The 115,343-nt window shown below is 41.8% G+C and carries 111 protein-coding genes and 1 tRNA gene (2 of these 112 running past the window's edge); 42 read left to right on the top strand and 70 right to left on the bottom strand.

Annotated elements, in window-relative coordinates; genetic code table 11:
- Window positions 1–604, top strand: partial view of a hypothetical protein gene (locus tag AAFF35_RS29905; RefSeq protein WP_342330105.1) — the 3' portion only. It extends 92 nt beyond the left edge of the window; 604 of the gene's 696 nt are visible here — the last part of the coding sequence; the start codon falls outside the window, past its left edge; it ends in the stop codon at window positions 602–604.
- Between the two features lie 104 nt (window positions 605–708).
- Here AAFF35_RS29905 and AAFF35_RS29900 read toward each other — a convergent pair whose 3' ends face one another.
- From AAFF35_RS29900 to AAFF35_RS29885, 4 genes are all read right to left on the bottom strand, one after another.
- Window positions 709–1,407 carry a hypothetical protein gene (locus AAFF35_RS29900; RefSeq protein ID WP_342330104.1) on the bottom strand — a complete coding sequence of 233 codons (699 nt, stop codon included), beginning with the start codon at window positions 1,405–1,407 and terminating at the stop codon, window positions 709–711.
- Between the two features lie 601 nt (window positions 1,408–2,008).
- Window positions 2,009–2,096, bottom strand: a tRNA-Ser gene (locus AAFF35_RS29895).
- A 47-nt stretch (window positions 2,097–2,143) separates the two neighbouring features.
- Window positions 2,144–3,574: a pyruvate kinase gene (pyk, locus tag AAFF35_RS29890; protein WP_074611303.1), complete on the bottom strand. Its 1,431-nt coding sequence runs from the start codon at window positions 3,572–3,574 to the stop codon at window positions 2,144–2,146.
- A gap of 139 nt (window positions 3,575–3,713) precedes the next feature.
- A complete protein-coding gene (locus tag AAFF35_RS29885; protein ID WP_342330103.1) occupies window positions 3,714–4,133 on the bottom strand; it encodes an IPExxxVDY family protein in 420 nt (139 codons plus the stop codon).
- Between the two features lie 158 nt (window positions 4,134–4,291).
- Between AAFF35_RS29885 and AAFF35_RS29880 the strand changes: the two genes are divergently transcribed.
- The 3 genes from AAFF35_RS29880 to rnc are packed head-to-tail and all read left to right on the top strand — an operon-like array spanning window position 4,292 to window position 6,599.
- Window positions 4,292–4,528, top strand: a complete 237-nt coding sequence (locus tag AAFF35_RS29880) for an acyl carrier protein (RefSeq protein ID WP_008241990.1) — start codon at window positions 4,292–4,294, stop codon at window positions 4,526–4,528.
- A 28-nt stretch (window positions 4,529–4,556) separates the two neighbouring features.
- On the top strand, window positions 4,557–5,810 hold the full coding sequence (gene fabF / locus AAFF35_RS29875; protein ID WP_074611305.1) for a beta-ketoacyl-ACP synthase II: 1,254 nt from the start codon (window positions 4,557–4,559) through the stop codon (window positions 5,808–5,810).
- Between the two features lie 60 nt (window positions 5,811–5,870).
- Window positions 5,871–6,599 (top strand): ribonuclease III, encoded by a 729-nt coding sequence (rnc, locus tag AAFF35_RS29870; protein WP_199757128.1) that lies wholly within the window; start codon window positions 5,871–5,873, stop codon window positions 6,597–6,599.
- A 5-nt stretch (window positions 6,600–6,604) separates the two neighbouring features.
- Here the strand turns inward: rnc and AAFF35_RS29865 are convergent, their stop codons facing one another.
- A complete protein-coding gene (locus AAFF35_RS29865; protein ID WP_342330101.1) occupies window positions 6,605–7,318 on the bottom strand; it encodes a hypothetical protein in 714 nt (237 codons plus the stop codon).
- A 243-nt stretch (window positions 7,319–7,561) separates the two neighbouring features.
- Here AAFF35_RS29865 and AAFF35_RS29860 point away from each other — a divergent pair, with 243 nt between their 5' ends.
- The 3 genes from AAFF35_RS29860 to nadD are packed head-to-tail and all read left to right on the top strand — an operon-like array spanning window position 7,562 to window position 9,578.
- Complete coding sequence (locus AAFF35_RS29860; RefSeq protein WP_342333388.1) at window positions 7,562–8,425, top strand: YicC/YloC family endoribonuclease; 864 nt, start codon at window positions 7,562–7,564, stop codon at window positions 8,423–8,425.
- 6 nt (window positions 8,426–8,431) lie between these two features.
- Window positions 8,432–9,004 carry a guanylate kinase gene (gene gmk, locus AAFF35_RS29855; RefSeq protein ID WP_342330100.1) on the top strand — a complete coding sequence of 191 codons (573 nt, stop codon included), beginning with the start codon at window positions 8,432–8,434 and terminating at the stop codon, window positions 9,002–9,004.
- Window position 9,005: 1 nt separating this feature from the next.
- Window positions 9,006–9,578, top strand: a complete 573-nt coding sequence (gene nadD, locus AAFF35_RS29850) for a nicotinate (nicotinamide) nucleotide adenylyltransferase (protein ID WP_342330099.1) — start codon at window positions 9,006–9,008, stop codon at window positions 9,576–9,578.
- Here nadD and AAFF35_RS29845 read toward each other — a convergent pair.
- Window positions 9,575–10,288 (bottom strand): SAM-dependent methyltransferase, encoded by a 714-nt coding sequence (locus AAFF35_RS29845; RefSeq protein ID WP_124585937.1) that lies wholly within the window; start codon window positions 10,286–10,288, stop codon window positions 9,575–9,577. The genes nadD and AAFF35_RS29845 overlap by 4 nt on opposite strands.
- 296 nt (window positions 10,289–10,584) lie before the next feature.
- On the opposite strand from AAFF35_RS29845, the gene AAFF35_RS29840 reads away from it, so the two are divergent.
- Both AAFF35_RS29840 and AAFF35_RS29835 read left to right on the top strand, forming a co-directional pair.
- A complete protein-coding gene (locus tag AAFF35_RS29840) occupies window positions 10,585–11,994 on the top strand; it encodes a DUF6600 domain-containing protein (protein WP_342330098.1) in 1,410 nt (469 codons plus the stop codon).
- 116 nt (window positions 11,995–12,110) lie between these two features.
- Window positions 12,111–13,691: a peptide chain release factor 3 gene (locus AAFF35_RS29835; RefSeq protein ID WP_342330097.1), complete on the top strand. Its 1,581-nt coding sequence runs from the start codon at window positions 12,111–12,113 to the stop codon at window positions 13,689–13,691.
- A gap of 59 nt (window positions 13,692–13,750) precedes the next feature.
- On the opposite strand, the gene AAFF35_RS29830 is transcribed toward AAFF35_RS29835, so the two are convergent.
- Both AAFF35_RS29830 and argH read right to left on the bottom strand, forming a co-directional pair.
- Window positions 13,751–15,004 carry an aminotransferase class I/II-fold pyridoxal phosphate-dependent enzyme gene (locus AAFF35_RS29830; RefSeq protein ID WP_342330096.1) on the bottom strand — a complete coding sequence of 418 codons (1,254 nt, stop codon included), beginning with the start codon at window positions 15,002–15,004 and terminating at the stop codon, window positions 13,751–13,753.
- Window positions 15,005–15,030: 26 nt separating this feature from the next.
- Window positions 15,031–16,362, bottom strand: a complete 1,332-nt coding sequence (gene argH / locus AAFF35_RS29825; RefSeq protein ID WP_342330095.1) for an argininosuccinate lyase — start codon at window positions 16,360–16,362, stop codon at window positions 15,031–15,033.
- Window positions 16,363–16,546: 184 nt separating this feature from the next.
- Here argH and AAFF35_RS29820 point away from each other — a divergent pair, with 184 nt between their 5' ends.
- Complete coding sequence (locus tag AAFF35_RS29820) at window positions 16,547–19,447, top strand: prolyl oligopeptidase family serine peptidase (protein ID WP_342330094.1); 2,901 nt, start codon at window positions 16,547–16,549, stop codon at window positions 19,445–19,447.
- Between the two features lie 54 nt (window positions 19,448–19,501).
- Here the strand turns inward: AAFF35_RS29820 and AAFF35_RS29815 are convergent, their stop codons facing one another.
- The 10 genes from AAFF35_RS29815 to AAFF35_RS29770 all read right to left on the bottom strand — a co-directional run bounded on the left by AAFF35_RS29815 (window position 19,502) and on the right by AAFF35_RS29770 (window position 29,637).
- Window positions 19,502–20,569, bottom strand: a complete 1,068-nt coding sequence (locus AAFF35_RS29815) for a M20 family metallo-hydrolase (RefSeq protein WP_342330093.1) — start codon at window positions 20,567–20,569, stop codon at window positions 19,502–19,504.
- Between the two features lie 6 nt (window positions 20,570–20,575).
- A complete protein-coding gene (proC, locus tag AAFF35_RS29810; RefSeq protein ID WP_342330092.1) occupies window positions 20,576–21,394 on the bottom strand; it encodes a pyrroline-5-carboxylate reductase in 819 nt (272 codons plus the stop codon).
- Between the two features lie 47 nt (window positions 21,395–21,441).
- Window positions 21,442–22,230: an acetylglutamate kinase gene (argB, locus tag AAFF35_RS29805; protein ID WP_342330091.1), complete on the bottom strand. Its 789-nt coding sequence runs from the start codon at window positions 22,228–22,230 to the stop codon at window positions 21,442–21,444.
- A gap of 83 nt (window positions 22,231–22,313) precedes the next feature.
- Entirely contained in the window at window positions 22,314–23,276 is a 963-nt protein-coding gene (locus AAFF35_RS29800; RefSeq protein ID WP_342330090.1) for an acetylornithine carbamoyltransferase, read from the bottom strand.
- Complete coding sequence (locus AAFF35_RS29795; RefSeq protein ID WP_342330089.1) at window positions 23,273–24,409, bottom strand: aminotransferase class III-fold pyridoxal phosphate-dependent enzyme; 1,137 nt, start codon at window positions 24,407–24,409, stop codon at window positions 23,273–23,275. The genes AAFF35_RS29800 and AAFF35_RS29795 overlap by 4 nt, the downstream gene beginning before the upstream one ends.
- A gap of 70 nt (window positions 24,410–24,479) precedes the next feature.
- A complete protein-coding gene (argC, locus tag AAFF35_RS29790; protein ID WP_342330088.1) occupies window positions 24,480–25,451 on the bottom strand; it encodes an N-acetyl-gamma-glutamyl-phosphate reductase in 972 nt (323 codons plus the stop codon).
- Window positions 25,441–26,634: an argininosuccinate synthase gene (argG, locus tag AAFF35_RS29785; RefSeq protein WP_342330087.1), complete on the bottom strand. Its 1,194-nt coding sequence runs from the start codon at window positions 26,632–26,634 to the stop codon at window positions 25,441–25,443. The genes argC and argG overlap by 11 nt, the downstream gene beginning before the upstream one ends.
- Window positions 26,635–26,647: 13 nt before the next feature.
- Complete coding sequence (locus tag AAFF35_RS29780; RefSeq protein ID WP_074611323.1) at window positions 26,648–27,352, bottom strand: N-acetyltransferase; 705 nt, start codon at window positions 27,350–27,352, stop codon at window positions 26,648–26,650.
- A 375-nt stretch (window positions 27,353–27,727) separates the two neighbouring features.
- Window positions 27,728–28,294 (bottom strand): hypothetical protein, encoded by a 567-nt coding sequence (locus AAFF35_RS29775; RefSeq protein WP_342330086.1) that lies wholly within the window; start codon window positions 28,292–28,294, stop codon window positions 27,728–27,730.
- Window positions 28,295–28,434: 140 nt separating this feature from the next.
- The gene (locus tag AAFF35_RS29770) at window positions 28,435–29,637 is read right to left on the bottom strand and encodes an FAD-dependent oxidoreductase (RefSeq protein WP_342330085.1); all 1,203 of its coding nucleotides are present in this window, start codon (window positions 29,635–29,637) and stop codon (window positions 28,435–28,437) included.
- 131 nt (window positions 29,638–29,768) lie between these two features.
- On the opposite strand from AAFF35_RS29770, the gene AAFF35_RS29765 reads away from it, so the two are divergent.
- The 5 genes from AAFF35_RS29765 (at window position 29,769) to AAFF35_RS29745 (ending at window position 34,774) form a co-directional block, all read left to right on the top strand.
- Complete coding sequence (locus AAFF35_RS29765; RefSeq protein ID WP_342330084.1) at window positions 29,769–30,914, top strand: M28 family peptidase; 1,146 nt, start codon at window positions 29,769–29,771, stop codon at window positions 30,912–30,914.
- Between the two features lie 50 nt (window positions 30,915–30,964).
- A complete protein-coding gene (gene namA, locus AAFF35_RS29760; protein ID WP_342330083.1) occupies window positions 30,965–32,044 on the top strand; it encodes an NADPH dehydrogenase NamA in 1,080 nt (359 codons plus the stop codon).
- Window positions 32,045–32,088: 44 nt separating this feature from the next.
- Window positions 32,089–33,627 (top strand): DUF4394 domain-containing protein, encoded by a 1,539-nt coding sequence (locus AAFF35_RS29755; protein WP_342330082.1) that lies wholly within the window; start codon window positions 32,089–32,091, stop codon window positions 33,625–33,627.
- A gap of 139 nt (window positions 33,628–33,766) precedes the next feature.
- Entirely contained in the window at window positions 33,767–34,072 is a 306-nt protein-coding gene (locus AAFF35_RS29750) for a YbaB/EbfC family nucleoid-associated protein (protein ID WP_124585973.1), read from the top strand.
- Window positions 34,073–34,096: 24 nt separating this feature from the next.
- Entirely contained in the window at window positions 34,097–34,774 is a 678-nt protein-coding gene (locus AAFF35_RS29745) for a metal-dependent hydrolase (protein WP_342330081.1), read from the top strand.
- Window positions 34,775–34,997: 223 nt separating this feature from the next.
- Here the strand turns inward: AAFF35_RS29745 and polA are convergent, their stop codons facing one another.
- Complete coding sequence (polA, locus tag AAFF35_RS29740; protein WP_342330080.1) at window positions 34,998–37,814, bottom strand: DNA polymerase I; 2,817 nt, start codon at window positions 37,812–37,814, stop codon at window positions 34,998–35,000.
- Between the two features lie 200 nt (window positions 37,815–38,014).
- Between polA and AAFF35_RS29735 the strand changes: the two genes are divergently transcribed.
- A complete protein-coding gene (locus AAFF35_RS29735; protein ID WP_342330078.1) occupies window positions 38,015–38,707 on the top strand; it encodes a hypothetical protein in 693 nt (230 codons plus the stop codon).
- A 24-nt stretch (window positions 38,708–38,731) separates the two neighbouring features.
- Here the strand turns inward: AAFF35_RS29735 and AAFF35_RS29730 are convergent, their stop codons facing one another.
- Genes AAFF35_RS29730 through trmB form a run of 4 tightly spaced genes read right to left on the bottom strand, consistent with a single transcriptional unit; the run spans window position 38,732 to window position 40,686 of the window.
- On the bottom strand, window positions 38,732–39,292 hold the full coding sequence (locus AAFF35_RS29730) for a DNA-3-methyladenine glycosylase I (RefSeq protein WP_342330077.1): 561 nt from the start codon (window positions 39,290–39,292) through the stop codon (window positions 38,732–38,734).
- A 4-nt stretch (window positions 39,293–39,296) separates the two neighbouring features.
- Window positions 39,297–39,638: a carboxymuconolactone decarboxylase family protein gene (locus AAFF35_RS29725; RefSeq protein ID WP_074611333.1), complete on the bottom strand. Its 342-nt coding sequence runs from the start codon at window positions 39,636–39,638 to the stop codon at window positions 39,297–39,299.
- 46 nt (window positions 39,639–39,684) lie between these two features.
- Window positions 39,685–40,011, bottom strand: a complete 327-nt coding sequence (locus AAFF35_RS29720; protein WP_342330075.1) for an MGMT family protein — start codon at window positions 40,009–40,011, stop codon at window positions 39,685–39,687.
- A gap of 24 nt (window positions 40,012–40,035) precedes the next feature.
- Window positions 40,036–40,686 carry a tRNA (guanosine(46)-N7)-methyltransferase TrmB gene (gene trmB, locus AAFF35_RS29715; RefSeq protein WP_342330074.1) on the bottom strand — a complete coding sequence of 217 codons (651 nt, stop codon included), beginning with the start codon at window positions 40,684–40,686 and terminating at the stop codon, window positions 40,036–40,038.
- A 95-nt stretch (window positions 40,687–40,781) separates the two neighbouring features.
- Between trmB and AAFF35_RS29710 the strand changes: the two genes are divergently transcribed.
- Window positions 40,782–41,726: a GDP-L-fucose synthase gene (locus AAFF35_RS29710; RefSeq protein WP_342330072.1), complete on the top strand. Its 945-nt coding sequence runs from the start codon at window positions 40,782–40,784 to the stop codon at window positions 41,724–41,726.
- A gap of 55 nt (window positions 41,727–41,781) precedes the next feature.
- On the opposite strand, the gene AAFF35_RS29705 is transcribed toward AAFF35_RS29710, so the two are convergent.
- Entirely contained in the window at window positions 41,782–42,009 is a 228-nt protein-coding gene (locus AAFF35_RS29705) for a hypothetical protein (RefSeq protein WP_342330071.1), read from the bottom strand.
- Window positions 42,010–42,180: 171 nt separating this feature from the next.
- On the opposite strand from AAFF35_RS29705, the gene AAFF35_RS29700 reads away from it, so the two are divergent.
- The gene (locus tag AAFF35_RS29700) at window positions 42,181–43,113 is read left to right on the top strand and encodes a hydrogen peroxide-inducible genes activator (RefSeq protein ID WP_342330070.1); all 933 of its coding nucleotides are present in this window, start codon (window positions 42,181–42,183) and stop codon (window positions 43,111–43,113) included.
- 72 nt (window positions 43,114–43,185) lie between these two features.
- Here AAFF35_RS29700 and AAFF35_RS29695 read toward each other — a convergent pair whose 3' ends face one another.
- From AAFF35_RS29695 to AAFF35_RS29685, 3 genes are all read right to left on the bottom strand, one after another.
- Window positions 43,186–43,791 (bottom strand): superoxide dismutase, encoded by a 606-nt coding sequence (locus tag AAFF35_RS29695; RefSeq protein ID WP_069378387.1) that lies wholly within the window; start codon window positions 43,789–43,791, stop codon window positions 43,186–43,188.
- Window positions 43,792–43,874: 83 nt separating this feature from the next.
- Window positions 43,875–44,348, bottom strand: coding sequence for a nucleoside deaminase (locus tag AAFF35_RS29690; protein WP_342330069.1), 474 nt, complete (start codon window positions 44,346–44,348; stop codon window positions 43,875–43,877).
- Complete coding sequence (locus AAFF35_RS29685; RefSeq protein WP_342330068.1) at window positions 44,349–44,684, bottom strand: tRNA-binding protein; 336 nt, start codon at window positions 44,682–44,684, stop codon at window positions 44,349–44,351.
- 129 nt (window positions 44,685–44,813) lie between these two features.
- Between AAFF35_RS29685 and AAFF35_RS29680 the strand changes: the two genes are divergently transcribed.
- Window positions 44,814–44,939 carry a hypothetical protein gene (locus tag AAFF35_RS29680; protein WP_342330067.1) on the top strand — a complete coding sequence of 42 codons (126 nt, stop codon included), beginning with the start codon at window positions 44,814–44,816 and terminating at the stop codon, window positions 44,937–44,939.
- Between the two features lie 125 nt (window positions 44,940–45,064).
- Here the strand turns inward: AAFF35_RS29680 and AAFF35_RS29675 are convergent, their stop codons facing one another.
- Window positions 45,065–45,208, bottom strand: coding sequence for a hypothetical protein (locus tag AAFF35_RS29675; RefSeq protein WP_342330065.1), 144 nt, complete (start codon window positions 45,206–45,208; stop codon window positions 45,065–45,067).
- A 26-nt stretch (window positions 45,209–45,234) separates the two neighbouring features.
- Here AAFF35_RS29675 and AAFF35_RS29670 point away from each other — a divergent pair, with 26 nt between their 5' ends.
- Both AAFF35_RS29670 and AAFF35_RS29665 read left to right on the top strand, forming a co-directional pair.
- The gene (locus tag AAFF35_RS29670; RefSeq protein ID WP_342330063.1) at window positions 45,235–45,870 is read left to right on the top strand and encodes a LysE family translocator; all 636 of its coding nucleotides are present in this window, start codon (window positions 45,235–45,237) and stop codon (window positions 45,868–45,870) included.
- Window positions 45,871–45,900: 30 nt separating this feature from the next.
- Entirely contained in the window at window positions 45,901–47,085 is a 1,185-nt protein-coding gene (locus tag AAFF35_RS29665) for a class I SAM-dependent rRNA methyltransferase (RefSeq protein WP_342330061.1), read from the top strand.
- On the opposite strand, the gene AAFF35_RS29660 is transcribed toward AAFF35_RS29665, so the two are convergent.
- Both AAFF35_RS29660 and AAFF35_RS29655 read right to left on the bottom strand, forming a co-directional pair.
- Entirely contained in the window at window positions 47,082–47,339 is a 258-nt protein-coding gene (locus AAFF35_RS29660) for a DUF6814 family protein (protein WP_342330059.1), read from the bottom strand. The two genes, AAFF35_RS29665 and AAFF35_RS29660, sit on opposite strands and share 4 nt — an antisense overlap.
- Before the next feature lie 14 nt (window positions 47,340–47,353).
- The gene (locus AAFF35_RS29655) at window positions 47,354–48,883 is read right to left on the bottom strand and encodes an MFS transporter (RefSeq protein ID WP_342330058.1); all 1,530 of its coding nucleotides are present in this window, start codon (window positions 48,881–48,883) and stop codon (window positions 47,354–47,356) included.
- Between the two features lie 274 nt (window positions 48,884–49,157).
- Between AAFF35_RS29655 and AAFF35_RS29650 the strand changes: the two genes are divergently transcribed.
- Window positions 49,158–50,057 carry a bestrophin family ion channel gene (locus AAFF35_RS29650; protein ID WP_342330057.1) on the top strand — a complete coding sequence of 300 codons (900 nt, stop codon included), beginning with the start codon at window positions 49,158–49,160 and terminating at the stop codon, window positions 50,055–50,057.
- 4 nt (window positions 50,058–50,061) lie between these two features.
- Here AAFF35_RS29650 and AAFF35_RS29645 read toward each other — a convergent pair whose 3' ends face one another.
- From AAFF35_RS29645 to AAFF35_RS29625, 5 genes are all read right to left on the bottom strand, one after another.
- Window positions 50,062–51,117 (bottom strand): nucleoid-associated protein, encoded by a 1,056-nt coding sequence (locus AAFF35_RS29645; RefSeq protein WP_342330056.1) that lies wholly within the window; start codon window positions 51,115–51,117, stop codon window positions 50,062–50,064.
- 9 nt (window positions 51,118–51,126) lie between these two features.
- Window positions 51,127–51,906: a TerC family protein gene (locus tag AAFF35_RS29640; protein WP_342330055.1), complete on the bottom strand. Its 780-nt coding sequence runs from the start codon at window positions 51,904–51,906 to the stop codon at window positions 51,127–51,129.
- Between the two features lie 100 nt (window positions 51,907–52,006).
- Window positions 52,007–53,326: a hypothetical protein gene (locus AAFF35_RS29635; protein ID WP_342330054.1), complete on the bottom strand. Its 1,320-nt coding sequence runs from the start codon at window positions 53,324–53,326 to the stop codon at window positions 52,007–52,009.
- Window positions 53,323–53,856, bottom strand: coding sequence for a hypothetical protein (locus tag AAFF35_RS29630; protein WP_342330053.1), 534 nt, complete (start codon window positions 53,854–53,856; stop codon window positions 53,323–53,325). Before AAFF35_RS29630 ends, AAFF35_RS29635 begins: the two co-directional genes overlap by 4 nt.
- Window positions 53,857–53,858: 2 nt before the next feature.
- On the bottom strand, window positions 53,859–54,431 hold the full coding sequence (locus AAFF35_RS29625; protein WP_342330051.1) for a sigma-70 family RNA polymerase sigma factor: 573 nt from the start codon (window positions 54,429–54,431) through the stop codon (window positions 53,859–53,861).
- 119 nt (window positions 54,432–54,550) lie between these two features.
- Here AAFF35_RS29625 and aspS point away from each other — a divergent pair, with 119 nt between their 5' ends.
- Window positions 54,551–56,296 carry an aspartate--tRNA ligase gene (gene aspS, locus AAFF35_RS29620; RefSeq protein WP_342330050.1) on the top strand — a complete coding sequence of 582 codons (1,746 nt, stop codon included), beginning with the start codon at window positions 54,551–54,553 and terminating at the stop codon, window positions 56,294–56,296.
- 67 nt (window positions 56,297–56,363) lie between these two features.
- Here the strand turns inward: aspS and AAFF35_RS29615 are convergent, their stop codons facing one another.
- From AAFF35_RS29615 to AAFF35_RS29585, 7 genes are all read right to left on the bottom strand, one after another.
- Window positions 56,364–56,807 (bottom strand): hypothetical protein, encoded by a 444-nt coding sequence (locus tag AAFF35_RS29615; protein WP_074611351.1) that lies wholly within the window; start codon window positions 56,805–56,807, stop codon window positions 56,364–56,366.
- On the bottom strand, window positions 56,791–57,174 hold the full coding sequence (locus AAFF35_RS29610) for a phage holin family protein (RefSeq protein ID WP_342330049.1): 384 nt from the start codon (window positions 57,172–57,174) through the stop codon (window positions 56,791–56,793). Before AAFF35_RS29610 ends, AAFF35_RS29615 begins: the two co-directional genes overlap by 17 nt.
- Before the next feature lie 22 nt (window positions 57,175–57,196).
- Window positions 57,197–57,463, bottom strand: a complete 267-nt coding sequence (locus AAFF35_RS29605; RefSeq protein WP_124586026.1) for a YtxH domain-containing protein — start codon at window positions 57,461–57,463, stop codon at window positions 57,197–57,199.
- 53 nt (window positions 57,464–57,516) lie between these two features.
- Complete coding sequence (locus AAFF35_RS29600) at window positions 57,517–58,569, bottom strand: AI-2E family transporter (RefSeq protein WP_342330048.1); 1,053 nt, start codon at window positions 58,567–58,569, stop codon at window positions 57,517–57,519.
- 5 nt (window positions 58,570–58,574) lie between these two features.
- Window positions 58,575–59,975 carry a sigma-54 dependent transcriptional regulator gene (locus AAFF35_RS29595; protein ID WP_342330047.1) on the bottom strand — a complete coding sequence of 467 codons (1,401 nt, stop codon included), beginning with the start codon at window positions 59,973–59,975 and terminating at the stop codon, window positions 58,575–58,577.
- A gap of 175 nt (window positions 59,976–60,150) precedes the next feature.
- Complete coding sequence (locus AAFF35_RS29590; protein WP_342330045.1) at window positions 60,151–60,933, bottom strand: enoyl-CoA hydratase-related protein; 783 nt, start codon at window positions 60,931–60,933, stop codon at window positions 60,151–60,153.
- A gap of 3 nt (window positions 60,934–60,936) precedes the next feature.
- Complete coding sequence (locus AAFF35_RS29585; RefSeq protein WP_342330044.1) at window positions 60,937–61,356, bottom strand: cobalamin B12-binding domain-containing protein; 420 nt, start codon at window positions 61,354–61,356, stop codon at window positions 60,937–60,939.
- 80 nt (window positions 61,357–61,436) lie between these two features.
- Between AAFF35_RS29585 and AAFF35_RS29580 the strand changes: the two genes are divergently transcribed.
- Window positions 61,437–63,098, top strand: coding sequence for a glutamine--tRNA ligase/YqeY domain fusion protein (locus tag AAFF35_RS29580; protein ID WP_342330043.1), 1,662 nt, complete (start codon window positions 61,437–61,439; stop codon window positions 63,096–63,098).
- A gap of 106 nt (window positions 63,099–63,204) precedes the next feature.
- Here AAFF35_RS29580 and AAFF35_RS29575 read toward each other — a convergent pair whose 3' ends face one another.
- A complete protein-coding gene (locus AAFF35_RS29575; protein WP_342330042.1) occupies window positions 63,205–64,038 on the bottom strand; it encodes an N-acetylmuramoyl-L-alanine amidase in 834 nt (277 codons plus the stop codon).
- 137 nt (window positions 64,039–64,175) lie between these two features.
- On the opposite strand from AAFF35_RS29575, the gene AAFF35_RS29570 reads away from it, so the two are divergent.
- On the top strand, window positions 64,176–65,858 hold the full coding sequence (locus AAFF35_RS29570) for a Zn-dependent hydrolase (RefSeq protein WP_342330040.1): 1,683 nt from the start codon (window positions 64,176–64,178) through the stop codon (window positions 65,856–65,858).
- Window positions 65,859–66,112: 254 nt separating this feature from the next.
- Complete coding sequence (locus AAFF35_RS29565) at window positions 66,113–68,554, top strand: outer membrane beta-barrel protein (protein WP_342330038.1); 2,442 nt, start codon at window positions 66,113–66,115, stop codon at window positions 68,552–68,554.
- Between the two features lie 6 nt (window positions 68,555–68,560).
- Here the strand turns inward: AAFF35_RS29565 and AAFF35_RS29560 are convergent, their stop codons facing one another.
- The 8 genes from AAFF35_RS29560 to gltX all read right to left on the bottom strand — a co-directional run bounded on the left by AAFF35_RS29560 (window position 68,561) and on the right by gltX (window position 78,115).
- The gene (locus tag AAFF35_RS29560; protein ID WP_342330036.1) at window positions 68,561–68,929 is read right to left on the bottom strand and encodes a response regulator; all 369 of its coding nucleotides are present in this window, start codon (window positions 68,927–68,929) and stop codon (window positions 68,561–68,563) included.
- A gap of 14 nt (window positions 68,930–68,943) precedes the next feature.
- A complete protein-coding gene (locus AAFF35_RS29555) occupies window positions 68,944–69,507 on the bottom strand; it encodes a chemotaxis protein CheB (RefSeq protein WP_342330035.1) in 564 nt (187 codons plus the stop codon).
- Window positions 69,507–70,328, bottom strand: a complete 822-nt coding sequence (locus tag AAFF35_RS29550; RefSeq protein ID WP_342330034.1) for a protein-glutamate O-methyltransferase CheR — start codon at window positions 70,326–70,328, stop codon at window positions 69,507–69,509. The genes AAFF35_RS29555 and AAFF35_RS29550 overlap by 1 nt, the downstream gene beginning before the upstream one ends.
- A 6-nt stretch (window positions 70,329–70,334) precedes the next feature.
- On the bottom strand, window positions 70,335–70,703 hold the full coding sequence (locus AAFF35_RS29545; RefSeq protein WP_342330032.1) for a response regulator: 369 nt from the start codon (window positions 70,701–70,703) through the stop codon (window positions 70,335–70,337).
- A gap of 28 nt (window positions 70,704–70,731) precedes the next feature.
- Window positions 70,732–74,328 carry a response regulator gene (locus tag AAFF35_RS29540; RefSeq protein WP_342330031.1) on the bottom strand — a complete coding sequence of 1,199 codons (3,597 nt, stop codon included), beginning with the start codon at window positions 74,326–74,328 and terminating at the stop codon, window positions 70,732–70,734.
- 17 nt (window positions 74,329–74,345) lie between these two features.
- Window positions 74,346–75,470 (bottom strand): hybrid sensor histidine kinase/response regulator, encoded by a 1,125-nt coding sequence (locus AAFF35_RS29535; RefSeq protein ID WP_342330029.1) that lies wholly within the window; start codon window positions 75,468–75,470, stop codon window positions 74,346–74,348.
- A 224-nt stretch (window positions 75,471–75,694) separates the two neighbouring features.
- Window positions 75,695–76,534: a neutral zinc metallopeptidase gene (locus tag AAFF35_RS29530; protein WP_342330028.1), complete on the bottom strand. Its 840-nt coding sequence runs from the start codon at window positions 76,532–76,534 to the stop codon at window positions 75,695–75,697.
- A 72-nt stretch (window positions 76,535–76,606) separates the two neighbouring features.
- On the bottom strand, window positions 76,607–78,115 hold the full coding sequence (gltX, locus tag AAFF35_RS29525; protein WP_342330027.1) for a glutamate--tRNA ligase: 1,509 nt from the start codon (window positions 78,113–78,115) through the stop codon (window positions 76,607–76,609).
- Window positions 78,116–78,205: 90 nt separating this feature from the next.
- Between gltX and AAFF35_RS29520 the strand changes: the two genes are divergently transcribed.
- The 6 genes from AAFF35_RS29520 (at window position 78,206) to AAFF35_RS29495 (ending at window position 82,046) form a co-directional block, all read left to right on the top strand.
- Window positions 78,206–79,423 (top strand): HAMP domain-containing sensor histidine kinase, encoded by a 1,218-nt coding sequence (locus AAFF35_RS29520; RefSeq protein WP_342330026.1) that lies wholly within the window; start codon window positions 78,206–78,208, stop codon window positions 79,421–79,423.
- Window positions 79,401–79,907, top strand: coding sequence for a DinB family protein (locus AAFF35_RS29515; protein ID WP_342330024.1), 507 nt, complete (start codon window positions 79,401–79,403; stop codon window positions 79,905–79,907). The genes AAFF35_RS29520 and AAFF35_RS29515 overlap by 23 nt, the downstream gene beginning before the upstream one ends.
- The gene (locus tag AAFF35_RS29510) at window positions 79,907–80,332 is read left to right on the top strand and encodes a hotdog fold thioesterase (RefSeq protein WP_342330023.1); all 426 of its coding nucleotides are present in this window, start codon (window positions 79,907–79,909) and stop codon (window positions 80,330–80,332) included. Before AAFF35_RS29515 ends, AAFF35_RS29510 begins: the two co-directional genes overlap by 1 nt.
- A gap of 234 nt (window positions 80,333–80,566) precedes the next feature.
- A complete protein-coding gene (locus tag AAFF35_RS29505; protein WP_342330022.1) occupies window positions 80,567–80,923 on the top strand; it encodes a DUF6249 domain-containing protein in 357 nt (118 codons plus the stop codon).
- A 59-nt stretch (window positions 80,924–80,982) separates the two neighbouring features.
- Window positions 80,983–81,564, top strand: a complete 582-nt coding sequence (locus AAFF35_RS29500) for a sigma-70 family RNA polymerase sigma factor (protein ID WP_342330021.1) — start codon at window positions 80,983–80,985, stop codon at window positions 81,562–81,564.
- A 5-nt stretch (window positions 81,565–81,569) separates the two neighbouring features.
- Window positions 81,570–82,046 (top strand): hypothetical protein, encoded by a 477-nt coding sequence (locus AAFF35_RS29495; protein ID WP_342330020.1) that lies wholly within the window; start codon window positions 81,570–81,572, stop codon window positions 82,044–82,046.
- A 64-nt stretch (window positions 82,047–82,110) separates the two neighbouring features.
- Here the strand turns inward: AAFF35_RS29495 and AAFF35_RS29490 are convergent, their stop codons facing one another.
- The 3 genes from AAFF35_RS29490 to AAFF35_RS29480 all read right to left on the bottom strand — a co-directional run bounded on the left by AAFF35_RS29490 (window position 82,111) and on the right by AAFF35_RS29480 (window position 85,606).
- Window positions 82,111–82,665 carry a DUF2911 domain-containing protein gene (locus tag AAFF35_RS29490; RefSeq protein WP_342330019.1) on the bottom strand — a complete coding sequence of 185 codons (555 nt, stop codon included), beginning with the start codon at window positions 82,663–82,665 and terminating at the stop codon, window positions 82,111–82,113.
- A 201-nt stretch (window positions 82,666–82,866) separates the two neighbouring features.
- Window positions 82,867–83,049, bottom strand: a complete 183-nt coding sequence (locus tag AAFF35_RS29485; protein ID WP_074611379.1) for a hypothetical protein — start codon at window positions 83,047–83,049, stop codon at window positions 82,867–82,869.
- 55 nt (window positions 83,050–83,104) lie between these two features.
- Window positions 83,105–85,606 carry a glycoside hydrolase family 9 protein gene (locus AAFF35_RS29480; RefSeq protein WP_342330016.1) on the bottom strand — a complete coding sequence of 834 codons (2,502 nt, stop codon included), beginning with the start codon at window positions 85,604–85,606 and terminating at the stop codon, window positions 83,105–83,107.
- Window positions 85,607–85,738: 132 nt separating this feature from the next.
- Here AAFF35_RS29480 and AAFF35_RS29475 point away from each other — a divergent pair, with 132 nt between their 5' ends.
- The 5 genes from AAFF35_RS29475 to AAFF35_RS29455 all read left to right on the top strand — a co-directional run bounded on the left by AAFF35_RS29475 (window position 85,739) and on the right by AAFF35_RS29455 (window position 93,118).
- Window positions 85,739–86,359: a TetR family transcriptional regulator gene (locus tag AAFF35_RS29475; RefSeq protein ID WP_342330015.1), complete on the top strand. Its 621-nt coding sequence runs from the start codon at window positions 85,739–85,741 to the stop codon at window positions 86,357–86,359.
- The gene (locus tag AAFF35_RS29470; protein WP_342330014.1) at window positions 86,356–87,669 is read left to right on the top strand and encodes a TolC family protein; all 1,314 of its coding nucleotides are present in this window, start codon (window positions 86,356–86,358) and stop codon (window positions 87,667–87,669) included. Before AAFF35_RS29475 ends, AAFF35_RS29470 begins: the two co-directional genes overlap by 4 nt.
- A gap of 21 nt (window positions 87,670–87,690) precedes the next feature.
- Window positions 87,691–88,734 (top strand): HlyD family secretion protein, encoded by a 1,044-nt coding sequence (locus tag AAFF35_RS29465; RefSeq protein WP_342330013.1) that lies wholly within the window; start codon window positions 87,691–87,693, stop codon window positions 88,732–88,734.
- Between the two features lie 5 nt (window positions 88,735–88,739).
- Window positions 88,740–90,287: a DHA2 family efflux MFS transporter permease subunit gene (locus AAFF35_RS29460; RefSeq protein WP_342330012.1), complete on the top strand. Its 1,548-nt coding sequence runs from the start codon at window positions 88,740–88,742 to the stop codon at window positions 90,285–90,287.
- Between the two features lie 242 nt (window positions 90,288–90,529).
- Entirely contained in the window at window positions 90,530–93,118 is a 2,589-nt protein-coding gene (locus tag AAFF35_RS29455) for a phosphoenolpyruvate carboxylase (protein ID WP_342330011.1), read from the top strand.
- A 385-nt stretch (window positions 93,119–93,503) separates the two neighbouring features.
- On the opposite strand, the gene AAFF35_RS29450 is transcribed toward AAFF35_RS29455, so the two are convergent.
- The 6 genes from AAFF35_RS29450 to AAFF35_RS29425 all read right to left on the bottom strand — a co-directional run bounded on the left by AAFF35_RS29450 (window position 93,504) and on the right by AAFF35_RS29425 (window position 101,937).
- Window positions 93,504–94,088, bottom strand: a complete 585-nt coding sequence (locus AAFF35_RS29450) for a carboxymuconolactone decarboxylase family protein (RefSeq protein ID WP_124586083.1) — start codon at window positions 94,086–94,088, stop codon at window positions 93,504–93,506.
- A 78-nt stretch (window positions 94,089–94,166) separates the two neighbouring features.
- Window positions 94,167–94,712 carry a peroxiredoxin gene (locus AAFF35_RS29445; RefSeq protein ID WP_069378343.1) on the bottom strand — a complete coding sequence of 182 codons (546 nt, stop codon included), beginning with the start codon at window positions 94,710–94,712 and terminating at the stop codon, window positions 94,167–94,169.
- Between the two features lie 139 nt (window positions 94,713–94,851).
- Complete coding sequence (locus tag AAFF35_RS29440) at window positions 94,852–97,218, bottom strand: prolyl oligopeptidase family serine peptidase (protein WP_342330010.1); 2,367 nt, start codon at window positions 97,216–97,218, stop codon at window positions 94,852–94,854.
- On the bottom strand, window positions 97,219–98,958 hold the full coding sequence (locus tag AAFF35_RS29435) for a M14 family metallopeptidase (protein WP_342330009.1): 1,740 nt from the start codon (window positions 98,956–98,958) through the stop codon (window positions 97,219–97,221).
- 10 nt (window positions 98,959–98,968) lie between these two features.
- Window positions 98,969–100,612, bottom strand: coding sequence for a M14 family metallopeptidase (locus AAFF35_RS29430; protein ID WP_342330008.1), 1,644 nt, complete (start codon window positions 100,610–100,612; stop codon window positions 98,969–98,971).
- Between the two features lie 110 nt (window positions 100,613–100,722).
- Entirely contained in the window at window positions 100,723–101,937 is a 1,215-nt protein-coding gene (locus AAFF35_RS29425; protein ID WP_342330007.1) for a hypothetical protein, read from the bottom strand.
- Window positions 101,938–102,081: 144 nt separating this feature from the next.
- On the opposite strand from AAFF35_RS29425, the gene AAFF35_RS29420 reads away from it, so the two are divergent.
- On the top strand, window positions 102,082–103,482 hold the full coding sequence (locus tag AAFF35_RS29420) for an aldehyde dehydrogenase family protein (protein ID WP_342330006.1): 1,401 nt from the start codon (window positions 102,082–102,084) through the stop codon (window positions 103,480–103,482).
- A gap of 13 nt (window positions 103,483–103,495) precedes the next feature.
- Here the strand turns inward: AAFF35_RS29420 and ygiD are convergent, their stop codons facing one another.
- From ygiD to AAFF35_RS29395, 5 genes are all read right to left on the bottom strand, one after another.
- The gene (gene ygiD / locus AAFF35_RS29415; RefSeq protein WP_342330005.1) at window positions 103,496–104,323 is read right to left on the bottom strand and encodes a 4,5-DOPA dioxygenase extradiol; all 828 of its coding nucleotides are present in this window, start codon (window positions 104,321–104,323) and stop codon (window positions 103,496–103,498) included.
- A gap of 87 nt (window positions 104,324–104,410) precedes the next feature.
- A complete protein-coding gene (locus AAFF35_RS29410) occupies window positions 104,411–104,983 on the bottom strand; it encodes a YceI family protein (protein ID WP_342330004.1) in 573 nt (190 codons plus the stop codon).
- An 83-nt stretch (window positions 104,984–105,066) separates the two neighbouring features.
- A complete protein-coding gene (locus tag AAFF35_RS29405) occupies window positions 105,067–105,879 on the bottom strand; it encodes a hypothetical protein (RefSeq protein WP_342330003.1) in 813 nt (270 codons plus the stop codon).
- Between the two features lie 6 nt (window positions 105,880–105,885).
- The gene (locus AAFF35_RS29400; RefSeq protein ID WP_342330002.1) at window positions 105,886–106,422 is read right to left on the bottom strand and encodes a heavy-metal-associated domain-containing protein; all 537 of its coding nucleotides are present in this window, start codon (window positions 106,420–106,422) and stop codon (window positions 105,886–105,888) included.
- Window positions 106,423–106,522: 100 nt separating this feature from the next.
- Window positions 106,523–106,921: a hypothetical protein gene (locus AAFF35_RS29395; RefSeq protein WP_342330001.1), complete on the bottom strand. Its 399-nt coding sequence runs from the start codon at window positions 106,919–106,921 to the stop codon at window positions 106,523–106,525.
- Between the two features lie 94 nt (window positions 106,922–107,015).
- Here AAFF35_RS29395 and AAFF35_RS29390 point away from each other — a divergent pair, with 94 nt between their 5' ends.
- Genes AAFF35_RS29390 through AAFF35_RS29375 form a run of 4 tightly spaced genes read left to right on the top strand, consistent with a single transcriptional unit; the run spans window position 107,016 to window position 110,744 of the window.
- Complete coding sequence (locus AAFF35_RS29390; protein WP_342330000.1) at window positions 107,016–107,744, top strand: peptidylprolyl isomerase; 729 nt, start codon at window positions 107,016–107,018, stop codon at window positions 107,742–107,744.
- A gap of 10 nt (window positions 107,745–107,754) precedes the next feature.
- Complete coding sequence (locus AAFF35_RS29385) at window positions 107,755–108,525, top strand: exodeoxyribonuclease III (protein WP_342329999.1); 771 nt, start codon at window positions 107,755–107,757, stop codon at window positions 108,523–108,525.
- 3 nt (window positions 108,526–108,528) lie between these two features.
- Window positions 108,529–109,773: an imidazolonepropionase gene (hutI, locus tag AAFF35_RS29380; protein ID WP_342329998.1), complete on the top strand. Its 1,245-nt coding sequence runs from the start codon at window positions 108,529–108,531 to the stop codon at window positions 109,771–109,773.
- The gene (locus AAFF35_RS29375) at window positions 109,773–110,744 is read left to right on the top strand and encodes a formimidoylglutamase (RefSeq protein WP_342329997.1); all 972 of its coding nucleotides are present in this window, start codon (window positions 109,773–109,775) and stop codon (window positions 110,742–110,744) included. Before hutI ends, AAFF35_RS29375 begins: the two co-directional genes overlap by 1 nt.
- Window positions 110,745–110,790: 46 nt before the next feature.
- Here AAFF35_RS29375 and AAFF35_RS29370 read toward each other — a convergent pair whose 3' ends face one another.
- From AAFF35_RS29370 to lpxA, 5 genes are all read right to left on the bottom strand, one after another.
- On the bottom strand, window positions 110,791–112,575 hold the full coding sequence (locus tag AAFF35_RS29370) for an OmpA family protein (protein ID WP_342329996.1): 1,785 nt from the start codon (window positions 112,573–112,575) through the stop codon (window positions 110,791–110,793).
- A gap of 85 nt (window positions 112,576–112,660) precedes the next feature.
- Window positions 112,661–113,230: a 5-formyltetrahydrofolate cyclo-ligase gene (locus tag AAFF35_RS29365; RefSeq protein WP_342329995.1), complete on the bottom strand. Its 570-nt coding sequence runs from the start codon at window positions 113,228–113,230 to the stop codon at window positions 112,661–112,663.
- A 200-nt stretch (window positions 113,231–113,430) separates the two neighbouring features.
- On the bottom strand, window positions 113,431–113,991 hold the full coding sequence (efp, locus tag AAFF35_RS29360; RefSeq protein ID WP_342329994.1) for an elongation factor P: 561 nt from the start codon (window positions 113,989–113,991) through the stop codon (window positions 113,431–113,433).
- Window positions 113,992–114,148: 157 nt separating this feature from the next.
- Window positions 114,149–114,763: an ATP-binding cassette domain-containing protein gene (locus AAFF35_RS29355; protein ID WP_342329993.1), complete on the bottom strand. Its 615-nt coding sequence runs from the start codon at window positions 114,761–114,763 to the stop codon at window positions 114,149–114,151.
- An 11-nt stretch (window positions 114,764–114,774) separates the two neighbouring features.
- Window positions 114,775–115,343: the 3' portion of an acyl-ACP--UDP-N-acetylglucosamine O-acyltransferase gene (lpxA, locus tag AAFF35_RS29350; RefSeq protein ID WP_074611404.1), read on the bottom strand. It continues 217 nt past the right edge of the window; the window shows 569 of its 786 coding nt (coding positions 218–786); its start codon lies off the right edge, out of view — the gene reads right to left on this strand; its stop codon occupies window positions 114,775–114,777.

Genomic DNA, 115,343 nt, shown 5'->3' with positions numbered 1-115,343 from the left:
TTTTCGAAAAGATAATCTTCAAAAAAACTGGTTGAGCTTAAATGGAGACTGGCAAGTTAAAGATTTTAACATCCAGGGAAATAAAGATGCGAACTGGGCTATCCTACTCTGCAACAAGCCTCTTCCTGAAAATTACATTCTTACTTTCTCTTCATTGGCGGAACCAGAAACCTATTTATTCGAAGTCATGCTCAATCTGAACCACAATAAATTCCTGGGCATTTTATTGAATCAGTTTGAGAATAGAGTAGCCATCGAAGATCGCGGACTGTTTGCCAATGTAGGTATGAGCGGAAGTTTCATCCATAGTGTTGGCCATATTGGCACCATGCCTAAAGTAGAAAGACCAAAAGAACATACCTGGCAGGACTGGAAAATACAAAGAACCGGAAATCAATTCTTTGTATGGATCAATAATGAAGCGATTACTTTCTTTAACGATTCAACGGATTTTGTAAAGACTAAAGGGCAATTTGGTTTTGCAATAAATGGCAAAGCTTCCATTAAAGACATAACATTGATGAAAACAAAAGGAGAAAGTTCACTTCCTCCTAAAGATTTTAAAGGGAAACCAAGGATCAAACCATTTTTTGTTTTTGAATAGCATTAATTTTTATCGGCGTCTTTTTGCCATAAGTAAGACTTCTCCATAGCCATTCTATGGGTCCATAAAGAAACCGGTAACAGGGCTGATTTTGCCATAAAGGCCTAATCCAAAGCTGTAAAAAACAGGACACAAATAACAGATAAAAACATGGCAAAAATCTGAGGCAATATCAAACAATATCCTATTTTAGTAATGATGCCATCGAAAGTATTCTGCAAAAAGATCTCCCCAACCGTACCCTTTTGATAAATAAGCACAACCTGTGCTGTAATTGTTTTTGCCGGGTTCCCTGATATAGGTGCTTCTACAAAAAATGCCGGACCAATCAGGAAACCAGCAAGCACAAATAAAAGGACAGGGACCAATAGTAAAGAAAAAGCCCAGATAAGGACTGTTTTAGGCCTGCTGTTGCGAAAGAAAAGCAAAAAGAAGCCTGCAATACTATAAACACATAAAACGTCGCCATACCAAACGAAATAACTGTGGACAAGACCAATCAGTAACAGCATAAACAAACGCCGGATAAACAATCGGACAGGCCCCTGCTCTTTCTTTTCTGCTCTTGCAATAAAAATCATAAATCCGAGTCCGAACAGAAAGGAAAACATGGAAATAAACTTCCCTTCACCTACAAAATTGATCAGCATGACCACCAGCTGATCGGTCCAGTCCGGCCAGGTAGCCAAGGGATCAGTATACAGGGCAGGAAAGGAAAAAAGTCCCATATTCACAATTAAAATACCGAATAAGGCGATTCCGCGTATAATATCCAGTTCACCGATTCTTTGTGTTATTTGCATGAGCCAAATGTAAAAAGAGAGGGGAATTGGCCAATTGACATTTGTCAAAAAGCAGAATTACCCGCGAATCCGGCTCAAAGTCTCTTTTGTGATACCCAAATAAGAAGCAATATATCCCAATTGACCCCTTTGGATGATATACGGATATTTTTTAATGAGCAGGGCGTAACGCTCTTTTGCATCGTTAAACTACAAGCTATATAACCTTTCTTCAAGCCAGATGACATAGGCTTCTACACTCAGCAACCATATTTTTTCGATCTCCGGAAATTACTGACGAAGCATAAAGAAGTGGTTACGTCTTTTCCATCCTTTAGGTAATATCCCCTCGCTATACCACTGATCATGAAATAACAATATCGGCAAACCGTTCCAGGTTCTCTGAGGTGTTCCTCTTTTTTAAGGGTTTTCTTTCTGGCCAGAGCAGAGTATGCAGTTCTCAGCGCTGAATTTTTTAAGGATTTTATGAGTAGGTTTTTGATTTGGTTTTCCTGATCCAAATTCAAAAATAAGCAGATTGTGTGCTAATTTACAGGTGAAAAACAAAAAGCGCTTTAAACATAATGTTTAAAGCGCTTTCGTCGCATTTTGCTTAAATCTGCGGAGAGAGAGGGATTCGAACCCTCGATACCCTTTTGAGGTATACACACTTTCCAGGCGTGCTCCTTCAACCACTCGGACACCTCTCCTTTTTGCGGATTGCAAAAGTAGAAAAAAAATTGAATGCTACAGCATTTTAATCAATAACTGTAATTTTTAACATATTGGTCTTTCCTTTTCTTTCCATTGGAATGGCCGCCGTGTTGATAATTACATCCCCTTTTTTGATCATTTTATGCTTTTTAAGCAGGTTATTCACATCTTGAATGGTTTCATCAGTACTTTCAAATTTATCGTAATAGAAGCCCTGAACACCCCATAGTAAGCTCACTGTGTTTAACAGCGCAAGGTTACTTGTGAAAATATAAGTTAAAGCTTTAGGCCTGTGGCTAGAGATTTCAAAAGCAGTATATCCACTTAAAGTCATCGATACAATACCCACTGCATTTGTTTGTTTTGACAAGAAGCAGGCAGTATCGCAAATTGCATCACTCAGGAAGCTCTCAGACTTAGGTTTAAGGAACTTTTCCGGGTGAAACGGGTAATTGTTTACCTCAATGTTCTGAATGATTTTCTGCATCGTTTCTATCACAATCAGAGGGAATTCACCTACTGAAGTTTCACCGCTCAGCATCACTGCATCTGCACCGTCAAGCACTGAATTGGCCACATCATTCACCTCAGCACGTGTTGGTCTAGGTGTAGTAATCATACTTTCCAACATTTGAGTTGCAATAATTACCGGCTTAGAAGCTGCTCTACATTTCTGAACGATCATTTTCTGCAACAATGGAACTTCTTCCATCGGCATTTCCACTCCAAGATCACCACGGGCAACCATGATTCCGTCTGAGACTGCGATGATTTCATCAATATTAGCAATTGCCTCAGGTTTTTCGATTTTAGCGATTACACGGGCAGTTTTACCTCTTTGTCTGATGATATCTTTTAGTTCTACAATGTCTTCCGCGTTACGAACAAAAGAAAGTCCGATCCATTCTACATCGTTTTCGAGAACAAACTCTAAATTTTTACGGTCTTCAACAGTAAGTGAAGGGATGGAAACTTTAGTATTTGGCAAATTTACCCCTTTTCTTGAGGTCAGAATTCCACCATGAACAATCTCACAAACCACCTCGTCAACAAGGTTCGTTTCGATCACACGCATCTGCAATTTACCATCATCCAAAAGGATAATTTCACCTGCTTTTACATCCTTAGGAAAGGTATCATAAGTGATGTAAATACGCTCTTCATTACCGATGCATTCTTTGGTTGTGATGACCGTTCTATTTCCGTTAACTAAATGAATACCACCATCTTTAACCATTCCAATCCTAATCTTAGGACCCTGTAAATCTGCAAGGATACCTACGTTATAATTGTGTTTTTTATTTAGACTGCGGATGGTATCCAGGACCTCCTGATGATCTGCCTGAGAACCGTGTGAAAAATTTAATCTGCATACGTCCAATCCGGCGTTAAACATACTAAATAAAACTTCTGGTTTAGCTGAAGCAGGACCGAGCGTCGCTACGATTTTTGTTCTAGAATGAAATGGTTTCATTTTGGTTATTTAAAATTTATATGTACCAACAAAATGAAGGTTTTGATGTCAAAAACCAATGTTGGTCTGGTTATTAATATTTTTTTTCTGATGTTGTAAAATCAAATATAGTGTATTTAATACACCTTCAATATAAAATTTACATTACCAAATTCTCACGGGACCTCAATTTACGTGGATCTATCTGCGCAGCTACCTGAATATCAGCGAGTTTATTTAATCCAGCAAGAATAAAATTAAGGTCTTCTTTGTCAATATACTGATGAATAATCATAAAAAAATCGACCTTATTCATTTCAGGAATTAAAAATCCTTCGGCGTTTCGGTTGTTGATGATGTAATATTCAATTTCACCCTGTTCAACAAAAAAATAATACTTGGAAAAAGCCAAAGGATTCTCATCAATATTGAAGTAAACCTCATGATCGTCAATCTTTTCGAAATCAAAATTCAGACTGGTATTGATCTTATGACAGAGCACATAATCCTTCAAAGAAGCCGTAATAGCGATTAAAACGAAGTCAAGATCTAAGGATAGTTTTAAATAAGTTTTGTTCAAAACACGCTTTTTTAAGGAAATACAAAATTATAAAACTAATTTTACATTGATGTTCAAAATAAAAACATTAAAATTGGAAGAGAAATAAAAACATTTGAAATGTGTAAATATTTATTTTTCTTTGCACTGAATTATTTAACCATTAAATTATAAACATTATGTCTGATATTGCTTCAAGAGTTAAGGCTATTATCGTTGAAAAATTAGGTGTGGATGAAAACGAAGTTACACCAGAGGCTTCTTTCACTAACGACTTGGGTGCGGATTCTTTAGATACAGTAGAACTTATTATGGAGTTCGAAAAAGAATTCAATGTAGCGATTCCTGATGATCAGGCTGAAACTATTGGTACTGTTGGTCAAGCAATTGCTTACTTAGAGAAAAACGTTAAGTAAAAATACGGTCTCCGTATAATCCGTATAAATGGAATTAAAAAGAGTAGTAGTTACAGGGTTGGGTGCGCTCACTCCAATTGGCAATACGATCCCGGAGTTCTGGGATGGTTTGCTGAATGGCGTGAGCGGCGCTGGCCCTATTACAGGTTTTGACACATCAAAGTTCAAGACGAAGTTTGCATGTGAGCTTAAAAACTTCAATCCTGAAGATTTTTTGGACAAAAAAGAAGCCCGCAAGTTAGATCCATTTGTTCAATACGCTTTAGTAGCAACAGATGAAGCTGTAAAGGATGGTAATTTTGATTTTTCTCAACTTGACACCAACCGTATAGGCGTTATCTGGGGTTCTGGTATTGGCGGTTTTAAAACATTTCAGGATGAAATGAAGAACTTCTTTTTAGGCGATGGTACTCCTCGTATAAATCCGTTCTTTATTCCTAAAGTAATCATTGACATCGTCCCTGGCCATATTTCCATAAAATATGGTTTACGTGGGCCCAATTTCGCTACCGTTTCTGCTTGTGCTTCTTCCACCAATGCCATGATTGACGCTTACAACTATATTCGCTTGAATATGTGTGATGTCATTATTAGCGGGGGTTCTGAAGCCATCATCAACGAAGCGGGAATCGGAGGATTTAATGCAATGCATGCCCTTTCGACCAGAAATGATGATCCAAAAACTGCCTCCAGGCCGTTTGACAAAGACAGAGATGGATTTGTTGCCGGTGAAGGTGCAGGAACGATTATCCTGGAAGAACTGGAACATGCAAAAAAACGTGGTGCTAAAATTTATGCCGAGTTAGTAGGCGGCGGAATGAGTGCAGATGCAAACCATATTACCGCGCCCCATCCGCAAGGACTAGGTGCAAAGATGGTGATGACAAATGCCTTGAATGATGCCGGTTTAACGACCGGAGACATTGATTACATCAACGTCCATGGGACTTCTACCCCACTTGGAGACATCTCTGAGAGCAGGGCAATTGTCGATTTGTTCGGCGAAGATGCTTACAAATTAAACATCAGTTCTACAAAATCAATGACAGGCCATTTACTTGGTGCTGCAGGTGCTATTGAAGCGATTGCTGCAATTCTTGCTGTAAAAAACGACATAGTGCCACCAACAATAAATCACTTTACTGATGATCCTGAATTTGATCCTAAATTGAACTTCACGTTCAACAAGGCACAAAAAAGAACCATTCGTGCTGCTCAAAGCAACACTTTTGGTTTCGGCGGTCATAATGCATCTGTGATATTCAAAAAGTACGAAGAATAAGAATTAGTTTCTGTATAAGGAGACTATTTGATTAGTCTCCTATAATTTTTGTAACAATTAATGCCATTATTCGACCTGTATAAGCTTTATTTTTCAACAGATAAGGTCTTTATAAAAAAGCTAAAAAACATTTTAGGCTTTGTTCCTGGAAATACTGTTTTATACAAAATGGCATTCAGGCACAGATCTGTGGCAAAAGTTCTGAAGAACGGAAGCAGAAGTAGCAATGAACGTCTTGAATTTCTTGGGGATGCCATTCTGGGCTCTGTAATTGCCGAATTATTGTTTAAAAGCTATCCCTATAAAGAAGAAGGTTTTCTAACGGAAATGCGTTCTAAAATTGTAAACAGGGCAAATTTAAACCAACTGGCCAGAAAAATGGGCTTCGACCAACTGATGGTCTTTGACCAGAAAGCGGTAAACATCCAAACCAAACATCATTCGATGCTTGGCGATGCTTTTGAAGCATTAATAGGGGCAGTATATCTGGATAAAGGATATAATTTCACCAAAGATTTCCTGCTTAAAAGAATCATTAAGCCATATATCGATATCCACACGCTGGAACTCACTGAAACCAATTTCAAAAGCAAATTGATCGAGTGGTGCCAGCGCCAGGGGAAAGACATTTCTTTTGATATGGTACAAAACAGTGAAGGTGAAAGCGCTAAACTATTTACCATCAGCGCTGTTGTGGAAGGAGAAAGCTATGGCTTAGGCCGCGATTACAATAAAAAGAATGCAGAAAAACTTGCAGCTGAAAAAGCCTGCGAAGCATTATCCATTTAAACTTCTTATTTTTTTCTCAGCGTATCCGTGTATTTCTTATAGGAATCCTTAATGTATTTTATGGCGTCGTATTCCGCCCAGTTTCTGGATTTTTCATAATCAGGTCGGTAATCCAACATAAACTTTTCGAGATCTTTACCTTTCAGGTCTACTGTATTCTGAATCAGATATTCATTAAAAAAGCCATCTACCTGCGATTGCTTGATCTCATTGTCATAGTATCTTCCAAATCTTCTTGCATTTCCAGGAGTACGACCAAACAGCTCATAAAAAGCCGTTAACGGCTGGAAAAAATAAGCAAGTACAGGAGGTTTTCCCTGATAAAAGGAACCACTTCTTTTAAAATCTCTTTTGACATCATTCAACTCCTGCTTCTTGGTTTGCCCTTTAATATTCACCTCTCTCAATGTCGTTCCTCTGGATAAATATACCGATACATCTGCTGTAGTGAAAACACCCACCTCTTCATCGGAAAACTCACTTTTTACCACTAAAAGACTATCCCCTACCACTGCTCGGATCTGAAATAAGCCCAAGTCACTGGTAGACACGGTAAATCCATTTCGCTTATTGGTGACCTGTGCAAACTGTATGCGGTTATTTGTTCCACGTTCTTTTACAACCCCTCTAAGTAAAAACTCCTTTTGGGAGAAAGCAGCGGGCATAAAAGAAAAGAAAAACACACCGAATGCCAATGTGATGAGATGATGAGGCTTCATTATATATAGATTTTTTGTAAACTTAACCAATGTTTCCCAATCAAATAAGTTAAAAAAAGTTAAAACGATAGCGGGAACCCTGTTTTTCATAACAAAGTAGACCTGAAAAAGTTACCTCTTTTTTCTAATTCCCACCTAAATGTGGCATAAAAAAAACAAAGTCGGCCAAGTTCCGTACATCATTAAGCAACATAGGTTTAATCATTTTAACAATAAATTATATCTTTGCACATGATAAAATCAATGACAGGCTTTGGTCTGGCCTCTACTGATCATGAAAACATCAAGTTTGCAGTAGAGATTAAGTCTTTAAACAGCAAGTTTTTAGAGCTAAATCTAAAACTTCCAAGGGCTTTCTCCGAAAAGGAGTTGTTATTACGCAACATATGCAGCAAAGAAATCGAACGCGGAAAAGTCAGCGTCTCTATAAATATTGATCGCGGGGAAGAAAACCTTAAAGGAGCAACCATCAATGCCGCCTTATTGAGTAAGTACTATAAGCAACTTGAAGCGATTAATGTTGATTTGGGTGCCAACTCGACGAATCTTTTACAGGCAGTATTGAGTTTTCCTGAAGTCATCAGCTACCAGGAAGAAGAGGTCAATGAAAATGACTGGGATATTTTATACAGCACTTTCAATAAAGCATTGGAGAACTTCAATCAGTTCAGACACACAGAAGGAAATGTTTTAAAAACAGATCTGGAGCTGAGAATTAAAAACATACTTCAGTTTTTTGCCCAGATAGAAGTCCTGGAGCCTCTGAGAATCCCTCAGATCAGGACAAGACTAAATCAATTTCTGGAAGAAAATGTTGGAAAAATAAATGTAGATCAAAACCGACTGGAACAGGAATTGATCTATTACATTGATAAATTAGACATTACCGAAGAAAAAACACGCCTGAAAAGTCATTGCGATTATTTCACAGAGACTTTAAAGAGCAAAGACGCTAACGGTAAAAAACTCGGTTTCATCTCTCAGGAGATTGGCAGAGAAATCAATACTATGGGTGCTAAAGCAAATGATGCACAAATACAACAATTGGTAGTAGGGATGAAAGAAGAGCTGGAAAAAATTAAGGAACAACTATTAAACGTTTTATAAGTACGCATGACACAAGGTAAACTCATTATATTTTCTGCCCCTTCGGGAGCAGGCAAAACCACCATCGTGAAACATCTGCTTAAGAAATTTCCGACATTAAGTTTCTCTATTTCAGCCACCACCCGTGAATCAAGAGGTGATGAAGAGCATGAGAAAGACTATTATTTTATTTCAAAAGAAGACTTTCTTCACAAAGTAGCCCATCAGGAATTTGTGGAATTTGAAGAAGTATACAATGGCACCTTTTATGGGACCTTAAGATCGGAGATTGAAAGAATCTGGAATACCGGAAAACATGTCATTTTTGATATTGACGTGGAAGGCGGTTTACGTCTGAAACGTAAATATGAAGACGATGCCCTGGCTATATTTGTTCAGCCGCCCTCTTTAGAGGTCCTGAAGGAACGTTTAACCGGAAGGGGGACTGACAGCGACGAAAAACTTCAGGAACGCTTTATAAAGGCGGAAAAAGAGTTGAACTATGCAGAGAAGTTTGATGTGATCCTTAAAAACTTCGAACTGGAAACTGCCTGCAAAGAAGCAGAACAACTGGTTGGAGATTTTATCAACAGCAAGTAAAATGAAAACAGGGTTATTCTTTGGTTCATTCAACCCCATCCATATCGGTCACCTGATTATTGCCAACTATATGGCTGGCTTTACCGGGCTTAAAGAAGTATGGCTGGTGGTTTCACCACATAACCCGCTAAAGAATAAAAACGGACTGACCAATATGTACGACAGGTTGGAAATGGCCAAACTAGCCACAGAAACCTCCGATCATATTAAAGTAAGTGATATTGAATTTGGCCTGTCTCAGCCATCTTATACCATAGATACTTTAGCTTTTCTACAGGAAAAGTACCCTGGAAAGGAATTCGTTCTGATCATGGGTGCTGATAATCTCTCTTCGTTAAAAAAATGGAAGAATTATGAGGTCCTGCTCAAGAACTACCAGATCTATGTTTACCCGAGGCCAGGCATTGACCTGACTGAATGGGAAAATCATCCGGCAATTACGATCACAGAAACACCACAAATGGACATTTCTTCCACCTTTATCCGTAAAGCCTTAAAGGAAGGAAGAAATGTTCAATATTTTGTGCCGGATAAAGTTCTGGCTTTTATGGACAATAAAAATATGTACCGCTAAGAAGGTCTGTAAAGCAAAAATATAGCTGGTTTTTTATGCAGGTCAATCCGCTCTTTTCTCCAAAGTGCCACAGATTGTGTCTTGATGTATTCTTCCTCTGCATTGATGTTACAAGCTACACAAAGCATAGCCTGAGGAGAACAGTTCTTCAATACATCTTCCAGTAAATGATTGTTTCTGAAGGGTGTTTCTATAAATAACTGCGTTTGTTTTTTGGCTAAAGACTGTTGCTCCAATTCTTTGATGCGCTTTCCGCGCTCCACTTTATCAATGGGTAGATAACCATGGAAAGTAAAGCTCTGTCCATTGAATCCTGAAGCCATTAATGCCAGTAAGATCGAACTTGGCCCAACCAGCGGCACGACTTTAATCCCTCTTCTATGTGCTTCAGCAACGACTTCCGCACCAGGATCTGCTACTCCCGGACATCCGGCTTCGCTCATTAATCCAACATCTTTACCCGCATTCAGCTCTTTAAAATAGGGAGCCAATGAAGCGTTCCGCTGGTGTTTCCCGTAATCATGGATCAGCAGCTCGCTCTGCGGCAACTTCAACCCGGCTTCTTTTAAAAACTTTCTGGCTGTTTTTTCATTCTCAACGATATAAGTATCTATTGCATTGATGGTGTCGCCTAAAAAAGGTGTAAAAGATTTCTGGGCAGCATTTTCTGCCAGAGGAACGGGGATAAGGAATAAAGTGCCTTTTTGCATAAATTTTGTTTTGTTTACAAAAGAAGAAAATAATTTCCTGGAAAGAGCAACTCAACACATTTAATATTCCTTCAGAACCAGAATATAACGTCAAAACTAGAAAGTTTTAAAAAAATTTTGCGTAAATTACGTATTCGCCAACAGATTAAATATCGGCATATCCCGCTCTTAAACCAATATAATTATGCAAGATCGCATAATCGTAATGTAATATTCCTAAAGCAGTTTAAACTTTTATCATTCTTTGGAACTCAAATTGTTATATAAAAAGCGTTAGGTAAATTAAACACACACAAATGAAAAATTTAATCAAATTACCGGCAATTGTGCTGGGGCTTATGCTCCTGATGACCGGAACCGCACAGCGCGTTATGGCACAAGACGACGACATTTCGCTCCAATCCTTCTATGATGAGCTTTCCCCCTATGGCACCTGGATTCAGGATCCTCAATACGGATACGTATGGAGACCAGATGTAGAGCAAGACGATTTCAGACCTTATTATAGCAACGGACGATGGGCAATGACAGAATATGGCAATACCTGGGTATCCAATTACGACTGGGGATGGGCCCCTTTCCACTATGGAAGATGGGTATATAACCGCTACAGACAATGGATCTGGATTCCTGATACCGTTTGGGGACCTGCATGGGTAAGCTGGAGAAGTGGCGGTGGCTATTATGGATGGGCTCCAATGGGACCAAGTATCAACATAAATATCAATTTCGGAATTCCGGACAATTGGTGGGTGTTTATTCCTCAACGTAATATCTATTATGATAGTTTCCCAAGGTATTATTCCCGTAGAAACGTGACCATTATTCACAATACAACGATCATCAATAATACCTACGAAAGAAACAGACGTACTTATTATACCGGACCAAGAGTTGACGATGTAAGACGTGCAACCAGAGGTGATGTTCAGATTTATAACGTAAACAGAACCAGCAGATCCGGTAGAACTGAACTCAGAGGTAATGACCTGAATATTTACAACCCAAGAAGCTCCAGAGCAGATCGCGGAAACGTGCAAGGGCCAAGAGATGCGGTTCGTGGAGACGCGAACCTGACCAGACCAAATGGCTCGGTAGCAGCTGACCGTGGCTCAAGATCAGATCGAGGAACCACAGGTATTGATAGAAATACCATCGGAGATCGCAGTGGAAGACCAGACCGTGGCACATTTGAAGGAAGAAATCCAGCGAATAATAACCGTGCGGAAAGAACAAACAACCGCGAAGGGATAGCCAACCCATCAAGGGATAACAATCCGTCAAGAGAGAACAATGCTGGAAACAGAACTGAGGGAAGGGCAACCAGAGAAAACAACCGATTTGGAAACCCGGCTGAGAGGAATACCGAAATAATGCCGGTAAGACCTGACCGAGGCAGCTCCAGAGAGAACCGCCAGGAAAGATCGCAACCAACGCCTCAAACACAACCGGCTCCTCAACCCATGCCGGTGCAACCACAGGCAAGACCTCAACGTGAAGAAAGAAGAGCAGAGCCTCAGGTTAGACAAGAGCGTCCTCAACCTCAGCCACAACCTCAAAGGATGGAAAGACAGGAGCGTTCACAACCTCAGGCCCAGCCACAGAGAATGGAAAGGCAGGAACGACAAAGTGCACCTCCGACCCGCTCTGAAGGCAGGGGCAGTGGATCCGAAAATGGAAGATCTTCAAGATCAGGAAGGGGTTAATTCCCAGCTCAGTTATAAAAAACCGGCCATCAGATGGCCGGTTTTTCTTTTTAGCCCTCTTTTATATATTATAATTATCTTTGCAGCCTCATCAAGCACAACAGGCTTAATTCTTTATGATTCACCCAGAAATAGAAAAACGAAAAACATTCGCTATTATCAGTCACCCCGATGCAGGTAAAACTACGCTTACAGAAAAGTTTTTACTCTTCGGAGGAGCAATAAATACGGCCGGAGCGGTTAAACGTAACAAGGCCAACCAAAGCAATACTTCCGATTTTATGGAAATTGAGAAGCAGCGTGGAATCTCCGTAGCTACTTCTGTAATGGGCTTTGAATACAGCGGCAAACGCATCAACATATTGGATACTCCTGGTCACAAGGATTTTGCTGAAGATACCTACCGTACTTTATCTGCGGTAGACAGCGTAATTCTGGTGGTCGACTGTGTAAAGGGGGTCGAAGAGCAGACCGAAAAATTAATGGCAGTCTGCAGAATGCGAAATACCCCGGTAATTATCTTTATCAATAAGATGGACCGGGAAGGAAAAGACGCTTTTGACCTGCTTGACGAGATCGAAAGCAAACTGAACATCAGCCTTTGCCCGCTTTCCTGGCCAATAGGTCAGGGACATACTTTTAAAGGAGTATACAGCATCTACAACAAGCACCTGAACCTTTTTGAGGCGGATAAAACAAAAATCAGTGCTCCTGTTATTGAGGTTAGCGACCTGAATGACCCGAATCTGACCAATTTTCTGAAACCAAAAGAACTGGATGGACTAAAGTCCGACCTGGAACTGGTAGACGGTGTATATGGTCAGATTGATAAAAGCATGTATACCGAAGGATTACTTGCACCGGTGTTTTTTGGCAGTGCCATCAATAACTTCGGGATTAAAGAACTGCTGGATACTTTCGTTCAAATCGCACCAAGCCCAAAAAGCAGGGAAGCAGAACAACGTGAAGTATTGGTAAATGAGAAAAACTTTACAGGATTTGTATTTAAAATCCATGCCAACTTAGATCCTAAACACCGCGACCGTATCGCCTTTTTGAGGATCTGCTCCGGTAAATTTGAGCGTAATAAATTCTATTTCCATACCCGTCAGAATAAAAAACTTAAATTCTCCAATCCAATGGATTTCATGGCCAACGAGAAAAGTATCGTTGAAGAAGCCTGGCCGGGAGATGTAGTCGGATTATATGATAGTGGAAACTTTAAAATCGGCGATACCCTTACAGAAGGAGAACAGTTGCAATTTAAAGGCATTCCTAGCTTCTCTCCTGAAATATTTAAAGAAGTAGAGAACAGAGATCCACTTCGTACAAAACAGCTGGAAAAAGGCATACAACAGCTCACAGAAGAAGGTGTTGCTCAATTGTTCACCGCCCAGCCGGGTAACCGTAAAATTATTGGTGCGGTGGGTGAACTTCAATTTGAAGTAATTGCATTCCGTCTGGAGCATGAATACGGCGCAAAAGCGCATTTCCGCACGCTAAGCTATGGCAGATCTAACTGGGTAACATCAACAGACAAAAAGAAATTGGAAGAGTTCCTGAAACGGAAACAACAACATATAGGGGAAGATAAGGATGGCAATCCGGTATTCCTTGCCGATAATGATTTCATGATCAATATGACCATGCGTGATTATCCGGACATTCAGTTCCACAAAACTTCAGAGTTTAAATAAAAAAAAAGGCTGCCAGATCTAAGATCTGGCAGCCTTTTTTTTTATTAAGATAAACTTATTTATTTCAACTTGCTCAATGCCTCCTTTATTCTTGGAATCATTTTCTGAATATCGCTCAGAGAACATCCACCAACCGATGCGCGGAACCAGGCAACAGATTCATCCGTACCAAAAGCCGAGAACGGAACCAAAGCCGTCTGTGCTTCCTTGATCAGGTAAAAATTAACATCTGCACTGTTTTTCAACAAGTCTCCCGAAGGAGTAGTCTTACCGATATAATCGATCTTAAGCGTCAGGTAAATTGCGCCCATGGGAACCACTGCATCTACTGCAAAGCCTTCCGCTTTTAATTGCTGAAAACCATTGTACAGCGTATCCAGACTTTCCTGAACCTGACTTTTAAAGGCATTCAAAAACTGATCTACCAGTTCATTATTTTTAAAATATTTTGCGACAGCTACCTGCTCTGCCTTAGGTGCCCAGGCTCCGATATGCCCCAATAAAGATTTCATCTTTCCTATCACCTTTTCAGGTCCGAATGCCCATCCTACACGTACTCCTGTAGCAGATAAACATTTAGAAATTCCATCAATATAGATGACATAATCTTTCAGTTCCGGACGTAAACTGACCGGGTTGATGTGTTCTTTTCCAAAAGTCAGCAAAGAGTAGATCTGATCATACATGATGTATAATGGTTTCTCATCCACTCCCCTGCATTCATTCTCTTCGATCACCAAATCACAGATTTCTTCCAGTTGCTCCTTACTGAACATTGTTCCTGTAGGGTTCAAAGGAGAACACAGGGCCAGCAACGTTGCTCCTTTTAAATAAGGTTTTAGCTGTGCCCCAGTTGGCATAAAATTATTCTCCACTGTCGTTTCTACCGCGATTCCTTTCGCAGAAGAAAGGTGACAGTAATGGTTGTTATTCCATGATGGTGCAGGGTAAATCACCTTATCTCCGGGATCCACCAGCGCCAGATACGTTGCATAGATTAGCGGACGTGAACCGCCGGCTACCAAAATATCCTGTGTGATATAAGAAAGCGCGTATCTGTTTTTCAAAACTTCTACCACCGTCTCACGTAAAGCTAAAATACCATCTGCAGGAGGATAATTGGTATGGTTATGATGATAAGCATCAATAATTTCATCTCTCAATTCTGCCGGAATAGGAAAAATTGAAGGATCAAAATCACCGATGGTCAGATTGGCAATCTCCGCGCCCTTTCGCTTCAGTTCATTTACTTCGTTTCCAATTTTAATGATTTCCGAGCCGATAAGCGTGTTTGCTAATACTGATACATTCATTTTTTTGATTTTTATTTATTAATTGATTAAGCCAGCAATCTTTCAATTGCAGCGGTGGTTTTCTCAAATTTAAACTGCGAAAGAATTTCTTCCATCATCCCTTCAATCTCCGGATTACATAGATTCCCAATACTTCCCTCGTGGGTATGATTCACTTTAGTTGAAGGAGAGAAAGTACCGTTCTCTATCGTTTCACCAACAATTTTATAGGCTTCTCTAAAAGGGATTCCCTTTAAAGCAAGCTCATTCACTACTTCAACGCTAAACAGGTAAGCATATTTTTTATCCGCCAGAATATCGTCCTTAATCCTGATGTGCTGCAACATATAGGCGGTCATTTCCAGGCATTCATTCAACGATGTGATTGCAGGGAAAAGGTTTTCTTTCAACAATTGCAGGTCACGGTGATAACCCGAAGGCAAATTGGTGGTCATCATGGCAATTTCATTCGGTAAAGCCTGAATTTTGTTACACCTGGAACGGATGAGTTCGAAAACATCAGGATTCTTTTTATGCGGCATGATGCTCGATCCGGTTGTCAGTTCGTCCGGAAAGCTGATAAATCCAAAGTTCTGATTGATAAACAGGCAAACATCCATCGCCATTTTGGCTAAGGAAGCAGCAACCGACGACATCGCCTGTCCAAGGATACGTTCTGTTTTCCCCCTGCCCATCTGTGCATAAACCACATTATAATTTAAATTTTCAAAGCCTAGTAACTGGGTGGTCATCGTCCTGTTTAAAGGGAAAGAAGAGCCATAACCCGCAGCAGAACCTAAAGGATTCTTATTGCAAATCTTATAAGCCGCCAGCATCAGTTCCATATCATCCACAAGGCTCTCTGCATAAGCCCCGAACCATAGTCCAAAAGACGAAGGCATGGCAATCTGAAGGTGCGTATATCCCGGAAGCAATTTATCTTTATGGGTATTGCTCAGCTCAATCAGTTGCGTAAAAAGAACCGTTGTATTTCCAACCATTTCTTCGATACAACTTCTGAAGTAAAGTTTCAGATCCACCAAAACCTGGTCATTACGGGAACGTCCGCTATGGATTTTTTTACCTGCATCACCAATGCGCTGTGTCAGCAACCATTCTACCTGTGAGTGTACATCTTCTACCGTATCCTCAATGGTAAATCTTCCTGCTTCAATATCCGCATAAATATTTTTGAGTTCTTTTTGAATCGATACCAGCTCTTCAGCGGTTAACAGTCCAATACTTTCCAGCATTTCTACATGGGCTAAAGAGCCTAAAACATCAAAAGCTGCCATTTGCAAATCCAGCTCCCTGTCTTTGCCTACGGTAAAAGTCTCTATATCTTTATTTACGTCTACGTTTTTTTGCCAAATCTTCATTTATCAATCTATTGTTTAGGCCTTTTGAGGGCTAAAGGTATTTTGCAAAAATACAATAATTACGATAGAATGAAGGATAAACCAGCAAGAGCATCAAATGCAACCACATTGCATAATATTCCTGTTATAATCAAAATATATTCAACTAAATCAATATTTTAGCAAAAAATCCACAAACTTATATATGAACAGCATCAGATATTCGCTCTTGCTCTTGCTTTTACCGCTTGCAGCAAGCGTTCATGCGCAGCAAAAACCAGCATTGAGCTGGAAAGATGTTTCCAAATGGAACTCTATCAGAAGCAACACCTATGCGCTGTCACCCAACGGCCAATGGTTGTCCTGGGCAAAAGGTCCTACCGAAGGTGATCTTCAAACGGTGATCCGTAAGATCTCCGACACCACAAATTTTAGCTATCCTATCGGAGCAAATCCATCTACAGTCGTCTATGCTAAAGATTCCAAATATCTGGCCTTTAAAGTCTCGGCTAAAGAATCAGAAGTAAAAGCGGCAAAAAAAACCATGAAACCGCTTTATGATCAATTGGTTCTGGTGTCTTTACCTGGAAATCAGAAAGTCACTTTTGAAAAAGTAAAAACATTCAGTTTCTCCGGAGAGTCCTCAGAATGGTTGGCCATACAATTTACAGCTCCGGAAACTGCCTCAAAAGATAAAGATGCTGCAAAAGGGACCGATCTTTTGTTATACCAGTTGAGTACTAAAAAAAGCTATAATCTGGGCAATGTAGCGGAGTATGCCTTCAATAAGGCGGGAAACATTCTTGCTTATACCATTGATGCAAACGGACAGAACGGGAACGGCATTTTTATCAGAGACATGAAAACCGGCATCATCACTGCACTGGAAAATGACAAAGCCAATTATAAAAGCATCAACTGGAATGAAAACGGAGATGCTTTTGCCCTGCTCAAATCCAATAAAAACGAGCAGTATAAAGAAGATGTCTTTACCGTAATCGGGATCAATAAGATTGCAGGAGAACAAAGCAATAAAGTTTCTTACGCAGGTATCGGCCTAAAAAACTTCCCAAAAAACATGGGAATCAATGGAAATGGAACTCCTTACTGGTCCGAAGATCAGGGCAGCTTGTTCTTTGGAATCAACATCCAGGAGAAGAAAGCCGACAGCACCTCAAAAGATAAAGCAGCAGAAAAAGGAAAACCTCAGGTAAAAACCGATAGCCTGGCAAAAGGAAAGGCCGAAGGGAAAGCGGATGCTAAAACAGACGCAAAACCCGCAGCTAAAGCCGATATAGAAAAACCAGATATGATCATCTGGAACTGGCAGGACAAACGCCTTCAATCTGCACAACAAACCCAGGAAATGAGAGACAAAAATTACAGTTTCCTAAGTTCCTACCGCATCTCAGATCAAAAGTTCAGTCAACTGGCCGACAGCAGTTTAAAAAACGTCGTTGTTGCCCCACAAAACCTATATGCCATTGGCTACGACAATTCCAGCTATGAATTGGCGGGAAACCTCGACGGACAAAGTTATACGGACATCTACCTCATCAACCTAAAAACGGGAGCCAGGAAACGCATTTTTGAGAAATTTTATACCTCAGGAAGAGGTTCACTCAGTTTTGCTCCAAACGGCAAATGGGCAAGTTTTAACAAAGACGGTGCATTTTACAGCATCAACCTGGAAACCTTACAACAATATAACCTGACCGAAAAAATTAAGGCTTCTTTTGTAGATGAACTGGACGACCATAATACCGTCAAGCCATCCACACCGAATTTTGGCTGGTCATCAGACTCTAAATATGTCCTCATTAAAGACAATTATGACCTTTGGCGCATCAGTGCGGACGGCAAAAATGTAACTGCCCTTTCTGATAACTGGAAAAGCAAGAAACAGGAAGTACAGTCCAAATTCTCCATTTACCCTAAAGACAAGGGAACGGACCTAAGCAAAGACCAATATTTTACCATTTTTAATTCCAGCACTAAAAAAGCAGGAATTGCGGTATTGGAGGCAGGAAAGACCAACATCAGGCCTTTATTTATGGACGACAATGCTTATGGTGCCTTCCAGAAAGCAAGTGAGGGCAATGTGTTCGTTTATGCCAAACAGAACAATGAAAAATCACCAGAGATGTATGCCAGCACTACGGCCAACCTGTCTAACCCTAAGCAAATCACTAAAAACACTCCTGATCAGGAAAAATATGCCTGGTCTACAGGCGTAAAGCTGATCAACTATGTCAGCGCAAACGGAGATTCCTTGCAGGCTGCGCTATACCTTCCTGCAAATTATCAGGAAGGAAAAAGTTATCCTACGATCACCTATATCTATGAACGCCTGACCGATGAGTTGAATTTCTATTCCATGCCTGGATTCCCTGGCGGAGGATTTAACAAGGCGATGTACACCAGTAATGGTTATGCGGTATTGATGCCGGATATCAAATACAAACTGAATGATCCTGGAATGTCTGCTGTAGCCTGCGTTGTTCCTGCAGTAAAAGCAGCCATTGCAACAGGCATTGTAGACGAAAAACGGGTAGCCATTCACGGGCACTCCTGGGGAGGATACCAAACCTCATTCCTGATTACGCAAACCAATATTTTTAAAGCCGCAGCAGCAGGTGCGCCATTGACCAATATGATCAGTATGTACAGCCTGATCTACTGGAACAGCGGAGGCACGAATCAGGCCATCTTCGAATCCAGTCAGGGTAGGTTAACACCAGGTTACTGGGATAACTGGGATGCCTTTGCCCGCAACTCTCCCGTCTACCACATCAAAAAAGTACAGACACCATTGTTGCTGTTACACAATGATAAAGATGGTGCAGTGGATTATACTCAAGGAATTGAATACTACAACGGCCTGAGAAGACTGAATAAACCAGTGGTGATGATCACTTATCGTGGCGAAAACCATGGTATTGCCAAATTACCTAACCGGAAGGACTACGCCGTCCGGATGATGGAATATTTTGATTACATGTTAAAAGATAAGCCCGCACCGGAATGGTGGTCAAAAGGAGTGAACCGTTTAGATATGGAAAAACACCTGGAAGCAAGAGCTTTTGAAAAAGTAGAAGAACAATAAAAAAAGGCGGCTGATCTTAAAGATCAGCCGCCTTTTTAACTTATGGAATTAACCTTACTTCCCGTTAACTACGGGTTTTAACATTTCAATATAGAGCTGAATTCCTTCTTCAATTTCATTTACAAAAACATATTCATCTGCCATATGAGAACGTGCAGAATCTCCAGGACCTACTTTTAACGATGGAATGCTCAATAAAGCCTGGTCTGAAGTCGTAGGAGAACCATAAGTAGTCCTTCCTAAGGCGATGCCTGACTGTACCAGCGCATGTGTTTTATCAATAGAAGAAGGCTTCAAACGGATAGAGCGTGGTGTAACCTCGCAATCTACATTCGTCCGGATAATTTTTAAAACTTCCTCATTCGTATACGCGTCTGTTACCCGGACATCTACCGTGAAATTACAAGTTGCCGGAACGACATTATGCTGAGAACCTGCATTGATAATCGTCACCGACATTTTCAAAGGACCGAACATTTCCGAAACCTTGGAAAAACGATAATTGCGGAACCATTCTATATCTTTCAAAGCCTTATAAATGGCATTGTCTCCTTCTTCGCGTGCCGCATGGCCTGCTTTTCCGGTAGAGACACAATCTAAAACCAACAAACCGCGTTCAGCGATGGCAAGATTCATTAAAGTTGGTTCTCCAACAATCGCAAACTCCAGTTCTCCAAGATCAGGAAGTACACATTCCAATCCGTTATTTCCGGAGATTTCCTCTTCTGCTGTAGTGGCCAGACAAATGTTATAACTTAAACCTTTCTGCTCATAGAAGTAAAGAAAGGTCGCTATAAGCGAAACAAGACATCCTCCTGCATCATTACTCCCCAATCCATACAATTTACCATCCTCAATAGTTGGCGCGTAAGGATCGCGTGTATAGCCTGAATTTGGCTTTACCGTATCGTGATGCGAATTTAAAAGCATGGTTGGCTTTTTGGCGTCAAAATGCAAATTGTAAGCCCAGATGTTGTTAAGCTTACGATGGGTCTTTATATTACGTTGCTGCAAAAACTGTTCAATCACATCAGCGGTTTTGTCTTCTTCTTTACTAAAGGAAGAGATGCTAATCAGTTGTTTCAACAGTTCTAAACTATCTTTTTGCAGTTGTTCTATCATAATTTTTTATTCTTTGGTATATAAAGCACCGGCTTTTGTTGCCGATAGCTTGATGCCTTTGATCAGGGAGGAACTAAATCCATTATGCTCCATCTCATTTAATCCGGCAATGGTACAGCCTTTCGGCGAAGTTACTTTATCTATTTCCTGTTCAGGATGGGATTGCATCTGTAAAAGCAGATCTGCAGCTCCTTTAGCGGTCTGAACCGCCATTTTTAGGGCTTCATCTGCATGAAAACCAATCTCTACCCCACCTTGTGAAGCCGCTCTGATCGCGCGTAAGAAAAAGGCAATTCCGCAGGCACATAAAGCCGTTGCTGAAGTCATCAGGTCTTCGTTGATCTTTACCACTGAGCCTACGGTTTCGAACATTCTCGTCACCTCTTCCATATATTCAGAAGAAGCATTGTCTGTGGCGATACAGGTCATCGACTGGCCAATGGCAATCGCCGTATTGGGCATCGCCCTGATCACCTGTATCTCTTCTCCCAGTTTATTTCTGATGTCTGCACAGCTGACACCGGAAGCAACGGAGATGAAAAGATGTTTGTTGAGGTCTACAACCGGACGAATCTGTTCCAACAGCTGATTCAGCTGTTGCGGCAACACGGCAAGAACAATGACATCTGCAGCGGCAACAACCGCAGCATTATCATTACTCACACCAAAACCTTGTTCAGCAAAGGGGCTTAGATTGGCAATATTTCTTCTGGTTAGACGAATCTGACCGGGCAAAGCATAATCAGCTTTAACTAATCCCTTGGCTAAAGAAATGCCAATATTTCCGCTTCCTAAAATGGCGATGTTGCCTTTAAACTGTTTCATCTTCTATATGGTTTGGTTGTGATTGATCGGGTGGTATTCAAAGGTAATTAAATGATGAGTCTTGTTCCAAAACCCTGCTCATTAATTTGTGGCAGTTCATCTGCTTTACCAATATATACGGCAGAAACGCCGCTCTTTATCGCCTCAAAGGCATTGTGTAATTTAGGGATCATTCCTCCTGAAACTACTCCCTCCTGCTTTAGTCCTTCAAATTCCGTCATCCGGATTTCAGGAACAAGAGAATTGTCATCTTCCACATCCCTCATGACTCCTCTTTTCTCAAAGCAGTAGACCAGTACAGTCTCATATAAGGAAGACATGGCGACTGCCACTGCAGAAGCAATGGTATCTGCATTGGTATTTAAAAGCTGACTATCGCCGTCGTGGGTAATCGCACACAAAACGGGTGTCAATCCCGCAAGGAGCAAACTGTCTAACGTAGTTGAAGAAACCGAGGCCTCATCCAGGTCACCTACAAAACCGTAGTCAATCTCCTTTACGGGGCGTTTAACCGCTTTAATGATGTTCCCGTCGGCACCAGTCAAACCAATCGCATTACAGCCTTTTGCCTGTAACTGAGCGACCATATTTTTGTTGATCAAACCGGCGTAAACCATCGTGACGATTCTCAGGGTTTCAATATCAGTAATCCGGCGTCCATCCACCATTTTAGCTTCAACTCCAAGAGAAACGCCAATTTCTGTCGCAATCTTTCCACCGCCGTGAATTAAAATCTTATCTCCCGGAAGGGCCTTAAAATCCAGCAAAAACTGATGTAGTTTCTCTGAATTGTCAATTACATTACCGCCGATTTTAATTACACTTAATCTCTTCATTTTCTAAATTTCTTCAAAAAGTTCAATCAGGAACTTCAGGTATAACAAAAAAGGATGCTGGTTTTAATCCGGCATCCTGTAATTTATAAATTCTCCAGTACTTCTTTCAGCACTGCCTGCGCAGCCCATAACCGATTTCCCGCTTCCTGTATCACCAGTGAGTTTGGTCCGTCGAGGACTTCTGATGACAACTCCAGGTCGCGCCTAACTGGCAGACAATGCATTACTTTCGCATCATTCGTTGCCTTTAGCCGTTCGTTGGTCAACATCCAACCTTCAGGATAAGTGAGTACTTTTCCATACTCCTTATAGCTGGACCAGTTTTTCACATAGATGTAATCCGCATCTTTCAACGCTTCATCGATATTATGACTGATGTTGGCTCCCGGGGTAAAATCTTCGTTCAGCTCATAGCCCTTAGGTTGTACAATGGTAAAATCAAGTATTCCTTCTGCCTGTGCCCTGCACATCCATTCAGAAAAGGAATTGGGTACTGCTTGTGGTAATGCTTTAATATGCGGTGCCCAGGCCAATACGACCTTAGGTTTTGCAGCCCCTTTCCAGGTTTCTTTTATCGTCACCAAATCCGCCAGACTTTGCAAAGGGTGGCGTGTTGCGCTTTCCAGACTGACCACAGGAACGCCACAATACTGGATGAACTTATTAAAGAAATCTTCGTTATAATCCTCATCCCTGCTGATCAGCTTAGGGAAAGAACGTAAGCCCAATACATCACAATACTGTCCCATCACGGCTGCAGCTTCGCGGATATGCTCTACCGTAGTGCCGTTCATGACCACACCGTCCTGAGTTTCCAGTGCCCAGCCTTCTTTGTCCATGTTCATCACCATCACATTCATTCCCAAATTCAATGCTGCTTTTTGGGTGCTCAGACGGGTGCGTAAACTAGGATTAAGGAAAACCAAACCCAGGGTTTTGTTCTTACCCAGATCTTGATGTGCATAGGGGCTTTCTTTTAAGGCCAATGCGGCGGCTACCAATTGGCTGATGTCTTCAACATCATTTACTGAAGTGAACTGTTTCATCTTTGATTTAGCGCAATTTTAAACTGATTTAAAAATTGATCTGCCTGGTCTTTGCTTAAATTTAAAGCTGGCAAAAGTCTGATTACATTCGGCTTAGCCTCTCCTGTAAAGATATGGTGTTTAAAAAGCAGGTCTTTCTTTACGGTCGACAAGCTTTCAGGAAGTTCAATACCAATCATTAAGCCACGTCCTCTCACTTCTGTTACCCCTTCAATTTTCTTCAGCTCAGTGATCAGGTAAGTACCAATTTCTGCTGCATTTTTCATCAGCTGATCCTGGTCCATAATTTCCAATACTGCCAATGCAGCTGCACAAGCCAGGTGATTTCCACCAAAAGTGGTACCCAACATGCCATGCCATGGTTTAAACTTAGGAGCGATCGAGATTCCTGCTACCGGAAAACCATTTCCCATTCCTTTGGCCATGGTATAAACATCTGCATCAACACCCGCTTCGTCATGAGAATAGAACTTACCTGTTCTTCCATAACCACACTGCACACTGTCGGCAATGTAAAGCGCATTGTACTGATCACAAAGGGAGCGGATTTTCTGAAGGAAAGAAACAGAGGCTTCTTTGATTCCACCCACACCTTGAATTCCTTCAATAATTACTGCCGTCACTTCATTTCCGAAGGAAGCAAAAGCCTGTTCTAACGCAGCTTCGTCATTATGAGGAAGAAAGACAATGTTGTCGGTCTCATTAACCGGAGCAATAATTTTAGGGTTATCTGTGGCAGAAACGGCCAGAGAAGTCCTGCCATGGAAAGCACCTTTGAAAGCGATCACTTTTTTCCTTCCATTATAGAAAGAAGCCAGTTTTAGCGCATTTTCATTGGCCTCAGCGCCTGAATTACACAGGAACAACTGATATTCCGCTTTGCCGGATACTTTACCCAATTTTTCGGCCAGTTCTACCTGCAAAGGAATTTTCACAGAGTTAGAATAAAAGCCCACTTTATTCAATTGATCGGTTACACGTTTCACGTAGTGAGGATGTGTATGACCGATTGAAATCACAGCATGACCACCATACAGGTCCAAATATTCCTGACCTTCAGCATCCCAAACGGTACTGCCGGCAGCTTTAACGATTTCTATATTGTTTAACGGATATACGTCGAATAAGTTCATTTTTTTAGAGATTGAATTGTTGATTAAAAGGTTAAAAACGGTTTCCGAACATTGTCGGGACAGCAGTAGATTAAAATCCTGCTGCTTTAAGCGCCAGACCTTGCCGCTCTTCCAGTCCAAAAATCAGGTTCATGTTTTGTACCGCTTGTCCGCTTGCCCCTTTTAACAAATTATCAATGATGCTCACTACAAAAAGTTTATTGCCATGTTTTTCAACGTGAACCAATCCTTTATTCGTGTTAACCACCTGTTTCAAATCTATATTCTTTTTACTCACATGAGTAAAAGGATGTGCTGCATAATACTCCTCGTATAAGGTCTGTGCCTCTTCAGCAGTCAGATCGCTTTCCACATACATTGCAGCAAGAATCCCTCTGGTAAAATCTCCACGTTGTGGGATAAAATTCAGGACCTCATCAAAGTTCGCATCCAGTTGCAGTAAAGTTTCTCCAATCTCATTCAGGTGCTGATGTTCAAAAGCCTTATATACAGAAAGGTTGTTGTTGCGCCAGCTGAAATGAGAAGTTGCGGCCAGACTCTGACCTGCTCCTGTAGAGCCTGTAGTTGCATTGATGTGCACCTCGTTTTTAAGCAAACCTTTTGCGGCCAGCGGCAATAATCCCAACTGAATGCAGGTTGCAAAACAACCCGGGTTGGCAATAAAATTTGCCGTTTTGATGCGTTCACGGTTCAACTCAGGAAGGCCATATACCCAATCTTCCCCTGCTGCTGCCTTTAGTCTGAAATCCTGACTCAGGTCAATGATTTTTATACCTGCTGCAATTGGATTGGCGGCTAAGAATTTCTTTGCATCGCCATGTCCTACGCATAAGAACAAAACATCAATATCATCAGACAGTTCTCCGGTAAAACGCAGGTCTGTATCTCCCAAAAGGTCCGTATGAACATCAGAGATCAGGTTGCCCGTATTGCTGTTGCTATGTACAAAAGCAATATCTACCGAAGGATGGTTGACCAGCAATCGAAGCATTTCTCCACCGGTATATCCGGCACCGCCAATGATTCCTGCTTTAATCTTCATTGCTGTTCACTTTGTGCCAGATCATTACCTGGTTGCCAAAAATCTTAGAGAAACCTTTCACATCTTCACCACTCCATGCATTGTTCATCTCGCCGTAGCTGCCAAATTTATTGCTCATCAGGTCGTGTGCAGACTCAATACCAATGATTTGGAAACGGTAAGGCAATAGTTCTACAAATACCTTTCCGCTAACAGTTTTCTGAGTATCTGCTAAAAATGATTCAATGTTGCGCATGATCGGATCATGAAACTGACCTTCATGCAGCCAGTTGCCATAGAAAGAAGCCAATTGCTCTTTCCAGGAAAGCTGCCATTTGGTTAAAGTATGTTTTTCTAAAGTATGGTGAGCCTTGATAATCACCATTGGAGCCGCTGCTTCAAAACCTACACGACCTTTAATTCCGATAATGGTATCTCCAACATGGATGTCTCTTCCAATGCCGTAAGGCTGAGCAATCGCTTGTAATTTCTGAATGGCTGCTACCGGAGCTAAAGTCTCTCCGTCGATACCTACCAGTTCGCCTTTTTCAAAAGTCAGTTCAAGTTTGCGTGGCTCAGTTACAGATACCTGTGTTGGCCATGCTTCTTCCGGCAGTGTTTCATTGGAAGTTAAAGTTTCCTTTCCTCCTACTGAAGTGCCCCACAAACCTTTATTGATGGAATATCTTGCTTTTTCAGCGCTATATTCTACACCATGTGCAGCTAAATATTCTATTTCCGCTTCGCGGGATAATTTTAAATCTCTGATTGGTGTGATGATCTCTACATTAGGAATGATGATGTTAAAAATCATATCAAAACGTACCTGGTCGTTTCCGGCACCGGTACTTCCATGTGCCACATAATCCGCACCAATATTCTTCACATAATTGGCAATCGCCGTTGCCTGGCTCACACGTTCTGCACTCACAGAAAGTGGGTAGGTTGCATTTTTTAATACATTACCAAACACCAGATATTTAATACAGCCATCATAATAATTGGCAGTTTCATCCACTACCGCATGAGAAGCTACTCCTAAGGCATAAGCACGTTTCTCGATCTCCTGAAGCTCTTCCTCAGAAAAACCACCGGTATTAACGATCACAGAATGTACTTCCAGTCCACGGTCCTGGGCCAAATAAATACAACAAAACGAAGTATCTAAACCTCCGCTAAAAGCTAAAACAACTTTTTTCTTCATCTTAAAATAACAGCTATTTAAATAAAAATGTAAACAATAATAACAGGGTTTTTAATCCCCCCTTACCCGAAGGCTTAGGCTTTAACACCAATCTTTGCTTGATGCGCATAAAACGCTCATACAACTTTGGCTTCTTCTCCAGTTCTTCTGCAAATTTCTTGGCGACATCATGCTTCTGTGTTGCAGGATCGTACAGCATTGCCGTACACATGCAATTTTTCCGCTCTTTCATCGTCAGGATTTCAAAGTTCACACAACTCTGACAACCTTTCCAAAAATCTTCATCCTGGGTAAGCTCTGAATACGTAACCGGCTCATAGCCAAGATCAGAATTGATCTTCATCACCGCCAGACCTGTAGTCAAACCAAAGATTTTTGCCTTTGGATATTTTTGTCTGGAAAGTTCGAAGATTTTTTCTTTGATGGCATGTGCCAGTCCCGCCTTTCGGAACTTCGGACTAACAATGAGGCCAGAGTTGGCCACAAATTGTCCATGACTCCAGGTTTCAATATAACAGAAACCTGCCCAGGTTCCATCTTTATGGAAAGCTATAACAGACTTTCCATCGGAAATTTTACCTGCAACGTACTCCGGAGAGCGTTTAGCGATACCTGTACCACGTGCTTTCGCCGATTCGGCCATTTCTTCACAGATTTCTTCTGCAAAGACACGATGTTCAGGAAGTGCAACCTGCACTATAAAATCGTTTATATTCATTAATAGGTTAACGAAAAAATAAATGTTCTGATTAATTGTTTTTTAAGAGGCAATCCTCTAAGGAAATGTGCTGAGTTGCTGCTCAGTGTTTACTCAAATCCGTGGCGTGTAATTTTGCCGATTAGTGGTTACAAAAAATACGGGTCGCAAGCGTTCAATAAACAGACTTTCGGAAGCAATATTCTTTGCTTCTAAAATAGAAAGTTTATGTGTGATTTGCTTGATCATTTTCTGTATCTAATAATTCTTTAAAATAGTTGAGCCGCAAAGGTTTAAATAAATATTGAGTTGTGCAATATGTTTTTTATTTTTTTACATTATTTGGTGAAAAATTGTTCAAAAAAAAACCTGCTGTGTAAACAGCAGGTTTTCCGGTTATTTCTTTTCTTCGACCTTGAGGTCGACGGCTACCCTGGTCTGGTCCAGAAAGAGACTCAGTTTCTTCGGTTTAGCATTCGCAGGAACCTTAAAGGTCCACTCCGCTTCAGAGGTTGTTTCCGGTGCAGGATTGGCAGACCCACTTCCATTCGTCGCGGCGACAGCAGTGTTGTTATCCAGCTGTAACCTTGCATCAGAGTAATTAACAGAGAAAAATGTCTCTTTACCTACCGTACTTTTATTCGTTACTGTCAGCTTTATGGTTACTTCCATCCCATCGGCTTTTCCATCGGCATCCTGTAGTGCAACCGCTTTACTCTCAAGAATTTTAACCAGCGCTTCGTTTTTCTTACCCAAAAGTGCAGAATCCGGAAATGCGGTAATGATATAACTTAAAGGCTCATTCCCTACAGGCGCAGGTGTAGTCGTTGCTGCAGGTGCTGTGGTCTGAGTCAGCGCAGTAGTATCTGCAGTTTCTCCTGTTTTTTTGTCTTTGTTCTTGCAGGAGGCAAAACTAAGCATGCCTAACGCTACGATTGATAGTCTTAAAAATTGCTTGTTCATGGTTTGGGTATTTTAATTCAAAAATAGGTTTCACATTAAAAAATAACGGCACAAGATATTAAGTCTTCATTAATTTTTCACCTGAGAAAACACGTAAAAAAAATTAAAACGCAATATCTTAACAGCTAATTTACAACACATTACCTGCCAAACCTGAAATAATGAGACAATAATCCGGGGCGCCCTTTGATCATTTCAGGAATGATGTCCATTCCAATCACAGAAAAGGTGATGCCGTTGCCTCCAAAACCCAATACAAAGTAAGAATTCGGGAACTTTGGATGTGCCCCGATATAGGGCAGCCCATCTTTGGTCTCTCCAAAAGTACCACACCAGCAGAAATCCTCGATAAAGCTGAGCTCCGGCAAAAACTTTTTAACGGTCTTGACCAGCTTATCCTTTTTTCGCCCCAATAACGCATCTCTGCGCAAAGCATTCCTAAAGTTTTCATCTTCTCCCCCTACCAGCAAGCGACCATCAGCAGTCGTTCTCATATAGAGATACGGGGCATCCGTATTCCAGAACAGGGTGCTTGAAATTGATGGAGGTAAAGCGTTATTCTTCTCACTAACCATCGCATAAGTACTCTTCAAGGCTACAATCTTCTCTGGAAGCATCGCCTGCGTCTCATATCCGGTACAATAGACTATTTTTCCGGCAGTGATGACTGCACCTGTGTCCGTCTCCGCCAGGACCTTCTCTTTCTCATGTTTCACTTTTTTCAATTCTGTCTTATCAAAAACACGAAGTCCCTTTTTAGCATTATAATGAAGCAGGTCATGGGCCAGACAAAAAGCATCTACACTGCCCCCATCTGTAGACAAGATCCCTCCCTCCGTCAACAGTCCGTACTTTGCTTTAATTTCTTTTTTTTCCAGCCATTTCACCTCAAATCCAACAAGCTTACGGGCTTCGAACTCCTTTTTAAGCCATTTAACATCTTTTGATTTGCTCGCAAAATAAAGAGAATCCTTCTGCTCAAAGCCACATGGTGAATCAATATCCTTAACCAGTTGCTTTAACTTGTCAATCGAATCCCGACAGGCTTTATAGCTGGCAACAGCGCCCTGCTCCCCGATCATCCCGATCAATTCATATAAGGGCACATCGATCTCATACTGCAACATGGAAGTCGTAGCGGAACTGCTTCCATTCGCGATTTCCCGTTTATCAATCAACACCGTATCGTAACCTTTCTCTATAAATGAATGGGCCATCAAAGCCCCTGTTATTCCACTACCTACAATAAGGATGTCGCAGGTCAGATGGTCTCTAAGAGAAGGATAAGTATGCAACAATCCATTTTTAACCAGCCAAAACGGCTCATTTGAGCGAATATCCATAGAAAGGGTTTAAGTGTACAAGTACCTCCAATAACAAGATTTTTACCCATCTGTTTTAATCATCAACAGATTTCAATTCTATATATTTACGATTTAACGAATCCTCCGATGAGGAAAACACTTCCATTCCTATGAGAAAGTACTTCTTGATCTGTTTTATGGCACTTAGCGCATCCGCTTTATCGCAGGACATCCAAACGGCAAGGGCGTTGCTGGATACGCTAACCTCAAAAACAATGTGGGGCCGGGGATATACCAAAAACGGAATGAGTAAGGCGGCAGATTTTATCAGTGCTTCATTTAAAACTTACGGCTTAAGCCCGATGGATGGAAAAACGTTTAAACAACCTTTCAGCTATCCTGCCAATACCTTTCCCGGCAAGATGTCCCTCAGCCTCAATGGAAAGGCTTTGATTCCCGGAAAAGATTTCATCGTGATGCCAGAGAGCAAGGGTGAGAACGGACAAGGGCAATTATTTCAAAAAGACAGCATCACTTTTATCAATCCGGAAAAACGGATCATCCTCGTTCTGAAAGACAAGCTGACCTGGTCTGTTGCTCCGGAGCAAGCAGATTATACCGGCATAGAGGTTCTCAAAACGGCCATATCAGGCAAACCTGAAACCATCGAACTAAGTATAGAAAATCAATTTAACCCGGAATTTCAGGCAGCCAATATCTGTGGCATCGTAAAAGGAACCTCAAAACCAGATTCTATCCTCCTGCTCAGCGCCCATTACGATCACCTCGGTGGAATGGGCTCGGAGGTATACTTCCCCGGAGCCAACGACAATGCCAGTGGCATCTCCTTTTTAATGACCCTGGCTCAGCATTATGCCCGGCATCCTCAACCTTACAGCATTGCCTTTATTTGCTTTGCCGGAGAGGAGAATGGCCTTGCAGGATCAAAATATTTCACGGAACACCCACTGCTTGATCTCGGAAAAATCAAATTCCTGACCAATGTGGATATGGTAGGTACCGGAGAAACGGGCATAACCGTTGTCAATGCCAGTATTCATCCCAAAGAATTCACGTTGCTCCAACAGCTCAACGACAGCAATAAATACCTTGTTAAAATAAACCCAAGAGGCAAAGCAGCCAACAGCGATCATTATTTTTTCACAGAAAAAGGAGTTCCGGCATTCTTCATTTATACCCAGGGGGGAATCAGTGCCTATCATGATGTTAATGACCTCGCTAAAACCCTGCCCTTCACCGAATATAAAGACCTTTTCAGCTTGTTTCTCGATTTCTATAAGGGCCTCATGAAATAAGGCCGGAGAAACAAATCCACCAAACCGTTGTTTTTCTATAAAAAACAACCATGTCCCTCTTATTCTCCCCAATACAAATCAAAAACGTCCGCTTAAAAAATAGAATTGTGGTCTCCCCGATGTGCCAGTACTCTGCCGAAGAAGGGTTTGCGACCGACTGGCATCTGGTTCACCTGGGAAGCAGGGCCATAGGTGGTGCCGGCCTGGTGATCCAGGAAGCAAGTGCCATATCACCTGAAGGCAGAATTACGACCGAAGATCTCGGGATCTGGACAGACGACCACATTCCTATGCTCCAAAGAATCACCACTTTTATACAGGCAAATGGTGCTGTTGCAGGGATACAGTTGGCACATGCCGGAAGAAAAGCCAGTTTCCTTGCGCCCTGGAAAGGCGGCCGCCAAAATCCAGAAAAAGAAGGCGGCTATAAATCCTTCGCTCCCAGTCCGATCCCCTTTCATGAAGGTGATGAAGCACCTTTTGCCCTGGACGGCTCTGGTATAGAAAAAGTCAAATCAGATTTTAAAGCTGCCGCAAAAAGAGCCTGGAAAGCCGGATATCAGGTGATAGAAATTCATGCGGCCCATGGGTACCTGATCCATCAATTTCTTTCTCCTTTAAGCAATCAAAGAAATGATCTATATGGAGGATCTTTTGAAAACAGGATCCGCCTCCTCCTGGAAGTCATCGAAAATGTTCAGCAAGTATGGCCTGCCGACCAGCCATTATTTGTCCGCATCTCCGCCACCGACTGGGCAGAAGGCGGATGGACACCCATGGATTCCATTCTCCTTTCAAAAATCCTGAAGGAAAAAGGTGTTGACCTGATTGACTGCTCCTCCGGCGGACTGGCTGTTCAGCAGCAAATCCCGGTATCTGCGGGTTACCAGGTTCCTTTTGCGGCATCGATAAAACAGGAGACAGGTGTCCTCACGGGAGCGGTCGGCCTGATTACAGAAGCACAACAGGCGGAAGAAATCCTGCAAAAGCAACAGGCAGACCTCATTTTTCTGGCCAGAGAACTGCTTAGAGACCCTTATTTTCCCTTACACGCTGCACAGGAACTGGAAGAAGACATTCTCTGGCCTGAACAATACGAAAGGGCGAAACCCAGAAAAACCAGACAGTAAAAGATTTCGTAAGTCAAGGTAATTCCTAACTAAAACGCCTACCTATGAAAAACCTTGACTTACGGGGATCCCGCTTGCCGAAACTTCTTTTGGTCCTCCTCCTGCTCAGCACTATCATCAGCTCCTGTAAAAAAGACAGAAATAATAACCCGGACCCGGAAGTTCCTTTATCTGGCCCCGATCTGGAGTTCTATGCTTTATCCAATAATACTCTTTTAAAGTTCAACGCCAAGGATGTCAGTAAATCCATTTCTTCTGTCTCCATCTCCGGATTACCGGGAACTGAAAAAATATTAAGTATTGATTTTCGTCCTGCCACAGGAGAACTATATGGGGTCAGCAATGCCAGCAAACTATATGTTATCCGGTTAAATGGTGCTGCGAGAGCAATTGGAACTGGATTCAGTCCGACACTTGCCGGTACGACAGCGAGCATAGACTTTAACCCAACTGTAGATCGGATCAGGTTAATTACCAATACCGGACAAAATTTAAGAATACATCCGGAAACAGGTGCAGTAGTGGCTACTGATGGAAACATCAATGGAGTAAGCAATGCAGTAGTATCTGGCGCCGCTTATACCAATAGTAAAGCTGGTGCATCATCAACAACCCTCTTCGATATTGACATCAGCACAAAAAAGCTATATAAACAGGATCCTCCAAACGACGGAAAACTAATCGAGATTGGCAGTCTTGGTGTAGAAATCGGCAGCAGCAGCAGCTTCGACATCTCTCCGGACAACACCAAAGCCCTTGCCGCAGGGACAACAAATGGCCTTTCCAACATTTATACCATCAGTCTGGAAACAGGAAAAGCAACCCTGACAGGAAAATTCCCAATATCGACCCCAATTGAAGGAATTGCCATCCCTACAGATCCGGTAGCTTACGCTGTAGACAACGCCAACAACTTTTTAATCTTTAACCCCATGAGCCCAGCCACTGTAGTAACTAAACCAATTACTGGTCTGGCTGCATCAGAAAGTATAGTAGGAATCGACTTCAGACCTGCAAACGGACAAATTTATGCCTTGGGAAGCCTAAGTCGCTTATATACGATCAACGCAGCAACAGGAGCCCTGACATCAGTTGGCGCCGGAACGTTAACCACAGCCCTTCTGGGCAGTAGCTTTGGATTTGATTTCAACCCTACCGTAGACCGCATCCGCATCGTCAGCAATACCGGCCAGAACCTTAGACTGCATCCAGAAACAGGCGCTGTAGTAGCTGTAGATGGAATTCTGAAACCAGGAAGCCCTGCTATAAGTGCCGCAGCCTACACGAATAATTTTAAGGGCGCTACAGAAACGGTCCTATTCGACATCGACCATGCAACAGATAAGCTCTACAAACAAATGCCTCCAAATGACGGCACTTTAGTGGAAGTCGGAAGCCTGGGTGTAAATGCTGAAAGCACAAACGGTTTTGACATTGGAAGCGCTTCAGGAACCGCCTACGCAATCCTTACCGTTGGGGGCCTCCATAAAATATACACCATTAACCTAAATACCGGCGTTGCCACTGCTATTGGAGATTTTTCCAAAACAACTACCGCAATGACTGTCGGCTTAGGACTATAATTCATTTTCACCTGCTTATGAGCAAAGCCATGTCCTTCGGGATATGGCTTTTTAAGTATAAATCTTTTAACAATTTTATTTCTTTAAACCAATTTGCCTTAATTTCGTTTAATCTTATAACAAGTAACAAAGACAAATTATGTTCGATAAATTAATGGCCGCACAACAAAAGGCCGATGAAATAAAAAAGAGATTAGATACAGTATCCGTATTTGCTGAAGTAGAAGGTGGTGCAATCCGCGTTACTGCTACTGCAAACAAAGCCATTACTGCTATTGAGATTGAAGAAGAATTCTACAAACAAGCCGACAAAGAAGAAGTGGAAGAACTCCTGCTTACTGCCATCAACAAGGCCCTTGCTCAGGCAGATATCGTTTCTGCAACAGAAATGCAGGCTGCAACAAAAGACATGCTAGGTGGCCTTGGCGGAATGTTCGGTCAATAGTTTTAAATCTTAATTCTCATCATCATGAAGTATACCTATTATGGACAATCCTGCTTCCTGCTGGAAGCAGATGGCAAAAAGTTTCTTTTCGATCCTTTTATCACTCCAAATACACTTGCCAAACATATCGACATCAGTACCATTGAGGCCGATTATATCCTGGTAAGCCATGGTCATGGTGATCATGTTGCCGATCTGGTAACGATCGCAAAACAAACCAACGCATTGGTAATCGCCATGCCAGAGGTTGTTCATTGGGCAGAAACACAAGGTGTAACCAATGTGCACTCCATGAATTATGGCCCTCAGAAGTTCGACTTCGGGAAACTAAGAATGGTTTGGGCGGCCCATTCCAGCTCTATGCCGGATGGAAGCTATGGAGGAAATCCTGCTGGCTTCGTTCTGGAAACTGCCGGAAAGTCCATTTACTTCGCAGGAGATACCTCATTAACGATCGAAATGAAACTCCTTGCAGAACTTTATAACCTGGATTATGCCATTCTGCCTATCGGCGGAAATTACACGATGGACGTAGACGACGCCCTGATTGCGACTAAATATTTTGACTGTGATAAAGTAATCGGGGTGCATTACAATACCTTCCCGGTCATAGAAATCGACACCAAAGAAGCGATTGCCAAATTCCAAAGAGAAAATAAAATCTTGTTACTCCCTGCAATCGGAGCAACAATCGATCTCTAAAGAATGTAAGGTTCAAATCATAAATAAAGATCCTGCAATAAAACCCCTGCTTTTATGAAATTTCAAAGGAGGAGCAGGATTTAAAAAAAAAAGCATATATGCTAAGAGATTCCCAGGAAATTTTGCCCTTATTCAGGGCGAAAGATTCCAGAATCGAGTAGTATATATGCTTTTTTAAGTAAGAAGTTTAAACGTAATCAGGAAAGAAAAAGATCCTGAAACACTAGTGTGCTTCCAACCAATTTACCCCTTCGCCAATCTCCACTTCGATAGGCACCGTCGTCTTGATCGCTGTTTTCATCCGATGTGAAATGATCTTTTTCATCGCCTCAACCTCTGTCTTTAACACATCGAACACCAACTCATCATGCACCTGCATTGTCATTTTCGATTGCAGTCCCTGATCCTGAATATCCTTATGAATATTAATCATGGCCACCTTAATCATATCCGCTGCTGAACCCTGTATTGGCGCATTAATCGCATTTCGTTCTGCAAAACCACGTACCGTCTGATTCGCAGAATTAATGTCTCTCAAATACCTTCTTCTTCCCAAAATCGTCTCCACAAAGCCATTTTCACGGGCGAAGTTCATCGTATCAGACATATATCGTTTAATCCCCGGATACTGCGTAAAATACTGTTCTATAATCTCCGCAGCTTCTTTTCTTGGGATACCCAGGTTCTGAGAAAGACCAAAAGCAGACTGACCATAAATGATTCCAAAGTTTACCGCTTTTGCGTTTCTTCTTTGGTTAGGCGTTACTTCTTCAATGGTAATTCCATAAACTCTGGCAGCAGTTGCGGTATGAATATCGATCCCTTTACTAAAAGCATCCAGCATATTCTCTTCCTTACTAATGTCCGCAATGATACGAAGCTCTATCTGAGAGTAATCCGCAGAAAGCAACACATGGTTTTCATCTCTTGGAATAAAGGCCTTACGCACTTCTCTACCACGATCACTGCGAATCGGAATGTTTTGCAGGTTCGGATTATTAGAACTCAACCTGCCTGTTGCAGCAACAGCCTGGTTATAGCTGGTATGTACCCTTCCCGTTTTAGGATTCACCAGCAACGGAAGTGCGTCAACATAGGTCGATTTCAGTTTCTGTAACTGGCGGAAATCCAATATATCCTTTACAATATCACTTTTATGTGCCAATGCCAATAATACATCTTCTCCGGTCTGGTATTGTCCGGTCTTGGTTTTCTTTGCTTTAGGGTCCAGTTGAAGTTTATCAAACAGCACTTCTCCCAATTGCTTTGGCGAGGCCAGGTTAAAAGTGACGCCACATTTGTCATAAACGTTCTGTTCAAACTTTCTGATGTCTGTTTCCAGCTCTTTAGAATAGTTGATTAACGTCTCTATATCAATTTTAACACCCTCTTTTTCAATATCTGCCAATACATACACCAATGGATTTTCTACATCCCTGGCCAGCTCTTCGGCATTCAATTCTTTCAGCATTGGCCTGAAAACGTTGGCCAGCTGCAAGGTTACATCTGCATCTTCCGCAGCATAGTCGACGACTTGTTCTACCGGAACATCCCTCATATTTCCCTGGTTCTTTCCTTTTGGTCCGATCAGTTTGGTAATGGACACCGGAGTATAGCCCAAATAGTTTTCAGACAACACATCCATATTGTGTCTGGTATCAGGGTCGATCAGGTAATGGGCAAGCATCGTATCAAATAATTTTCCTTTCACAGAGATGCCATACCATTTCAGGATCAGGATGTCATATTTGATATTCTGACCGATTTTGGCAATATTTTCATTCTCCAACACGGACCTGAACTCCTCCAGGATTGGTTGTACTTCAGCCATATCCGCCGACAAAGGAATATAATATCCTTCTCCCGGTTTTGTACTAAAAGACAATCCCACCAATTCGGCGAGATTCGCATCGGTACCTGTTGTTTCTGTATCTACACAGATACTTTCCTGCTGCTCTAAATGCGCAATAAGCGATTTGCGAAGCTCAGCAGTATCCACCAGGCGATAATCATGTGGAATATTTTCTATCGTCTTAAAAGGTTCAGATTCATCAAACAAGGATGGGGCGGATACAAATGTGGCCGTTTTTACTTTAACAGGCTCTGCCACTGCGTTGCCGAACAGATCGATTTGCTGTGAGCCTGTTCCTTTGGCCTCATTTACATTGAATCCTTCTCCAAAAACACGTTTACCAATCGTTCTGAATTCCAGTTCTGCAAATAGCGGCTCCAATAATTCCCTGCTTGGTTCTTCCAGGATCAGGGTATCCGGATTAAATTCTACCGGAACATCCAAAATGATCGTTGCTAATTTTTTAGAGATCATTCCCTGTTCGGCAAAGTTTTCTACATTCTCTCTTTGTTTCCCTTTCAGCTCATGAGAATTGGCAATGATGTTTTCCATCGAACCATATTGTTTGATCAGTGACTTTGCCGTTTTTTCTCCGATTCCGGGGATTCCAGGGATATTGTCGACCGCATCTCCCCATAGGCCGAGGATATCAATAACCTGGAGTACATTTTCAATTTCCCATTTAGCGAGCACTTCTGCCACGCCCAGGATTTCCATTTCATTGCCCATCCTGGCGGGCTTATAAATAAAGATGTTCTCCGATACCAACTGCGCAAAATCCTTATCAGGAGTCATACAATACACCTGAAAACCTTGTTTTTCGCCCTCTTTGGCCAGTGTTCCAATGATGTCATCGGCTTCGAATCCATCTTTAGTGATGACCGGAATGTTAAAGCCTTCAATCAGCCTGAAGACATATGGTAAGGCTGCGGAAAGGTCTTCCGGCATGGCCTGTCTGTGGGCTTTATAAGCTTCAAAATCAGTATGTCTTTCTGTAGGTGCTTCTGTATCAAAAACCACCGCAATGTGACTTGGTTTTTCTTTTTTAAGCACTTCCATTAAAGTGTTTGCAAAACCCATCACAGCCGATGTATTGATACCTGTGGAGGTAAATCGAGGGTTTTTACTCAATGCAAAATGCGCCCTGTAGATAAGCGCCATGCCGTCAAGAAGAAAAAGTTTTTTCATCAGTATATATTGTTTTTTTGTATTACAATTTAAATTACCCCGGGGCTGTTAACTTACTTTTCATCAGATCCCCGCCGCCAACCGAAGGGGCTTAATGAAGATTTCAGGCCGCAACCCATGGCTTCGGATAAAGGTACTAATACTTAAATAATTGTTTGTCATTATCCATAACAACAGCAAATAATTTCCGTTATTTGAGCATGATGACTGCCCTAAAAACATTTAAGCTAGTCCTGTTGCTGCTGATTGCCGCAATTGGGTTAAAAGCACAGGACATTGTGGTGATTTCGCCGGGGAATTTCCTTAGGGGAACCATACAGGCAACAGATTATGCCACGGTGATCCTCACTAAAGATGATGAATCGGTTGTACAATATAAGGCCACCGACATTCAGGAATTTGTGTGGAATGGGGAGACTTATGTCAGCAAGCCTATCGTGATCAAAAAGAAAATGGAGCACCGTTTCTTTAAAATACTGGAACAGGGTGCCGTTAACCTGTATGCAATTGGAGGAAGTACCGGCGTAGACATTCCCGAACCTAAAAGGCGCCGGATTACGCCCAGTATTGGAATCGGAGCTGGAAGCGGTGGTTTTGGTGGAGTTGGTGTTGGCGGCGGAATCAGCATTGGCGGAGGTCGCAACCGTCAGGAAGCACCGGTTAGACGGGTGATGCCTACTGCATTTTTCTTAGAGAAAATAGGTACCGGCCCCATGTCAGAACTTCCTGTTGAAGGCGGAAACGCTGAAGGAAAGAACCAGCATATTAAAAATATCCTGCTACAAAAACTCAGCAATGATGAGGATCTTGCAGAAAGAATAAAGGCCACAGAAAGCTTTGATGGAAAGCTGATCAGGGCCTTTGTTACTGCTTATAATGCCGTGCATAAATAACCATTAATAATATGGCTCTACCATTTATTTACTGATACAGCCTTCAATATGGTCGTTCACCATACCTGTGGCTTGCATATGTGCATAGCAGATGGTTGTTCCGAAGAACTTAAACCCACGTTTTTTCATGTCTTTACTGATGGCATCTGAAATTTCCGTACGGGCAGGTACTTCTCCAAGGGAAGCCCGGATATTGACAATTGGCTTCCTATCGGGAAGAAAGCCCCAGATATAATCAGAAAAAGTGCCAAACTCCTTTTGTATCGCGATGAAAAGCCGGGCATTATTAATGGCGGCCTTCACTTTCAGGCGATTTCTGATGATGCCTGTATCGTTCATTAAACGTTCTTCGTCGGCCTCCGTAAAGGCAGCTACTTTCTGCACGTCAAAATCAGCAAAAGCAGTTCTATAGCCATCCCTTCTTCTGAGGATGGTAATCCAGCTGAGTCCTGCCTGAGCACCTTCAAGAATTAAAAACTCGAACAAGGTCTTATCATCATAAACTGGCTTTCCCCATTCTTCGTCATGATATTTGATGTACTGCGGATCTGTACCGCACCATCCGCATCTGATTACCTCTTCCATAACCTTAAAGACTAAGTTCGTCCCAATACTCTACAGCTCTTCTGTAATGAGGGATCACTATTGAACCACCTACCAGGTTGGCGATCATAAAAACTTCATTAATTTCGGCATTACTCACTCCTTCATGGAAACATTTTTCCAGGTGATACTTAATGCAATCGTCACAACGCAAAACCATAGAGGCTACCAGTCCGAGCATCTCTTTCGTCTTCACATTCAGGGCACCCTCAGCATAAGTCGTGGTATCCAAAGCGAAGAAGCGCTTGATATTGGTATTCGAGGTTTCCATGATCCTATCGTTCATTTTAGTCCGATAGTCGTTAAATTCTTCTACTAATTTGCCCATATTAAAATTGTAAGTAAGTTCTGTTTATGCAGTTAAGCTGTCCCGCTTATAACTCCAGTAAAGGATTCCAGAGCAGCGCTCTAAAGTTCTGCACTTTATCATTTTTAACCACGATTCCCTCGGCTTCCAGCAATTCCTGCATCAGCTCCGGTGTTTTGAAATGAAATTTACCGGTGAGTAAGCCACTGCTGTTGACCACCCTGTGGGCGGGGATAGGCGGATGTGCTGCTCCGGCATTGCTCATGGCATAGCCCACCATGCGGGCAGAGCCACCGGCACCTAAACTTTTGGCAATGGCACCATAGGAAGAAACTCTTCCCTTAGGAATCAGCCTTACCAATTCAAAAACCTGGTCGTAAAATGATTGCTCCATATCGGGATCCTTTTTATAGGTTAATTATTCAAAAGAGAACTGAATATAGTTGATATTTTTATCGTGTTTAAGGTAAATCCGCTCATAATGTGTTTTGATTTTTAAAACGTCATCATAGAATTCGGAAGTATACAGATGGTCCGTTTTCTTATGGCAGATTAAATTCAGTTCTGCGACTTTCTCAACTGTATAAGCATATAAACCATCATTGTCTGTTTTCAGGTTGATCTTTCCACCCGGCTTTAAAAAGGTTTTGTACATGTCCAGAAAGCGGTCGTACGTCAGCCTTTTCTTTTCTCTGCTATCCTGCGGCTGAGGATCCGGGAAAGTAATCCAGATCTCGTCTACTTCTCCTTTTCCAAAGTATTCTGCAATGTCTTCAATCTGAATTCTTAGAAAGGCCAGGTTGTTTATATTTTCATCTACTCCGGTTCTTGCCCCTCTCCAGATGCGGTTTCCTTTTAGATCAATCCCTATAAAGTTCTTTTCCGGAAAAAACTTAGCCATATTTACGGAATATTCTCCTTTACCACAAGCCAATTCCAATACGATTGGTGCTTCATTTTTAAAATGCTCAGAAGCCCATTTGCCTTGCAGAACCTTTCCTTCTTCCATCTGGTATACATTGGAAAAAGTATCTATCTCTGCAAATTTTCTTAATTTATCTTTACCCACTACTAAAATATTTTTATGCAAAAATACAATTAAATCAGTCTCTTAAAGATGATGCTAACTATTTCGTATTTTTGCAGGTATAATAGAATCTCTAAGTGGAAAAGAACGCAAAAATATATGTAGCCGGTCACCGAGGTATGGTAGGTTCGGCAATTTACAGGAAGCTGGTTAAGGAAGGGTACACCAATCTGCTGACCAGAACATCTTCTGAACTTGATTTACGCAATCAGCAGGCCGTAACGGATTTCTTTGAAGCCGAAAAGCCGGAATACGTGTTTTTAGCCGCAGCAAAAGTGGGAGGCATTGTCGCCAACAACACTTACCGGGCTGATTTTCTGTTTGAGAACCTTTCTATCCAGAATAATGTCATCCACCAGGCTTACAAAACCGGGGTTAAAAAATTAATGTTTTTAGGTTCCAGCTGTATTTATCCTAAACTGGCTCCTCAGCCCTTAAAAGAAGAATACCTCCTTACCGGATTACTGGAAGAGACCAATGAGCCTTATGCCATTGCAAAAATTTCAGGAATTAAAATGTGTGATGCCTACAGGGCACAATACAATTGCAATTTCATTTCAGTGATGCCGACCAATTTATACGGATATAACGACAACTACCACCCGCAAAATTCTCATGTTTTACCCGCACTGATCCGCAGGTTTCATGAAGCCAAAGAAAATGGATTGGCGGAGGTGAGCATCTGGGGTTCCGGATCTCCGTTAAGGGAGTTCCTCTTTGCCGATGACCTTGCAGAAGCCTGTTATTTTCTGATGCAGAACTTTAATGAGGGTGGCTTTCTGAATATCGGAACCGGGCATGACCTTAGCATAAAGGACCTGGCCTTACTTGTTAAAAAAATAGTTGGCTTTGAAGGCGCCCTGACTTTCGATAACAGTAAGCCTGACGGCACACCAAGAAAATTAATGGATGTTTCCAAGCTACACGATCTTGGCTGGAAGCACCGGATAGAACTGGAAGAAGGCATTCAGCTTGCCTATCAGGATTTCCTAAGCAAACAACAGGAAAGTCCCGCGCTGTAGCGCAATGCTCATATAAAATAAAAAATCCCTTCAACATGTTGAGGGGATTTTTATTTTAGGTAGTTGTCCCTGGTTCAGGACCGATAACACCACCGCCGCCTCTACACAATGGGACGTTAATGTGCTGACAGACGCCATCTTCTCCAATAAACCCTCCCGGGCAATAATGTTTATACTGACCTTCAGGACAAACCCTATCTGTTACTCCAGGATCTCCGCCCAACACCTCTTTCATGTCCTTTCGGGACAACAATTGTTTTTCATTAAAGTTTTCTTTTTTCATTATTACAGCCTGGTTAGTTAACAATTAGTTGATTACAACACAATTTAGCTTATTTTTTAAACCAAAAAGATATAAGCTCCAAAATCATCGAATACTATTTTTGTGACACAAACCCTGAAACTATCATAGTTAAAATTGATACATTTGTAGAAGTAAATAAACTTTAACTATATGACTTTAGTTCAACTGGAATACATCGTCGCAGTAGATACCTACAGAAGCTTCGTTGGTGCCGCAGAAAAGTGTTTTGTGACCCAACCCACCTTAAGCATGCAAGTGCAAAAACTGGAAGAAATGCTGAACGTAAAAATCTTTGACCGCAGCAAGCAACCTGTTATTCCTACTGAGATTGGCGCCCAGGTTATTGAACAGGCAAGAATGGTACTCCAGGAAAGTCAAAAGATCAAAGAGATCATCAGCAGTCAACAACAGGATGTAGTAGGGGAATTAAAAGTAGGCATTATCCCTACCGTAGCTCCTTACCTCCTCCCAAAAGTGATCTCCGGAATGATGGAAAAATTTCCTGACCTCAAGTTACTGATCTGGGAATACACCACCGAAGACATTATCCATCACTTGAAAACAGGTGTTTTAGATTGCGGCATATTGGCCACACCCCTTGCCGACAATAACATCGCCGAGCTTCCATTGTATTACGAGAACTTTGTGACCTATATCAGTAAAAACAGTAAGCTTTTTAAAAAGAAAACCATAGATGCCAATGACCTGGAAGATGAAAATATCTGGTTGTTAAATGAAGGACACTGTATGCGCTCGCAGGTATTAAACATCTGCCGTTCCACCAAAGACAACCGCCTTCAGGGCCTGACTTATAACACCGGCAGCGTAGAAACGCTGATCCGGATGGTAGATGTAAATAATGGAGCTACGCTTTTACCAGAACTGGCTTTGGCGGAACTAACCAACAAGCAGCTGAGCAAAGTCCGTTATTTCAGATCTCCTGAACCTGTTCGGGAAATCAGTCTGATTACCCATAAGAACTTCATTAAGAAAAGAATGCTCAATGCATTAAAAGAAGAGATCTTGGCCATTATTCCAAAGACGATGAAGCAGAAGAAGAGAAAAGATGTGGTAGGCCTTTAAATCGCTGAAAAAACCATAAACAAAGAAAGCCTGTGATGAACTCACAGGCTTTCTTTGTTTAAGATTGCTTAGTTATGCTTTTTTGAAGCGTTCAGCAACAGCATCCCAGTTTACTACATTCCAGAAAGCTGAAATATAATCAGGGCGTCTGTTTTGATATTTTAAGTAGTAAGCATGTTCCCATACGTCCATACCCAATACCGGAGTACCTTTTACTTCAGCGATATCCATTAATGGATTGTCTTGGTTTGGCGTAGAAGTAACCGCTAATTTATTATCAGCAGTAACGATTAACCAAGCCCATCCTGAACCGAAACGGGTTGCACCAGCTTCAGCAAATTTAGTTTTGAAGTCTGCAAAAGATCCAAAAGCAGCATTGATTGCTTCTGCCAATTCTCCTTTAGGCTCACCACCTTTGTTTGGAGCAAGAACTTCCCAGAATAAAGAGTGATTATAGTGACCACCACCATTGTTTCTTACCGCTGCAGGAAACTTAGAGATGTTTTTAACAATTTCTTCAATGCTTTGGCTAGCTTCTGCTTTGCCTTCTAAAGCTTTATTTAAGTTGGTAACGTATGCCTGGTGATGTTTACCGTGGTGAATTTCCATGGTAAGTTTATCAATATGCGGTTCTAGTGCATCTGTTGCGTAAGGTAACGCAGGTAATTCAAAAGCCATATTATTTTATTTTAAGGTTAAAACTTATTTCTAACACAAAGATAACATTCAAACGTTAATTTTTGTTCAATACTTTGTCAAGTTTAGCCTCTTTTATTCGCAAAAAAACGCGTCATCAGGGCTCCGCACTCTGTTGCCAGCACCCCTCCGATCAGTTCGGTTTTTGGATGAAGCAGCTGACTGTTCTTTGAGGTAAAACCTCTTTTCGGCTCGGTAGCACCATATACCAACCGACCGATTTGTGTCCAGTAACTGGCTCCTGCGCACATCACACAGGGCTCAATAGTCACGTACAAAGTACATTCTTTTAAGTATTTACCGCCTAATGTTTGAGAAGCTGCCGTAAAGGCCTGCATCTCGGCATGGGCCGTCACATCGTTCAACTGCTCTGTCAGGTTATGTCCACGGCCAACAATCCTTCCTTTACACACCACAATCGCCCCAATCGGAATCTCTTCTGAATCGTAGGCTTTTTGTGCTTCCTGTAAAGCCAGCCGCATGTAATGCTCGTCCTCAGCTACCGGACTATTTTCTTCTGAAAAATTATAATAACTCATTTAACACAATTTACTGCCGTTTGGCACAGTACCATTTAAAGCCGTTAATACAATATCTCCATTTTCATCCGCAAAACCTGTCACCAGGAATTCAGACATGAATTTTCCAATTTGTTTTTTAGGAAAGTTGACCACACCAACGATCTGTTTTCCTACCAGTTCTTCTTTTGAATAGTGTTTTGTGATCTGAGCACTGCTCATTCTTACACCAAGATCGCCGAAATCTACTTTTACTTTATAAGCTGGTTTTCTTGCTTCCGGAAAATCGAAGACCTCCAGGATGGTCCCCGCACGAAGCTCGACCTTCTCAAAATCATTCCAATTAATTTCTTCCATGCGCTAAAAATACAATTTATCGGCAAAATTCCATGTTTTATCCAAGGTCGGTCCTTAAATTAAAATCCAATCATTGGATCGGTAGTTCTTATATTTCCGAAATGATCCGGGCTTTTTTTAAGCGAAGAAATGAGTAGGAAAAACATAGTCTTCAGAAATCCGGCCAGGCCAAATGTATACCTGACCCGGGATCGGAAATGGGATATGGCCAGTACCGGAAAAAAGCAGAAACTGCTTCGGATCAACCCCGGATAGAACAGGGATAGAACACGGATAGAACAGGGACAAATACCGTACTTTATCCGGGTTTGATCCGGGGGCTATTTTGCCTTCATCATTGCTCATTCCAAACCGCTCTCTATTTAGTCCGGTAATCCGTTCTATTCTGAAAACCGAACCTCCCCAAGGGTAAAAATATCTCTGAAAAATTCTGATTTAAGTCCTCCTCGGAAATTGGGAATCTCCTGATTTTCTCTATTTTTGATGATTGCCGCTTTCTCCTGTACAACGTACAGGTTACTCATTCCACAACCATTAAAACAGCGATGAAATGATCCCTCTTAAAGAAATCTCTTACTTTGCCCTGGCGGCGCTGGTGCTGGTGATCAGTCCAGGTCCAAACATGATTTATTTGATCTCCCGTTCCATCACACAAGGCCGGAAATCAGGATTAATCTCTCTGGCAGGGATTATGTGTGGCTTTCTTTTTCACATCATTCTCGTTTCTTTTGGGCTTACTGCTGTTCTTTTCGCTGTTCCTTTTGTCTACTCGACGATTAAAACCCTGGGTGTATTCTACCTATTATATCTCGCTTACCAGGCAATTAAACCCAATGGCAAGGGCCTGTTTGAAACCAGAACAGACCTCAGCAATGATAAACCTGCGAAATTGTTCAAGATTGGCGTACTCACCACTGTACTGAATCCTAAGGTAGCGGTATTCTATTTATCTTTCTTTCCCTATTTTATCAAACCGGAATACGGGTCTATATTTCTTCAAAGCTTGCAATTGGGGATTACACAGGTAAGCATCAGCTTTACGGTCAATTTTCTGATTGTACTGACCGCGGCTCAGGTTTCCTTATTTTTCGCCAAAAATCCGACCTGGGTAAAAATCCAGAAATGGTTTATGGCCAGTGTGCTGCTGATGCTGGCCTTAAAGATGGCAGTCAGCAAGGAAAAGTAAAAAGAACATTGTTTTTTCTAACTTTGCAGCATGATTGATGTAATACTTAAAAAAGGAAAAGAAAAGGCTGCAATGCTACACCATCCCTGGATCTTTTCGGGAGCAATTGATAAAATTAAGGGTAAGCCATTAAATGGTGAAATCGTTAAGGTTTGTTCAGCAAGTGCTGAATTTCTTGCCTACGCGTATTACAACGATCAATCAAGGGTTGCATTGAGGTTAATGGAATGGGAGGAGAGCAAAACTATCGATAAGGAATGGTATCAGGAAAAACTCCGCAATGCCATTGCTTCGAGAAAGCACCTCCTCAATGCCGACACCAATACCTGCCGACTGGTTTTTAGTGAGGCAGATTTTCTTCCCGGTCTGATTGTAGATCAATATGCCGACTTTCTTTCCCTGCAAATATTAAGTGCCGGAATGGAAAATGTAAAAGAAGAAATCATCGCGCTTTTAAAAGAAGAATTAAATCCTAGAGGAATCTTCGATAAAAGTGACGCAGGTGCACGCAAGCATGAGAACCTGGAAGCAACACAAGGCTTACTTTGGGGAGAGACACCTCCGGAATTTATCGAAGTAAGGGAAAATGGAATTGCTTACCACATCAACATCGCTGACGGACAGAAATCCGGGTTTTACTGTGATCAACGGGATAACCGCGAGATTCTTGCCGCTTATTCTAAAGATAAAACCGTACTGGATTGTTTCTGCTACAGTGGCGGATTTACTTTAAATAGCCTGAAACATGGTGCAGCACACGTAACCAGTGTAGACAGCTCTGCGCTTGCCATAGAAACTTTAGCACATAACCTGGAACTGAACGGTTTTGACGCTGCTCAGCAACTCAGCATCCAGTCTGACGTAAACAAACAATTGCGTGTGTTTAAAGAAGAAGGAAAGAAATTTGATATCGTGGTCTTAGACCCCCCTAAATATGCACCATCCCGTTCAGCTTTAGACAGGGCTGCAAGAGCTTATAAAGACCTGAACAGGCTTGGCATGCTTTTACTGGAAAAAGGTGGCATATTGGCTACTTATTCCTGCTCCGGTGCCGTAGATATGGAAACGTTCAAGCAAATTATTGCCTGGGCAGCTTTGGATGCCGGCAAAGAAGTGCAGATCATCAAACAATTCCATCAGCCTGAAGACCATCCGGTAAGGGTTTCTTTCCCTGAGGGAGAATACCTTAAAGGTTTATTGTTAAGAGTCCTTTAGCCCTCAGGTTCTTCAGAACCGGAAGGCAACTGATCATATTCCCCTTTCAGCGCATAATAGCCGAAAATTACCAGGCCTGCGCTGATTGGGATAAAAATAAATAAAATGATCCCCCATTGCAGGGCGGTATTTGTCTTTTGCACCCCTTCGGCAGCCAGACCCACTTTCTCGTAAGCCTGTAAAAACATAAAGATAATCGATGCCGGTCCGAGTATCATCCAAAGTAGTCCTAATCCTTTTTTCAATCCGTTCATAGTTTTTTCTTTATTTAGGCTTCTGTTTCGACTGGTTTTTTATTAGAAAGGTAAATTGCCCCAATGATAAAGCTCAGGCTGGCAATTCCAATAGGATACCATAATCCGGATAAAGGTGTCGATCCGGAATAACTGGCGATCAATGTGGCAATGAAAGGAACGAGCCCTCCAAAAACCCCATTTCCGACATGATAAGGCAAGGACATGGAAGTATAGCGGATTTTTGTAGGGAATAGCTCGACCAAAAATGCAGCGATGGGTCCATAGACCATCGTCACCAATAAAATCTGGAAGAAAACCAGGGCTACAAATTTCCAGAATACCGTCGTGGATAATTGCTTATCTTTAAGTTGATCCGGCTGAACAGCGGCAGGTTTTCCCTTTTCTTTAAATTCAATATGGGATTGGATCTTTTGATAAGAAGCACCCGATAACAGCGTCACCCTCGCACTGGTAGAGATTAAACTATCGGCAGTCCCCTCCAGCAGGGTCCGGGTAACCACAGGGTCAGAAACAGACTGAATATCCTGCTGCGTAACCTTCGTAAAGTCTGTATCGTCAAGAAAGATCTGATAGATCGGCCGGTAGAAAACAATCCCCAGCAACATTCCGGTAAGCATGATCCATTTTCGCCCCACTTTATCGCTCCAGGAACCAAAGACGACAAAAAATGGGGTAGCAAAAGCAATCCCCCAGAGCAGAATGTACCTGGAATCATTAAAATCAACTTTACAGGTGTTTTCTATAAAAGATTGCGCATAAAACTGACCGGTATACCAGATCACCCCCTGTCCCATCGTTGCACCAAAAAGTGCGAGCAACACCATTTTAAAATTCGCTTTGTTGTTGAAGCTTTCCTTTAAAGGATTTTTAGAGACCTTTCCTTCTGTTTTCAATTTGGTAAACATTGGAGACTCGTGCATTTTCAGACGGATATAAATAGAAACACCCACCAGCAAGATGGAAAGCAGGAAAGGGATTCTCCATCCCCAATCTGCGAAGCCAGATGCTCCGATCAGGTTTTTAGTCAATACGATAATCCCTAAAGAGAGAAACAATCCCCCTGTTGCTGTCGTCTGAATCCAACTGGTAAAAAATCCTCTTTTATTTGCAGGTGCATGCTCTGCTACATAAGTTGCCGCTCCGCCATACTCCCCTCCAAGGGCTAATCCCTGCACCAGACGCAAGATCAACACCAGGATGGGCGCTGCATAACCGATACTGGAATAAGAAGGGATGAGGCCAATTAAAAAGGTAGAACCACCCATTAAGACCAACGTCAGTAAGAACGTGTATTTACGCCCTATTAAATCGCCCAGGCGGCCAAAGACCAATGCTCCAAAAGGCCTGACAATAAATCCTGCGGCAAAAATCGCCAGGGTGTTGATGAGTGCAGATGCTCCGGCATCTGCCGGAAAGAGCTGTGCCCCGATAATTGTGGCCAGACTGCCAAAAATATAGAAATCATACCATTCAATCAGTGTCCCCAGAGAAGAGGCACCAATGACTTTGAAAATACTGTTTTTTTGTAGTTCCTGGCTCATACGTTAAGGGAATATTTGGCTTCAGAAATAAATCTACTATTTATTCCCAATTATCCCTCAGGACTTTATCAAAAAAACCAGATTACCTGCAATCTTTCAGAAGAAAACAGGAGATTTAAAAGCATTCTCTATAAAAAGAGGTCTTTCAGCCCTGAAAAATCATGCCCACAAAGAGGAATGAAATCAAAAAAAGAGAAAAAGATATTTTTTAGCGATTCAAACAATTGGTCAGTTTTGTTTGTAAATTGAAATCAAAACATCAACCTCACTACCTATGCTCATTGCACAACACATCAAGCTCAGCAGAATCCTGATCAATACCTGGCAGGTGGATTTAATTATGATCGTTTCCTGCAGCATTACCTATTTTGCCAGAGAATTTTTAATTACCCATAACCTGGACATTCCGGCAATCATTCCAAGTGTTCTGGGCACTGCAATTGCATTTTTTATCGGTTTTAACAACAACCAGGCTTACGACAGGTGGTGGGAAGCACGCAAAATATGGGGAATGCTCGTTAATGATTCGCGTTCCTGGGCCAGAAGTCTGATCAATTATGTAGATGAACACGAAGATTCTAAGCCCATGATCAAAAAAATGATCTGCAGGCATATCGCATTTTTGTATACGCTGAAGGGTTCGCTCCGCAATTACGACGACAACATTTATAGCAAATACCTGACCCCGGAGGAGCTTAAGGAAATTCAGCAACACAGCAATATGCACAATGCGATTCTGAATATCCAATCGCGCGATTTGCAAATGTTATCCAAAAAGGGCTATATCGATGGCTTCCGTTTTATGGAACTGAATGAGTTACTGGTTAATTTTTCCAATCAGATGGGCATGTCAGAACGCATCAAAAACACCATATTCCCAACCACCTACACCTATCTTACCAAGGTCTTTATCTGGTTGTTTGTCGTGTCCATCACACTGGTGATCAGTTCCTACGTAGAATATTGGTCTATTTTTATCGGCTGGTTGCTTGGATTTGTATTTGTCTCGACACAAATTAACGGAATGGGACTGATTAATCCTTTTGAGAACAATTCTGCCTCCATTCCATTAAATCAGATCACCAGAACAATAGAGATCAACTTGTTGGAAATGCTCGGAGAAACCGACATTCCCGAACCTGTAAAACCTATTAATGATGAGTATGTCCTGTAAAGGACTACTCTTCTTCTCTGAAATAGACTTTATAATAATTCATCGACTTATCGTCATCGAATCCTTTTTCGATTAATTCCTTATCGCCATGAATATAGATATGGAAGTTTTTATCGAGTTTTAAAACACTTTTATATACCCTGGCCTGCTTTTTTACCGCAGCGCCGGAAATGTCAAAGGTATCCGCAATCGGGGTGTCAAACTCTTCTTCAAAATTCTTTTTATAGCTTTTGAAAGACTCAATTCCTTCGGCATTGCCGATCACCTCATTTGAAAATTCCTCCAGATCAAAGCTTTCCTTCTCTTTGAAGTACTTCATGGACTTGTTCAACAGGTCAATCTTATCCGCTTTAGAGATGTCAAATTCCTGATCCAGCTTTTCAGTCACAAAGTTCTTATATACGCCAAGCACACTGCTGGTCTGGTTAAAGTTGTCATTTCTGATTTTTAACTTCAAAAATTCATCCTTCCAATATACGGCTTCTGCGCTTCTGTTCGTCTGGTCAATAACCGCTACGCGGAAACCTTCTTCCTTATCCGTATTAAAGATCAAACACCCTTTGTCCAGTTTATTGATGTTGATGGCATCCTCTTCATAACCAAGGCCAAAACCACCCTCTTCAGGATATACCTTCAGGAAGGATTCTTTGGTTTCCGATTTAAAGATCCCAATCGCGTCATGAAGTTCTCCTTCAATCTGCACATTTTCAAAATAAGCAAGATATAATTCTCCGGGTTTGATTTTTGGGTGTCCGGAAACATCATACAGGTATTTGGCCATCTCTATACTGTTTTCATGAAAGGTCATGCCATCCTCAAAAATCCTGGCTGCAAAATGATAAACTTCATTCAGGTTCAGGTCGTTGTTGGGATGAAAAAAGCGGTACACTTCATTCACTTTGGCATAGGGGCCTAAAAAATACTGTTGTAATAAATTACTCAGCATATTGTCTTTTATCGGAATAGATTTTTCAGACAATACATAGAACTCATCCTGAGATTTGTTCCCAATACGGTGTATAGATAGTTCGGCCAAAGAGGCCTCAAAAAAAGAAATCATACGGTATTTTTACTTGTTTTCGTGCGGGGTATTTCTAAGTTCAACATGTTTTTTGCCTTTTTTCATTTTCAGGTTCAGCATTTCTACCAATACTGAGAATGCCATTGCAAAATAGATATAGCCTTTAGGAATGTGCTGATCTAAACCTTCGGCCAACAGGGAAACTCCAATTAATAATAAGAAAGATAAAGCCAACATTTTAACTGTTGGGTGCTTGTTTACGAAATCGCTGATTGCAGATGCCGATACCAGCATAATTCCGACAGCGATCACTACGGCAGCAATCATAATCTCGATATGATCGGCCATTCCGACAGCAGTAATTACAGAGTCGAGAGAGAATACGATATCAAGAATCAGAATCTGGATGATAATTCCGATGAAAGAATGAACTTTCCCTTTTATACCAGCCTCTTCATCGCCTTCCAGTTTCTGATGAATTTCGTGTGTACTTTTATAGATCAGGAATAAACCACCGATGATAAGGATCAGGTCTCTTCCGGAGATCGCCAGTTTGTCCAGCCATTCCGCATTGCTGATCCCGATCCAATCCCCCACATTAAATAAGGGAGCGGTCAGTTTCATCACCCAGGTAAGCGATAACAGCAACAAGACCCTGGTAATCATGGCCAGACCTAACCCTACCTTCCGGGCTTTAGCCTGTTGTTCCAGGGGAAGTTTTCCTGCAAGAATCGATATGAAAACGATGTTATCAATTCCTAAAACGATCTCTAATACGGTTAAGGTAAAGAGTGATATCCAAGCTTCAGGGCTACTTAAAAGTTCCATTTTCTAAAAATAAATCAAGTCGCTAAGATATAAAAAAAGCTTGCTGAATTTATCAACAAGCTTTTTCCTAATGGTATTTTATCAGAATAAAATAGTCTTTTTAGTTAAAGGAGACCGATCCGTAGTCCGCTTTAATCGTAATCTTAGACGCGCCTCCATTTCCAATTTTGCCACTGTATTGTTTGCTGTTGTCCTCATCACTGATGGTTCTGGAAGATGCCGGGCCAGGTCTAAATCCACCGTAATTCGTCTTTACGTCAAAATCTGCATGGTAACCGCTGCCAAAGCCTAAAGAAACCGTAGCATAATCTGCATTAATGTTCAGGTTCTTACATCCCGTCAGCACATTGTCTATAATCAATTTGTTATAGCCCACTTTGAAAGTTCCATCGCCCTTCAGGCTACCTACTTTTACATTGGCATACTCGCCTTTGATATTGAGCTTATTCACTGAAGCGATAGAAATGTTGTTATATTGTTGCTTAACGGTCGCATTTCCATTCACTGTACCAACCGTCACATTGACATATTGTGCATCCAAATCCAGGTTATCAACGGAGCCAACATTTAATCCACGCCCATATTGCTGTTTAATGACCGCATTTCCTTTGATCTTTTTAACATCTACCGCAACGTATTGCGCATTCAGGTCCAGGGTCCCTACTGTACCCAGGTTTAGTCCTGAGCCATATTGTTGCTTAATGGTGGCGACATTGATTTCTTCCACATCCGCTTTACCGTACTGGACAGAAATGTAGTTGTTATTGCTATTCAGGTTTCCGGCAGTAAAGTTCCCGTATTGCACTTTTGCGTATAGTGGTCCTGAGAAATTGCCCATCGTCATGTTTCCATATTGGGTACTCATGGATAAAGCGTTCGATGCGGGCATGTAAACCACATAATTCACCTTCACTTCTCTTTTCCAGACGATTTTTCCATTGCGGACACGGCTGCCATAATTGCCATCACGGTTTCCCATATTGGTTTTAAAGGAAATCAGGTCGCCGGTTTTTCCGGCTTCTATTGTTGTTTCGTCCAATAAACGCTGTGCCTCCCCACTCTGACTGCTATAAGCTTTAATCTCGACATCAACCCGCACTTCCCGCTTATCCCATATTTTGATCAGCACATCTCCATATTTGTTGCTCAGGTTCAGTTTATCGCTGCCATCCATAGCGAAGGATTTAGAGAAAGTCTTTGTCCTTGCGGGATCGTTTTGATCGTCCTGAATGCCTTCCTGAACTTCATCCTCAGGAATTGGAAGGGGTTCAGGCGATACTGGTGCACTTTGTACTTCTCCCCTTAAAGGAGTCAATACTGCAAGTTTAGGCCCCTTGCTTCCTTCCAATACGTTAGATTGTGCCTGAGCGAAATTTGTAGCCAATACCAGGCTCGCCAGCCCCCAAATTAACTTTTTCATATCTGATTTTCCTTATTGATTTGATTCACTTCGTTGATGATAGACAGCTGTTGGTTGATCACCTGCAACTGAAGTTCGAGATTTTTCACCATGGCCTTCACCACCACTTTCTGATTTGGACTGTTTTGCAGCTCTTTTTTCAGCTGCTCATAATCGCTGTCCAGCTTGTTCAGGTCTGCGCTAAAATTAGCATACAAAGCCGGGTTCTTTTTCGCATACGCCTGCAAGCTGTCTTTTTTCTCTTCGATCAGGCTGGCAAATTTTAGCTCTTTCTTTCCGTACACCGGGTTGATGTCTGCAATTTCCAGCTCTTTGTTATTCTGGCTACGATAGGTATAGATAAAAGTAACTCCCATGATCAGGATCAAGGACGCAGCTATACCTAACCACAATGGCATTACCGATTTTTTTTTTATTTTCTCTTTGTCTAATGCGGCATCGATCCTACCCCATAACTGATCTGATGGCGTTTTAAAATCAAACTCCTTCTTGTGTTCTTTAATGTACTCTTCAATACCCTTATTGTTCATCTTTATACTCCTCTCTTTACTAATAAGCTATTTAATTTCATTTTTGCACGCATATACTGGGTGCGGGAAGTACTTTCTGAGATTTTCAAAATATGAGAAATCTCTTCATGATCATAACCCTCAAAAAGATACAGTGTCAATACCACTCTATACCGATCGGGAAGCTGTGTGATGGCTTCTCTGAGCTCTTCCACTCTCCATTGCAGGTCCTCTTCGTCATTTTCTGTTTCCTGCACCACATCGACTTCTTCGATACTTACAAACTCCACTTTTCGTTTGCGGAGGTAATTGATGGATTTATTGATCACGATCTGCTTTAACCAAAGGCCAAAGGTGGTATCTCCTCTAAAGCTTTCTATCCGCGTAAATGCGTCCAGAAATGCTTCCTGTAAAACATCTTCCGCCTCATCGTCAAAGTTGACAATCCTCAGTGCCACGTTATACATAGCCTTAGCATACAATTTGTAAATTTCAAATTGTGCTTTCCGGCTTCCCTGCCGGCACTCGTTTACGAGTGTGATGTGTTTATCGACGTATACAGTTTCCAATGTTTTCCAGTTCGCTATAAATGACAATTGATTTTTTGAAACGTTGCATCAGGAACAAAAATATTTTCAATATACCAAGCTAAATTCATTGTAGGTTGAAATATCCCGTTCAAAATCAATATTTTTGCTACTTAATACTTTTAATAATGTTAAGAACAACTACTTGCGGAGCTCTAACTATTGAGAATTTAGGCGAAAATGTAATCTTGTGCGGCTGGGTACAAAAATCCAGGGATTTAGGAGGAATGACTTTTATTGACATCCGCGACAGATACGGAATCACCCAATTGGTTTTCAATATGGACGACAACCGGGAATTATGCGAGGCAGCACGTAGCCTGGGCAGGGAATTTGTAATTAAAGCCAGCGGACTAGTCGTAGAACGCTCTAACAAAAACCTGAAAATACCTACAGGCGAAGTAGAGATCAAAATCACTGCATTGGAAATACTAAACGCAGCGAAATTACCTCCATTCATGATTGATGATGAAACAGATGGTGGTGATGATTTGCGAATGAAATACCGTTACCTGGATTTACGTAGAAACCCGGTTCGTAACAACATGGTTTTACGTCATAAAATGGCTCAGGCAGTTCGTCGTTATTTAGATAACCTGGACTTTATTGAAGTAGAAACCCCGGTACTGATCAAATCTACACCAGAAGGTGCAAGGGATTTCGTGGTGCCAAGCAGAATGAATGAAGGACAGTTTTATGCCCTTCCTCAATCTCCGCAAACCTTTAAACAATTGTTGATGGTATCTGGCTTTGACCGTTATTTTCAGATTGTAAAATGTTTCAGAGATGAGGATTTACGTGCAGACAGACAACCGGAATTCACGCAGATTGACTGTGAAATGTCTTTCATCGAACAGGAAGATATCTTAAATACATTTGAGGGACTGATCCGTACGTTATTCAAAGACATCAAAGGTTTTGACCTTCCTGAAGTACCAAGAATGCAGTATTCTGATGCCATGCGCCTTTATGGTTCCGATAAACCGGATACCCGTTTTGACATGCGCTTTGTAGAGCTGACCGCATTGGTTAAAGGAAAAGACTTCCCTGTATTTGACAATGCGGAGCTGGTGATCGGGATCAATGCTACAGGCTGTGCCTCTTATACGCGTAAGCAGTTGGACGAACTGACAGACTTTATCAAACGCCCGCAAATCGGCGCAACCGGACTGATCTATATGAGACATAACGAAGATGGCTCATTGAAATCATCTGTAGATAAGTTCTATAATGAAGAAGAATTACAAAAATGGTCTGTAGCGCTGAATACCCAACCGGGAGATTTAGTATTGATCATGGCTGGAGTACAAGATAAAGTACGCAAACAGCTAAGTGAACTGCGCCTGGAAATGGGTACACGCTTAGGTTTACGTGATAAAAATAAATACAGTGCCCTTTGGGTACTTGACTTCCCGCTATTGGAATGGGATGAAGAATCGGAACGTTACCATGCGATGCACCATCCTTTTACCTCTCCAAAACCAGAAGATATCGCCTTATTGGATACCAAACCGGGCGAAGTAAGGGCAAATGCCTATGATATGGTGGTAAACGGTACGGAAATCGGTGGTGGTTCGATCCGGATCCATGACAGGGCTCTACAGGCATTGATGTTTAAACATTTAGGGTTCTCTCCTGAAGAAGCACAAAAACAATTTGGCTTCCTCATGGATGCCTTTGAGTTTGGTGCGCCTCCACATGGTGGAATTGCCTTCGGATTTGACAGGTTATGCTCTATTTTCGCAGGATTAGATAGCATCCGTGATGTAATCGCCTTCCCTAAAAACAATTCAGGAAGAGATGTGATGATTGATAGCCCTTCTACTATTGACGACAAACAGTTAAACGAACTAAAAATAAAATCAACGGTTTAAAATCCCGTTGAAATATGATTAAATGTTCATCCATAAAAAAAGGAAGCTTTAGGGCTTCCTTTTTTTATTAATAGGTCTCGCTATCCGGCGGAATGCCGTAATCCACGTATGCCGGATCTGTTTCTTTATTTTTCTTTGTCTTGCTGAACCAGGATTTTACAGAATTGAATATCGCCGATAAATGCTCTGCATCCAGCGACTTTCCAACCTTACCTGAGGCTAAACCTACCAGCGCCTTAGTTACGAGGCCTGAGCCCTTAAAAAAGGTGCTGTTCATCACCAAAGGAAGAATCAGTGACATGACTTTACTGCTGATGTTAAACTTATCATCTATTTTAAGAAAGGCAGAAGGGGTCGCATATTTTTTAATAAATCCACCTATGGTAAACTGGTGAAGGTATTTTTTAGAATCGCCAACCAACGCGTCTCCTTTAAAGCGATATTCTGCTTTAAGCAAACGCACCTGCTGGTGAAGGTCTTCCAGATTGTTGATGTTATACTTTCTGCTCATCTTCCTCTTCCTTATCTGCTAATTTATTAAAATAGCGTTTGATTGTAAAGTTAATTATGGCTTTTTCAATATATTTTTCTTTCGTAAAATAAACGATCACAGCCAATAGGATATAGATCAATGCGACACAGCCAAAGCCTCTCGTATAGGTACCCAGAACATCTGATAAAAACAGCGCTAAAGTAAAAGTTCCAAACAAGAAGGCCAGTAGAAAACAAATGGCAACGGTAACATTTGTCACCATATCTGCAAACATCTTAGAACCTCGCTCTACCAGGTATAGCCGGGTGTATTCCAGCCGGGTATTGACATAACCTTTTGCGTCCTCTACCAGGTCCTCCAGATCTTTTTCTTTATTTTCCTGCATTATCTTTGGTTTTAGGGGTAATTTATGCGTGCTCTACATCATCAGCAAATTCTTCCTCTGCCTGATGAAGTTTACTTTTTACAGAAGTCACCACTTTATCTTTCAGATTCGCCAGGTTATTGATTTCATCTGCCGCTTTGTCTTTAATTGCGTCACCAAGGTCTTTTAAGGACTGGCTCAACTTATCTCTTGTTTCACTTCCTTTTTCCGGAGCAAACAGTAATCCCAATGCCGCACCTGCAGCTAAACCGGCCAATAGCCCAATTAATACTTTTGAATTATCATTCATGACATTTAAATTTTATGTTTAAAATTTCCTTTATTGACTCTGGAATATACTGATTATAACGATTCCTGCTCAGAAATTGTTTTAATTCTTTCCAATCTTTCGGAGGCCATTGCGCTCGTTTCATATATTTTGATCATCAATATGAAGTACGACAATAGCAGTGGACCGAAGACCAGACCAGATATTCCGAATAAGGGTATACCAATAACTACGCCAATTACCGTAATAATCGGGTGAATATTGCCAACTTTTTTCGCGATCATAAAACGAAGGACATTGTCAATATTGATAATGACCACAAATCCGAAAATCAACATGGCCCATGCGCCAAAGCTATTGCCGTTGGCCATTTGGAGGAGTGCAGCCGGAACAAAGATGACCGGAGGCCCCAATACAGGGACGAAAGAGATAAAGGTGGTCATTACGCCCCAGAACAAAGGGTCGGAGTAGCCAAGTACGTAGAATGACAAACTGACCAATGCGCCTTGCACCAGACAGATCAAGCCCTGTCCGAGCACATTTGCATAGGTCGTATTTCGCATTTCCTCTGCAAAACGGTAAGCATTCTGTTCGCGGAAGGGGGCATATTTTAACAACGAACTTTCGAATTTTTCGTTTTCTATCAACATGAAATACAGCAGGAAATACATGATCAGTAATCCCAGGACGATATTAAATGCACCAGAGATCAAAGAAGGGAAAAGTTCTGTAGCCCAGGTACCGGCTTTCTTCAGGCCATCTTCGATCAGGACCTGGAAATCACCTCCCACCGGAAGCAGGTGTTTCACTTTGAAAATCAGGTTTTTAAAATAGATATGATCGCTCTGCAGTTCGGCAATCTTTTCAATCACCATTGTGCTGACCGCATAAAAAGGAAGAACGATTACCAGCACAGAAATAAATAACAGCAGAAGAGCAGAAAGGCGTTTATTCCATTTTCGCTCTTCTACCAGGTATAGAAATACGGGTCGCAGAATGGTATACAACACCAGGGTTCCGAGGATAGAGCTAAAGATTCCCTGTAAGGAATAAGCAATTAAACACCCCAGAATGATAATGATCAACAGGGTGATGTTATTCCTTTGTTTGTAGTTGAATAATGACATGGACCTTAGGTTTCCAGATTGATTGCCCTCATTTTATTATACAGCGTCTTCCGGTCAATATTCAGGATTTTTGCTGCCTTGGTTTTGTTAAAATTAACTTCTCTCAATACTTTTAAGATGGCTTCATATTCGGCCTCTAAAGCTGCATTTTTCAAGTCTCTTGGCTTCTCTGTCCGCGAAATGGAGCTTTCCATCGCAGAAGCTTTTGCATACGTAGAGATCTCCAAAGGAAGTGCCTTTAATTGAATTTCCTGTGTTTCGGTAAGCAATGTTGCCCTTCTAACTACATTCTTTAATTCCCTGACATTTCCAGGCCAGTTGTAGGTTAAGAAACATTCTTCTACTTCTTCAGAGAAGCCCTGCACATTTCGGTTCAATTCCTGGTTTGCCACTTCTAAAAATGTATTGGCAAAGACCATAATGTCACGTCCACGCTGACTCAATGGCGGAAGGGCGATAGAAAACTCATTGAAACGATGGTATAAATCTTCCCTAAACCTGCCTTTTTGAATGGCATTTGTCAGGTTTTCATTGGTTGCGACGATAATCCTCACATCCAGATCGATCTCTTTTGTACTTCCGATTCTTTTAATTTTACGCTCTTGTACCGTTCTGAGTAGGGCTGCCTGAATTTCATAAGAAAGGTTTCCTACTTCATCCAGAAAGAGGGTACCGCCATTTGCCATTTCGAAATGGCCGATTTTGGTATAAAGTGCTCCTGTAAAAGATCCTTTTTCGTGTCCGAAAAATTCACTTCCTGCCAATTCCTTGGTTAAGGAACCACAGTCCATCGCTACGAAAGGATTGTTTTTTCTTGGACTGTTCAGGTGGATGGCCATGGCAACAGACTCTTTTCCTGTTCCGCTTTCGCCGGTCAGGATCACGCTGTAAGCCGTTGGTGCAACCAGTTGAATCTGTTTTAACAGCTCTTTAGAGGCGGCACTTTGCCCGGCAACGAAATTGTCCGTCTGGTTATAAATCTGCTTGCTCCCTTTTTGTTTTGGTGCTTCAGCAGGGGTTTCCACTCTATTTTCATTTAAGGCGGTTTGTGTATCAATCGCCTTATTGATGGTATTTAATATTTCATCCGGATACAGTGGCTTGGTGATATAGTCGTACGCTCCCAGTTTGATGAGTTCCACAGCCAGCTTAATATCAGAATACCCGGTGATGATAATCACGCCGGTACTAGGGTAACTTTCCTTAATCTTGATCAGCATCTCCTTCCCATCGGTATCTTCCAAACGATAGTCACACAACACAAGGTCGTAACTTTCCTTTGCCAGATATTCCATCGCGGAAACACCGCTTGTAGCTGTTGAGACACTAAATGAATTTCGGGTTAAAAACTTAGATAGTAATAAACCAATGTTTATTTCATCATCAACAATTAATATTTTTCTCATAGGGAAATAAAATAGTTTACTGCATAATAATAGATAAATATAAATACATTTTTTAGTATGGGAAATATTTTCTACACTTTTAAATCTGCTGACCTATAAAAAGGTCAGTTTCCTGAGTATAACAAAAGCCCATCGAAATGTGTTCAATGGGCCTTAAATGCGCTATAAACAAGGTTTATTTACCTAAAAATGTGGGTTTCCTTTTTTCTAAAAAAGCAGTAGTACCTTCTTTGAAATCATTTGTATCAAAACACTTACCAAATTCTTTGATCTCGGTTTCAAAACCATTTTCGTCAAAAAGAAGTGATGAATTTACCGATCGGATTGCACTGGCAACGGCCAGTGGTGCACGCAATTTTATCTTTGCCAGAATTTCTTCCACTTTTGACAAAAGTTCTGCCGCAGGAACCACGTAATTGACCAATCCGATTTTTTCGGCATGTGCTGCAGTGATCATATCCGCAGTGGTGATCATTTCAATGGCTCGTCCTTTTCCAACCAGTTGTGTTAGTCTTTGTGTTCCTCCATAACCAGGAATCAGGCCCAGGGAAACCTCAGGCAATCCTAGTTTTGCATGATCTGAAGCAACGCGGATATGACAGGCCATAGCCAGTTCCAATCCTCCGCCCAAAGCGAAGCCATTGATTGCAGCGATCACCGGTTTCGGGCAATTTTCTATGGCATCAAATACGGTATGCTGTCCATTTCTGGCCAAATTTTCGCCTTCTTCACTGCTATAAGCAGCGAACTCTGAGATATCGGCACCGGCAACAAAGGCCTTCTCTCCTGCTCCGGTCAATAACACCGCACGGACCTCCTCAGTTTGAGCTGCGAAGGCAATTACCTCTGCCAGTTCGGTTAATGTTTCTTTATTTAAAGCATTCAGCTTTTGCTCCCTGTTAATGGTCACATAAAGTACCTGCGCTCTTATTTCTGATAGGATATTCTGATATGCCATAATCTAAAAGTTTCTGTTTTCGACCACCCAGCCCTTAATATAATTTACGATCGTTTCCATGGTGGTCCCCGGCGCAAACAATTCACCTACGCCGATCTCCTTGAGTTTCTTGATGTCGCTTTCCGGGATGATTCCACCACCGGTGAGCAATACATCTTTGACCTCTTTCTGCTTCATGATTTCCACTATTTTAGGGAAGACCGTCATGTGTGCTCCGGAAAGGATCGAGACACCTATGGCATCAACATCTTCCTGTAAGGCTGTGTTTACCACCATCTCCGGGGTCTGACGTAATCCGGTATAGATGACCTCCATCCCGGCGTCTCTCAGAGAGGTTGCAATTACTTTAGCCCCTCTATCGTGCCCATCCAATCCAACTTTAGCCACTAAAACCCTAATGGGCCTGTTTAATGTCTTGCTCATAAAATATACGAATAGTAGGCTGTAAATGTAAGTAAATTAGCGCTTTTATGTTAACTTTGAAGACTAAATTTACAGTTTTTATGAGTGAGGAAAGATCATTGAACTTTATTGAGGAGATCATTGAGAACGATTTAAGCAGCGGAAAATATGAAACGTTAATTACCCGTTTCCCGCCTGAACCCAATGGATATTTGCACATCGGACACGCGAAGGCAATCTGCCTGAACTTTGGTCTGACCAAGAAATATGGTGGCTATACAAACCTGAGGTTTGATGACACCAACCCGATAACGGAAAAAACCGAATATGTAGACAGTCAGCAACAGGACATTAAATGGCTTGGATTTGAATGGAAAAATGAGCTTTATACCTCAGATTACTTTGATACTTTATACGATTTCGCAGTTAAACTGATCGAAAAAGGACTTGCTTATGTAGATGACAGCAGTGCTGAAGAAATTGCCGCATTGAAGGGTACACCAACTGAAGCAGGAAAAGACAGTCCATACCGTTCCCGCAGCATTGCCGAAAACCTGGATCTTTTTGCCCGTATGAAAGCTGGTGAATTTGCAGATGGCGCCCGTATTTTAAGAGCGAAAGCTGATATGTCCAGTCCGAATATGATCATGCGTGATCCGATTATTTATCGCATAAAACATGCAGAACATCACCGTACAGGAAACAAATGGTGTATCTATCCAATGTATGATTTTGCACATGGACAGAGTGATAGTATCGAAACCATTACCCATTCCATCTGTACCCTGGAGTATGTATCTCACCGGGAATTGTACGACTGGTTCATAGAACACCTGAACATCTTCCCTTCCAAACAATACGAATTTGCCCGTTTAAACCTTTCTTATACCGTAATGAGTAAAAGAAAGCTCCTGCAACTGGTAAATGAAGGCGTGGTGAGCGGATGGGATGACCCACGCATGCCTACCATCAGTGGATTGAGAAGAAGAGGATATACTCCCGAAAGTATCCGTGAATTCTGTGAAAGAATCGGGATTGCCAAAAGAGAAAACCTGATTGAGCTGAGCTTACTGGAATTCTGTGTTCGTGAACATCTGAATAAAACAGCCAACAGGGTAATGGCGGTATTAGACCCGATAAAACTGGTAATCACCAATTATCCTGAAGGACAGGAAGAAGTACTTCATGGAGAAAACAACCCGGAAGCAGAAGATAAAGGCGGCATCAGGGAGATTCCTTTCAGCAATGAATTGTGGATTGAACGTGAAGATTTTATGGAAGAGCCTGCAAAAAAATGGTTCAGACTCGCTCCCGGAGCAACCGTAAGATTGAAACATGCTTATATCGTAAAATGTGAAGATTTCCGTAAAGATGCAGAAGGAAATGTAACTGAAGTACATTGTGCGTATATCCCTGAATCTAAAAGTGGCGAAGATACCAGCGGTATTAACGTGAAAGGAACGATACATTGGGTAAGTACGAAACATGCGAAAAGTGCAGAAATCAGAACCTACGATCGTCTGTTTACGGTAGAATCTCCGGATGCTGAAGAAGGAGACTTTAAGGACTACCTGAACCCAAACAGCGTTGACGTCATTAAACAAGCATATATAGAGCCTTACCTTGCAAATGCCGATATCGATTCAAGATATCAGTTTATTAGAAAAGGGTACTATTGTGTGGATAAGGATTCCACTCCTGAACACCTGGTATTTAACCGTACCGTTGGCTTAAAAGATGCCTGGGCAAAAGGAAATAAGTAATTTTATTTTATAAAGCCGGATATAAACGAAAAGCCGGATCAGCGTGAATTTATGCTGATCCGGCTTTTTTATGCTTAGCTTTTCTGTAAAACGTCCAGGCCGGGGGTTATAAATATTTAGTGTACAAGTTATATAAGATCAGCTTATCTGTTGGCGTGAGTACCGGAGTAATATCGGTCTGCACAAAATGGATTTTAAAGGCAACAATTGCAGAAGTAGGGTTGCTTACATCGTAACCAATTACCCTTAATGCCAGTTCCGCATTAAAATCTACAGGCGGCATTTTCAATACCTCGTCATACCATAAACCAAAGCCTTTTTTGGCTAAAACTTTCCAGGGGAAATTTAAGGGATCTACTTTTCGTCTCGGTGCGATATCTGAATGACCAATAAAATTGGCGGTCGGAATGTTGTATCGCTTTTTCAGTGCGCCAAGAAGCTCGACCAAGCTTCTCAGCTGGGCATCAGCGAAAGGTTCTTTACCGTTGTTATCGAGCTCAATCCCAATGGAAGAAGAATTCAAGTCTGCCTCATTGCCCCATTTTCCAACTCCGGCATGGTTTGCCCTCAGGTAATCGTTTACCATCTGAACAATTTTACCATCTCTTCCCACCACATAATGTGCACTCACTCCTGCCTTCTTATTGATAAAAGTTTTTACCGTTTGATTTAACGAATCCTGAGCAGTATGATGAATAATGACAAAATTAGGACGACGGATGCCGAAGTTAACGGAACCGATCCAGGACTGCTGCGTGGCGTCTAATGTCGCTACGGTTTGGTTGGCGGGAGGTGTGGCTTTTACCATCTCTGCAAAGCCATTTGCCTGATCCTTATATATTTTATTCGTTGCGGCGTACTTATTCGAAGAACATGCTGCCAGCAGGAGCATAGAGAAAATATATAAACTGCCCCGTGTAAATTTATGCTGTTGTATCATAATAGAAGTATAGAAGTGGTGAAATTACTATTTTTTACTAATTTAGTTGCCATCTTGTTAGGAGATCAACCAAAGGAGAGCGACGAAAATGCCTGCATTTGATGTAGCTTTGCATCGATAAAAAACAAAAATTCAATATGAAAAACTTAAGCAAGTTAACGCTTATTATTGCCGGATGTGCCCTGGCTACGGGAATTTATTCTTGTAGCAACCCCAATGGAAACACCAATACTACTGTTAAAGATACCAGTTCAGCTGAAGATAGTTTGCAACGTTATGTAAATGACCGGATCGCGATTTATGAGAAGGTTAAACTGAGTACCAACCTAAATGAATTATCTGCCAATGAACGTAAGATTTTACCTTTATTGATCCAGGCTGCCCAGATTATGGATGAGCTTTTCTGGAAACAGGCATATCCACAACGTGACAGCTTATTAAGTACCATAAAGGATGAAAAGACCAAAGCTTTTGTATGGATCAATTATGGGCCATGGGATCGCTTAAACGGAGATAAACCATTTATTTCAGGTATTGGCGCAAAACCGGATGCAGCCAGCTTCTACCCTGCCGGAATGACCAAAGCCGAGTTGGAGAAATCGGATGTGAAAGATAAACTAGGTCAGTATTCCGTGGTAAAAAGAGACAGCACCGGAAAACTGAGCTCCATTCCTTACCATGTTTTGTATGCTTCAGAACTACAGAATGCATCAGCCTTGCTTAAACAAGCGGCATTACTTGCCGAAGATGCCGGGTTAAAAAAATACCTGACCCTACGCGCAGACGCCTTGGTTTCGGATGATTATACGGCCAGTGATTATGCCTGGCTGGATATGAAAACCAATAACCTGGACATCATAATCGGCCCGATTGAGAATTATGAAGACAAACTGTTCAATGCCAGGGCTTCTTATGAGGCTTATGTATTGGTAAAGGACAAAGTATGGAGCAAACGTCTTGCAAAATATGTGAGCATGCTGCCTCAATTACAGGAAGGACTACCGGTGGATGCTAAATACAAAAAAGAAAAGCCGGGAACAGATTCGGAGTTAAACGCTTACGATGTCGTTTATTATGCCGGAGATTGCAATGCAGGATCAAAAACGATCGCTGTAAACCTTCCAAATGATGAGATCATTCAGCAAAAGAAAGGCACCAGACGCTCCCAGTTAAAAAATGCCATGAAGGCAAAATTTGATAAGATCCTTGTTCCAATCGCAAAAGAACTGATCGATAAAGAACAACAACAATACATTAATTTTGATGCTTTCTTCTCTAACGTGATGTTTCATGAAGTTGCACACGGTTTAGGAATTAAAAAAACCATTAGCGGAAAAGGCTTTGTAAAAGAAGCTTTGCAGGAGCAATATTCATGGTTAGAAGAAGGCAAGGCAGATGTTTTGGGTTTATATATGGTTACCGGATTGCTTAAAAAAGGAGAACTGGAAGGCGATATCAAAACCTTTTATACCACTTACATGGCTGGAATTCTTCGTTCTGTAAGGTTTGGTGCAGCGAGTGCACATGGAAAAGCAAATATGCAATGCTTCAACTTCTTTAAGGAGAATGGAGCATTCATCCGTAATGCAAATGGCACTTATAAAGTAGATTTCAACAAATTTGAAACGGCAATGAACAAGTTAAGTAAACTGATCATTACGCTTCAGGGTAACGGAGATAAAGCTGCAGTAGAAAAAACACAAAAAGAGAAAGCAGTGATTGGTGCAGAACTTCAAAAAGATCTGGACCGTCTGACTCAAAAAGGCATTCCTGTGGATGTCATCTTTGAACAGGGAGTAGACGTTCTTGGCGTCAAATAAGCCCATTAAAATTCATAAAAGAGGCCTTCCGTGTTTAAAGTTACGCGGAAGGCCTTTTCTTTCAGGCGCCCTCTTCAATCAATTTATTTGCAATAAAATCAAATAATTGTAACCTTTTGGCTTTGTCTTCGTCTTATCTATAGCAGCAACAGGAAACCCTCTGTTTTCAAACAGCCCTAATTTTTCTTCATTCATATGAAGTGTGATTTTACGCTATGGGGATTTTGTGTGCTTTTTTAAACAGACCAGAACTCATGAAAACACTTTATTTAAATTTATTTTTTCTCTTTATCGGCTCAGGAATAGCTTTAGCTCAGGATAGTGCGGTTCAGGCCACCGTTACGGGTGCCGTTACCGATGAGCAGAAAAAACCATTGGATTACGCAACAGTTGCCTTATTTAACCAGGCGGATTCCTCCCTCGTGAAATCAGCCATTACCGATGTTTCCGGAAAGTTTCAGTTTCTGCAAATCAAACCTGGAAGTTATTATGTAAAGTCCTCAATGATGGGCTATTCCACTTCAAAAAGTGATCTTTTTAAAATAGATGCAAAAAACCTTCATATCACGCTTCAGGACCTCCGTTTAAATTCCGGAAGCAAAGACCTCAGCGAAGTTAAAATTACGTCTACAAAGCCTTTATTTGAGCGAAAAACAGACAAACTGGTCATGAATGTAGAGAACAGCAGCTTAATGACGGGAAGTAACGCATTGGAAGTCCTCCAAAAGGCTCCGGGTGTCACTGTAGATCAGAATGACAACATCTCTATGCAAGGCAAGCAGGGAGTAATGATTCAGATCGATGGAAAGCAAACTTATATGAGCAATGCGGATGTCAGCAACCTGTTGAGAAGCATGCAAAGTTCACAAATAGAAAGCATTGAATTGATTACCAATCCATCTGCAAAATACGAAGCTTCAGGAAATTCGGGCATCATCAATATTAAAACCAGAAAAAGTAAAAATGGCGGAACCAACGGAAGCGTTTCCGGAACCTTAGGCTATGGCAAAAATCTGAATGAAAATGCCAGTTTGAACTTAAACCACCGCTCAGAAAAGGTAAACCTTTTTGGGAACTATAATTTTGGCGGGACAAAAAGGAATCAGGACATGACCATTGACCGTATTTCCGGGCAAGACGGTGCGGCAAAAACCTATTTTGCACAATCATCAACCGATGTGCGGAAGAATAACAGTCATAATTTTAAGGCTGGAATGGATATTTTCCTGAATAAAAACAATACGCTGGGGGTTTTATTCAGTGGTTATGCCAATACCTCGGACGACCTGATGGACAATAATACCTGGATTGGCCGCTCTTTCAGTCAGCCGGATTCTGCGGTACTCGCCAAAAACGTCATTCATAGTAATTATCAGAATTATGCTTATAACCTGAATTATAAATCTGTTCTGGATACATCCGGACAGGAAATTACCGCGGATCTGGACTACTCCCGTTACCACTCCGGCGATGATGCGAATTATGTCAATCGCTTTATATATACCAATGGGGCAGAACTCAAACCAACCAGTTTCCTCAGGAACCAAAGCCCTTCCAGAATTAACATCAAAGCGGTTAAAATAGATTATACCCTTCCTCTCCATAAGACCTTGAAACTGGAAACCGGAATTAAAAGCAGTTCAGTAGAAACGGACAATAATTTTATCGCGGAAGAGCTTAAGGGCAGCGAATGGAAAAACGATCCGCTCCGCAGCAATCAGTTTATCTATGATGAGAACGTGAATGCAGCCTATTTTAACCTGAGCAAACAATTTAAATCCACCAGTGTTCAATTGGGTTTAAGAGCAGAACAGACCAATTCCAAAGGGAATTCCATTACAGAAAACAAGATTACCAAAAGGTCCTATCTGGACTTTTTCCCAAGTGTATTCGTCAATCAAACCCTGACTAAAGACCAGACGATCGGTGTATCGTACAGCAGAAGAATAGATCGTCCGAGTTATGATGCGTTGAACCCCTTTATCTATTACCTTGACCAGTATACTTATAACCAGGGAAACCCCTTTCTTAACCCTCAGTACACCCACAATTTCGAAGCAAATTACACGCTTAAACGTTATTCTCTCAGCCTGAACTATAGTTTAGTGAAAGATGTCATTACGGAAGTTCTCTTGCCTAATGAAGAAAAAAAGGCGCTGTTCCAGACCAATGCCAACCTTGCAAAGAACATCGTTTACGGAGCGAATTTAAATGTGCCCATCAGTATTTTTAAATGGTGGCAAACCAATAACAACCTCAATCTTTTTCATTTGAAATTTAGTACTCCGGATCTCGCGGGGAAACCTTTAAATACTTCCAAAAGCTCTTTTGTTATTAAATCACAACATACTTTTATCATCAATCCGGATCTGAATGCGGAACTGAGTGCGAGGTACGAATCTCCATTGGAATATGGAACCTTATCTATTGGAGAACGTCATGGCATTGACATTGGCATGAGCAAGTCGTTGATGGATAAGAAAATCAATATTAAACTCGCCTTAAGTGATGTTTTTAATACCCAGGTTACGCGCTTAGGCAGCACCTATCCGGGGCTCAGCTACAAGCTGCACCAAAAGAATGAAACCCGCGTAGCCAGGATCACCTTCTCCTATAAATTTGGCAAGAATGAACTTAAACCCGCAAGGAAAAGGGCTACCGGAGTAGAAGAAGAAAAGGGTAGAATGAAAAATTAAAGGTTTCTAGATCCCCAGGTGCTTGTTGATGATGTTCTCGAGCTCCTGGATGTCAAAAGGCTTTGATAAATAGCCATCAGCTCCTGCTTGTTCGGCCAATGACTTTACATCGTTGTTGGCCGTAAAATAAATCACAGGGATGCCTTTTAAGGTCGGGTGTCCTTTCAACTCCCTGGTAGCATCAATTCCTCCGACATCGGGCAACCAATTGTCCATAAAGATGATATCCGGCATATAGGCCATCACCTGATCTACAATCTGATTAGAAGTTGATGATGTTTTAATCTCAAATCCTGCATCTTCCAGAATAATCGTACATAACTCTAATATGTCAGCGTTATCATCAAATACAAAAACCTTTTTTGAGTTCCCCATTTATTTTTTTTAATCTAGTGCAGTAAATTTATAAATTCTGCAACATCTTCTATGCGTAAAATGCGATCTATTTCAACATGTTTCTTTGCCTGTTCAGGCATATAAGCAACTTGTGCAGAATCCGGGTCCTGAATAACCGCCTTTCCAGCCCATGCTTTCACTGTTTTCAACCCTTTTACTCCATCGGCATTTGAACCGGAAAGCAACAGACAGACCAGTTTATTTTTATAGGCTTCCGCAGCAGTTTGAAAGGTAACATCGATTGCCGGCCTGGAATAATTTACCTTTTCAGAGTAATCCAAAGAAAAAGTACGGTCCATCTCAATCAACAAGTGATAGTCTGAAGGCGCAACATATATCGTTCCCGCAACAATTTTTTCCTTCTCATCTGCCTCTTTCACAATGAGTTTTGTTCTGGACGACAGCAGATCAGGCAATAGTGAATCTGCACCATGTTTTCGGTGAATCACAATGATTATGGGAAAAGAAAGATCAGGGCGAATCTCCGGAAGGACTTTTAACAGTACATCCAGGCTTCCCGCAGAACCTCCTATAATAAATGCGTCACATCTATTCATCAGCTAACTTTCCTCCATATTTTATTGGCAGGCAGTCGTTTATACTTTTTATTGATCGGCGAAAAATCTATCGTTTCTTTTGTTCCCAATGCCAGATAGCCCAGATCTTCCAAACTTTCGTCAAATAATTCCAGGACATTGTTCTGAAGGTCCCTGTCAAAATAAATCAGGACATTCCGGCAAAGGATCAGCTGGAATTCATTAAAAGAATGGTCTGAAACCAGGTTGTGTGTAGAGAATATGATTTTGCGCCTCAGCTCCTCATCAAACTTTGCAAGAGAGTAATTCGCACTGTAATATCCGGAGAACTCCATCGTTCCGCCAGCGGCAATATAGTTTTCCGAATATTGTTTCATCTGTCCAAGTGCGAACATTCCCTGAGCAGCCTTTTCCAGGACTGAGGGGTTTAAATCTGTCGCATAGATTAGTGATTTGTGCAACAGGTTCAGTTCCTTTAAAACGATGGAAATGGAATACGCTTCTTCTCCCGTCGAACAGCCCGCAAGCCAGATTCGGATAAAAGGATAAGTTCCAAGCTTCGGAAGAACAGTTTCTCTTAGTGTTTTAAAGAACTGAGGATCGCGGAACATTTCTGTCACATTTACGGTAATCTGCTCTACAAAGCGCTTAAAATAGGTGGAGTCGTTGTTCACCTTATATCGGAATTCGGCAAAACTCAGTGCCTTATCCAGGGAATAAAGCCTGATGATCCTTCTCTTTAATGATGCTCTGGAATATCCGGTAAAGTCGTACCCATATTGTTCCAGAAGATCTGAAAGCAGGATTTCGACTTGTTCGTCATTCACAACGGGTAATTCCAAATCTCTTTAGATATACTGGGTAAGCAACCTGGTTAATTCCTCTACATTTATCGGCTTAGAGACATAGCCAACTGCACCTGCATTGATACAGCGCTCTCTGTCGCCAACCATAGCCTGTGCCGTCACAGCAATCACCGGGATATCTTTCAATTCAGGATGGCCACTCATTTCTGCCATGGCCTGATATCCGTCCATTCCCGGCATCATCATGTCCATCAGAACCACTGCTATTCCTTTCTCTTTTTTCAACAGATCGAGGCCTTCTTCACCTCCGGTTGCAGAGACACACTTGTATCCTTTTGACTTTAATACGGCTGACAGGGCAAAAATATTCCTGTTATCATCGTCAACTATTAATATTTTACTATCGGCCATATATTTCAAAATACGGTGAATATTCTATTTAATTTTTATCGTAAAGCCAAACCCGGAGTAAAGAGATCAGCTGATCGATATCTACGGGTTTAGAGATATAATCGGAAGCGCCTGCAGCAATACATTTCTCGCGGTCTCCCATCATTGCTTTGGCTGTAACAGCTAAAACAGGTAAATGTTTGTAAGCACTGATCTTTCTGATTTCCCTTGTGCTCTCATATCCGTCCATCTCCGGCATCATCATGTCCATAAGCACAATATCTACCAATGGGTTTTCCTTGAGGATCTGGAGGGCCTCTTTTCCATCGGTAGCAGCCAGCACTTTCATTTTATGTTGTTCTAGGGCTTTGGTGAGCGAAAAGATATTCCTGACGTCATCATCGGCAATCAGCACAGTTTTATTGTTCAGCACTTCATACAGGCCCCCAAGTCGGTCAGATGTTGGTTTTTTAGCCTTTCCTTCCGTCTGTTTTTCCTCTACGAGGTGTAGGAAAAGACCCGCTTCATCCAGAATTCTCTGATAAGAATGTGCGGTTTTTACGACAATAGAGTCGGCATATTGCCTGATTCTTATCTCTTCCCCTTTAGAGAGATTTTTACCGGTAAAAATAATGATGGGCAGGTTTTCCAGTCCTTCGCTTTTTTTAATTGTTTCCAAAGTCTCATAAGCGTTCTTATCCGGAATGCCCATGTCAAGAATGACACAGTCTACTTCTTTTTTATGGAGTGCGCCGATACTTTGTCCGACATTGTTGGCCACCTCTGTCTGAATGTTGTAATTGCTTAAAAAGTAACTTAGCGCCTCCGCATGTTGTTTGTTTTCTTCCACAATCAACACTTTTTTCGGGGAACGGCTCAAGGCATCTTCCAGTTTCTGAAAGATGTTCTTCATCTGCTCCAGTGCAACCGGCTTGTTGATAAAATCAACTGCTCCCTTCAGGAGGCTTTCTTTCTTTACTTCCAGTGACGACATGATGTGTACCGGAATAGGTTTCGTTGCCGGATTAGACTTTAATTCCTCCATCACCTGCCAGCCGTCTTTAATGGGCAGCTGGATGTCCAATAATATCGCCAAAGGCTTGTATTGGTTGGCGAGCTCAATGCCGACATCCCCTCTTACGGCTACAATTCCTTTATAATTTCTTTTTCTGGTGAAGCTTAACAACGTCTTGGCAAAATTGGTATCATCTTCAATGATCAAAATCACCTTATCTCCCGCCTGGATGTCATGTCTGTCGTCTTCAATTTCCTGAGGAATCTTATCGACCGTAAACCTTTCTTCCTGCACTTCCACTGCTGTTTCGATGTAAGGTACCGGGCTGATCAGTTCTTCCTCCAGGATATGACTGATGGCATCCACCTGTTTTACAGGTAAAGTAAGGGTAAACTCACTTCCTACATGCTCCTTGCTGCTCAGCTCAATCTCACCTCCCAATAGCTTGGCCAGTTCCCTGCTGATAGATAAGCCAAGGCCTGTACCACCAAAATTGCGACGGGTAGAGCCATCTGCCTGTTGGAAAGCCTCGAAGATTAAACCTTGCTTATCGATAGGAATCCCGATTCCGGTATCGGTGACCTTAAAGAGCATGAACTTATTGGAATCATCCTTTTTAATGGTCAGGCTCACTTTTCCTTTACCGGTGAATTTGATCGCATTGGAAAGCAGATTTTTCAGTACCTGCTCCAAACGCATTTTATCGGTACTGATGTTCGGCAGGTTTTCTTCTATTTCCACAATCAGTTGCAACTTTTTATGCTCTGCCACCTGCGCAAAGAGCGAACGCATATCGGTAGCAACTTCTCTCACACTCACTTCTGCAAACTCGAGTTTCATTTTACCGGCCTCTATCTTGGAAAGGTCAAGTATTTCATCAATCAATGCCAGTAATCCCTGGCCTGAGCTCTGAATTACGTCCGCATATTCTATGTATTCCGGGTCCAGGTCTTTATTATCAGACATCAGCTTGGAAAGCAACAGAATCGAATTTAAAGGCGTTCTCAGTTCATGAGACATATTGGCCAAAAATTCGGATTTATATTTTGTACTCTGCTCCAGCTGTTCTGCTTTATGCTGAATGTCCATATTTCTTTCCTGGATCAGCTGGTTCTTTTCTTCCAGCAAACTGGTCCGTTCCTCCAGCTCCTGGTTGCTTTGCAATAGTTCTTCCTGCTGTACCCTTAATTCTTCTTCAGAAGTCTGAATCTTTTGAGTTTGCGCTTCCAGTTCTGCATTCAGTCCTTCCAGTTCACTATGCTGTGCCTGTAATTCCTCTGCCTGAGCCTGGGTTTCTTCCAGGAATTCCTGTAGTTTTTTTCTGTTTTGCGAAACATGGATGGCAATTCCGATATTGACAGAAATATTGTGCAGAAATTCCAGCTGCAAGGGAGTAAAGGTATTCAAAGACCCCAATTCTATCACGCCAACCACTTGTTCATTACGAAACACGGGGACGGCAACCACATTCTTTGGCCTGGTATTCCCTGCAGCATAACTGATTGTCAGTTCTTCATCCGGAATGTCGTTGATCAGGATTTGTTTTGCCGATTTCCATGCCTGTCCGGCGAGGCCCTCTCCTTCCTTCAGCAGGCTTCTTTTTTCCTGATTTAACAGGGCGTATCCCGCAATCAGCTCCAGCTGGATTTCGTCTTCCAATAGGTAGAAGGCAGCCACATGACTCCGGGTATGTGCAACAATGCTTTCTAAAATATCATTTGCAAGTTCAGGAACACTCTTTTCGCCCACCATCTGGTCATTCAAGCTGGCAATTCCTGATTGCAGCCATTCCTTATCTTCCAGCAAGGCGAAAGAATATTGTAAAGATTCTGCCATTGAGTTCAGCGAAACCGCCACTTTTCCCAGGTCATCTTTCTGGTCCTGATCCAGTCTGACGTGGTAATCGCCTTTTGAAATCTGTGCAGCAAGGTCACGGATCATCTTTACTCTCCGTTCAATTTCCTTATTGACCTCTTTCAGTTCATCTTCCAGTTTTAATCTTTCATTGAAATCGGTAGAAACCCTGCGGTAAAAGAAAATGGTGATCAGGATGGCCAATAGCGCAGCGATGACAATAAGAATCGGAGTATAACCAGCCAGTTTATTTAGATCGGAAGTACGGTCTTCCAGCAAGCGATTTTCTTCCGTTTCCATCCTTTTTATCACTGCACGGGCACTGTCCATATAGGTTTTACCATTGAGCAACTCGGAGACGGTAACGTTTCCTCCCTTCTTTTTGATGTCAATCGTTCTTGCAAGGATGTTCATGCGCTCTTTAATGAGCTCATTTAACCTGATTACATTCTTCTGCTGAACAGGGTTGTCACGGGTCAGGTCAGCCACATTTTCCAACAGAGATACCGAGCGTTCTGTAGCTCCGTTATAAGGATCTAAAAAGGTTTGGTCATCTGTTAAAAGGAATCCGCGTTGCCCTGTTTCTGCATCTTTCAGGGCGGAAATTACCTCTTCTAAACCATTGATGACTTCATTGCTATGCTGCACCATTTCTGAGCTTCTGATCAGATTTCTGATGCTATTATAAGAAGCCAGCGAGCTGATAAACAGCAAGAGCAGCGACAGCCCCAATCCAACACGCAGGTTTCCTTTTAAAGATTTTTGCTTATTTTGCATACTAAGGTTTTGTAGTTCTAATCCGTCTCGGATGTAGACTGTAATGGAATACTAAAATAAAATTCTGATCCTTCACCGGGGATGCTCTGCACGCCTACTTCACCGTTATGTCTTCTGATGATTTCGGCGGAAATGTAAAGTCCGATCCCCAATCCCTGGAAGTGGATGGCTGTTTCTTCTACTCTATAGAATTTTTCAAATACATTCTTTTGCTGGTCGGCACTGATGCCAATTCCAAAATCTTTAACACCAACATAGATGTGCTCTCCGCGTTCTTCCACCTTAATATGGATCTCGCTGGTTCCCGGAGAATATTTAATTGCGTTGGTTAAAAAGTTAATGATCACCTGTTCTATCCGCATCTCATCACCGCAAATCTCCCGCTTGACGGTTCCGGTTTTAATGATCTTAAACTCAGGATTTGACTGGTGAATGATTTCTGTAACGCTATCCAGCAGCGTATCCATTATAAATGGCTGTTTATTGAATTTCAGCTTACCACTTTCGATCTTTGAGATATCGAGCAGATCTGTAATGAGCTCATTGAGCTTTTCCAGTTGTATCTGGGCTTTCAGCAAATGCTTTTTTAAAGTCGGCACATCGCCTTTATCAATGCTTCTTTCGAGCAATTGGACATACCCTTTAACACTGGTTAAGGGGGTTTTCAGTTCATGGCTGGCGATGCTGATAAATTCATCCTTTTTTCGCTCTGCCTGCTTCCGAAACTCAATCTCGTCCAGTAATGCTTTCTGAATTTCAATCAGTTTTCGGCTCTGCTCATAAATGCGGTAAAAGGTTTTCACCTTTAAGAGCAGAATGTCCATATCAACGGGTTTCGTAATGTAATCGAGCCCGCCGGAAGAATATCCCTTGGTAATAAATTTATTCTCGGTACTGGCCGCAGAAAGAAAGATGATGGCGGTTTCCCTGGCTTTGCTGTAGCCGGAGATGGCCTCCGCCACTTCAAATCCGTCCATACCCGGCATCTGTACATCAAGAATGATCAGTACATATTCATTTTTAAGAACTTTTTTTAAGGCCTCTTCTCCTGATGATGCGGTATCTACTTCAAAATTATTTTTCTCCAGAACCTTTTTTAATGAAATCAGGTTCTCGGGAGTATCATCTACAATTAGTATCATTATTAAAAATAAATAAGGCTGCTGAATCTCTCAGCTGCCAATGCATAATTGTGCAATAGTTTAGTGCTAAAGTTATACAAGTTTGAAGAATAAAAGATGTTTAGACTTCTTTTATATCAAAAAATTTGCAAATAGCTTGCTGCTTGTCTTCAAATTAAACGCATGGGGAGGTATTATATGATGAGCGTCCCGTCCTCATGATCGTTTTATTTGAAAACAGGAAATTAAAGCTGGCTTGAATTAAAAGTATCCCCTTGTTTGATGTCTCCGGTCTCAAAGCCTTTCTTAAACCAAAACATTCTTTGAGCCGAAGTTCCATGCGTAAATGCATCAGGAACGACCTCACCCTGGGCCTGTTTTTGCAATTTATCGTCACCGATTGCATTTGCCGCAGTCAGTGCCTCGTCGATATCGCCTTCCTCCAACCTAAAGTCCTTTAAATTCTGCGCATGATTTGCCCAAAGCCCGGCAAAGAAATCTGCCTGCAGCTCCAATTTAACAGATAATCGGTTGTATTCTTTTTCGCTGAGCTGAGCCCTCATGCGCTGCATTTTCTCCGAAATTCCCAACAGGTTCTGGACATGGTGTCCAACCTCATGTGCAATGACATAAGCCTGTGCGAAATCTCCGGCAGCGCCAAAGCGGTTTTGTAAATCCTGATAGAAACTCAGGTCGATATATACTTTATGATCCCCAGGACAGTAAAATGGTCCTACTGCAGCACTTGCATTTCCACAGGCAGAAGATACGCTATTTGTAAAAAGCCTCATGACCGGCTTCTCATAGGTCTTACCCATTTCCGCAAATTGCTGTTCCCAAACCAGATTGGTGGATTCTAACACCCCATTTACGAACTTCCCTTCTTTATCTGTGGGATCGCCCTTTTTTATTTCCGTTTGGCCGACCTCACCTAAAGGCAACTGACTCACCAGACCGGTTAAATCCTGCCCGAAGAAAAGACCAACTATTACAACAAGAATACCGATTCCACCTCCTATTACGCCACCACTGGGCTTCCCTCTCCCATCTTCAATATTTCCACTTCCTTTACCGAACCACTGCATATAAATTTCGTTTAAATTGGTTTACAAAAATCTGGGACAATTGTTATACCAATTTAAACGAAAAATACCGGATTATTCAAAAGCGGTCAAAGCATTCTTTATTCTTTGGATCGTTTCGGTCGCTCCAAGTGCTACGGCAATGTCGAATACACCGGGTCCGAATTTACCTCCAACCAGCATAATTCTAAAAGGAAGCATGAGCTCTCCAGGTTTAAAATTATGCGTTGCAGCCAGTTCCTTGAACTTTTCTTCCAAGGCTGTTGCCGGTAGTTCATCTGAAATCAGGCTGGTATAAGCGTTGAAAAATTCCGCTTTTTCGGCCGTCCATTTTGGTTTTACAGCAGGCAAATCATATTCCTGAGGTGCAATAAAAAAATAGGCACTCTGTGGAATAAAGTCTGTTAACAGGTGACAACGATCTTTAATCAGGTCAATGATTTTCTCCAGATAAGCGTCTTCACTAATCTCCGTTCCCTGTGCAGCAAAAGCATCTTTTACGATTGGCAGCAGGGTTTTGGCATCTGCATTTTTTATCCACTCATGGTTGTACCATTTGGCTTTTTCAAAGTCGAACTTAGCACCCGCTTTACTGATTCGTTCCACAGAGAACTTTTCTATCAGATCCGCCATAGAGAAAATCTCCTGATCCGTTCCGTCATTCCAACCCAGCATGGCCAATAAATTCACGAAAGCTTCCGGCATAAAGCCCAGCTCTTTAAATCCTTTGGTCAGGTCGCCGGTTTTAGGATCAGTCCAGTTTTGTGCGTATACAGGGAAGCCAAGGCGGTCTCCGTCACGTTTACTTAACTTTCCATTTCCATCTGGTTTCAGAATTAAAGGTAAATGTACCCATTGAGGCATGACATCCTCCCAACCCAGATATCTCCAGAGTAAAATATGTATAGGTGCAGATGGCAACCATTCCTCACCCCTGAAGATGTGACTGATTTCCATTGCTTTATCATCGGCAACAACAGCAAGATGATAAGTTGGCATTCCATCTGCTTTTAATAAAACTTTATCGTCGACCAGGTTGGTGTCAAAGCTAACATGTCCTCTGATCAGATCGGTAAAAGAAACCGTTTCGTTTGCAGGCATTTTTATGCGCACTACATGAGGGGTATTTTCTGTTAAAAGCGAAGTCACTTCTGCCTCAGTTAAAGTCAGCGAGTTTCTCATTTCCCCACGCGTAGCCAACCCATAAGTAAAATTAGGAATTTCCTTACGTTTAGCATCCAGTTCTTCCGGGGTATCGAAAGCATAATAAGCATAGCCATCAGCAATCAGCTGGTCTGCATATTGTTTGTAACTGGCCTTACGTTCGCTCTGGCGATATGGTCCAAAGGGTCCACCTGTCTGCGGACTTTCATCCGGCGACATGCCGCACCATTTCAGACAAGAAACGATATATTCTTCTGCTCCTTCTACAAAGCGCGTCTGATCGGTATCTTCTACCCTAAGGATGAAGGTTCCATTGTGTTTCTTAGCAAACAAATAATTAAACAAAGCGGTACGTACACCACCCAAATGCAACCCGCCTGTTGGGCTGGGGGCAAATCTTACTCTTACTTTCTTTTCCATAATTACGATCTGCAAAGATATATTTTTTACCGCGTTACCTTTCTATTCATCAATTTTTGAATGCTATTTTGTAATTTGCCCGGATAACCTATGAATCCATACGAAAAAAAACGCCGCTGGAAATTCTTCTTATTGTTCTTTGCCATCGTGATTGGCACGGCATCTGTTTTATATAGCGATTTTTTCGTAAAAAAGATGGAACGGGAAGAGCGGATGCAATTCCAATTATATGTAAAGGTAACGGAGAAAACGATGGCCATGTACGATGATGAGAATACGACAGATCTCATCGACCTGATCCGAACCAATACTAAACTCCCGATTATCATTGTTGGTGCTGAAGGAAATATTCTTACCTATCAGGGTCTGGATTCTACAAAAACCAATTATGACCTTCAAAAAAAAGATGGGCGAACCTATGATCCCGCTTATTTTGTCAGAGAGCTGAAAATCATGAAGGAGCAACATCCTCCTACCCCAATTATTGGTCTTGATGGCAGCAGGTGGTATATTTATTATAAAGATTCGCCAACTTTAACTCAGCTTCGCTATTTTCCCTATATACAATTAGGCGTGATCGGCTTGTTCTTACTCACTGCTTATGTGGCGTTTAGCTCAGCGAGAAAGGCCGAACAGGACCAGGTATGGGTCGGGATGGCCAAAGAAACTGCGCATCAGCTGGGCACCCCTATTTCTTCCCTTATGGCCTGGGTGGAATTAATGAAATCACGCTTTAATGCGGAAGACGACCCCCTGATCGCCGAAATGGAAAACGATATCAAACGACTGGAGGTTATCACAGACCGTTTTTCTAAAATTGGCTCCAAACCTATGGTAGAAGATCATGTGGTGTATACCGTCATCTATAATTTTGTAGAATACTTCAAACTACGGACTTCAGATAAGATTATTTTTACCATCACCGGAGATGAGCAGGTAAGGGCCTTGCTCAACGTTCCTCTTTTCGACTGGGTGATCGAAAATCTCCTGAAAAATGCAGCAAATGCCATTGAGAATGAAGGATCGATCATCATCAATATCATTGAAAACCTAACCAAAGAGGAGGTCTTTATTGACGTAACAGACACCGGAAGAGGTATTGCCAGATCAAAGTTCGATGCCGTATTCCAGCCTGGATATACCACAAGGAAGCGGGGCTGGGGCTTAGGGCTCTCCCTCACTAAAAGGATTATCGAAAATTACCATAACGGACAGATTTTTGTCAAAGATTCCGAGCTGGAAAAAGGGACAACTTTCCGAATCATCTTAAAAAGCAGCATTACTTATGAACCGACCTCAAACACATGAGTACCCCGCATGGGCGGAAACTTACATTAGTAAAATTTCAGGAGATGACATCCTGGGAATATTGGAAAAACAGGCCACAGAATTTCCTGATTTCCTCAATGACCTGATCGAAAAAGCAGATTACGCTTATGCACCTGGCAAATGGACCGTCAAAGAAATGGCAGGACACATCATTGATACAGAACGGATTCTGGTTTACCGCTTAACTTGTTTTGCGCGGAGTGAACAACATGCTTTACCTGGTTTTGAAGAAGATGATTATGTAGCAAATGCACATTTTTCTGACCGTAGCCTGTTAAGTTTCTCGGAAGAGTTTTCTTTGCTTAGGAAGTCGAACATGTATCTTTTTAAGTCGCTGAATGAACATGAGCTGGACCGCAGCGGAACAGCTTCAGAGCGTCAGATTTCCGTACGGGCTTTATTATTTGTGATTGCAGGTCACCTGATGCACCATACCCTGATTCTTAAAGAAAGGTATCTATAATGTGGTTTTCAGCATTTACCGCGGCACAATTAAACGACCGGCCAAAAAATCATCTTGGCGGTTTACTGGATATTCAATTTACAGAAGTTGGCCATGATTTTCTAACGGGTACTATGCCTGTAGACGAACGGACGCATCAACCGGCGGGAATTCTTCATGGAGGAGCCTCTGTAGTCCTCGCAGAAACACTGGGAAGCATCGCATCTTATATGTGCATCGATCCGGAAAAATACATGGCTGTAGGGCTGGAGATTAACGCCAATCATTTGAGGCCTGTCAAAAGCGGCCTGGTTACCGGAATTTGTAAACCCCTTCATATCGGGGCAAAGACCCATGTTTGGGAAATTAAAATCTATAATGACAAGGGAAAAATGAATTGCATTAGCCGCTTAACGGTTGCAATAATCCCAAAACCTCAGATATAAAGCCGGAAATTCTCCGGCTTTTTCTTTTTTGCAGCTGTTTTTTCTTTCTTCGTCTCTTTTATATTTTGGGCACAATGGCCTTCTAACTGCCTGATTATCCTTATTTTTAATCCCAAATTCATATTCTTTCTATTTTTTTCAGGAAGACTGTAACCTGATTGATTTTCATGTGGTCATAGCTTACAGAACATCAGTTCAAATAAACAGATCATTAACAATTAAATTGAAAATAAAATGGGACCAGAAGTAATCGTACCGGTAACAATGTTTGTATGTACTACTGCATTAGTGTTCGGCCTCAGGTACATGTCCAACAAAGAAAAAATGGCGATGATTGAGCGTGGTTTAGAGCCGAGTGCTGCCAGGATAAGTGCACCAAAACCATTTGTCAGCTTAAAGTTCGGATTGTTACTCGTAGGCCTGGGATTAGGCTTGCTGATTGCACTCTTCACCGTAAGGGCAACAGGCTTAGATGACGAAGAAGGAGTTGCTGTTTATTTCGGATTCCTGAGCATTTGTGGAGGGTTAGGATTGATCCTTTCCTATGTAGTGGAGAAAAACTGGTTGGATAAACAAAAAGACCTCAACTAATTCCATTTCTTCTAAGCTACGAACCTCTCTAAAAAAAGACGCGCGTCTTAAAAAAATATATGCAGCACAAGCAATCGGATATCGATTTAATTACTGAAGTCCTGTCAGGCAATACCTCGGTGTACTCCGAACTGGTAAAACGTCATCAGCGCTTTGTATTTACATTGGCGATGCGTTTCTCCAAGAACAGAGAAGACGCGGAAGAGATTGCGCAGGATTGTTTCATTAAAGCTTATCGCGCTCTTGGAACCTATAAACAAACCGCCAAATTTTCTACCTGGCTGTATACCATTACCTATACCACCTCCATGAGCTTTTTACGTAAAAAAAGGGTGGAAGTTCAATCTATTGATGAGACTGACAGCATCATTCAGCTGGAAAATCACATTTCTGATTTCAATGCAGACGTCGTTGAAAAAAAATCAGGATATGTATATCTAAATCAGGCCATAGCCTTATTGTCTGCCGATGATGCAAGCATCATTACTCTATTTTATCAGGGGGAACAAAGCCTGGAAGAAATCGGTAAGGCCCTGAATATGGAGAGCAATACGGTGAAAGTAAAATTACACCGGGCCAGGATCAGGTTAAAAGAGAAATTACAATATTTGTTAAAAGATGAAGTAAAGGAGTTATTATGATAACGATGGAAGAAGAAATCTGGGATTATATAGACGGAAACAGCAGCCCTGAACAGGCCTTATCCGTACAGGCTAAAATAGCCAATGATCCGGCTTATGGTTCCTTATACGAGGAGCTTCTTGCAATTAACACTCAGATGAATGAATTGGAACTCGAAGCGCCTTCTATGTCTTTCACCAGAAATGTGATGGAACAGGTAAAGCTGGAAATTGCGCCCGTATCGATGAAAACAAAGGTAGATACACGGATCATTTATAGCATTGCTGCATTTTTTATCTGCTTCATACTAGCCATACTTGGCTATATATTGAGCAATAGTACTTTCGATTTTACCGACCTAAAATTCAACATGGGCTTCCAGATGGAGCATATTGACTTCGGAAAATATGTAACCCCTACTTCTATAAAAATATTCCTCTTTGTAGACCTCTTACTGGCATTGGCTTTCATTGACAGCTACCTTAGGCGTAGAAGAGCATAAGCTGAAAAATCTTTAAATGAAAGAGGCCCGGTAAATACCAGGCCTCTTTTATATTTTATTTGTTCTATTTGACAGTTACAGGAAGTTCAACTATCGTTTTATCCCATGCAATCACCAGATTAGCGCCTTCAGATTGAGGGGTAAAAGTCATAGATAATGTTTCTACAGGTTGTGGTAAGGCCTTCACCGGAACCTCGACCCTCACTACGTCTTTTGCTTCATTATAGGTATAAGCACCCCAACGATCGGTTTGTTTATTTACAATGATTACCCATTTGTCTTTTTCCGGAATGGCATATAAGCTGTAAGTTCCTGCCTTAATCTTCTTACCTCCAATCACTACATTTTTGAAGAACTTGATTTCAGTGCATTCATTAGCTCCTAATCGCCAAACCTTTCCATATTGCTCCAGTACGCCAAAAATCTCACGTCCTTTTCTGCTAGGTCTGGAATAAACGACTTTAATCGAAGGACCGGAGTCATCTTTCAATTTAGCCGCATTTAAGGGATAGTAAACGATGTCGGCCGGGCTTGGATCTAATGCAGGAAGTTTCATATCCTGTGCCTGAGCAAAGGCAGAAAACAATGCAAAAGCAGCGATAAGGCTTAATTTTTTCATCGGTATATAATTATTTTTCTCAGTGATGAAGCAACCATAATCCTGATATACATCTCTTTATGGGATTTGTAAGATGATGATGGTTTCATTGGAATTATTTGTTTTCGACGGTAATGAAGCGATCATAAGCAATTCATTGCTCTTTGTGAACAGTATGCCTATGATGGTTTCATTGAAAAAGATTTATACGATAACCGCGAACTAATACTCGCGACCTTTAACGATCGCATTTAAGAAAATAGCACCGAAAATAAATCCGATAATACCTCCTAAAACAGACCATAGAAAGCCACCTGATATTATTGCTGCAGTCAAAATGCCGAAAACCAGGCCTAAAACGTAATAAACCCAATCAAAACTGTTGTTATCTTCTTGTTTAGTCATCTTTTTAATACTTAGGCCTCAAAGATATTGATTTATTTCAAAATAGGAAGCACCTCTACCTTAACAAATCAGGAACAGTGATGAGCTGGTACCCTTTTACCTTTAGATATCGGATCAACTGCTCCAGGCGGAGATAAAACTTATCTTTTCTTTTTACATCTGTTCCTACATGGCTCAGTAAGATAAACCCGTTTAAGGAAGACTTCTGCTCAAAATCAAGGATAGACTGATAAATTTCTTCACTTCCCAAGTAGCGCGCGCCCATTTCCGGCCAGGTATAATCGGCATTACTTCGCGTTCCAGGGGTATAATTGATCAACGTCAGTCCCATTTTCTCTGTCCAATCATTTATGGCCTGGTTATGCCACTCGTATGGTGGTAAAAAGAATTTAGCCTGAGTCTTAGAAATGCCGAATTTATCCATCGCGGCATAATTAGCCTTCAGGTCCTCTTCAAATGTTGCCTGATCGATCAATAAACGGTTTCGATCTTTCCAGTCGCAATACAGTAAATGCCCATTGGAGTGAGGTCCAAGGTAGTGCTGTTGTTGCCGCAAGCTTTTAATTGCTTCACTAAATCTGGGGTTATCATAAAAAGATCCGGTAAAAAAGAAAGATCCTTTTACCTGGGTTCTTTCTAAAACAGCTGTGATTTTTTCCAGGCCATCTGCAAATTCATGCCCTGTAAACACCAGTGCCAATTGTTTTTTTGAGCGATCCCCTCTAATGATGGCACCTTGATCTCTTTCAAAATTCGGATGTGGAGGCAGTGTTCGCTGGTCGTAGGCTGCCAGCAGGTAAACGAGTGAAGCCGTACCGTCCATCGTTGGTTCATTGGTACTATAATCGCCAAAATCATCATGATAAACGACCAGATCTGACTGGAATCCGGCATACTCATCCGGTTGATACAGCTTAATTCCAATCAGGTTTTTATAAATGCTTCCAGATACAGGCCCATCCACCAATCCTCCATCAAGAGGATAGTCCTTCAAATGGCTAAGGGCAGAATGCGGATCCGTCGGAGTATCAGCCCAATTTGGCAGGCCATATACCATGGAGGTACCCCATGGGTTGCAGCCAAATAACCAATCAAAATTTGCCTGGGCAAGTTCCTCATAACTGTCATCTCCGGTCAGGTTAAAATACAAATAACTCTGTATGGCGAAGGCGGTGGTCAGGTTATTTGAGCACCAGATAAAAGGAATCCCTCTATAAAAAGCATTATTTTTAGCTTTATTCCATACTCTTTCCAGTCCTTCCTTATAGTATCCACTCATTACCTCTTTTTGTGCGGGCCTTGCCTTTACTGTTTCGTAGTGTCCAAAATTATGAAATGGATACCATTGGTAATGCCTTGCCGTATCTGCCCCCATCCAGGGACTTACTTTTTCTTTTCCAGAATATTCAATCGCCTGCTTTCCGTATTTTTGTTCTGCCGTCTGCTGATAAAGTGTGGCCGCAGCAAGTTCCATATCATCGGTCCAATTGTCCTCTTCGTAAAAATAGGGCGCTCTATTTGGCGCAGTCTGCTGTACACCTGGCTTTTTCAAACCTAAATGGTAAGCAGACCTGGACTTATCGAGAAGCAGCTTCGCATATTGCTGATCTTTCTGATGAAAGAGCTTACTTCCCAGCGCAAATGCACTGCTGAATTTTCCTGCAACAGAAGCCAATCCGTTCGATCGGTTTTTAAATTTACCCAGTCCCTGGGGCTCCCCTGTTGCAAAATACACGGGTCTTTCACTTCCTCTTCCATAAGAGACCTCATCTTTATTGGGCAAACGAAGTCCCTGATGGTCCCTGTCGTCTGCAATTTGGTGGAACAACCAGTCTTTTTTAGGATGCATTTTAAGTAACCAGTCCAAACCCCATTTTGCTTCATCCAATACATCAGCCTGCCCGTTTTCCCCGTCCAGCCCATTTGCCTGATGCTGATCTTCGAAAACGGCCGGGAAATCCCGATATGCTGCCAGCAGGTGATAGGTTGCGTTCGCGGAAGTGCTGGCATACTGCAAATAATCCGAGGCATCATGCCATCCCCCACTTGCATCTATATGGGTACTGTCGGGCATAGGTCCATACATTGTATAACCATCTGTGGTATGACAGCTGTCTTTCAGGTAAGGGTTAAAACCACTTCTTTGCTGGCGCAGGTATCGTAAAGCAAAATCAGCCGTATGGCGATAAACTTGTTCGTTAATAATCACTTCCGGAGAATAAACGTCGTCTGTGCGAATGAGGTAATGACCAGTCTTTTTAAATTCGCTGAAATCCAGGCGACAGGAATTTTTAAATGGGCCGTACTTTCCAAAGCATTTCAGGTTTTTCGAAGTATAAACGACCTCTTTACTCTTCTTGTCTAGAATTTGAAAACTTTCGGGAACTTTTGCTGTTTTACTAACCCAGACAGCTACCTTTTTCGATTCTTGCTGATACCCAATAAGATTTATTCTGATCCATGTGTCTTTTTCCTGCAACCCCTTGTTTTTATAGGATGAAAGCAGAATAAGTGCAATAATACAGCTAAAACATCCTAATAAAACGTGATTTTTCATGGAAATTGTTTTTCATTTAATGGATTTAAAAATACATAATCTGTCAGCATTTGGTAAATAATTAAAGATTATCTCGGTAAACAAGCACAATTAATCAATCGATTGATTAATTTTGTCGCGTCAAATTAAAGAATGGAAAAAATAGATAAAAAGGCAAACATTCTGGAAGCCGCTGAAAGACTGTTTACGGAATTGGGTTACGAAGGGACTTCTACCCGTCAGATTGCAAAGGAATCGGGGGCAAACATGTCAATGATCAACTATTACTTTGGATCGAAAGAAGGCGTCTTTATGGAAATCATGTCACAAAGAATCATTGATTTCAACAACCAACTCACCAGCATCAGTCAGGATAAGCTCTCCGGAATGGAAAAATTACTGAAAGTGATTGAGGGTTATGCCAAACGTATCTTATGTAACCATGGTCTTCATAAAATGATGCACCGGGAACTCTCCCTCTCTCAGCGTCCTGAGATGTTTTTAAAAGTCAAAAATACGATTGCGACTAACCTTGTGGTTATTGAACAAATCATCAATGACGGCATTGATGATGGCAGTTTCAGACCTGTAGATGTACGAATGTTGATCGCCACCCTGATGGGAACGATCAGCCATGTGGCCATTTCCCCTTCAAAGATCACTTATGGAACCAGCCTGGACATCAACAATCCGGAAGACAGGGATCTCATCACGATCCGTCTGATCGCCCATTTGAAAGACCTTCTCACTATGTATTTAACACCCCAAAAATGATAAGTAGAATTAAATTAAGTGCCATAGCATTGCTCCTGCCGGGGATGTTATACGCTCAAAGCACAAAAAACCTGAGCTTAGCCGAAGCTATACAGCTTGGCGTTGAGAACAGTAAGAACCTGAAGCGTTCACAAAATAAGATCGACGAATCTATTGCCAAGCTCCATATGGCTAAAGACAATGCGCTCCCAACGGCAGAAGCTTCATTTCTTTACAACCATGCTGAAATTCCAACCAACCAGCTAAGTATTGGCGGAGCAAACCCAATACATCTTCCAAACCGTGCAGATGCATTTGTGGGAACTCTGGGCGTTAAAGAATTGATCTATGGTGGCGGAAAATTAAGGTATGCAGAAGAATCTACCCGACTGCTTACTGAAGTTGCGCGCTTAGATGCAGACAAGGACAAAGAAGAGATCAGCTACGCAGTGATCAACACTTATTATTCCCTGTTTAAGGTGCTTCAAAGCAAAAAGGTCGTTGCACAAAACCTGGAGTCTATTGCCAGTCAGCTGAAACAGGCAGAAAGATTTTTCAGCCAGGGTATCGTGACAAAAAACGATGTATTGAGGTTCCAGCTACAGCAGGCTAACGTTTCTTTAACGGAAATGGAGATTGAAAACAACAGAAAGATCCTCAATTATAACCTGGACATTCTCCTGGGGATGAATGAAGATACAGAGGTTGTTCCGGCAGATCCCAGTGACAACCTTAAAACGGTAGGCACACTGACGAGCTACATGGACATTGCCTTCGCTAATCGTCAGGAGATGAAACAGTTTGATATCCGAAATAAAGTGGCGGATGTAAACATCAAATCGGTCAAGGCAAATACGCTGCCTACTGTAGGTGTGGGTGCCGACTTATATTACATTAACCCAAGTGGAAAATTTATTCCACCAAGCAATCAGTTTATTGTTCCTATGACGATTTCGGCTAACGTTTCCTGGAATATCGGAACACTTTGGACCAATAAGCATAAGATTACTGATGCCCGGATTCAACAAAAGGATGTTGAGTTTCAAAAAGATATCTTTTCCGATCAGGTAAAGACAGAGATCAATAGAAATTATCAAAACTATCAGCTGGCCATCAATAAGATTAAGGTACTCGAAACTTCCATTGCACAGGCAACGGAGAACGACAAATTACTGGCTTCCAAATACAAAAATAATGTGGCTTCGGCGATCGACAGAATCGATGCAGAAACCCTGTTATACCAGGCAAAGATCAATCTTGAGCTTGCAAAGGCGGATGCCGGACTTGCCTATTATACCCTATTAAAATCCACAGGAAAAATTTCCCAATAAAAAACCTTAATATAAACTCCAATGACAACTGAAAAGAAAAAAAAGAATATAGTAATCCCCATCATATTAGCGGTATTAATCGTAATCGGGGCGGTATTTGGCATCAAAGAATATATCTATTATAGCAAACACGTTGACACTGATGATGCGCAAATTGATGGAGACATCAGTCCTGTGGTAGCCCGTGTTGGCGGATATGTTAAGGACATCAACTTTGAAGAAAATACACTGGTAAACGCCGGAGATGTGCTGGTTAAGCTGGACGACAGCGATTATAAAGTAAAGCTGGAACAAGCTCAGGCAGGACAATTGGGTGCAAGTGCCGGCGTTGGGGTTTCACAATCACAAATTGCGGCTACTGCAGCAAATACCAGTACTGCGAAAGCCAACATTGAGGCAGCAAGAGTAAAACTGTCCCTGGCACAAAAGGATTATGTACGTTATGCCAATCTGGTAAAAGACGGATCGATTACGCAACAGCAATTCGATCAGGCAAAAGCACAAAAAGAATCTGCTGAGGCGGCTTTCGCAGCAGCAAATGATCAATATACGGCAGCGGTAAAACAAGTTGGAACGACTCAATCTCAATTGGCCGTAAGCCACAATGGGGTTACTCAACGCCAGTCGGATGTAGATTTTGCCAAATTGCAATTGTCTTACACCGATATCAAAGCACCTTCCACAGGAATTGTTTCTAAAAAGAATGTTCAAAAAGGACAGCTTGTTCAGGCGGGTCAATCGTTATTTTCTATTGTCAACGACAATAGCATCTATGTAACCGCCAATTTTAAAGAAACTCAATTAGAAGACATCAATCCGGGCTTAAAGGTTAAAATAGAGATAGATGCCTATCCAAAAGCGGATGTTCAGGGGGAAGTCTACAACTTTGCTCCGATTACAGGCGCAAAAGGATCCCTTCTACCTCCCGATAATGCGACAGGTAACTTCGTAAAAGTAGTTCAGCGTGTTCCTGTAAAAATTAAGATCACCAATGCACCAAAAGATATTCTGGCGAAGTTGCGTCCGGGAATGAGTGTTAAGGTTTCCGTTTCTATAAAAGATTAAAAAAAATGGCCGAGAAAGGTTTAAAAAAATGGGTTATCACGTTTACGGTGATCACAGCCTCGCTATTAGAGCTGATTGATACGACCATTGTAAACGTTGCTATACCCCAGATACAAGGTAACTTAGGCGCAACCCTGGAGGATGTAGCCTGGTTATCTACCGGTTATGCGGTTGCCAACGTTATTGTATTGCCCATGTCGGGCTGGCTGGGTAGTCGCTTCGGACGAAAAAATTATTTCCTTTTTTCCATCATTCTCTTTACCATCGCCTCATTTCTCTGCGGAAATGCGACAAACCTGGAAGAACTGATTGCCTTTAGAATTCTGCAAGGACTTGCCGGAGGTGGATTAATCTCTACTGCACAAGCGATCTTAATCGAAACCTGGCCTCGTGAGGATGTGGGAATTGCCACTGCCTTATTTGGATTAGGTGCCGTTGTTGGTCCTACTGTTGGTCCAACGATTGGGGGCTATCTTCTGGAAATCAGTTCCTGGCCATGGATCTTTTACGTAAATATTCCGATAGGGATTCTCGCAGCCTACTGTACCTACGCCTTTGTCAGGGAAACGCCAAAAGACGGGAAAGGAATGCCGGTAGACTGGTGGGGCATCGTTTTGCTGGCCGTAGCAGTAGGAAGTTTGCAAACGGTACTGGAAAAAGGAGAAAGCGAAGATTGGTTCGCCACACCTTACATCACAGCCCTTGCCGTAACTTCGGTGCTTGGGGTATTGCTTTTCATCTGGAGGGAACTGAGTACAGACCATCCTATTGTGAACTTTAAGATCATGCGCCACCGGAGCTTTTCTGTGGGGATGTTCACTTCCTTCATCTTAGGCTTCGGTTTATATGGATCGGTGTTCGTATTCCCGATTTTTTGTCAGAATTTACTGGGCTTTTCTGCCCTTCAAACAGGAGAATTACTCTTCCCCGGAGGTCTGTGTACGATTGTAATGATGCCTTTTATCGGGATTATGCTGAAGAAAAATGTACCGGCACAGTTTATGGCGACCATTGGGATGTTCCTTTTCTTCGTTTTCTGTTCTATGCTGAGTAAGTCTACCTTACAATCAGGAACGGGAGATTTCTTCCTTCCACTGGTGATCAGAGGAGTAGGTATGGCACTATTATTTGTACCCTTGACTACCTTGGCGATTCAGGACCTTAAAGGTGCGGAAATCGGACAAGGTTCCGGTCTGAATAACATGATGAGACAATTGGGTGGTTCTTTCGGTATTGCTGCCTTGACGACTCTTATTCACGTTCGTCAGGGTTTTCACCGCAGCAATTTGCTGGTCAATGTTAACGAGTATAATCCGGCATTTACGGAAAGGTTTAATGGCTTTATCCATAATTTCATGGCGAAAGGATACAATTACCTGGATGCTAAAGTTCTGGCCACCAAAGCCATCGAAGGTACGGTAACAAAACAAAGTTTATTACTTACGTATAGTGATGCTTATTGGGTAGCAGGATTGGTCCTGTTGTGCTCAATTCCGCTGCTATATTTACAGAAATTCAAGAAAAATGTCGCCATTCCGGCAGATGTCCATTAATCAAAACGGGCGTTAAGATTAATCTTAACGCCCGTTTTACCCAAAAAAATAACAATTAATTTTACTTCATTTATGGCCCCTGGGGCCTTAAAATCCGCACATACTTTTAAAAGGATTTGTTTAACCTCTATGAATCTAAGTTACAGATTTCTGCGAAAAATATCAAATTAATTAATTGAGTCTTTTCGCAGTTTTTTGGATCATTTTTGGTACTTTAAGCTCGAAAAAATGATCTAAAAAAAATGATGCAGAAACAACGCGCAAAAGGTCAGAGAGAATCTGTTTTTAACAATGAAGTTGTATCCAGATTTGAACTTTATAACAGCCTTTTCCTTACCCTTCCCTTCTACAAAGTAAAAGATACCGGAACCCTACTTCCACTCTTCATTAAATATTGTGAAGACGGTGTCAAGAACCACGAAACGCCAGCAGGAATCATCAATGCATTTTTTGAAAAGTACACTCAAAATAATTCTAAAAAAGACATTATAGACTTACTTTTCCGCTTCATTCAATATATAGAACGTCAGGTCGTATTGTTTGATGCTGTTGAAGATGCCTCCTTCAATAAACTAAATGCAGATGAAGAACACAGTGCTTTACTGGTTTATCTGAAGAAGGGGATCGACAACAAAGCCCTGAACGAAAAAATAGAAAAACTGATTGATGAGTTTTCCTTACGGTTGGTCTTAACTGCCCACCCTACCCAGTTTTACCCTGGAAGTGTGCTGTCAATCATTACCGATCTGACCTCAGCGATAAAAACCAATGATATCTCGACCATCAATCAATTGCTGCAACAGCTGGGAAAAACGCCTTTTTTCAATAAAAAGTCGCCAACCCCGGTGGATGAAGCATTGAGTCTGGCCTGGTATCTTGAAAATGTGTTTTATTTTGCCGCGGCAAACATTCAATCGGAAATCGACCAAAGCTTAAATGACTATAACCTGGCATCCAAAAAGATCATAGAACTGGGCTTCTGGCCAGGCGGAGATCGTGACGGAAATCCAAATGTGCATACAGATTCGACCATTCAAGTGTCTAAAATGCTCCGCCAGATTCTCTTCAGGTGCTATTACAGGGATTTCAGAAATCTGAAACGCCGCATTACCTTTAGAGGAGTAGAAGACAATATTTCTCTTATTCATGATGTCCTGTACAAAAATGCCTTTGATCCCAATATTGAGACAGAAAACATCGCAGATTTCTTAATAGAGAATCTGAATAAAATAAAAACTACCCTGGTAGAAGACCATGATGGCCTGTTTTCTGACCTCGTTTCAGACCTTATCCGTAAAGTAGAGCTTTATGGCAGTCATTTTGCCTCTCTGGACATCAGACAAGACAGCAGGGTACTAAGGGATGTTCATGCCTATTGCAGGAATAACAAACCAATCAACGCTTTATATCCTGAAAACTACGATACCTTAAGTGAAGAACAGAAGATCAAAGCTTTGGTCTTTAAAAGCGCGAAGGTAAATTATACGGAACAACCGGATTCTTTAACACAGGATACCCTGGAAACCATTGCCGAAATCAAACAAATCCAGCAAAGTAATGGGGAGATGGCCTGCCATAGGTTCATTATCAGCAATTGTCAGCAGGCCAGCGATATCTTACAACTGATGGAGCTTTTCCTATGGAACGGCTGGACAGAAGATGATCTAACTGTAGATTTCGTCCCTCTTTTTGAAACTGTTCATGACCTTGCGGATGCTGCAGAAATTATGGAAACCTTATATAGCCATCCTTTCTACAAAAAGCATCTGGCCTATAGAGGAGGAAAACAGCACATCATGCTGGGTTTCTCTGATAGTACCAAAGATGGCGGCTATTTAATGGCCAACTGGTCAATTTTCAACGCCAAAGTAGCCCTTACAGCTACCGCAGATAAACACAACATCCAACTGGCCTTTTTCGATGGCAGAGGAGGCCCTCCATCAAGAGGAGGAGGTAAAACTCACCGCTTCTATGCTTCCATGGGTAAAGAAATTGCCAATAAAAATATTCAGCTGACCATCCAGGGGCAAACCATCAGTTCTCAGTATGGCTCCATCGATAGTGCAGAATTCAATATGGAGCAATTGATCAATGCCGGAATCTCTGCAGGAATGAAAGAAAAGCACAACATTTTATTGGATCCCCTACATAAAAACTTACTGGATGAAATGGCAACCAACAGCTATGAGTCTTATGTGTCTTTACGTAAACATCCTTTATTCCTGAGCTATCTGGAGAAGTTCTCCCCTTTAAAGCTGCTTTCAAAAATTACGATCAGTAGCAGGCCGGTAAAAAGAAATTCAGGCGGATCCTTAAAACTGGAAGACCTGAGGGCAATCAGCTTTGTAACAGCATGGAGCCAGTTAAAACAAAACATTCCCGGCTTCTATGGTATAGGAACGGCATTGAAAAATCAGGAAAACCAAGGGAACTGGGATAAAGTGGTTAAAACTTATCAGGAATCAGGATACTTTAAAACCATTATCGACAACTGTATGATGTCTATGAGCAAGGCTGATTTCTCGATTACGGCCCATTTTGCGAATGACAAAGAATATGGTGCTTTCTGGAAAATGCTTTATGACGAATTTGAGCTGTCTAAGGAACTTTTATTAAAGCTGTCCGGACATGAGACCTTAATGGAAAATTATCCTGTTGAGAAACGCTCTATTTCGGTTAGGGAGAAGATTGTTCTTCCATTGGTATTGATCCAGCATTATGCGTTAGAACAACTTCAAAGTGAAATTACAGAGGAAGAACAACAATCTCTGGAAAAACTATCCATCAGAACGGTCTATGGCATCGTAAATGCGGGTAGGAATCTCGCTTAAACTTATAAAAAAATGGAACTACTCTTTTCATCCCCGAATCTTTGCTGAAGGGCAAATATTCGAATGTCTTCAAAGGGTAGTTCTTTTTTTATAAAAATCCTGCTCCATCGGTTGGAGGGCTAGGTAAAGGCAAGGCTTCGTTTGCTGGAAGGTTAGTTAAGCTGACCACGGTATGAAGCTGATTTGCTTTTTTGAGACGATCATGATGTTGCTAAATCTTTCGGGGCAAGCATCCTGCAGGGAACTTCATTTCATAAAAAAAGAAGCGTTCTATGAAAAGGCCTAGAACATTTTGCGCTTTTTCAGCGAAAAAGGTTTCAGCCTTTGAATAGTAATGCTTCTTTTTTAAGTAAGACCTTAATTATCATGGTCTTAAAGCGGAATATTAATAAATCACTTTGCCTGCAGAAGTAACGATAGAGGCGATGCGCACGGCATCAAATACTCTTTCTTCTGTTGCACCCAGAGCAAGGATAGATTTCTCATGTGCATTTACACACATTTCGCATCCGTTAACCGCTGATACAGCGATGCTCATCAACTCAAAGAACTCTTTCCCTGTTACAGGACTGCTCATGATTTGCATGCGTACACGGGCAGGGATTTGTGTGTATTTCTCTTTTCCTGTAAAATGACGGAAACGATAAAACACATTGTTTAAAGCCAATAATGAGGCACATCCTACGGCTTCAGCAATTTCTTCTGCTGTCGCTTCTTTCGTCACAGCCAGTTTCTCGAAGAAATCAGTAAGGACTTTATTGTTGTTATTTACAGCGATGCTTAAAGCGATCAGGGCACATTCTTTATCTGTCAGGTGTCCTGAAGTAAAAGTACTGCTGAAATTTAGTTTTAAATCGCGTACATATCTTGAATTTCCCTTTTCTAAAAGGATCAGGCTTTCATTTCTGTAATCAGCATCAAGACCTACTACTGCTAGTAATTCCTGGATGGTTTCTGTCACTTCACTCATGATATTCAAATTTTTAGGGTAAAAGAAATCCCTGCAAAAATGCATTTTACAGGGATTCTCATTATTTGGAACAGTAAATTATACAGTTAAAGTTTCCTGACCTTTTTCCCAGTTACAAGGACAAAGTTCGTCAGTTTGCAAAGCATCAAGTACTCTGATAACTTCTTTAACGTTACGGCCAACGCTTAAATCATTTACACTAGCCCAACGAACGATACCTTGAGGATCGATGATGAAAGTAGCACGGTAAGCGATTTTTTCATTTGGCTCTAAAATGTCTAAAGCTTCAGCTAAAGATTTAGAAGTATCTGCTAACATTGGGAATTTCAAACCACGTAAATCATCATGGTTGTTTCTCCATGCAGCGTGAACAAACTCAGAATCCGTAGATGCACCGATCAAGGTAGTATCACGGTCACGGAATTCGCCATAGTTATTGTTAAATTCAGCGATTTCTGTAGGGCAAACGAAAGTAAAATCTTTTGGCCACCAGAACATACAAGTCCATTGGTTGTTGTCGTTGATTAAAGAATCTGAAGTTAAAGTTTCGAATTCTTTACCTTTTTCTATGCTTACTACAGCTGTTTTCGAGAATGATGGAAATTGTTGACCTATATTTATCATAATGTTTTTTTTTCGTTGCACAAAGGTAAGGCTATATCCCCTCAAATGCAACCAAATTTAAGAGATAACAGATACTTAATACTGATAGACATATAGACAAAAACTATACTTCTATCTTTGACATTTAGTTTCTCTCTATTTACTTTTTCAACGTCGTTTCAAATAGTTTAAAGATCCTTTTATACTCATCTGTCCAGCTTGACGGCTCGACAAAACCATGATCTTCAACCGGATAAACCGCCAGTTCCCAGTTGTTTTTTCCCAGTTCTATCAGCCTTTGGGAAAGTCTGACGATGTCCTGGAAGTGCACATTTACATCCACCATGCCGTGACACATTAATAAATTACCCTTTAAACCATCTGCAAAATAGATCGGCGAACTGCGTTTATAAGCCAATTCATCATTATAAGGTTCATTTAAAATATTTGAAGTATAACCGTGATTGTAATGTGCCCAGTCCGTAACCGACCTCAGCGCCCCTCCACTGGCAAAAACATCTGCTTCGGTGAATAAGGCCATCAAGGTAATGAAACCGCCGTAGGAGCCGCCATATAAGCCCACATGCTTAGGATCTACATTGTACTTCTCTACCAACATTTTCACACCGTCCACCTGATCTGTCAGGTCTTTTCCTCCCATATGTCTGTAAATTCCTGTACGGTGATCCCTTCCATATCCTGAACTTGCCGTATAATCGATGTCAATTACCGTATATCCATTATCTGCCAGCAAATTATTAAACATGTATTCCCTGGAATACTGACTCCACCAGTAATGTACATTTTGTAAATACCCGGCACCATGGACAAACACAACTGCAGGACGATTTGGATGTGGCTTCGCTGCCGGATAGACTCTGGCATAGACATCGGCTCCATACCGGTTTTTGAAAGAAACCAGATCTGGTTCTCTCCATTGATAAGAATTGAACTCCCTGGAAGAAGAATTTGTTACCTGCACTGCTTTTGCTCCTGGCTTATTGGCTTGCAAATACAGCTCCCAGGGCTTATTCATATACGAATAGTTAATCGCCAGCCACTTTTCATCTGGTGAAAGCGTTACGTCGTTTCCGCCCTTCATGCCCGTGAGTTGAATCAGATCCCCTCCGTTTACATCCAGTTTGTAAAAATGGGTAATCCCCGGGTGTGTTTTATTTCCACTGATATAGAAGGTCTTTTTGTCTTTGGAAAGCTGTAGCTTTTGTACTTCCCATTTGCCGGAAGTCAGCTGTTTCTTTTCTCCAGTTGTGATATTGGCCAGGTAAAGGTGGCTATATCCACTGGCTTCGCTTTGAAAATAAAAACGGTTTTGATCTACCCATCCGATATTTCGGGGCCCGATACCAGGTCCGCCAATCCAGGCTTCATCTCTCTGGCGGTCTACAATGCTCAGGTTTCCTGTTGCCGCATCTAGTTTGAGAATCCAGAGGTCCTTGTTGTCCAGGGCATCGGCAACCAGGATTGCTGCGCTTCCTGATTCATTCCAAAAAGGTCCGCTTAAGTTTACTTGTCGGTCTTCATTCTTTTTCTTACGTTCTTCCAGTTGCTTAGGATAATCCTTTACGTAGTCCGGAAGATCTTTTATTCCAGGAATTTGCTCCGTATGCACGCTATACACTGTATCTCTTTGCTGATCGTAAATAAAGCTTTCATAAGTTGGCATTGGCTCTCCGACTTTAGTCCGCCCGGCAATATCCTCCGTATATCCGGAAGAAGTGACATAGTTGGGAATGATGGTATTCGTGCCGCCTGAAGGGGGAGTGATCAATTTATAACTCACATACCTTGCATCCGGACTGATTACCAGTCCCGACAAAAACTTTTCTCCAAGATATAGCGCTCTTAAAGGTTTCTCTTTTGAGGAATCATTCGCCTTATCAAAGATTCCTTTCGCCGGGTTGTTTTCTTTATTTCTCTTTTTTATGATGTCAAACAGATTTGCCTGATCTTCTTTTAGCCAGGTATCCTGAGTCAAAATTTTCTTTTTATCCGCAGCTGCGGCCTGTTTTCCTTTTACAAAATTGGTCAACTGACGAATTTCATTGCTATTCAGGTCCAGTAGAAAGAGGTTTTCGCCACGCTGAAAAACCACATTTCCATTTTTAAGGAAACTGGCATTGCTTTCTCTTTCCAGTGTACGCGTCAGGCGTTGCTCTTTCTTTGTTTTTAAGTTGTAGAGGTAGATGTCCCCTCCTTTTTCGGCAATTCCCATGCCCCCATTGTCAGCATAAGTATAACTCATCCCAATTGCGGACTCTTTGAGTTTTTCGCTGACCTTCTCTATTTTCCCGGAAGAGACATTTACCTGATATCCTTCATTTTTCTCTTTATTTTCAGGGTTCCAGTCAAAGAAGACCGTTTTACTATCAGCAGCCCAACGGAAATTAGAAGGCGCTACCCCGAGCCACTTCTGATCCCGCATAATCTTTTCAACGGTAAGAGGAGCAACTTGCTGTGCCTGTGCAGCAGCGCCTAAAAGCAGAAATAATGCAATTGTTTTTTTCATTTAGTTTGTTTTTGAGGCCAGTCCTCCTTTTTTACTGGACACGTTTACCGTAAATTTAGTTCCTCCTTTTACAATCCAGCGAACTGTGACATAGCCATTGCCGGGAATGTTATCGACTTTTAGATTTGCCGCATCTCTTTTCTGTTCAGTACTGATATTCAGATCTCTGTTAGTGACGATCATACCTGCAACCACATTCCCTCCGGTTAAAGATACGACATCAGGAACTTCAATATTATTTTTGATATCCTGACTGGAATGGGTGGGAATCATTCGCTCATTGGCAACAACGGCAGTGACCTGCGAAAGGCCTCCGCCAAGCTCCTTCACTTCCAGCTCGGTGACCTTTAATTTTGGCGTATGGTAGGCATGATATACACTGAACGCCATATTCCTATGGGCATCACTTTCCAGTAAAAAGCCCGGGTGTAACCGTGTATAGGTCTTTTTGAAACCACCGATTTCGATATCTCCATATTGAGGATGCTTGAAAGGGTGCCAGTCTACAAAAGCATCTTTCATCAGCAAGTCTTTATCAAAGGTATATTGCTGTGCCTGCGCTTTATCCCCATCCCCTTCTGTTTTATTGTAAAGCGAGTAATTTGTCCAGAGTTCATTGGAGAAAGTATATATCCCTCGACCGCCATAAAACCAATCCAACTCTCCTCCAAATACCGAATACATATCCTTATACACGACCAGATAGCGATATCCCGGCAGCAATTCCTCTCCTTTCTTTCCAAGTGCATCATATACCCTGGCATCAAGCGCGTTGTACGTATCTACATCCTCTATTGCACCTGGTCCTCTCAGGATCATCCCTCCGTTATTGTGGTAGGATTGTGCGGCAGCAATATTTGGATGTTTCATGGCAAATTCTGCTACAGCACGGTTTTCAGGGATAGAAAAAGGGTATTTATAGGCCCCCGACTGCACATAATTTGGCTGCCAGTTCCAACCCCAGTCACGATTTGGATCGTAAAAACCCTCTCCATCCTCATTCACCAGTCCGTCTCCGTCATTATCGATTCCTTCCTGCCCCAATAATTCGTATTCACCTTGTTCATCAGCCCCAACCAGGATCATCCTTCTGGGATCAGTCACATCAGCTCTAAACCGCCCGTTGACATTTTTTCTGCGCATCATCACAATGTGGCCATCTCCATCAAGGTCATCAAACCCATCCTCGTTTACCGAACCGTCACGATCGTTATCAATCGGCAACAATCCCGATCTTGGAGAATGAGCGGTATTTGCTTTATGAATAAAGTTGTCTCTTGCATCCGGATTGATGGTAGGCGCAATATAAAAGGTCTTTTCTGCCAGCAAAGCCTTAACTGCGGGGTTTCCCTGCTGGAACATTTCCGCCAGATACCAAGCGGTATAAAGGGCAAATTCTGCACCCTGAATCTCATTGGAATGGATATTCCCATCAATATACATCGCCGGCTTTTGACCCGCGTTTCCCGATTTATGGTCCGTAATCGTCATCACCCAAAGGTCTTTTCCTTCAAAAGATTTCCCCATTGAACTCAGCTTTACCAAGTCAGGATGCGCCTGTGCCAATTTCTTGCAGAGGTCCGCTAAAGCAGTATAATCGTAATACCTGTTCCAGCTAATCGGAACCTTAGGATTGGAGGGGCTACCTACCGCAGCAATAATATTTTCTGGTTTTTGAGCTTTTACTAAAGTGCTGCAAACCATTCCTGCAGCCATCAGCATTATATATTTCATCTTCATGATCTGCAAATTAGAGGGATACGTCAATCATCTTACTTCCCGAAGAAGGGCTTCCTGCTTCGATGCTTATTTTACCCGGGCCTTTAATGAGCCAGCTCAGTTCTATAAACCCTTTGCCCGGAATAACCTCCAGCAATTGATTTTTCCTGCCAGACAACACCGTCTGGCCGCTACCTGTATTTACTTTTACCGCGATTTTTTTAAGGAAATAACTCTTTTCCCCAATTTTGGTTAACGTAGGTAAAATGCCAGTATTCACTACTTTTACAGAAACGCGGCTTAATCCTCCATCCACTTTCTCGGTTTTAAGGCCGGTCAGATCAATCTGGGGAGCCATCGCGGCAAGAGACAATACAAAGTCTGTATGTTTCTTTACAATGCCTTCTACCAGCTGATATGGAGGATTTGACAATACAAATGGGTCAATCCCTCCTACTTCCACCGTCTGCCCGGGGAAATCAGGGTGGTTCAGCACTTTCCATTCCGTAAAGGTGTTGGTAATGCCTTTGCTCTTTGCCCAACGCAGGTATTCGGCGGTAGGATCTTCTATCGTAAATGCTTTTTGTTTCGCTACACTATCCGGTTTTACTTTAGGCAGCCACCAACCCGGGGTGCTAAAACTCAACCGGCCATAATGAAAGTAAGCCCATTGAGAAAAATCACCACTTTCTGCAATTGTTTTAGGGGCATCTTTAGCCCCAATAATTTTATTGTATTTTTCAGAAACCAGTGTATTTACCTTCGCATCTGACTCAGACCAGCTGCTGATGATCCTTTTTGACAATCCGGCCGGATTAGTCTGTACTGGCCATGAAAGGTTATTTTGAGGTCCAAAAGTAACCACGGCATATACATTAAAAGCATCATAGAGAAAATCAAACAAAGCACGGTTTTCCAATTCAGAAACTGCAAATTCCCCAGCTCCCGGGATAAAATTCTTATAATTATAACTGGAATTTCTATTAAAATGCACGCCCTCCGCCCCATCTTCATTGAAAGCCCCATCTTTATCATTATCCAGTCCTTCCTGTATTAAAAGGTATTGTCCTGTTTCGCCTTTTGCGGCATCCGCCGGAATCAGAGAACGTGGGTCTTCAGGGTTGAGCCGAAAAGTACCTGTAGGATCTGCGATTCGCATCCAACTGATCTTCCCATCACCATTCAGGTCGTCAAATCCATCTTCTCCGGTTCTACCGTCCCGATCTCTGTCTATCACCCTTGCGTTTCCACTTCGTCCGTACTTTACTTTCGCAAAATATTGCTCTGTTGCGTCAGGGCTCATATTTGGGAAGACATAAAATGTCTGTTTATTCAACAAATTTTTAATGCTATCTGTGCCCGAAGCAGCCAACAACTGTTCTGCAAAGCCTATTGCCAGCTCCATGCCCAGCAAATGAGTTCCTTCTACTCCTCCAACCAGTACAATAGCAGGTTTCTGTTCTACTTTTCCCGTTCCAATGGTCATCATCCAGACTTCTTTTCCCGAAATGGTCTTCGTTAGAGATCTGGACTTAACCAACGCAGGATAGGTTTTAGAAAGCGTCGTAATTCTTTGCGCCAGGCGGTCGTTACTGCTGTAATCTGTCTGCGCAAAAGCCATCTGCTGGCCGGCAAACAAGAGCAGAAACCCATTTAAAAGGTAAAGTTTCTTCATGCTGAGGTTTAGGTTATTCCCTGCAATTTATAGAAAAAAGAAATCACATAAACCAAAGCACAATAAGGTTTTATAAATGTTACAAGGCTTCTCAGCGCCCCCTGGGGCATTTACCGGATCACCCTGCCTTTTGAATCTACGTTTACATTAAAAGGATTCAGATATTCATAGACCAATACTGCAAATTCCCTGCGGGTAATAGGACGTGATGGCTCAAATTCAGTCTTAAATCCGTAAGTGGTCTTCCATTTCTTTTTCACTTCTGTCAGTGTATTTTCCGGCGATTTATTCCCGATTTTACTAACCAGGTCTAAAGTGGAAGAGATCGTCATTTGTGCCCCTTTATAATCTTCAAACCAGATCTGGGCTTTATAGAAATATTCTTTTATCGGTTCTTTGACCTCTTCAGTACTCACCTCCCTGTTTGGCAAAAATGTGAGTCGCCCGGAAGAAAGTGTCCCTTTTAAAAAGCCGGATAAGCCAATAAACTGAACGGCTTTCCAGTTGCTGTCTGTAACAACGACATCTTCAAATGGCAGAATAGAAAGCTTATGACTGATCAACTCCCCCTGAATCTTTTTCAGGTTAGACTGCGACGTTTTCAAGTCAAAAAAAGCAGCATATGCAGCCGTAGCCCCCGCGGATTGTCCAGCAGCGATACTTTGCTGATCAGGGTTTAGCACCACTAAATTTTCCTGTCCCGGAATCAACAAATCATACAATGAAAGGACATTTGAACGGGAATTGTCAATAGAAAATCCAGAAGAAACACTTGTTCTGTACAGATTATCCTTATAGTTCAAGGCCTTCCATTGGCCCTCCTTGATTTTGGGCAATAAGAGAGCTTCATTAACTTTTCCGAAAGCATCGGCATGGACCAATATCGCTGCTCTGATCGTTCGTCCATCGCTCAGCTGAATGCTCCAGCCTCCTCCCGCTCTTTTTAGTTTTGACCATTCCCCGGTTCTGATAATCGTCAGGTTTTTAGTGCTGTCGGCCCAGGATTTAATTACTGCATTGGCACTCGTCTGGTCGATATAGACCTTAGTTGTATCCTTGATCCCCTTCGCTTTTCTCATTCTTTTCAGAAATTCAGCTTCCAGACCAGAGGATAGATTTTTATCGATAGAATGAACTTCACTCATTTCGAAGTTTTGATTTTCCATCAACAAAATGGTCTTTACTCCTGATGCCGCAGATTGAAACCCCGCCCCTAAAGCATTATTCCCATTTCCAATCACCAAAACTCCTGTTTTAATCTTTTGGCTATACCCTAACTGCACCATTAAAACAAGCGTAAAAACAACAAACCATCCTTTTTTCATTCGTCTATTTCTATTTTTCAATCCCAAAAACGGTATCCGTTACTGAGGGTTTCATTAATCTATAATTTTTTAGATGCCAGGAAAGCTTTCTTATAGCATTAGACCGTTTCATTTTGTATCTTTAAATAAACCTAAAGCCTTTCTATGATACAAACGATCAATTCCGTTTTTAAAGCTCAGCAAGCGCATAAATATACACTTAGAAATAGTAATGCCACACAACGAATAAATAAATTAAGTGCATTAAAAAGCAGTATAGAAAAGCATGAAAAGGACATTTATACGGCCCTACAGAACGACTTGCGTAAAAGTGAGTTTGAATCTGCAGTAACGGAAGTGATTTTTATCTATAGCGAGATTGATTTCGCCATAAAAAACCTGAGTGGCTGGATGGAGCCTCAGAAGGTAGGAAAGACCATTACAGGCTTGATGGCAACCAACAGAATTTATTATGAACCAAAAGGGCTTTGCCTGATTATTTCTCCCTGGAATTATCCCTTTCAGCTCATGATGGCCCCCTTGGTTTCGGCCATTGCTGCGGGAAACTGTGCCATCCTTAAACCTTCAGAATTAAGCTCAGAAACCAGTTCTATTATTTGCAGAATCATTGACGACTGCTTCACAGAGGAAGAAGTTTGTTGTTTTGAGGGCGATGCATCACTCTCCGCCATTCTTTTGAGCCTTCCATTTGACCATATCTTTTTCACCGGAAGTACGGCAATCGGCAAGGTCGTGATGGAAGCCGCGGCAAAAAACCTGAGTTCTGTCACCCTGGAACTCGGCGGAAAATCGCCTACCATCATTGATGATACTGCTGATCTGGAACAGGCTGCCGCGAAGATCGCCTGGGGAAAGCTGACCAATGCAGGTCAAACCTGTATCGCCCCTGATTATATCTTAATTCCTAAAACCAGGCAAGATTCCTTTATTGAGCACTATAAAAATGCCGTTACCCGGATGTTTTTCCTCGCAGATGGCGAGCTTGATCTATCGAGTTATGCAAAGATCATCAATAAAAAACATTTTGAAAGGATTGAGGGCCTGATTGAAGATGCTTTAAGCAAGGGAGCTTCTATTCCTTTCGGGGGTAAGAAAAAACCTTCTATTCAGACCATATATCCAGCAGTACTCACCGGACTTTCAGAAGATTCAGAGATCATGAAAGAAGAAATTTTCGGTCCTGTATTGCCCATCATCACCTATCATACGATAGAAGAGGCGATTCATGTTGTGAACAGGATGAGCAAACCTCTGGCCCTTTACATCTTCAGCAAGAACAAAAAGAATATTCATCAGATCATAAAAAATACCAGTGCAGGTGGAACATGTGTGAACGATGTGCTCATCCACATCAGCAATCCAAAATTACCTTTTGGCGGCGTAAATGCAAGCGGAATGGGAAGCTGTCATGGGCAATTTGGATTCAAAACCTTTTCTCACGAAAGAGCTGTTGTTTTTCAATCCAGACTGGATATGAGCAAGTTAATTTATCCACCTTATGAAAAGAAAGGCTGGGTATTAAAATGGCTGAGAAAACTCATGTGAGCAATTGTTCTCCTTAACCGATCCTAACAGAAGTCATTGTTAATGAACCACCTACCGCCTTATCATTAAAAAGAGAAACGGCTTCTCCGTCATTTTTCAGCCCCAACGTATACATCAGGGGCAGGTAATGCTCCGGGGTTGGAATCGCCAGCATGGCTTCTTTTCCTAAACTCTGGTAAGCCATTAAAGGCTGATGCTGGTTATTTAAGATCAATGATTTAAATTTATCATTGATTTCCAATGCCCAGTCATAACCACCTCCATTGATCATCTCCCAGCTCATCATCCTGAGATTATGGACCATATTTCCACTTCCAAGGATCAATACTCCTTTTTTTCTCAGGTCATAAAGCTCTTTTGCAAGGTCATAGTGATACCTGGCATCTTTTGTATAATCTATGCTCAGCTGAAGTACAGGAATGTTGGCCTCAGGATACATATGCCTTACTACTGTCCATGCACCATGATCCAACCCCCAATCGTGATCTAAACCTACCTCAGCAGTATGGATCAGTTTTTTCGTTTCCAATGCCAATTCAACATTTCCGGGCGCTGGGTATTCCACATCAAATAAAGCCTTTGGAAAACCGCCGAAATCATGAATAGTTTTCGGAAAATCCATTGCTGTAATGTGTGTTCCTTTGGTAAACCAATGTGCAGAAACAACGATGACTGCTGTAGGAACCGGAATATGTTTGGCCATTGCTACCCATTGCGCACTGAATTCATTGTCTTCAATCCCGTTCATAGGTGAACCATGACCAATAAACAAAACAGGCATTAAATGATCCTGAACCGGCAAATTCTGACTAAAGGTCTTGAATTGAGTTAAGTTTGACATGAGGATTGGCTGGATTAAAATGAGGTTTGGGTATTTCTAAACACGACCGCCTAGCCCTGCCCAAACCTTATTTAAGATAAGAATTGATTATTTTGCCTGGGCAAATTCAAGATTTAAAGAAATTTTAATGTCTTTACCTACCCCCATACCTGTTGGATCAAACTTGATGTTATAATCCAAGCGATTGATGGTTGTATTTGCAGAAAATCCAGCTTTGGTATTTCCTTGCTGGTCTTTGGTCGTTCCACCAAAAACAACATTGAACTTCACATCTTTTGTTACATCACGAATGGTCAGCTTTCCGTTCAGCTCATAGTTATTCCCTTTCAGTTTTTTGAAAGAAGTGCTTTCAAAAGTCATTTGTGGATACTTTTCAGCATTGAAGAAATCGTCTGTTTTCAAATGGTTGTCACGAGGCTCTACACGCGTATCCACACTGTTTACGTCAACTGTAAAATTAATTTTAGCATCTGTTAAGTCTGCTTTGGCTGCTTCTACAGCACCATCGAATTTATTAAATGAACCGTCTACAAAAGAGATTCCCATGTGTCTTACGGAGAAATTCACGAAAGAGTGCATTGGATCAACCGTCCATTTGGTTTGTGCGAAAGACGCAACGCTGATTGAAATGGCAACCAGGAATAAAAATACCTTTTTCATAATTTTATTTGTTAATGATTTACAAATCTATAACGAATAACAACGCTGATTGTTGATGTATGATAAGAAATAAGCGCAAGCACCTATTTCAGCACATTGAAGAAGTTAAATTCAACTCTTGCCAGGTACATATTCTTCGTATACCTGTTCGCCATGTTCCCTGCCACCTCAAAACGATATCCCAGGTCAATTCGGGTTCTGCTATTGAGAACCACCTGAACTGCTGGTGCAACATCCAGGTAAGAATGTCCATTCTCAGGATTGGTTTTACCCAATACTTCGAAATACAGGTTCAGGTTTGGCTGGTTATAGTTTTTGTAAACAAAAGGCAGCATCAGGTACCCTGAGGATAGACTATAACCTAACATTTGATCCGGCTTAGGCATCCCTGTCAGCTGTTTGCTATTGCGCTCAAAAGCCTTTGAATAGCTCAATGTTGACGATAAAGCAAGTTTATGCAATAACTGAGTAAAGATCAAACCTCCCTGTAAGCCACTGTTATCCCCTTCAAGATTGATATCTTCGGTATATGTTGGCCTGCTGCTGCTACTGATCCGGACGAATGCTGCTGCCCTGAAATGACTTTTCACATCATCAACAGACAAAAACCGGTATTTACCATATAAACTTGCGCCCTCGGCTTTATAGCCTCCGTCCATATCAGAGAAAAACCCCTGTACGTGGATCATCAGATTTTTATTGAATCCGATCATCATCTCCGGAATCGTTCTTGTCGCAAATTTCGGGTTAAATACGCCCTCATTTGTTAACCTTATCCCAATCGATTTTGCAGGCATATTACTGGCCGGCTCAGAGAACACATAGAGCTCCTGCGACCGCGCGGTAGTCCCCACAGCCATGGCTATGGGGATCAATAATAATTTAAGTAACCTCATAGGATCTTAAATGCTCAGGTGATAAATGCGGGTTTTCTTACCGTTTATCAGTCCTGAACCATCAGCATAAGAAGCGGATTTAAGCTGTGCTGCCTTTTTCTTAAAGGAAGAGCCGGAGATAAAGTTCTTATCTACAACACTGGCTTTTACTGCACCGTTTAAAGTTTGGTTTTTTGCATTTAAAAACTGATAAACATTAGTTCCAGCCACAGCAAGTCCCTGATCGTCTACTTTGGTGTTGTTAAAGTTGAACACCGCAGTCAGGTTCCCAATGGAAAATCCTGCATCTTCCACTTTCTTCCTAATCTGGTCGATATTTACGGCTTTATCTTTCTTAAACGTGATCGCAAACAGGTTTTTGTTTAAATCTGGTGTAATAGCGCCAATAAAGTCAAGGGTTTTTAAAGACTTTTCTGTGGCCTGCGAGCACATAGAACAGGTTAAACCGGTTACCTGAAGTTCTGCAGAAGATATTTGTTGTGCAGAAACCTTACCTGCAAATAAAGCAATGGATAATATGATTAAATTCTTGATCGTATTCATGAGGATATAATTTATGTTTTTGTTAGACATCTGACGCAATAACGCATGCGTCAAAGCCATCACAGGGTTTCCCTGCAACGGTAAATAAATTATTCCTGGTTTAATTTCTGAAAACGCAGTTAAAGGCGTGGAGGGAAAGCACAGAGGAAAGCGGAGGTGCTTTATTCTCGGCTTTACTAAACAGGTTTGGCAAGATGACGTGGAGCGCATCTGAAATCAGAGGTCCTAAAAACAGCTCCAGGCTAAAATCTTTAGGTACTGCAACTTTAACACCGGCTTCATGGCTATCTTTAACTTTAGCCTCCACAGCAGTATCTTTACAGCAACTGCTGCTTTTCTTCATTTTTTCTGCTCCTTTACAAGCGCCACATTTTGCGGTTTCGCTAAAGCGGACGGAAGAAAGCTTGCCCCCACAAAAGTGCATGTTCAATGCAATCCCGATGATGCTCATCAGGTAAAATGCACATAAGCCCAGTGTAAGTTTTTGTCGCAGTTTCATCTTTTCACAAAATTAAGCATAATTGTATGATAAAACGACTCGTACTTTTAATAAAGCAGATTTACCTTAACTTAGCCCTAAATATCATTAAATAATGAAGAGATTTTATACCCTGATCCTTTGTTTTTGCTTTAGTGTAACCTTTGCCGCAAAGCCAAAACATCAATATGTAAGGATAAAAACAGACCTGGGAGAATGCATTGTTATGCTCTATAATGAAACCCCATTACATCGGGACAACTTCCTGAAACTCACAAAAAAACGAATTTACGACGGGACCTTGTTTCACAGGGTGATCAAGGACTTCATGATCCAGGGCGGCGACCCTGATTCCAAAAATGCAAAACCGGGTGTACAGTTAGGAAACGGGACCGTAGGTTATACTGTTCCGGCGGAGTTTCGCGACAGTCTCTTTCATAAAAAAGGAGTCCTCGCAGCCGCCAGAGATAACAATCCCGAAAAAGCATCCAGTGGTAGTCAGTTCTACCTCGTTCAGGGAAAAAAATTCACGGATGAACAACTTGATAACGTAGAAACAAACCGCTTGAAATCTAAAATTCCGGCCTATCAGCGGGAGGTTTACAAAACCCTTGGCGGAACTCCTCATCTGGACAGAACGTATACCGTTTACGGAGAAGTTGTTAAGGGTATTGAACTGATCGATAAGATAGCTGAGCTGACTAAAGACGACAATGACCGTCCGCTTAGCGATGTAAGCATGACGGTTACCGTTTTAAAACGCCGCGAAGCAAAAAGACTGGAGAAAGAACTCCAGAATGCAACGTTAAATAAGAATCCTTTGGAAAACGCCATCAGCCAATAAACAAACACAAATGAAGATCATATCCTATAACGTCAATGGCATACGCTCTGCGACGACAAAAAATTTTATCGGTTGGTTACAAAGTACCGATGCTGACCTGGTTTGCCTGCAGGAAGTCAAAGCGCTGCCTTCGCAGATTCCAGAGATTATTGGCTTAATTGAACAACTTGGTTATCACCATTACTGGTTTCCTGCAGAGAAAAAGGGATATAGTGGCGTGGCCATTTTCAGTAAAATAAAACCCAATCATGTAGAATATGGTTGTGGAGAAGAATGGATCGACAAGGAAGGCCGCGTTTTAAGGGCTGATTTTGACACTTTCTCCTTAATGAGCTTGTACATGCCATCCGGATCAAGTGGAGACGAGAGACAGGTTAAAAAGTATGAATGCATGCGCTTCTTTGATACCTATATCGCCGATCTTCGTAAAGAAGTTCCTAATCTGATCATTTCCGGTGATTATAACATTTGCCATACGGCGATGGATATTCACAATCCTAAATCAAATGCCAATTCTTCAGGCTTCCTTCCGGAAGAAAGAGAATGGATGGAATTGTTCCTCAATAATGGTTTTATTGATACTTTCCGACACTTTAATAAAGATCCTCACCATTATACCTGGTGGAGCTTCAGAGCAAATTCAAGAGCAAAGAACCTCGGCTGGCGTATTGATTATCATTTGGCAAGTCAGCCGATGCTGGAGCGCTTAAAAAATGTAAGCATTCTTGCTGATGCGGTTCATTCCGATCACTGCCCTATTTTGCTAGAGCTAAATCCCTAAGTTATGTCGTCACTTTTAATCACTCATATCGGAACCCTTGCCGGACTTCATCCGAAGGAAACACTCCTGCTTAAAGGGAAAGAGATGGCCAACTTGCCTCAGCTTCATAATGCCTGGGTCTTGTGTAAAGACGGCCTGATTGAAGACTTTGGAACGATGGATCAATTGCCGCAACAGCTCCCAAACGAACTGGAAAGTATTTCTGCCAAAGGTGGTTTTGTATTCCCTTCCTGGTGCGATTCCCATAGCCATATTGTCTTTGCCGCTCCGCGGGAAGAGGAGTTTGTAATGAAAATTGCAGGTAAAAGTTATGAAGAGATTGCCGCTGCCGGTGGCGGAATCCTAAATTCTGCAGGAAAACTTCAAAAAGCTACAGAAGAAGAGTTGTTTGAAAGTGCCGCGCTAAGGTTAAACGATATGATCAAACAGGGAACAGGCGCCCTGGAAATCAAAAGTGGTTATGGCCTTTCCGTAGAAAGCGAATTAAAAATGCTGCGGGTAATCCGCAGGTTAAAAGAAAGCTTTCCCATTCCCATTAAGGCTTCATTTTTAGCGGCTCATGCTTTTCCATTAGCCTATAAAAATGATCATGCCGGCTATATCTCCCTCATTATCGACGAAATGTTGCCACAAATCGCCGCAGAAGGGTTGGCAGATTATATGGATGCGTTCTGTGAACAGGGCTTTTTCTCTGTAGAAGAGACCGATCAATTGTTGAGCGCAGCAGCAAAATACGGATTACGCCCTAAAATACATGCCAACCAGCTTTCCGTATCCGGAGGCGTCCAGATTGGTGTAAAACATCAGGCGATCTCTGTAGACCACCTGGAAGCAACAGACGAAGCCGCCATCGCGGCATTAGCAGGAGGTCAAACCATTGCGACATTATTGCCATCCTGTTCTTTCTACCTGGGCATTCCTTTTGCAAATGCCAGGGCATTGATCCAATCCGATGTTCCTGTTGCCTTAGCTACAGATTATAACCCAGGCTCTACTCCTTCCGGAAATATGAATTTTGTGATTTCCCTGGGCTGTATCAAATTGAAAATGTTACCCGAAGAAGCCATCAATGCCTGTACCTTAAACGGAGCCGCAGCAATGCAGCTAAGCGAACAAAACGGAAGCATTGCAAAAGGAAAACGGGCAAATCTGTTGATCACCAGGCCAATGTCTTCTCTTGCCTACCTGCCTTACAGCTTTGGTCAATCGCAAATTGAAATCATTATTTTAAACGGCAAGGTTCAATAATGGAGGGGCTGAAAATATACGGAAAAGAGGATATTATGGCCCTGACAGGTCCACGTGAGGGAGAAACTAAGCTCGGTGAGCGGGTGCAGGTCATTTCTGCACTGGACCAGCTAAAGGCTTCCACAGCTCGTTTTGTACTGCTGGGGATTCCAGAAGACATTGGAGTAAGGGCAAATCAGGGGATTGGAGGAGCGGCCACGGCCTGGATCCCTGCGCTTAAAGCGTTGTTAAATACCCAGAGTACCTCTTTTTTACCCGGTCCGGAATTATTGATCCTTGGGCATTTCCATTTTCAGGAACCCGCAGAATCTGACATGAAGGCCCTGGAGGCTGCGGTTGTTCAAATCGATGAGCAGGTATACCCGGTCATCAGAGAGATCATTGAAGCGGGTAAGGTCCCCATTGTGATTGGAGGAGGGCATAACAATGCTTATCCCATCATCAAAGGCCTTTCCCTTGCGCTTCAAAAGCCCATTGATGTGTTGAATATTGATGCCCATGCTGATTTGAGGCCTGCCAATGGCAGACATAGTGGAAATGGATTCAGCTATGCCATTAAAAATGGCTTCCTTAGAAAATATGCCATTTTTGGACTCCATCAAAATTACAACAACACCGGCATTCTCGACCAAATCAGCGAAAATCCAAATATCAAGGTCCTCTTTTTCGATGATTTGTTGAAAAATAATCAACCGGTTATGGAACAGCTTCAGCCACTGTTGAAAAACCTGGCAAACGAAATTGGATTGGAAATTGATCTTGACTGTATAGAAAACCTCTTATCCAGCGCATTTACCCCATCAGGATTCAATATTAATGATATCCGCAGGATAATCCTCGGTGCGGAGAAGAAACTCGCTTACATGCACATTTGTGAAGGCGCTGTCCTTCTTCATGATGGAAGACAGAGCGCCGGAACGGCAAAAGCAATCGCCTACCTCGTTACCGATTTTATCAAGGCACAAAAATAAAAATGGGGGCTGTCCCAGACAGGCCCCCATTGCAAAACTCCCCAAATTAATATTTTAAGACCTTGATTTCTGTTCTGCGGTTAGCCTCATGCTCCCCGGGGGTACATTTAACACCATTCGCACACCGGTTCAGCAATTGTCTTTCTCCATATCCTTTGTCCACTAACCTGCTCCGTTCGATTCCTTTGGCAAGAAGATAACTTACAGCAGATGCAGCCCTTCTCTGAGAAAGTTTCTCGTTGTAGTCGTCCTTTCCCCTACTGTCTGTATGAGAAGAAAGTTCGATCCTCAGGCTTGGGTTTTTGACCATAATGTTAACCAGGTTATCGAGAATAGGCGCGGCATTCGGCCTGATATTGGATTTATCGAAATCATAATGAATATTCTTAAGGACAAATGTCGCTCCGACACTGATGTCACTCAATCCGAGTTTCAGCACTACATAAAGTGTTTTACTGCGATCCAATCCCTTAGTAGACACCAACTCCGTTTGAGAGAATTTTCCGGCTTCAGTAGCCACCACCGTATACTCCGATTCCTGCTCTAACTGATAAGTAAACATGGCCTGTCCGTCGGAGACCTGCCCCACACTTTCATTGTTAAAGGTATTGCTGAGTACGGTGCTGATTCCTGGTAACTTGCTATTGTCATTTGACCTGATCGTCTCTCCAATGAGCGTAAACCGGAGGTCATTGAGAAATATCTCCTTATAGATGACCGCGGCATCTGTTTCAAAATCTGTTGGCTTTATCCCCACAGGATCAGCAACAATCCCGTTCTTCTCCGCAGTAATCAAATAGCCAGATTTGATCGCCGATTTAACCCGCTCTGCCTCTCCATTCACATTGCTGTTGGAGACATATTCTTTTCCATTCCCCGAAATTTTCACCTTTACCCCACTTAATACCAGACCCGTCTGTTTATCTTTAACCACTACCTGGATTTCTTTTGGAATGGCTACCGGAACGACTACGACCGGTACTAATGGAAGTTTTTTTCGTTTTGCACCCAATTTTATTTTAATTCCCGCTGCAAGGTTCAATGCTTTAACATTGGTTTCACAAGGGCAAGGTCTGGACTCATAGAATTGATTGATATTGGTAATGACGCCATTCCTGATAATTAATACATCTTTGGGACCAAGGGGATTCGTTGGTTTATAATTCATTACATGAAACCTGCTGGAGTCACCCCCAAACCGTTTTCCAAAAGTATTGAGGTAATCTGTCTGTAAAAACAGACCGATATGATCATTCAGCCGATAAGTGACTCTGAAACCTCCCAGCCCCATCCAGGCTTTGGCCTTATTTTTTTCATTATTGGTATAATAATCGTCGAACATTTTAACGGGAGTACCTCCGGGATCATTTACATAAATGGATTGCACATATTCAGGAAACTGTTGAAAGAGCACACCTGTCCTCAGAAAAGCTTCCAGCTCTACTTTCTTTCCAAGATCGACTTTATAAGTTGGCCCTATGCTTACTCCCAGATGCTTAAATGCAGGTTCATTCTTATAATTCGTAGCCAGATGTCCGTTTGCAAAAGAAATAGGCTCGAATTTTCGGCTCTCCTGTTTCAGAGAACGGACATCCAGGCCAATTCCCCATTGATTTCCATTAAAGTACTGATCAATCGCCAGTCCATAAAAATAGCCGTTTTTAGCCCGTCCGATATCCTTTCGGTAATCTTTTAATGGCGCGGTAAATCCGCCGAAGAGCGAAAACTGTAATTGTCCGGTAGAGGTAATAAGAGAAGGGTCTATGGAGACCTGGGCCAGAGAAAAACTGGCAAAAAGTGCGGAAATGAGGGTAAGGATGATCTTTTTCATAGTCGTTAATTTAAATTTCAACTAAAGTTTGAAGATAAATCACCCATGCCCCAGGGTTGTCAGCCCATGGTTTGCAAAATCAGCTTTATACTACAGGAAAGACATATGTTCTATTTGGTGTAATGCATTTGTCCAGCCTGATGTCATGTTCATTTATATCATCAATCACATTTAGTTCATCAAAAAGCGACAGGCCAATTTTCTGCGTGGATATTCCCTGCAGAAACCTGTCATAAAACCCCTTTCCATAACCGATACGGTATCCATTTTTATCAAATGCCAATAAAGGCACAATCACCATATCCACCTCTCCTGTATGAATTTTAGCCTTTTGAGGCTCTAAAATCTGGTAATCACTCATTTCCAGATCTTCCAGTCCGTCATAGTAATGGTGGGTCATTAATGCAGTGTCAAAATCAGCTTTTGGAACGATGATCTTAATTTCAGGATGGTGTATTTTCATCCAGTCGATCATTAGAAAAGTATCCGGTTCTTTCTTCTGTTTAATGGGTAGAAATATATGGACAATTTTCACGTTGGAAAGGTCCAGCAAAGCAAACTGTTCAACGAGTTTCACACTAAGCATATGCACTTTTTCGGGCGATAATGACTGTCGTTGCTGCTGTGCTGATTTTCTGATTTCTGATTTGTTCATTGCTTTACACTTTATGTTCAGGATGAAAAAATGATTCTAAAAGGAATGCGGAAGGGCAGTTGAGCGCGCATAAATGGGAGCGATCCGGCGATCCTGATGATCGGGAGCCAAGGTAAAAAAAAGCGGGTAAAAAAAGATGGCTTCGGGAACCACTCCGAAGCCACAATCAACCTAAACCTAAAACTAAACTATGAAAATTCTTATTTTACTCTTTCTATATAGTCACCTGTACGGGTATCAACTTTAACCTTGTCGCCTTGGTTGATAAACATTGGGACTTTTATTTCTACTCCTGTTTCCACAGTAGCGTATTTTAATGCGTTTGTAGAGGTATCGCCTTTTACAGCGGGCTCTGTATAAGTAATCTCCAGCTCAACATGTGAAGGTATCTGTGCCATAATTGGCTCTTCACTTTCGAATGCGATGATTACATTCATTCCTTCTTTTAAGAATTTAACACTTTCGCCGAACAACGTTCTTGGAATGTTAAACTGCTCGAAGGAACTGATGTCCATTACTACCAAAAAATCGCCATCTTCGTATAAATACTGGTAATCATTGGTCTCAACACGACAAATTGTTACTTCCTCATCAGTGCGAAATCTATATTCAACCAGTTTCCCGGTTTTAACGTTTCGCATTTTTGCCTGGTAAAAAGCTCTCAAGTTTCCAGGAGTGCGGTGTAGAAATTCTTCTACTTGAATTAGTTCTCCGTTAAACCGAAGGACATTCCCACTTTTTACGTCTGATGCTTTTGCCATTTTATTTGAAATTGCGCCTAACCATTTTGGCCCTTTTTCGTGCCGCAAAGGTAAAGACTATTTTTGGATTACACAATAGTAAATTAAAAAAATATTTTATTCCTTGAATTTCTTCGTTTAAAGAGCATTCAAGGCAGATGACAAATATAAAAAATCGCTATTTATAATCCGTGATCTGTATCAAATGTTGACAAAACGAATACTCAATCTCCTGATTTGACCCTACGATGACTAATCTTTTATCCGTAAAATTGGCGATTAAGTCCAAATACCAGCGTACTCCCTGTTGATCGAGATTAGAAGTTGGTTCATCCAATAATAGAATTGGTGTGTCTGCACAGAAAGCCAGTGCCAGCTTGGTACGCTGTTTCATTCCCGAAGAGAAGTATTTTAAAGCCTTGTCCTGCGACTTCTCCAGTCCCAGCAGCGCTAACACTGCCGCCTTGCTCATGTCCTTGTAAAGCCCCTTAAATTTGAAATGGAAATCTATCGTCTCTTCCAGCGTAAATTCTTCTATCAAATCCAGGTAAGGTGCTGCGAAACTCAGGTGCTTGTAAATATCATCTACAGCAATGTTTTTTTCACCCTGGTAGCTTATTTCTCCTTCGGAAGGGGACAAACTACCAAGGATTAAACTCAATAAGGTCGATTTTCCTGAACCATTCGGTCCAAGGATGGCATATTTGCCAGGAGTATCAAATTCGTAATCAAAATTTCGAAAAATCCACTCCTGATTAAACCTTCTACCGGCCTTATTTAAGCTGATCTTCATGAAATTCCAGATTAGCTTCCTGAACCGAAGCCTTTCATTACCCCCCTGTTAGAATTTCTGATGAAATCAACAATTTCATCACGAATTTCTGTGGGTGCAAACTCCGCCTCAATCATATCCAGCGCTTTGGTTACATTGTTATGCTTCACAAATAAGACCCTGTAGATCTCCTGAATCTCGTTAATTTTTTCAGAAGAGAAACCTCTTCTTCTCAATCCTACGGAATTGATTCCTGCATAGGAAAGTGGCTCACGAGCCGCTTTTACATACGGAGGAACATCTTTTCTTACCAATGAACCACCGGTTACAAAGGCATGAGATCCAACTTTTACGAATTGATGAATGGCAACTAAGCCTGCCAGAACCACATAATTCCCAATCGTAATGTGCCCCGCAAGGGTTGTACTATTGGAAAAAATGCAATAATCACCTACTTCACAATCGTGTGCAATATGAGAATAAGCCTGGATCAGACAGTTACTACCGATAACGGTCTTCCATTTATCTTTAGTTCCTCTGTTGATCGTTACGCACTCTCTGATCGTCGTGTTATCGCCGATCTCTGCAGTCGTTACTTCAC

It is taken from the genome of Pedobacter sp. FW305-3-2-15-E-R2A2, from assembly GCF_038446955.1.
GTDB lineage: Bacteria > Bacteroidota > Bacteroidia > Sphingobacteriales > Sphingobacteriaceae > Pedobacter.
The sequence above is the reverse complement of the archived record's forward strand: the minus strand, read 5'-3'. Positions and strand labels throughout refer to the sequence as shown.

Bases quoted from the DNA above. Each gene is read 5' to 3' on its own strand.
- AAFF35_RS29500 (WP_342330021.1), top strand. From the start codon at position 80,983: ATGCAGCACAAGCAATCGGATATCGATTTAATTACTGAAGTCCTGTCA.
- AAFF35_RS29630 (WP_342330053.1), bottom strand. From the start codon at position 53,856: ATGAACAATAAGGGTATTGAAGAGTACATTAAAGAACACAAGAAGGAG.
- AAFF35_RS29675 (WP_342330065.1), bottom strand. From the start codon at position 45,208: ATGAGTAACCTGTACGTTGTACAGGAGAAAGCGGCAATCATCAAAAAT.
- AAFF35_RS29440 (WP_342330010.1), bottom strand. From the start codon at position 97,218: ATGAAAAAAACAATTGCATTATTTCTGCTTTTAGGCGCTGCTGCACAG.
- AAFF35_RS29840 (WP_342330098.1), top strand. From the start codon at position 10,585: ATGAAAAATTTAATCAAATTACCGGCAATTGTGCTGGGGCTTATGCTC.
- AAFF35_RS29390 (WP_342330000.1), top strand. From the start codon at position 107,016: ATGAAGAGATTTTATACCCTGATCCTTTGTTTTTGCTTTAGTGTAACC.
- AAFF35_RS29690 (WP_342330069.1), bottom strand. From the start codon at position 44,348: ATGAGTTATTATAATTTTTCAGAAGAAAATAGTCCGGTAGCTGAGGAC.
- AAFF35_RS29640 (WP_342330055.1), bottom strand. From the start codon at position 51,906: ATGGAACTTTTAAGTAGCCCTGAAGCTTGGATATCACTCTTTACCTTA.
- AAFF35_RS29820 (WP_342330094.1), top strand. From the start codon at position 16,547: ATGAACAGCATCAGATATTCGCTCTTGCTCTTGCTTTTACCGCTTGCA.
- namA (WP_342330083.1), top strand. From the start codon at position 30,965: ATGTCCCTCTTATTCTCCCCAATACAAATCAAAAACGTCCGCTTAAAA.
- AAFF35_RS29780 (WP_074611323.1), bottom strand. From the start codon at position 27,352: ATGAATATAAACGATTTTATAGTGCAGGTTGCACTTCCTGAACATCGT.
- AAFF35_RS29570 (WP_342330040.1), top strand. From the start codon at position 64,176: ATGAAAAACTTAAGCAAGTTAACGCTTATTATTGCCGGATGTGCCCTG.
- argG (WP_342330087.1), bottom strand. From the start codon at position 26,634: ATGAAGAAAAAAGTTGTTTTAGCTTTTAGCGGAGGTTTAGATACTTCG.
- AAFF35_RS29510 (WP_342330023.1), top strand. From the start codon at position 79,907: ATGTGGTTTTCAGCATTTACCGCGGCACAATTAAACGACCGGCCAAAA.
- AAFF35_RS29465 (WP_342330013.1), top strand. From the start codon at position 87,691: ATGACAACTGAAAAGAAAAAAAAGAATATAGTAATCCCCATCATATTA.
- nadD (WP_342330099.1), top strand. From the start codon at position 9,006: ATGAAAACAGGGTTATTCTTTGGTTCATTCAACCCCATCCATATCGGT.
- AAFF35_RS29750 (WP_124585973.1), top strand. From the start codon at position 33,767: ATGTTCGATAAATTAATGGCCGCACAACAAAAGGCCGATGAAATAAAA.
- AAFF35_RS29835 (WP_342330097.1), top strand. From the start codon at position 12,111: ATGATTCACCCAGAAATAGAAAAACGAAAAACATTCGCTATTATCAGT.
- AAFF35_RS29405 (WP_342330003.1), bottom strand. From the start codon at position 105,879: ATGAGGTTACTTAAATTATTATTGATCCCCATAGCCATGGCTGTGGGG.
- AAFF35_RS29470 (WP_342330014.1), top strand. From the start codon at position 86,356: ATGATAAGTAGAATTAAATTAAGTGCCATAGCATTGCTCCTGCCGGGG.
- AAFF35_RS29595 (WP_342330047.1), bottom strand. From the start codon at position 59,975: ATGAGAAAAATATTAATTGTTGATGATGAAATAAACATTGGTTTATTA.
- argC (WP_342330088.1), bottom strand. From the start codon at position 25,451: ATGAAGATTAAAGCAGGAATCATTGGCGGTGCCGGATATACCGGTGGA.
- proC (WP_342330092.1), bottom strand. From the start codon at position 21,394: ATGAAACAGTTTAAAGGCAACATCGCCATTTTAGGAAGCGGAAATATT.
- AAFF35_RS29495 (WP_342330020.1), top strand. From the start codon at position 81,570: ATGGAAGAAGAAATCTGGGATTATATAGACGGAAACAGCAGCCCTGAA.
- AAFF35_RS29695 (WP_069378387.1), bottom strand. From the start codon at position 43,791: ATGGCTTTTGAATTACCTGCGTTACCTTACGCAACAGATGCACTAGAA.
- AAFF35_RS29660 (WP_342330059.1), bottom strand. From the start codon at position 47,339: ATGAACGGATTGAAAAAAGGATTAGGACTACTTTGGATGATACTCGGA.
- AAFF35_RS29765 (WP_342330084.1), top strand. From the start codon at position 29,769: ATGAGAAAGTACTTCTTGATCTGTTTTATGGCACTTAGCGCATCCGCT.
- AAFF35_RS29450 (WP_124586083.1), bottom strand. From the start codon at position 94,088: ATGAGTGAAGTGACAGAAACCATCCAGGAATTACTAGCAGTAGTAGGT.
- AAFF35_RS29635 (WP_342330054.1), bottom strand. From the start codon at position 53,326: ATGAAAAAGTTAATTTGGGGGCTGGCGAGCCTGGTATTGGCTACAAAT.
- AAFF35_RS29745 (WP_342330081.1), top strand. From the start codon at position 34,097: ATGAAGTATACCTATTATGGACAATCCTGCTTCCTGCTGGAAGCAGAT.
- AAFF35_RS29600 (WP_342330048.1), bottom strand. From the start codon at position 58,569: ATGTCATTATTCAACTACAAACAAAGGAATAACATCACCCTGTTGATC.
- gmk (WP_342330100.1), top strand. From the start codon at position 8,432: ATGACACAAGGTAAACTCATTATATTTTCTGCCCCTTCGGGAGCAGGC.
- AAFF35_RS29530 (WP_342330028.1), bottom strand. From the start codon at position 76,534: ATGCAGTGGTTCGGTAAAGGAAGTGGAAATATTGAAGATGGGAGAGGG.
- AAFF35_RS29845 (WP_124585937.1), bottom strand. From the start codon at position 10,288: ATGCAAAAAGGCACTTTATTCCTTATCCCCGTTCCTCTGGCAGAAAAT.
- fabF (WP_074611305.1), top strand. From the start codon at position 4,557: ATGGAATTAAAAAGAGTAGTAGTTACAGGGTTGGGTGCGCTCACTCCA.
- AAFF35_RS29865 (WP_342330101.1), bottom strand. From the start codon at position 7,318: ATGAAGCCTCATCATCTCATCACATTGGCATTCGGTGTGTTTTTCTTT.
- argH (WP_342330095.1), bottom strand. From the start codon at position 16,362: ATGAAGATTTGGCAAAAAAACGTAGACGTAAATAAAGATATAGAGACT.
- AAFF35_RS29355 (WP_342329993.1), bottom strand. From the start codon at position 114,763: ATGAAGATCAGCTTAAATAAGGCCGGTAGAAGGTTTAATCAGGAGTGG.
- argB (WP_342330091.1), bottom strand. From the start codon at position 22,230: ATGAAGAGATTAAGTGTAATTAAAATCGGCGGTAATGTAATTGACAAT.
- AAFF35_RS29610 (WP_342330049.1), bottom strand. From the start codon at position 57,174: ATGCAGGAAAATAAAGAAAAAGATCTGGAGGACCTGGTAGAGGACGCA.
- AAFF35_RS29725 (WP_074611333.1), bottom strand. From the start codon at position 39,638: ATGGGCAAATTAGTAGAAGAATTTAACGACTATCGGACTAAAATGAAC.
- AAFF35_RS29730 (WP_342330077.1), bottom strand. From the start codon at position 39,292: ATGGAAGAGGTAATCAGATGCGGATGGTGCGGTACAGATCCGCAGTAC.
- AAFF35_RS29505 (WP_342330022.1), top strand. From the start codon at position 80,567: ATGGGACCAGAAGTAATCGTACCGGTAACAATGTTTGTATGTACTACT.
- AAFF35_RS29545 (WP_342330032.1), bottom strand. From the start codon at position 70,703: ATGGCCGATAGTAAAATATTAATAGTTGACGATGATAACAGGAATATT.
- hutI (WP_342329998.1), top strand. From the start codon at position 108,529: ATGTCGTCACTTTTAATCACTCATATCGGAACCCTTGCCGGACTTCAT.
- AAFF35_RS29375 (WP_342329997.1), top strand. From the start codon at position 109,773: ATGGAGGGGCTGAAAATATACGGAAAAGAGGATATTATGGCCCTGACA.
- AAFF35_RS29770 (WP_342330085.1), bottom strand. From the start codon at position 29,637: ATGGATATTCGCTCAAATGAGCCGTTTTGGCTGGTTAAAAATGGATTG.
- AAFF35_RS29575 (WP_342330042.1), bottom strand. From the start codon at position 64,038: ATGATACAACAGCATAAATTTACACGGGGCAGTTTATATATTTTCTCT.
- AAFF35_RS29735 (WP_342330078.1), top strand. From the start codon at position 38,015: ATGATGACTGCCCTAAAAACATTTAAGCTAGTCCTGTTGCTGCTGATT.
- AAFF35_RS29900 (WP_342330104.1), bottom strand. From the start codon at position 1,407: ATGCAAATAACACAAAGAATCGGTGAACTGGATATTATACGCGGAATC.
- aspS (WP_342330050.1), top strand. From the start codon at position 54,551: ATGTTAAGAACAACTACTTGCGGAGCTCTAACTATTGAGAATTTAGGC.
- AAFF35_RS29670 (WP_342330063.1), top strand. From the start codon at position 45,235: ATGATCCCTCTTAAAGAAATCTCTTACTTTGCCCTGGCGGCGCTGGTG.
- AAFF35_RS29815 (WP_342330093.1), bottom strand. From the start codon at position 20,569: ATGATAGAACAACTGCAAAAAGATAGTTTAGAACTGTTGAAACAACTG.
- AAFF35_RS29685 (WP_342330068.1), bottom strand. From the start codon at position 44,684: ATGGAAGAAATTAATTGGAATGATTTTGAGAAGGTCGAGCTTCGTGCG.
- rnc (WP_199757128.1), top strand. From the start codon at position 5,871: ATGCCATTATTCGACCTGTATAAGCTTTATTTTTCAACAGATAAGGTC.
- AAFF35_RS29645 (WP_342330056.1), bottom strand. From the start codon at position 51,117: ATGATTTCTTTTTTTGAGGCCTCTTTGGCCGAACTATCTATACACCGT.
- AAFF35_RS29460 (WP_342330012.1), top strand. From the start codon at position 88,740: ATGGCCGAGAAAGGTTTAAAAAAATGGGTTATCACGTTTACGGTGATC.
- AAFF35_RS29705 (WP_342330071.1), bottom strand. From the start codon at position 42,009: ATGAAAAAAGAAAACTTTAATGAAAAACAATTGTTGTCCCGAAAGGAC.
- AAFF35_RS29585 (WP_342330044.1), bottom strand. From the start codon at position 61,356: ATGAGCAAGACATTAAACAGGCCCATTAGGGTTTTAGTGGCTAAAGTT.
- AAFF35_RS29385 (WP_342329999.1), top strand. From the start codon at position 107,755: ATGAAGATCATATCCTATAACGTCAATGGCATACGCTCTGCGACGACA.
- AAFF35_RS29430 (WP_342330008.1), bottom strand. From the start codon at position 100,612: ATGAAGAAACTTTACCTTTTAAATGGGTTTCTGCTCTTGTTTGCCGGC.
- AAFF35_RS29615 (WP_074611351.1), bottom strand. From the start codon at position 56,807: ATGAGCAGAAAGTATAACATCAACAATCTGGAAGACCTTCACCAGCAG.
- AAFF35_RS29560 (WP_342330036.1), bottom strand. From the start codon at position 68,929: ATGGGGAACTCAAAAAAGGTTTTTGTATTTGATGATAACGCTGACATA.
- efp (WP_342329994.1), bottom strand. From the start codon at position 113,991: ATGGCAAAAGCATCAGACGTAAAAAGTGGGAATGTCCTTCGGTTTAAC.
- AAFF35_RS29540 (WP_342330031.1), bottom strand. From the start codon at position 74,328: ATGCAAAATAAGCAAAAATCTTTAAAAGGAAACCTGCGTGTTGGATTG.
- AAFF35_RS29435 (WP_342330009.1), bottom strand. From the start codon at position 98,958: ATGAAGATGAAATATATAATGCTGATGGCTGCAGGAATGGTTTGCAGC.
- pyk (WP_074611303.1), bottom strand. From the start codon at position 3,574: ATGAAACCATTTCATTCTAGAACAAAAATCGTAGCGACGCTCGGTCCT.
- AAFF35_RS29800 (WP_342330090.1), bottom strand. From the start codon at position 23,276: ATGAAACAGTTCACTTCAGTAAATGATGTTGAAGACATCAGCCAATTG.
- AAFF35_RS29880 (WP_008241990.1), top strand. From the start codon at position 4,292: ATGTCTGATATTGCTTCAAGAGTTAAGGCTATTATCGTTGAAAAATTA.
- AAFF35_RS29425 (WP_342330007.1), bottom strand. From the start codon at position 101,937: ATGAAAAAAGGATGGTTTGTTGTTTTTACGCTTGTTTTAATGGTGCAG.
- AAFF35_RS29490 (WP_342330019.1), bottom strand. From the start codon at position 82,665: ATGAAAAAATTAAGCCTTATCGCTGCTTTTGCATTGTTTTCTGCCTTT.
- AAFF35_RS29515 (WP_342330024.1), top strand. From the start codon at position 79,401: ATGAACCGACCTCAAACACATGAGTACCCCGCATGGGCGGAAACTTAC.
- AAFF35_RS29700 (WP_342330070.1), top strand. From the start codon at position 42,181: ATGACTTTAGTTCAACTGGAATACATCGTCGCAGTAGATACCTACAGA.
- AAFF35_RS29830 (WP_342330096.1), bottom strand. From the start codon at position 15,004: ATGAATGTATCAGTATTAGCAAACACGCTTATCGGCTCGGAAATCATT.
- AAFF35_RS29590 (WP_342330045.1), bottom strand. From the start codon at position 60,933: ATGGCATATCAGAATATCCTATCAGAAATAAGAGCGCAGGTACTTTAT.
- AAFF35_RS29860 (WP_342333388.1), top strand. From the start codon at position 7,562: ATGACAGGCTTTGGTCTGGCCTCTACTGATCATGAAAACATCAAGTTT.
- AAFF35_RS29520 (WP_342330026.1), top strand. From the start codon at position 78,206: ATGAATCCATACGAAAAAAAACGCCGCTGGAAATTCTTCTTATTGTTC.
- AAFF35_RS29775 (WP_342330086.1), bottom strand. From the start codon at position 28,294: ATGAACAAGCAATTTTTAAGACTATCAATCGTAGCGTTAGGCATGCTT.
- AAFF35_RS29410 (WP_342330004.1), bottom strand. From the start codon at position 104,983: ATGAAAAAGGTATTTTTATTCCTGGTTGCCATTTCAATCAGCGTTGCG.
- AAFF35_RS29395 (WP_342330001.1), bottom strand. From the start codon at position 106,921: ATGAAACTGCGACAAAAACTTACACTGGGCTTATGTGCATTTTACCTG.
- AAFF35_RS29535 (WP_342330029.1), bottom strand. From the start codon at position 75,470: ATGATACTAATTGTAGATGATACTCCCGAGAACCTGATTTCATTAAAA.
- AAFF35_RS29755 (WP_342330082.1), top strand. From the start codon at position 32,089: ATGAAAAACCTTGACTTACGGGGATCCCGCTTGCCGAAACTTCTTTTG.
- AAFF35_RS29555 (WP_342330035.1), bottom strand. From the start codon at position 69,507: ATGAATAGATGTGACGCATTTATTATAGGAGGTTCTGCGGGAAGCCTG.
- AAFF35_RS29420 (WP_342330006.1), top strand. From the start codon at position 102,082: ATGATACAAACGATCAATTCCGTTTTTAAAGCTCAGCAAGCGCATAAA.
- AAFF35_RS29485 (WP_074611379.1), bottom strand. From the start codon at position 83,049: ATGACTAAACAAGAAGATAACAACAGTTTTGATTGGGTTTATTACGTT.
- AAFF35_RS29720 (WP_342330075.1), bottom strand. From the start codon at position 40,011: ATGGAGCAATCATTTTACGACCAGGTTTTTGAATTGGTAAGGCTGATT.
- AAFF35_RS29655 (WP_342330058.1), bottom strand. From the start codon at position 48,883: ATGAGCCAGGAACTACAAAAAAACAGTATTTTCAAAGTCATTGGTGCC.
- gltX (WP_342330027.1), bottom strand. From the start codon at position 78,115: ATGGAAAAGAAAGTAAGAGTAAGATTTGCCCCCAGCCCAACAGGCGGG.
- AAFF35_RS29480 (WP_342330016.1), bottom strand. From the start codon at position 85,606: ATGAAAAATCACGTTTTATTAGGATGTTTTAGCTGTATTATTGCACTT.
- ygiD (WP_342330005.1), bottom strand. From the start codon at position 104,323: ATGTCAAACTTAACTCAATTCAAGACCTTTAGTCAGAATTTGCCGGTT.
- AAFF35_RS29580 (WP_342330043.1), top strand. From the start codon at position 61,437: ATGAGTGAGGAAAGATCATTGAACTTTATTGAGGAGATCATTGAGAAC.
- AAFF35_RS29665 (WP_342330061.1), top strand. From the start codon at position 45,901: ATGATTGATGTAATACTTAAAAAAGGAAAAGAAAAGGCTGCAATGCTA.
- AAFF35_RS29680 (WP_342330067.1), top strand. From the start codon at position 44,814: ATGAGTAGGAAAAACATAGTCTTCAGAAATCCGGCCAGGCCAAATGTA.
- AAFF35_RS29475 (WP_342330015.1), top strand. From the start codon at position 85,739: ATGGAAAAAATAGATAAAAAGGCAAACATTCTGGAAGCCGCTGAAAGA.
- AAFF35_RS29370 (WP_342329996.1), bottom strand. From the start codon at position 112,575: ATGAAAAAGATCATCCTTACCCTCATTTCCGCACTTTTTGCCAGTTTT.
- AAFF35_RS29565 (WP_342330038.1), top strand. From the start codon at position 66,113: ATGAAAACACTTTATTTAAATTTATTTTTTCTCTTTATCGGCTCAGGA.
- AAFF35_RS29650 (WP_342330057.1), top strand. From the start codon at position 49,158: ATGCTCATTGCACAACACATCAAGCTCAGCAGAATCCTGATCAATACC.
- AAFF35_RS29365 (WP_342329995.1), bottom strand. From the start codon at position 113,230: ATGAACAAATCAGAAATCAGAAAATCAGCACAGCAGCAACGACAGTCA.
- AAFF35_RS29400 (WP_342330002.1), bottom strand. From the start codon at position 106,422: ATGAATACGATCAAGAATTTAATCATATTATCCATTGCTTTATTTGCA.
- AAFF35_RS29795 (WP_342330089.1), bottom strand. From the start codon at position 24,409: ATGAACTTATTCGACGTATATCCGTTAAACAATATAGAAATCGTTAAA.
- AAFF35_RS29445 (WP_069378343.1), bottom strand. From the start codon at position 94,712: ATGATAAATATAGGTCAACAATTTCCATCATTCTCGAAAACAGCTGTA.
- AAFF35_RS29455 (WP_342330011.1), top strand. From the start codon at position 90,530: ATGATGCAGAAACAACGCGCAAAAGGTCAGAGAGAATCTGTTTTTAAC.
- AAFF35_RS29605 (WP_124586026.1), bottom strand. From the start codon at position 57,463: ATGAATGATAATTCAAAAGTATTAATTGGGCTATTGGCCGGTTTAGCT.
- polA (WP_342330080.1), bottom strand. From the start codon at position 37,814: ATGAAAAAACTTTTTCTTCTTGACGGCATGGCGCTTATCTACAGGGCG.